Raw genomic sequence first — 115,343 nt, 5'->3', positions numbered from 1 at the left:
ATCGTACGCTCGTAGTACTGATGATATCGGCCCTCGTCGGGAGTCCACGGCAGGACGTCTGACTTGGTGCCGAGATCGTCCATGCCCATGAAGTCAATCCATTCCTGGGTGGCAGGTCGATGGATAACCACCTTGTCGCCAGCGCTCCAGCCGGTTGTTGATGCAAGCGTGAAACTTTTGGAGCCCGCGGGGACCACCTTGTCCACGATCGTGCTTCTCTTGGACGCATCCAACGTTAGGCTGTTCCTGGTGCCAATGTCCAGCATCGCGATTTGGTCGGTACCTGTGTAACTAAGTCTCGTACCTCCCGTGGCCCCATCGCCAGCCCCCCGCAGAATGACGCCGCTCTGTGTAATCTTGAGGGAATCACTGATATCGAACTGCCCGGCTGAGAGTTGCACCACACCCCGGTAGCCATGCTCGTTCAAAGGCATACTTTGCACGGTGGTAATGGCCGCCTGAATCGACGCCAAATTGTCGCCCGCCAAGGGCGAAACCTGCACGATTCGATTGCTGCTCACCACCTGCTGGTAATTGGGTAACGGAACTGCGCCTCCTTTGTACCCCACGCCCGAGAAATCCATGATCCGGTCGCCGCGAGCGTCAAGCGTATACACTAGACTGCCCGCTCCACCGGGGCGGACCCACTGGTTCGACTGGGCAAAGACATGTGGCGAAGCGAGAAGCAAGACCAGCCACAACAACCGTAGATACGGACAGCACAAGCAAGCAACATTCATGCGCAACGGAGGGGGCAGAAGGGTGGGAAGACAGGAGGGCTCGCAAGGCCAATGAGAAGAATCCTCAATGGCTCAACGGGGGAACATTCCCAACGGCTTTATGTACGCCTAACGGGAATTCAGCCTCAACAGACCGGCGTTTCTCGAAGATACTCTCCCTGCCACCCGATTAGAGAATATTGAATTACCTCTGCAAGGTAGTCCCAGGGCAATCGCTCGCGAGACGGGCAAATCTACCCCGCTTCTCGCATGTGCACATACGCTACCGCTGGAGAATGACTCGATGCTATCGGTGGACGAAGTTCTCACGCAGTGCACGGCCAGCAATCCGGTATATATCAAGTTGATGATAGACTTCTATTCCGATTAGTGGCCCCCGACATGGCGGGTTGCTTCGGAATCCATTGCAGCCTTATGGTGGCAAAGTTCAATGATCCGGATCACATGCCAGAAAAAATAGGTCGACTTACCTCGGCCAACTGCGTGGAGCATGATCGCTATTTGCTTTCGAGTTGGAAGTCAAAGACGTTATCCTTTCCGGATACGACTTCGACCTCAATGCCCGAGGTGGTGGCGTTTCGATAGCGCCCGGGTACGTCAACGTAACCAGCCGGAAGCTCATCGCTTTCCGAGTCGCTTTGCAGCGGTAGCACTATCACCTTGTGCTTGCCTAGTATGGCACCGTCTCCCGGGTTGTAGGTCGTGAGGACAAACGTGCCATCACGAGCCAAGGGAGCACTTGCTCCCCGGCCTTTCGCCGGCATCAACAGCACACTGCCCGCGGAAAGTGGTTTGCCATCGAGAGTTACAGTACCGTGAGCCGGGGCAATATCGAGCTGATAGCTTGGTCTACAGCCGGCAAGTCCCACAATGCAAACGGCAATCAAGCACAGGTTTCGCAGTAGGTTCATACGCGCGCGAGTTCTCATGTTGAATTCAACGAGTTACGTTAGTCGTGCCGGGTGTAGAAAGACTAATAATCGACCACAACTTCGCCTTCACCCCGGCTTGCCAGGCCTTGCAGCGTCGCTAGCTCGATGTTTTCGGTGATGAATCGGCTAGACCCATCGGCCATCGCGAAAGTAGCCCCGCCTGGATGGAGACTGCCGAAGGCCACATCGGTTCGCTCCGGCGCACCGGCACCGGGCGTTGTGCCGAAATTGATTGGAACATGGACGTTTCGGCCACCATAGGATGCCCAGTAATCTTGATACTTCTGAGAGCCATTGTTGGGGTCGAGGCTAGAAAGGGATCCGATTACCCAAACTCGCGATGATTGTGGAATGTCCCAAGAGACTTCACCGAGTAGCAAGGTCTGTGACGTGCCATCGGTTATGTCTTTGAATCGCGTCGTCGATTGCGGGTAGATGATGCCTCGATTCGCCACCCCACCGTTTCTGCAGGCATTGGAACCTGAGAAGATCATGACGCTGTAGTTGTAGGGGCTGTCGCTCGTCTTAAATGGGCAACTGACCTTGGGTCCCATGACCGCGTAGTAATGGTTGAGCCAGTCGCTTTCGTCCACCGTAATCGCCGGGCTGGCACCACGCGGACTGATCGTACAAGGGTCAAGCGATCTTGAAGGGCAACGACTCATCGGCAAGGCCCTTCCCCAACCGGCTTCCTGATTTGGATACTGCGCGTTATTAGGTCCACCAGCGGCGTAGGTCGTGTCGATCATGTCGAAGACGTTCCCTTGCTCAATGGAGGGCAAGATTTGCGCGATATACGACGCACCCGCCCCGTTGGCCGAGGAAGGAAAGCGTTTATGAGTATCCGCGTGCATATGGCAGCCAAGCGAAAGCTGCTTCACGTTGTTGAGGCACTGCGTGCGCCGGGCTGCTTCTCGAGCAGCCTGAACGGCGGGCAAGAGCAGGGCCACTAAAATACCAATGATGGCGATCACCACCAGCAGTTCCACGAGCGTAAATCCGCTTTGATGGCGGAGGGATTGGGGTTTAGTCATCGTACTGTACTCCTGATACGAACCGCCATGAGTTCCGGTATCGAAGAGGTTGCGCTCTCCGTTCGCCGGCTTCCGTTGAGGTAGTCACCATTACTCACGCGATATCGTGATCAGGCCTCGCCGCCGCAACGCGGCGAGGCCTGTCACAATGACCCCCAAAAGCAACGCTGCCCGCGGCTCCGGCACGTTCGTCGAGTGAGACGCACCGAGCGGCCCGCCACTGCCCATGCCGAAGTGTGCTTTCCAGAGGTCGTAGTCCTCACTGCCCACCGTGGCATTGCCCGAACCGTTGCCATTCAGCACCGATTCGTTGCCACCCAGGTTGTCTCGCCACACTGTGTAATCGGCCAGGTTCACAAGGCCGTCGTTGTTGAAGTCGCCTTGCACTACACCGGTCCCGCCGATGAACTGCACCGGCAGTGTTAGATCCATGTCCAGGATCGGGTTGTAATAAGTAAACGTCATTCCGGAGTCCTGAGCACCCGTCAGGTAGGCGGTGCCCAGCGATAGCGCGCTCCCCGGGGCGATGGTCGAGCTACCAGCGAGAAATAGCTCCGATAGCAGTGCGGAATTCGACTCGCCGGCCTGTTCCCACTTTTGACCCTCGCCGGCACCGATTGCGTCGGCCGCGGCACTGACGGCTAACCCCTCCCACGTGTCGAGCAAGCGATTACCCGGGCTAACGAGCTCGTAACCTGCCAGGGTGATCTCCTTGTTACTCCCTGCAGGGTTGAGCAAGCTGATTTCGCCCGTGGCTGTGTTCACTTGCACTTGTGGACGGACCGACATGGGTGTCAGGTCAGTGCCCACCAATCCAAACGCGTAAGTAGCACTGGATCCTGTACCCGCGACGCCTGCTTCCCATCGGGTACCATCGGGATTGGCACCGGGACCTCGCATTATATTGAAGCTGGAAAAGTCCGGCGTCTGGTCATCCCAGCCAGGGAAGAATTGAAAACCGTAGACACCCGGCTGTAGCATCAGCGCCGTGTCGAAGTTCACGAGGGCAGTCCCTGACGCGCCATTGTTGTCATTGGAAGGATTGGCAACACCCAGCTCGGCAGCAGTGGGCAGTCGGAGGCCCGTGGCAGACACGAGGACATCGGCGGGCGCAGGTTCTACAAGGTTTGCGAAGGCATTACCGCTTGCAACGCGAAAAACTCGGAAGTCAAACGTGTCGGGAGTGGCTCCATTACCCCGCATCTCGAAATTGAACGCGATTGCGTCGAGGCTTATGCCATAAGCCAAGTCCTCGGCGTTGATCGTAAACGAGTGCCCATTATTCCGCGCACTATTCACGCCCCGACTCGCCAGAGGTCTTGGGTCCCCCTCCACCAGAAAGTCGACTACCAAATTGTCGGGCTTGGAAAAGGTCGCTGGCTCGGTCGTCGTGGTAACGTAGGTCTCGGCACCACCCGCGGTTTTCAGCGGAAGTGTGGTAACCGTTACCGCGGACGCCCATCCTGGAACCAGGAGCAACATTCCTAAGGTGACTGCGACACGTGATGCTAGATTCGCTCGCATGAAAGTTATTTCCGATAAACGAGTACCACGAAATCGCCACAGACAACCCATCACGAGCAACAACGCAACAGTGACGCTCGAAGGCACCTCGGGCACGGCGATTGGATTCCCCAAAAGCGTGGCAAAAGAACCCAAGCCGTGAGCGGCCTCCCAGTGATTGCGGAATAGCCGGAAATCCTTCAAGTCGATATCCAGGTCGCCATCCAGGTCACCGGCCCGCATGGCCTGCGCGTCGGTAAGGAGGCTGATGTCGGAACGAAAATTGTCCCGAAAAGTGACCCAATCGGCCGCGTCAGGAAGCCCGCCATCGGCGTCCAGATCAATAATGCTAAGCGAACTGCCTCCGTTGCCCGTATAAAAAATCGGTACGGAAAGCTGCTCGCCACCTTCCAGTGTGATAGTGGCCAGCAAGTCGGATTCATTCGACGTCGCGATCCACGCACCCGCAGTTCCTAATACCAACTGCTGCTTACCAGCCAGAACGCCGCCGCTCATGGCATCTTCAAAAACGAACTCCGAGAATTCGGTATAGGGCACGACTTCGGGGAGAATCTCCCACTGGCCAATAGAGTCGATCTGACCAGGGCCCCCGGGGCTCGCGTCGTAATTGTCCGCGATGCTCTTCCAAGCAGCCCGATCGAGCGCTCCAAGTGTCGAGGTGATTTCATAACCCACGATTGTGGGGGAAGCGGATGTGCCATTGTTGACCAGCGAAATAGATCCGCTTGTTCGATCCACTTTGAATTGCAGCGGTGATTCAGAGCCAACCAAGCCAAAGGCATAGCTCGAATTGGCATTGGGGGCAGCGCCACCCGCAATGCCACTTTCCCATCGAATTCCGCCGGCATTCGCCGTCGGGCTACGATTCAATTGAAAGGCGGTATCGGCCGGCGTCGAACTTGTCCACTTTGGCAAGAATTGAAAACCATATACCCCCGGCTCCAAGTGGATCGGAGCGCTAAGGTCCAAGATGGCGGTCCCGGCCCCTCTACTGTTCGCGTTGACATTGGTACCACTGGTAGGCAATGTAACACCAAGCTGGGCAGCGGTAGGTAGTTTGAGCCCCGTCGCGGACGCGAGGATATCGCTGGTGGAGGGTTCCACCAGATTGGCGAAGGCATTACCGCTTGCAATTCGAAAGACTCGAAAGTCAAACGTGTCCTCGGGAGTGGCTGCATTACCCCGCCCCTCGAAATTGAACGCAATTGCATTCAGGTAGATGCCCGAAGAAAACTCCGCGGCGTTAATCGTAAACGAGTGGCCATTATCCCGCCCCTGATTAACGCCCCGTGTATCAATAGTTCTCGGGTCTTCCGTACGCAGGAAGTCGACCAGCAAATTTACAGGCTTTGTGTAGGTAGCTGGTGCGGCCGTAGTGCTAACGTATGTCGGCGTACCGCCCGAACTCATCGGAAGCGGCGTCCTTACGCTAACCGTTTCCGCAGATGCCGTGATCGTCCAGCCGCACAAAGCCAGGAAGGCTGCTGCTATGCAAGGTAGGCAGTGTCGTCGCCTCATCAGTACTCTCCAATTATGCTGTCGGAATTTGAAACCGAATTACCGATCGGACAGACAACTGTATCTGCCGCCTAAAGATGCCCCAACTCTAATTACTCATCCACGTGAATGGACAGTGGTGTAGCAGTAATGCCGCGGAGATACTCAACCTTCCAATCTCGCGTCACCTGCATGACCAATGTTCCTCGGTAACCATGAAACTGAAGCTGTCGCTCTATGAACCAAACCAACGATGTTGAACAGCGGCAAGTTGCCCCAGTGGCAACTTGCCGCGAAAGGTATCTACATTCGAATTATTTCCTGCGCCGAAGCAGGGCGAGAGACACGCCCGCCATTGCAAGTAGCATTACCGATGCTGGTTCGGGGACTGCCACGGTACCAACTAGGCCAAACGCGTAGCTCGAACTGGCATTGGGGGTAGCGCCACCCGCAGTGCCACTCTCCCAGCGAATTCCGCCCGCATTCGCAACCGGGCTTCGATTCAACGCGAAGGCGGTATAGGCCGCCGTCTGGCCATTCCAGTCTGGCGTAAACTGAAAGCCATATACCCCCGGCTCCAGGTGCAGAGCAACGTCGAAGCCCAGCATAGCGGTCGCTGATGCCCTACTGTTCGCATTGGCATTGGTGTTAGCGGCAGGGAGAGTTACACCAAGCTCCGTGGAAGTGGGTAATGCGAGGCCCGTTCCAGAAGCCAAAACATCGGCGGGCGCTGGTTCCACCAGATTGGCGAAGGCATTGCCGCTTGCAACTCTAAAGACTCGGACGGCAAACGTGTCCGCGGGGGTGGCTGCACTACCCCGCCCCTCGAAATTGAAGGCAATTGCGTTGAGGTCGATGCCATAAGGAAACTCTGCGGTGTTAATCGTAAATGAGTGCCCATTGTTCCGCGGATTGTTGACGCCGCGAGTGTCCAGATCTCTCGGGTCTTCGGTACGCAGGAAGTCGATTAGCAAATTGTCAGGCTTTGTATAGGTAGCTGGATCGGCTGTCGTGCTAATGTAAGTCGGCATATTGTCCGAGATGCGGTTCAATGGAAGTGGAGGCAGCACCGAGATCGTCGCTGCGGACGCCGACTGGCCGATTGCAACCACGAAGGTTGCCACTGCACAAAACAAACAGATTCGTCTCATTAGTCCGCTCCAATCATGTAGTCAGAACCACGAAGTGTACTCACCGATAAGACAGTCCATCGCATCTACCGCCGAAGATGCTTGAAGGTACGCGAGTCATCCAGCAGCGGAGAAACACCGAAATAGGAAGAACAGTGGTGGACGCTTAATGCGTCATGACGACACTGACTTTGGAAGAACCTGGGCGGTGGGCCTCGACAGGGTTCTCATCCAAGGCAACGGCGACAATGCCGTACATAGAAGTCTTTATGTTGGTATCCGTAAGCGAACCCAGCACGACTTTTCCAGGTTGATTTAGAACCCTTCGCCAAACCGCGAAGAATCGATTAATTCCATTCCCCGGCCCAATTCCTGCAACCTTGTCTCTCAGCCGGCGGCCATGATGACTGTATTCATCCAGGCCCACGGTGTCGTCTAGTTTCTCGAAGGATTCTTCCAGCCAGGGGGCGACCGAGTTGCGATTGTCCCATAGCACGTACAGATTGCAGGGACGCGCCACATCGATGGTTAATTGGAATTCCAACTGCTTATGACCGTTGAAGGTCCGAACGTAGTCGCCACCCACCAAGTACTTTGGTAGCCCCTCCTTGGTCACGCCGTTCCACTCGTAGGGACGATCGACGTAGGAGGCTTTGTCCTCATCGAATCCCCCTGGCACGATTTCGTAAAATCGCTTCGTATCGCCGGAGGGAAGATTGTCAGACACGTTGACAATGATGGGCAGCCCCCCTATGCCTTGCCGATCCGATGGCATGAAAGATCTGCTGCCGCCCCTGAAGACCGACATGATGCGGTCCAATTGCCCCGTTCGGGCAAAACGCACGGCTTCACCTCCCACCAGACGCTGAACGATGTCCTCACCCGGAGCTCGCGGAATCGAAAGGTCGACTTCGCCGTCGAACACGACCAAGTTGGTGCTGTTCAAATCGCCAACGTCCACCGCAAACTCGGTCCCCAAATCGGTCACATCTCCATGCGGAGTCGCGACGACAAAGCCATGCCCCGTCGCTTCGGTGACACGAAGTTTGACGCGCCCCTGATCCACCCGCAGTCGCATCGGGCTTTCGAGTTCCATCTGAGCTGGACCATCGACCACCAAGGTGCCGACGTTCTGTAAATTCATGCGTAGGGTGCCCCCGTCCATATGGATCACTCCCACGGATGGAGTTATGTTCCCGTCGGGCACAGACGATCCTGAACCGCGAGCCCCATCCGAACGACCGCTTATCACTACCGTGATCGCAAGCAGCATCGACGCCGCAATCGCGCCGCCCCACAGCAGTCGCCCGTGAATGCTTGAGGCGAATGCACGGCGCGGGCGAGCATCCTTTGCATCGCTTGCTACTGAAAGTGCCGTTGGCGCGGGAAGACTCTCATCGTGGCCGACTTCTACCTTTCGCCTATCATGACCGCGTTCCGCCAGGGCAGCATGAATGTCGAGGTAGGCAATGTACATGGCCCGAGCTTGCGGATTGGCCGATAGCAAGCGATCCAGTTCCCGAATCTCGGTATCGGTTGCAAGACCACCACACACCGAAGTTGCTAAGCGATGGAGTTGTAATTCGTCGAATGAGTTCATCGACCACCTCCCGCCGACACTCGGTGCTCAATGCAAAGGAAGAGCCGTCTGCGGATACGGGCCAAGGACTTATAGACCGCATTGGTCGACTGGCCACGATTTTTGGCCACTTCCTTGACCGTGGCGATCTGAGTTCCATAGCAGCAATCGATCAGCTCCGACTCTTCCGTCGAAAGCTGTTCGATGCAGTGCTCGAGTGCCGAGCGTCGCGCTTCGAACGTCGGGCAACCTTCTTCTTGCATCCGAGCGAGGGCCGTGACAAGATCGTCGTTAAAACAAACGCGGCTTCTGCCTTGCACACGCCGGAAATTGGCGATCTGAAGCCTTGCAATTCGACAGGCCCAAGCAGTAAAGTTGGTACCCGGCTCAAACTCATCAAACTTCTGCCACAAGACGATAGCTGTTTTCTGCTCCACCTCTTCCGCATCCACCCAATTCGGCACCAGTGTGAGGATGTAAGCATGCAATCGTCGTTTTGCGCCCAAAAGCAAATGGGCGAAATCTTCGATGCGTTCGTCGTTATCTCCCACGCGGATCATAAATCCCACTTCGGCGCTCAAGAAAAGTCACGAGGAAAAGAGAATTCCCCCCTGCGATGTCTTCATGTACGGCCGCGGAGAAATTGGCCTAACAAAAAGCTAACTTTGCATGGTTAGCGGGAATTCTGGCTGGATTTGTCGTCATCTGGGTGGCTCAGAGGACCGCTGGGGGCGAACAAGCCAAATTCTCAGGTCTCCTTGGCGGTCAAGAGCAGATGGGCGGGCGGCGTGCAACGCGAGGCTCCCCGGCAGCGATAAATCGCCTGCCCTCAATGCTAGGGTAGGTTGACTTCTGCCATGGTGCCGGGCATATAGGCATCGAATCTCGCTTCGTCGCGGATCTGGATGTGTGCCTAGTGGTAAAACTGCTATGCCCTCTAGCCAAATTGCTTGAATTCGCCTCCATTGTCAATTCGCCGGCATTGCCAAGTAGCACGATGCCGCTGCCGTTGTAGAAGTTTGTCCGCGTCGATAGGTCACTTCAAAAGCGTTTGTCCCCTATCCACTGGAGATTTATCTCTACGTGAAGTGGGATACGCGATACCTGCTATGTTCAACAGCGGCGCTGCGTGCCAGCAGGCAAGTACGACATCATGGCTGCCCTCTTTCCGGCGACTGAATGAAGGCAAGATTGATAACGGTTGGATTCACTTCCCATCTACACAACTTCGATTGACGCTCGACGAGCGTTCGCCGTATCCAAGTTCTTACCCAGACCCTACGTGCCTGAATTGGACTCGGTCTCGTCGACCTGCAGTTCACGGGGCTTCGCGACATCCCAATCAGCCGATTTGCCCCTGCGTTGTTTGTCGAGCCAGTTGAGCGCGGCCTGATGGACGATTTCGTGACCGCCCTGAAAGACTGTAAGCCGCGCGTTACGGGAGACTTTGCGAAATAAGACGGTCTTCGATCCATAGAGAGGGTCTGCTTTTGGTTGATCCGCCCCTTCTGGTAACGATTGGTTTGCATAGAATGCCGCCATAAACTTCTCAGATAGTCGGTCGTTTGGCGCGGCAACGATGTTGAAAGCACTCAAGGAGTGAGTGAAGGGTACGCTACCACCGCTATGCCCGTCGAAGACACCCGCGTTGATGTCCAGATTCACGTCGACAGCACGATGGAGATAGGTGATGGGCGACCGCTTGGCACAGCGGGCCGCGGCATCAGCATCCTGGTGGGGCTTCCCTCCGACTGCCAGCTCGATGTGCTTTGCGTATTTTTCCTGTGGACCATCGACCTTCTGTTGCCACCAAACCTCTAAGTCGGCAATCGGCACCCAGGCGGAAACACCAGCCCACACGTCTGGAGCCCGCCCTGCCATGAGTAGCGAGGCATGCCCCCCTCCCGAGACACCCACCAGATAAACACGATCGCTGTCGACTTTACAATGGCGTTTCGCATACCGCACCGCATCCAAGATGTCTTGCACCACAAAATCGCTTCCGCAAGCTTGCGGAGTCCAGTTCGGTCCACGAAAGTGCGGATGGATAAAATGCCAGTTGTATTCGAGGCACCAGCGAGCGTAGACAACCTCACCCCCGGCCTGGTCGTAGCCACCCGACCAGGTATGCAGACCAACGAGAAGTGGACGTGCTTCATTTCCCTCAGCCTTGTATAGCAGCATCGGTTGCTTCGAATTATCAATACTCGCCGAGTACTCGATGGTTCGAACTGCTTGGGGCCATCCAGCCAGTGCGAGCCCGCTAAGCCGACTGCAGATTGCGAGCGCAATTGCAACGTAAAGTGAGAAAACGAAGGGTTTCATAACCGTTCCAACTTGGAAGTTGCAAATAATTTGGCTCGATTCTATCGCACTGTAGCGGGAGCCCTTCTCAAAACCGCGGTATCCGCGGCGTATTCGGCCTCGCTCTGCTCTAGTGCTGTCGCCTTGCGGCCGATGCCCACCAGCTTGTGGCCTAACAGATCGACGGTAGCTGGCCGGTACCGGCAATATCACTGTACCACCGGGGCTCCTTGCTAGTGAGCTTTCCGGGCACAAGCATTCCCTTGTCGTTCAGGTCCCCACTAATGGTGCGAGGCCTTTTTTCATTATGCGTGCGCAAAGTAGTGGCAACTCTAAGGTGCTCGGGCCAAATGGGTCAAGCCGCGAGCATGGGAAAACGGGTGCGCGGAAAGTTTCCACAGTCGCCATAGAGAGTAATTCTCAGCGAGGGAAAAGTTAGAGAGTTTCGCCGCGGCACGGAAGCTGAGCAGCGCCTGAAAGGATGATTACAATCACCAACGCTAGCGCAGCTCCCTGGGGTACCTGACCCTCGTGGGTTACGCGGCCCGCTTGGCTGCTTCGGCCACGCCGAAGCCACCGCTCCAGCAGCCGAGCGTTCCCCAAGTGTCACAACACGATCGAGATAAACGCATTTGAGGCTAGTTAGATGAATCTACCAATCGGATTGCCTTGAACTCAACCCTTCGCCGGCGCGGCCCTCGAAGAATGCGACTTCGCCTCTTTTCTACTGCCGTGATGGGGGCGGAGGCAGACACAAGCATCCGACGTAGTGGGTGTCACTCCTCCACTTCTGCATTCCCCGAAAGGATCGTGATGAACACCGGGAGTGTCAGCATCAGTATGTATGCGACGCCGGCCAGGAGCGCAGTCCAGAACAACGTCCAGGAGGACGTGAGGATCATAGCCAAGAATAGGCTACCCATGATCGCAGTGCCGAACCACCAAAATGAGTGCCGCCTAATAAACCGCCCTCGATTCATAGCTTTCTTAATTGTCATGTTGTCTCCAATACGTCGTGGTGAACGTGGCGCCCGAGTGACACTCCCTGCCAGATTTCCAATGGGATATTCTTTGGGGTCGTGCCATGATGGACGCGAGGAAGGTGCCAAGTCTCTATTCGCCGAAGTGGGGGGTAGCGCAGCAAGGTGCATTGACAGGGGGATTTAAACCCTAAGGCCGGGAGCGGACCAAGGAAGAATGAGACCTGCCCCCCCCGTTCTCTACTATTCGCTCCAACAATTAAGCAGTCTGTACCACGGAACCAGCTTCCAAGAAACCATCCCGCTGTGGCTGATGAATCACTTCCTCCACCCGCAGTCGACGAGTACCATTAGGGACTCGCCACTGGATGACGTCGCCGACGCGGTAGCCGAGGATAGCGGTGCCGACGGGGGCAAGGACGGAGAGCCGGCTTCGGGCGATGTCCGCTTGATCGGGGTACACCAGCGTGTAGATATCCTCTTCGTTGCTATCAAGGTCGCACAATCGGACGGTCGACCTCATCGTCACCACGTCGGGGGGCACCTTATTCGATTCGACGATCTTGGCGGCGAGCAGTTCGGCGCGAAGATCATTCAAGTAGTTCTTCGGATCGATTGCGGCTGCGAATTCGCTGTCGAGCAGGTGTTGCAAGCGGCGGCAGTCGTCGCGGGTGATCAGTAAAGTTCGTTGGGTCATGAGGTTCGCTCGTGTGAAGATTGCAATTGTGTGGATAGGGACGCGTCGCCACGCTACTGCGACGCGGTCGTTTGCGAGAGTTAGTTGGGGATTGATCGGTTCTCGTCGGTGGTGGCGTTCGTCGCGCGGGACGTGCCAGCAACGCGTTTGCCTTCGCCATCGTGTAGGGTGCTACCTAAAACCAGCGCCCGTCCTCGCACGTCAACGGAGAGCTCAATGGGTTTGGGCAGGATGAACTGGGAGCGATACGACTTGATGGCACTAAGGGCCAGTTGTACGGTGTGATACGTGTCGGCTCGACCGCTCACTACGATGGAGCCGCCGGAAGTTGCCAGGGATAGGTCAGTGAGTCGTCCGTACGTTCGTTGCCTGATCTTGGATCGAAGTTCTTCCAGCAATTCGGACCTCCTGCTTAGGGTGTCGATGGCATGGTGCAAGACGACATGCCTTACTTCCGTGAAGCCAACGCTACGGCGACGTTCGCCTATAGGTTGAAGATGCCTGGCTGGCGATTGCGAGAGAAGCAATGCACGTTCGATGCCAATCGCACCGAGGCCCGCGATGCGAGCGAAAACCGGCATACGTGCCGCCAAGGCTGTCTCGCGACGGAGACAGTGACCACCCCGCGTGACAGTTGCTTAATAGCGAAAATCGTGGGCGTCTATCCCGTGCTTCTTCAACAGTTTGTGCATTCCTTGCCGCGACATGCCCGCTTGCTGGGCTGCTTGCGACACGTTGCCATGATGGTCGCGGAGCAACGAAGTGAGGTAAACCTGCTCGGCCTCGTCCATAGCTTCATCGCGCGATGAGCTAGCGGTAGTCGAGTCCGGCAGGGGTGACTCCGGTGACGAACCGTTCGGGGGCGAAGCGACCATGGAAGTGGGAAGGTCTTCGATTTCAATTTGGCTGGTCCGCGCAAGCGCGATCGCCCGTTCCACGGCGTTGCGCAGTTCGCGAATGTTGCCGGGCCAAGCGTACGTGCGGAAGCGATCGAGAGCCTCGTCCGAGAACCGATCGACGCGAGGCTTACCTCGCTGTAAGGACTTAAGGAAGTGCTCGGCGAGCAAGATCACGTCGTCGCCTCGCTCGCGAAGGGGCGGCAACTCGATGTGAATCACCCCCAGTCGATAGTACAAATCGCGGCGAAACCGGCCCGCGTTGACTTCCATCTGCAAATCGCGATTGGTGGCGCAGATGAAGCGAGTGTCAATTTGGATCGGTTCGTTCATTCCCACCGGCGTGAAGGTTTGCTCTTGAACCACCCGCAGCAACTTGGCCTGCAGCATTGCGGGCAGCTCGCCAATTTCGTCGAAGAAGGCGGTGCCACCATCGCACTTCTTCAAAAGCCCCTCCTGATCCTTCACGGCACCGGTAAACGAGCCACGGGCGTGCCCGAACAACATCGATTCGAACAGCGTTTCGGGAATCGCCGTGCAATCGATCACTTGCAGCAGGTGGTCGCGGCGTTGGCTGTGATCATGAATGGCCTTCGCTACGACTTCTTTACCCGTTCCACTTTCGCCCGTGATCAGGATATTGGTGTCCGTGCCAGCGATGCGGTCGATAATGTCGAACAACTCGAGCATCGCCGGGCTAGTGCCGATGATCTCGGGGAATTGGAGAGCCAGGGCGCGCCGCTGGTCGTCGTCGCGTTCGCCCATGTACTGATGAAGGGGGCGATGCGAGAGCGCACGGCGGACACTCGCCAGCAGGTCTTCGTACTTGACGGGCTTCAGCAGGTAGTCGGAAATTCCCAGGCGAATGCTTTCGATGGCCGTGGGAACCGACGGAACGCCGGTGATGACGATTAGCGGAATGTGGGGCCACTTCCGGCGTTCGTTGTGCAGCAGTTCCAATTGCAGATTGCCCGGCATGTTGAGGTCGGACAGCACCAGATCGAAGGGGTGGGTCGATAACGCCTCAAGGGCCGCGTGCGCGTCGGGAACGCATACGCATTCGTAGCCCGCTTTGCGGAGCAGTTCGCCAGTAGTCCTCAGGTAGAGAGGTTCGTCGTCGGCGATCAGAATTCGGGCTGGTGAGGTTTCAGTCATCCGTCGATTCAGCGGTGGGTTCGACACTCTCAGGAAAGTTGAGTTTAAAACAGGTACCACCGCCCGCACCAGGCACAACTTCGATCGAGCCCCCCATTCCCTCCATCAGGTTTTGCGACACCGAAAGCCCTAGCCCCATTCCCACCTTAGCTTCGCCGCCCCCCTTGGTGGTGAAGAAGGGGTCGAAGATTTGCGGCAGAAATTCTTCGGCGATACCGGCACCGCGATCTATCACCGAGATGCAGACTCGGTTGTCGGCCGCTTCGACGCGCAGGGTGACTTCCTCGCCCTCAGGGGAGGCTTGGATGGCGTTTCGAATGACGTTGTAGAGCACTTGTTTGACTTCGCCTTCGGGAAGTTCCACCGTCGTGGGAGCATTTCGACTCGATTCGGCGGGTAACTCGACCGCTATCCTTACTCGATGCTTCCGTGCCACGGCATCCAGCAAGGTCGTCACTTCGGCGAGGGTTTGTTCGATGCGAAACTCGCGAGCCGCCTGGGGACTGCGGCGGTAGAGCTGGTACATCTGATGGATAATCGTGCTGATTCGCTCGATCTCGCGATCGATCAGCTCCAACAATTCGTAGTGTTGATGGTCGGGCGAGAGATCGGCCTTGATCAGTTCGAACGCGTTTCGGATGCCTGCCAGCGGGTTGTTAACTTCGTGTGCTACACTCGCCGCCAGTTGCCCGAGCGCTGCCAGTTTCTCCATCTGCCGACGGTGTCGCTCTAACTGTTGGATGCGGGCCGTGCGTTCCTGCACCAGTTGCTCCAGGTGTTCGGCGTAAAGACGAATCTGGTCTCGCAGCCTGTGGCGCTCGGTAACATCGCGAATGCTGGTTCGAAAGCCCAGATGCTCCTGCGAATCGCTGAACATGGGTTGCCAGGAAATGGCCATCCACCGTTTGTCGCCGTTGCGATGAATCACTTGAAATTCGAGATCGCTCTGAGATCCGCGTGCCTTCGCGTTCTCCAGCATTCGCTCGATGTGAGGTCGATCCTCTCCCGCAATCAGTGCAAGCGGGTAGTCACTCATCGCCAAACACTCGGCCGGGGTGTATCCTGTATCCCGCTCCACCGCTTGATTTACCCAGAGAAGTGTGGCATCGGGCGCGTGCCAACTTTCCCAGTCGCAGGTGTAGTCGGCGACCGCACGAAAGCAACCATCGTCTGGCTCGTTCGCCCATCGGTCTCTTTCGGGCTGCGGTGAGATACTATCGCTAATCAACGCTCTACTCCCCTCAGCGAAGTTTCCATAGCCCAGCATGGCGCCGCGCCGTCACAACGCGAACTTTCCCGCTCGCTCAGGCTGAAAGACCAATTCGGCCACGTGCCACGGTCCTTCATCGACCCGCTCCTCCCATTCTATTATATCGCCAACACGGCGACCTAATAGATTCGATCCTAGGGGTTCGAGTACGGAGACTGCCATGTCCGTCAGCTCGACATACTCGGGGTAAACAACGGTGCGGAGCACTTCCTGCATTCCATCCGAGCTGACCAACCGGACCGTGGAGTTCATGGTCACGATGTCGTCCGGAATCGCCGACTGCTCGGCGGTTCTGGTGGTCTCCAGTTGCCATTCGAGCTCGTCCAGATAATGCCAGGGAACGGCACTCCGAGCGTCCTCCGACAAGAGCAAATGCCCTAGGCGATATCGATCTTCTTCTGTAAACAGTCGAGTCGTCATTAGCTTCTCCAATCTTCGTTAGGCAACGTGTTGTATGGATTACGGGGTACTGGGCCCCGCGCGGGAAATATCTCCAGAAGCCCAGGGCACGGGCTTTGCAAAGTCATACTCCGCGACCGATTCGCCGCGGGGCGGAAGTGGCGCTCGCGCCTCCCTACCGTCCGCCGTGGCCATCGCCCGCAATAGGACAGCAAAAAGCACGATCAACAGGACCAGGAGAGGTCCCCACAAGTTCTCGCAGGTTGTGTGCATTCGTGTATTCAACATGGCTTGCCTCCAGTAGAAAAGTGTTTCAAGGAGATGAACACTTTGTTAAGCAAGTCGCATGCCACGCCCGCGACGAGCAGTCCCCGTGTCTACTCCCTGGAGAAGTTGGCCATGTATAGCGCCCCAGATGGAATGATGTTGGCACTGCGATTGCGATTATTCACCGCAGGTCGCGTCGTCTCGACCGTCAACTTAACTGGACGGTGTCAACTTTGGGCGACTACTCATTTCTGCGAACAGCAACGATGCCGCAGAAATCACGGAATTGCCGACGCAGCGTCTGCCTAAGCGACTCGGCACTCGATTTGCTTCTATTAGAGGCAAGCAACAAATCGTTACCTAGTTCCTTGTCAGCAGCTCGACTGTGCGAGCTCTCTTCGGGGGATGGCCATGACCTTCTACACCACCAGACCTTCGCTTCCGAGCGTAAAAAGAGCCAAGCCTTCTTTCGGTCTTGCGGATGCATCATCTACATCCAAGCGTGCGGTGAGTGTGCGCGCCTTCCGAGACCATCGAAGCACTCCTCCTTTTCGGGAAGTGGTCGTACCTTTAGATGGCTCCCCCTACGCTGAGCATGCACTTCCGTGGGCAATTCATTTGGCCGAGCTGGCTGGTGTACGCGTTCGTGTTGTGCACGTCCACTTGAAGATGGAACCGGGGTTTCACTCGCGTCGCTTAGATCTATACGACCACACGGACCGTATACTGCGGCGGCCGATGGAAGACTACATGGCCAGAATCGCCCGTCAGATTGCTCGGGTCAGCGAATTCGGCGTTGCAATCTCGATGGTCGATGAACGCGAAGTGGACGCCGGATTGCTAACGTTAGCTGGGAATGGTGACGACTTCGTTGTAATGGCGACGCGTGGCCGAAGCCATCTGTGGCGAGCTCTCGTGGGCAGTGGCCTCGACTCCTTGCTAAGTATCCGGCAAGCATCCGTTCTGCATATTCCAGGCTATAAGTGCCCTGTGGACTTCACGTCCCGACCATCCATGCGCCATCCACTCGTACCGATCGATGGCACTCTGGAAAGCGAGCAAATTGTGCCCCACGTCGCACGTCTCAATAAGCTGGTTGACGGCCGGGGAACGCTGCTTCGCGTTATGGATTCAACCGAACGCACTGCCGGTGTATATGAAACTCCACGGGCTCTGTCGGCGGAGTCGAAGAGAACTCCGACGGGTGCGCTGCGCGAAAGTGCCAAGCTCTGGAAGCCGGAGCTACGGTCCATGCGAACGAGCATTGTCTGGAGCAACTATTGTGCGGCTAAGGAAATCATGGCGCAGGCGATAGAGCGCGAAGCCGATTATGTTGCGATCGCCACGCGCGACCGTCGTCGGCTGAGCCGCCTGTTTCGGCCGGGGGTGTTGGATTATCTGGTTCGTAGATCGCCAATGCCGATCCTAGTTGCTAAGCAATTGCCAACTGGCGGGATTAAGTCGAGTCAGCTGCCGACGAGCTGGTAAGGCCTCTCAATGCTTATCGCTTTACAGGGCAATTCGACGGCATCCGCCGCGTTTCGCCACTTCGCAATCGATCCCCAAAAGAGGGATACCTCTCCAAGCATCTGCACACTTGGAGAGCCAGATGCCGGAGGGATCACCCGCGTTCTAGGGTCAGGAGAGCGATGGTTGTGCCTCGCTGCGGACAAGGCCCGGCCTACCAAGCGGCGTCACTGAAACATACTGGACTCATCCCGTTTTGGCCACAGAACCAGGATACCTATTCCACCTGCTGCCAATGATGCCACGAAGATTCCGATCTTGGCCGCCGCATATACCGTGTCATCGGGGAAAGCTACTCCCGCGATAAACAAGGACATGGTGAAGCCGATGCCGCCGAGTGCGCCGGCCCCACACAATTGACGCCACGAATAGGCATCAGGTTTGTTAGCGATGCCCGTTTTCACAGCAAACCACGCTGCGGCGATGAGACCCATCGGCTTGCCGATCACCAGTCCCATTGCAATGGCCGCGATTAAACGAAACTGCCCTTCAAAAACGTTCGGGGACCACACAACACCTGCATTTGCTAACGCGAAAATCGGAAGCACTACATAACTGGACCAGGGCTCAGAGGCACGCAGAAGCTTGTCGGCCGGCGATTCGATTCGACGGTGAATTAGGTCCAAAGTCTCCAACGCATGCTCAGAGGGCCCGGACCGCATCGCCTCGGCAGTATGGTTGCCTTCCTTATGGATAATCGTCGAGGCTTGTGCCAAAAGTGCCTTGAGGTTCGCCGGCGGGCGTGCGGGGATGACCAGGGCCAGGATTACCCCCGCGAGTGTGGCGTGCAGCCCGGCCTCGTGCAGAAAGAACCAAAGTAAAACTCCGCAAATCGCGTAAGGGAGCGTACTGTAAACAGCGGTCCGGTTAAACACAAGCAGCATCGCAGCAACTACGAGGCTAACTACTAAGTAGGCTGCGTGGATCTGTTCCGTGTAAAATAGAGCAATCACCAATATCGCCACGATATCGTCGATAATGACCGCGGCTGTCAGAAAGACGCGAAGTTCAACGGGGACGCGCCTACCGAGAAACACGATAATCGCCACCGCGAAAGCCGTGTCGGTCCCAATAGGGATGCCCCACCCATGCCTCAGATCGGGAGGTGCAATAATCGCATAAATCACTGCCGGCAGTATGAATCCTCCAATTGCCGCGATGACTGGAAGAGCTCCAGAGCGAAATGTGGCTAGGTGTCCAACAGTGAACTCTCGCTTGATCTCTAGCCCCACGACGAAGAAAAAAATCGTGAGGAGCCCATGGTTGACCCAGTGGAGTAGCGAATGTGCGAACAGATTGTCGCCCCACTGAAAACCTAGTGGAGTTTCCCACCACGCATTGAAGGCCGGCCCGAAAGGAGAGTTGCTGATGACCAGGGCAAACAGCGTTGCTACTCCCAGGAGCAACCCTGATGACGGCCCCCAGCGTACGAACTCGAATGCAGCGGACTGAATTCGATGCCCCAGCGGGGCCAACATGGCATCCGCCAGCGAGCTTTCGTCCCACGCGCCGGTATACTTGCGGCCGTTGATGAAGAAAACGGGGGCTTCGTTGGCACCACTACGTCGGGCAGTCTCGATATCTGCGCTAACTCGCGACTTGGCCGCAGCTAGTGCCTCATGATTGGCTCCCCCGTCCAAGGCCACTTGGTGTTGTTCAGCTATTTGTGCAAGGTCGCTCACCGAAAGGACGGGACCCCGCTCCATGAGCGCTTCGTGTACCTCCCAAAACTGTCCCGTGGTCTCGGCCACCTGCTCGGCAAGCTCGGCGGCGCGCGTCGCAATGTTATTTCCAGCGACCGGCAGATGCCTGTAGACATACCGCATTCGATCGCCGAATCGACTGCGGAGTTGTTCGACAACATGGTGAATGGAGCGACTCCAAAAGGTGGCGTAGCTCCCATACTGAACCAACGTCATTTCGGCGTCGGACGGACCCACAACGTGATCACGGGCGGGATCTACTGGCGGGTCAAGCATGAGAAGCATTCTAAGGCGACGTGATAGCGACACCACCAATTGAGGGTCAATTTATCGAAACGGTGGCGATCCCTTCAACCCACGGCCATCTCGTTGGATGCCCTTGGTTGACTTTACGCAAGGAATGCGAATCTGCCACACGTAATGCTTTGATCCCCCCGCCTTCGTTGATCCACCGATCAATTTCGGGATCGTAAGCGGCGATATAGTCAGTTTTCCCTTCCATTCGCGTGTCGAGTATTGAATTCAAAGAACGGATCATAATTGTAAAGCTGCTAGCAGTGATTGAGAATTCCAACAACGCAAAAATTGCACCGAGGGGTAGGTGGTCACGCGAATCGGGATACAGGATCCGCGTTCCATTAACTACCCGTCTCGCGCAGATGACGGGGGCGGCATTGGTTCGACTTCCACAATCTCTATGGCAATAGTTCCTCCTGGAGCATCGAATTCAATGATCTCCCCCGCGCCACGACCATAGATCGCGTGGCCGATGGGAGTCAGGGTGGAAATGCGATTGTGGCGGATGTTGGCGTCACCGGGGGCTGTGAGCGTGTAGGCTTCCACTTCCTTTGTCTGAAGATCTCGAAGGTGAACAGTCGAACCGACTTCCACAATCGGCGCAAAGCGAGTCCTAGAGTTCATTTCGCTTCCTGGTAAATGGGAGAAGGGGGCAAACGATCAATACAATTCAACTCTCGGCAGACGTGCGTCGCCGGGCACGAGTCTGATGAATGCGACGGTTAAGCACTCTACCTGCTCGGGCCGCAGCATCCGCAATAGCCACATAGCTGTTGGTGGCCATGGCCGACATAACAATCCGCCCCCGAGGGTGCAGCGCGAGGTCCATGCGACATCGAATGTCCACGCCCCCTCGTGGCCCGTTGACGTCTTCCACCCAAACGTGGACGGATCGAAAGCGATGGGCAAACTGGCTAAGTGCCGCGGATAGAATTCGCGGCACGGCCTGGCGCAAGCCACCGTCCAAAGGTAGCCTCCGCGAAGCGACGGAAATTCCCACTTCGCGATAAGAGGTAGTGAAGTGTCGGCTAGCAGTCATTGGTCGAAACCTCTTTAAAGTGAATCTTGCTCCGAATGGTTCTCTCGGTGGATTAATCGCAAGTATCGTGCCCAAGGAGCGACGCCTGCTAAAATCGGGGATTCTGCAGAAATATGGCGTGGAGTGCTCACAAGCTGTCAACCCGAGTTGACGAATTACTCCATGGGTTGACACAGTTGGCGGGGCGTAGACTCCACGCGCGGGGAGAGTCACCAACGGAACCGATCATTGGGCAGCCGCAGCGGAGAGCCCGCGCGCGGTTGCGGTCACAGATCCACATTCTGGCGACAGATGATTAGGCCGGCACGACCAAAGCAGTTCGGTATATCAGCGATAGGCTCGGCCAAGCATGGAGGATGTCCTCCATGTCACCTGGCGCGTCGACCTCTGTTCATCAGCCAAACTGCGTTTCCCGAAGGTCTTTCTCTGCAATCGCTTATCGAACTCGGCTCGCGGAGTTTCAATGCGTGTATCCCGGATTAAAATTCCTCGACCGCTACCTGCGTCCAAGCATGTCCAGAGACGACAATCAATTCTGAACGAACAACCTCCAAAGGTACTCGTTGCAATTAGGGGCCCAACTGTTCTGGAGGGCAGGCCTCCGGCCACCTTACGGCCTCGTACTCCGCACGGTTGGCCTGATGGATTCGGTCATACTCTTCGGGTCGCATCGCCGCTTAAAGTGCCCCGCAAGGGAAGGAAAGCCAACGACTTCTTTGGAAGCTCTCCGGGAAGAAGCTTGATTCACATTAAGGTTGCGGAAAGGTGGCGAGCAAGAGTGCTACTTGCTTCGGCCCTATATTTGGGCAATCCACTAGAGGTACGTAGCTACGGCGCCCGCTCGCATGGGATCAACAATGCAATTGCCGCCCGTAATTGTTCCGGCATGGCCGGCCAAGTCTCGATCAAACGCAAGAGCCGAGCGTCATCAAGTGCCATCTCTGGACATTTAGTGCGACAAATCTCCTGACAGTTTCCTGACAAGCCTTCGCCTGCTTTCGTAACTCCTTGAGCCGTAAGGACGTTACGATCGAGCGGACACTCTTTCGATTCCCGCCGCCTCCACTTTGTCACTCGTTGCCAACGAGTTACTAGACGCGTCAAAACCCTTGCACCCGCAAGGGTTTACGCGTTTCTGGACCTCGCCTTCCGTGCCATCAAATGACACGGCGTGACTGCCAGAGCCGCAAAAAATGCAGCGCAATTGCAGCGTAAGCGATCTGGGGCCGGAACTGCCAAACCCCAGCGTCAAGATTTGATCCCAAGAGCTTTGACTCGAGAATTGAGTGTTGTGGGTTTCATTCCAAGTAATGCTGCTGCGCCATTGGAGCCATATACTTTGCCGTTGCATTCGGCCAGGGCGGCTTTGATGTTGTTGGCCTCAAAGGCTCGCACTTCCGTGGCGGTTAGGATGGGCTTGATCGAGTTTGATTCCAGCGGCTTTGCTCGTTGCTTGGAAGCGACCTCCGGCAAATCGAACCGCAGGCGGCCGTCGACTGACACGATGCAGGCTCGTTCCAGAGCATGTTGCAGTTCGCGGACGTTGCCCGGCCAGTCGTAGCCTTGCAACTCCTGCACGTTGGCCAGCGTTAGTCGGAGCCGTGGTCGTCCGAGTTGTCTCGCGAAGCGGTTTAGGAAGTGCTCGGCCAGCAACGGAATATCTTCGACTCGCTTTCTCAGGGGCGGAATTTCCATCGGAAAGACGCTCAGTCGATAGTACAGATCCTGTCGAAAGCGGCCTGCCTCGGCTTCTGCACGAAGGTTTCGATTCGTCGCTACAATCAGCCGCACGTCGATTCGCCGAGTTCGCTCTTCACCAATTCGCTCGATCTCTCCTTCCTGCAGAACCCGCAGCAACTTGGCCTGCAAATCCAGCGGGATCTCGCCGATTTCGTCGAGGAAGAGCGTACCGCCATCCGCGAGTTCAAATCGCCCAGCCCGATCACGTAGCGCACCGGTGAAGGCGCCTTTCACGTGACCGAAGAATTCGCTTTCGTAGAGTTCACGCGGTACTGCAGCGCAGTTGACCTTGATCAGTGGGCGTTCTGCGCGCTGACTGTGCCGGTGGATTTCGCGAGCGACAACTTCCTTGCCTGTGCCGCTTTCGCCGAGGATCAGCACGGACGAGTTTGTTGGCGCGACCAATTCGATTTGCCGAGTTACGGCCTGCATCGCTGGCGCCTGACCGATCAGGTCACCAAAAGTCGCTGACTGTTGAACTTCTTCGCGAAGGTACTCGTTCTCCTGCTCAAGTCGCTTCTTGAGGGATTCGATCTCCTCCATCGCGCGGGCATTGGCAATCGCAGCGGCAAGGTGATCGGCAATCATCCGCAGCCACTCAAAGCAGGATGCCCCTGGAGCTTCGCGTGCGAAGAGCCCGAGCACTCCGAGTACTTTGCCACGGTGCACGAGCGGGTGGCCGGCAAACGAGGCAATCTGCTCTTCACGAATCCACGATGGGTCAGCAACCCATGCCTGATCATTTGCCACATTGGCAACTTCCAGCGATTGCCCCGTTTCGGCGATCTGTCCGACTTTCCTGATTCCGATTGGAAATCGTCGGAACTCCCCACCAAGTCGCTCCCAGGAGGCGCGCGTGTTGGCGACGGAATGGCCAGCACTGGCCACCAAATGCAGGCATTGGTCGCGGTTTTGGCATTCGGCGGCCAATCGGCAGTTTTCACAGTCGCCAGCCAGTGGCGGTTGTACGAGCCAAATTCGAACGAGCGCGACAGCAGGTCCTTCGGCAAGTCGTTGCACGGCAAGGGGCAGCAGTTCGGACACATGATGATGACCGGCCAGGTCCAGCAATAGTCGCTTTGGGTCGCCTACAAGCCCGGCGGTTTGCGATGAGATCGTCATTACCGAAGCATGACGACATCTCGTTGGTTGTCAACGACATTTCGTAATTCAACGATATGTCGTCGCGCCTTAGATGATCGAGGCGAGATCGTAAGTCGTTTCTAGTGGGTAACTTATGTCAATTTGTGGAAGTTGGCACGAGAAGTGTAATTCAGATCGACCGTCGCCAGCGAATCGCTCGCCCGGCATCCACAAGACCCGAAGTGTCCTAGTAAAAGGTTGAAGCCATGTCCCGTATTCATCAACTCGCCCCCGAAGCCGCTGCTGGAAAAGCCAAAGAACTGCTTGATGCCGTCAACGCGAAGCTTGGTCGTGTTCCCAACATGACTCGGGCGATGGCTAGTTCTCCCGCGGTGCTGGAAGGGTACTTGGGCTTGAGCGGTGCCTTGGGCAAGGGCCGCCTGTCAGCGAAGAACCGCGAACAGATCGCCTTGGCTGTCGGGCAGGTCAACCATTGCGATTATTGCCTCGCAGCCCATTCGACGATTGGCAAGATGGTCGGCCTGACTCCGGAGCAGATCCTCGACAGCCGTCGCGGAACGGCCGTTGATCCCAAGAGTGATGCCGTGATTCGCTTCGCCCGGCAAATTGTCGACGCACGCGGGCAGGTCAGCGACGCTGACATCGGCGAAGTTCGTGCTGCGGGCTTGGACGATGGGGCCATTGCCGAAGTCGTCGCCAACGTAGCTCTGAACATCTTCACCAACTACTTCAACCATGTGGCTGAGACTGACATCGATTTTCCTAGGGCCGAGCCGATCGACGACCATCACGAAATGTGTGCGTCGCTCCCCGGTTGCGATGAAACTCGCTGATGCGATCGCCACTCATTTTAATTCGTTCCTGAACCTCAATAGTCACATAACTTTAAGGATGACAGCACCATGACCACGTCAAGAGCCGCCACCGCCCTCGCACTCGTCCTGCTCGTTTCACTCCACCTATCGCCCGCCGCCGCCGCGACCGATGCTCCAGCCTCGCAGGTGCTGTACCGTACAGTGACTATCGACGGACTGGACATCCTCTACCGGGAGGCTGGGCCAAAAGATGCGCCCACTGTCCTGCTGCTGCATGGCTTCCCAACGTCGTCGCATATGTTTCGCGACCTGATCCCTGCCTTGGCCGATAAGTTTCACGTCATTGCCCCGGACTATCCCGGTTTTGGCAACAGCTCCGCGCCATCGGTCGAGGACTTTGACTATACGTTCGAAAATCTGGCGAACGTTATCGATAAGTTCACGCAGGAGGTTGGCATCACGAAGTATTCCATCTACCTGATGGACTACGGCGCTCCGGTCGGATTTCGCCTGGCCGTGAAACATCCGGAGCGTGTGCAGACGTTGATCATCCAAAATGGCAATGCCTACGACGAAGGGCTCGACAACGACTTCTGGAAGCCTATCAAAGCCTATTGGAAAGATCGAACCGACGCCCAGGGCGATGGCCTACGGTCACTGCTGACGCTTGATGCGACCAAATGGCAGTACACCCATGGGGTTCGCAATGTCGAAACGATCAGCCCCGACACCTGGGGCCACGTGCAGCCGCTGCTGGATCGTCCCGGCAATCAGGAGATCCAACTCGCGCTGTTCTACAGCTACGGCAGCAACCCGTCGCTGTACCCACAGTGGCAGGAATACCTTCGCAAGCACCAGCCGCCGACGCTGATCGTGTGGGGGCAGAACGACGCGATCTTTCCCGCCGCCGGGGCGCACCCCTATAAGCGAGACCTCAAAAACTTGGAGTTCCATCTGCTCGATACGGGCCATTTCGCCCTGGAAGAGGACGGAGCGACAATTGCCACGCTGATGCGAAACTTCCTTGACAAGCAAGTGAAACAGTAAGCTCTCTGAAACTGACCTGGTCGGAGTCTAGAGTCCATTCGACCTTGGGTGCGGATCGTTCTGTCCGCTCTTCAACACTTTTTGTGCACAGAGAGCCTGACAAGCAGCGGGCTTCCTGTGTCCCTTCCATGACGCCGATTCCCCAGCGAAACAATGACCGCCATGAGACCACCATTCACATTTGACACCGCCACCGCGAAAGTCCGGGCCGCTGAGGATGCCTGGAACAGTCGTGATCCGCAGCGAGTATCTCTCGCCTACTCCGAAGACTCGGAGTGGCGCAATCGGGACCAGTTCCTTCGGGGCCGGAGCCAGATTCGAGCATTCCTGGCAGGCAAGTGGGAACGAGAACTCGACTATCGCCTCACCAAGTCACTCTGGAGCTTCACCGAGAATCGAATCGCCGTTCGTTTTCAGTACGAATACCACAACGCCTCCGGGCAGTGGTTTCGGGCTTACGGAAATGAACTCTGGGAGTTTGACGAAGACGGTCTCATGCGTCGTCGGGAAGCTAGTATCAACGAGGTTCCCATCGACGATACGGGGCGAAAATTTCATTGGCCTCTCTCTGGGCCTCGACCTGCGGACGACGTAGGGATTCCTGCCGTACAATAACGACAAAATGCTGTCGGCGAAGTCACGGCGGACTCATTTCCGGAACCCGAAAACAGAGGATGGCTGTCATGCGTCAATTATCCAGCGACATCGCTTTCACGCCGGCAGTCAAGTCGATGCAATCCGAGAAAGGGTCTCGCTCCGGCTACGCACGCATGGAAGCCGGAGGAAGCTGGCAGACGACAGTCACTCCGGAACTCGAAGCGTTCCTATCTGAGCTGGACATGTTCTATTTGGGAACAGCGAACGCCGAAGGGCAGCCCTACATCCAGTACCGTGGCGGCTCACCGGGATTCCTCAAGGTCGTCGATGACAAGACCCTGGGCTTTGCCGACTTCGCCGGCAATCGCCAGTACATTACGCTCGGAAACATTTCCGAGAACCCGAAAGCGTTTATCTTTCTGATGGATTATGCTCGCGGACGCCGTATTAAGCTCTGGGGTACCCTACGCATTGTCGACGGCGACCAGTCGCTGCTCGAACAGCTTCGCGATCCATCTTATCCGGCGAAGGTCGAGCGGGCCATGCTGTTTGAAATCGAAGCATGGGACGTCAATTGCCCGCAACACATCCATACACGGCTCTCGCAGAGGCAGATGGCTCCGGTCATTGAGCGATTGCAGGGCCGCATCGCCGATCTTGAGGTCCAGCTCAAGGCGATCAAAGCGAAGGTGAAAGGGACGTGAGCGATGGCGTCCTGATCCGCGCAATTGTCTTTCGCTAGGGGCTTGAAGCATGGGCCTCTTATCATCAACGCTTGGCCAAGAATGAGGAAAAGCTTGTCTGCTATTCAATTGTTTCGTCTAGCCCTCGAACTGCCGATGTGCCGCTAAGCTCCAAGCACTCAATGTGAGCCCTCTGCTGAGTTCCGTTTTCGTCAGGAACCGTGCGTCTGGAATGGCTCTAGACAATCCTGCACCTCGGGGTGTAGAATTTGGCAATCGCCGCAGTTGGGCGTCGAAAACTGGTCGCCGCATCCGGCAACTAGGGCCCATCGAAGTGAAGGTACTTCGTTCCAGACCACGGCGTCGTCTTTCTCCGCACCTTTTGCTTGGTCCGCCCCCTGCCCTCAATTTTCCATGGATGAGACTGATGACTCGCATGACCGAGACAGACGATGTTTGTGATCCAGTCTTGATTCAGGGGGGCATGGGAGTCGCCGTTTCCAATTGGCGACTGGCTCGGGCCGTGTCGCGACGAGGGCAAATGGGGGTTGTCTCAGGGACGGCAATCGATGCCGTCCTAGTGCGGCGATTGCAGCTTGGCGATCCGGGTGGTGAGGTGAGGCGAGGCTTAGGGGAATTCCCTTACCCCGAGATGGCTCAGCGCGTAAAGGACCGTTACTTCATTCCAGGCGGCAAGTCTCCAGACAGCCCCTTCGCCGCGTCCTTTGTGTTACCCATGCGACCGACGCGAGATCAGTTGGAGTTGGTCGTTGTCGCCAACTTCGTCGAAGTATTCTTAGCGAAGGAAGGGCACTCAGGACCGGTCGGAATCAATTTTCTCGAGAAGATCCAAACACCGACTCTGCCTTCTCTGTATGGCGCGATGCTGGCCGATGTCGACTATGTGTTGATGGGCGCCGGTATCCCCCGGTCCATTCCTGGAATTCTGGATCGTCTCAGCGATGGCGAAGCCGTCAGCATGCCACTGGCAATAGCGGACGCAAGCGCGGGCGACGACTTTCACGTAAGTTTCTCGCCGGAGGAGTTCACCCATGGGGAAGTTCCATGGCTGAGGCGCCCAAAGTTCTTGGCGATTGTGGCATCTCATACACTCGCGAGCATGCTCGCAAAAAAATCGGACGGTCGAGTCGATGGCTTCGTCGTGGAGGGACCAACGGCCGGAGGTCACAATGCGCCGCCTCGCGGCAAGCATCAGTTGAGTGAAAGCGGAGAGCCTGTCTACGGCGACCGTGACGAGGTCGATTTCGGAGTACTTCGCGAATTGGGCCGGCCTTTCTGGTTGGCCGGTTCGTATGGCTCGGAAGGAAAGCTTGAACAAGCGCGTCGCCTGGGTGCCAAGGGGATCCAGGTGGGGACAGCATTCGCCTTTTGTACTGAATCAGGTATCGAGCCACAACTTAAGCGGCGCGTAATTGAGCTTGCCAAGCAACAGCGACTCCATGTGCATACCGACGCCGCGGCCTCCCCAACAGGATTCCCATTCAAAGTGCTCCAATTGGACGGCACGCTATCTGAGCAACCTCTCGTCGATGAACGCCACCGCATTTGCGACTTGGGCTTTCTCCGCCAAGGTTATCGCCGTGAAGACGGAAGCGTGGGTTGGCGGTGTCCCGGAGAGCCGGTGCAGTCCTATCTCCGTAAGGGAGGGACCGAAAGCGATACGCTGGGACGAAAGTGTGTATGTAACGGGTTAATGGCAACTGTAGGGCTTCCTCAGCTTCGACGCGGTAGCGGTGCAGAACTGCCGTTGATCACCGCGGGCAACGAAGTTCAGAGCATCCTCCAGTTCCTTCCCAGTGAGGATGCAGAAGAGTACTCCGCCCATCACGTGATCAAGCACCTGCTAGGCTCGCAGTGTACACCAAGTGTGAGCGCGCAGCGCTAACGGCCACCATTTGACGCACCGATCGACCCAGATCCATAGCCACTGTTCGCGAGCCCCACTATCCAGAAAGAATAACCAATGAAACGTTTGTGGTTGGCCTTCGCGGCCGTGATGATTTTTTCCTTCTTAATCCTCGGCTGGATTGGGACACGCATTTTTCAAGAGATGCCACCAATCCCCGATCAGTTCGTCACGACCAGTGGGGCGACGTTGATCGATCGTGGCGACATCGGCGCGGGCCAGAACGTGTGGCAATCATTAGGTGGAATGCAAGTCGGTTCGATCTGGGGTCACGGCAGCTACGTTGCCCCGGACTGGACCGCCGATTGGCTTCACCGAGAAGCGATCTTTATCCTCGACAAGTGGGCGAACGCTGAGTTCGGCCAGCCCTTCGCGGCTTTGGGTTCCGAACGACAAGCTCAACTTAGTGGCCGTTTATCGGACCTAATGCGAACCAATACCTACGACGAATCCAACGGCGTCGTGACTATCGACCCGATTCGTGCCGAAGCCTTTGAGGCAAATATTGAGCATTACCGCACCGTCTTCATCGACGGCAACGCGGACTACGCCATTCCAGCGGACACCATTTCGAGCGAAGAGCGTCTTCGAAAGTTCTCATCGTTTGTATTTTGGACATCCTGGGCCGCGTCGACAACTCGTCCGGGCGATATCGCCAGCTACACCAACAACTGGCCACACGAGCCGTTAGTCGGCAACCGCCCGACCGGCGACAACGTTGTTTGGACGGGCGTCAGCGTGATCATGTTGCTGGCTGGAATCTCCGGCATGGCTTGGTGGTACGCTTCGCGTCGTGAGGAAGAAGCAAAGCCCGAGAGCCTTGCCCAGTTCGATCCGCTGGCCCGCTGGAAAGCGACACCATCGCAACAGGCGACCATCAAGTACTTCTGGGTCGTCGCCGCGTTGATCTTCGCCCAGATGTCGCTGGGTATAGTGACTGCACACTACGGCGTTGAGGGCGAAGGCTTCTATGGCTTTCCCCTTGCCGACTATCTTCCCTACAGCGTCTCGCGTACATGGCACGTTCAGATCGGATTGTTCTGGATCGCAACGGCGTGGCTCGCGGCCGGGTTGTTTATTGGGCCGTTGGTTAGCAACTACGAACCCAAGTACCAGCGCCTTGGCGTCAATGTTCTGTTCGCAGCATTGCTGCTGGTCGTGGTCGGCTCTTTGTCGGGCGAGTGGTTGAGCATCAAGCACCATATGAGCGATACGGTCTCTTTCTACTTCGGGCATCAAGGATACGAGTACGTTGAACTTGGCCGTGTTTGGCAGATAGCCCTCATGGGCGGGCTGCTGCTATGGCTGGTGCTGATGTTGCGGGTGCTTTGGCCAGCGCTTCGTCAGAAGCCAGAGGCAAACACCACCGAAGCCAATTCGCAACGCCACCTCGTCGCCTTGCTCGCGGTCGCGACCGGGGCGATCGCTCTGTTCTACGGAGCAGGCCTAACGTGGGGGCAGCACTCGCACCTGACAATGGTCGAGTACTGGCGGTGGTGGGTCGTTCACTTGTGGGTGGAGGGCTTTTTTGAGGTCTTCGCCACCACTGTAATTGCGTTTGTGTTCATGCGGTTGAACCTAGTACGTCCTGGACTTGCCGCCGCCGCCGCGCTGCTCTCTGCCACGATCTTCCTTTCGGGCGGTATCATCGGCACGCTGCACCACTTGTACTTTTCGGGCACTCCAACGGTCGCGCTCGCGTGGGGATCGGTTTTCAGTGCACTGGAAGTCGTCCCCTTAACCCTGATTGGATTCGACGCGATGGAAGACTTGCGGCGTAGCAAGGCATCGCCGTGGGTGCACCGCTACAAATGGCCCATCTATTTTTTCATCTCCGTAGCATTCTGGAACATGATCGGTGCGGGCTTGTTCGGTTTCATGATTAATCCGCCAATCGCCCTGTACTACATGCAAGGATTGAACACGACCCCCCTGCACGCGCACGCAGCCCTATTCGGTGTGTACGGCATGCTTGGCATCGGTTTGATGCTGATGTGCTTGCGAGTTTTGATCCCTGGTCGTCCGTGGAAGGACGGCATGCTGACGCTCGGCTTCTGGGGTATGAACATCGGGCTGATGGCCATGTGCGTATTGAGCCTACTGCCGGTCGGTTTACTGCAAACGAAGGCCTCGGTGGAAAGCGGTTACTGGTTCGCTCGTAGCAGCGAGTTCATGCAAACGGACCTCATGCAAACGCTACGCTGGATGCGCGTCCCCGGTGATACCATTTTCTTCCTCGGGGCCGTCGCCTTAGTCTGGTTCATCTTGGGGCTTAAGACCGGGCATTCGTTCTCCAAGGTCGATGACGGTTTTGATCCGCCGGAGCACGACGTACTGACAAGCCGCGAGCCTCGGAAGTAAGGCTGGAATGCGTCGTCCACCACTTGTTTGACATACTCCCTCGTACGCTCGCGGTGTCCGACCGCTGCTGCAACCTGTCCCAATCAACTGTTAATGGAGCTTAACCATGCTCACCCTTGATGCTGAACAGACCGTCGGCGACTTCGTTCGCCAGAAGCCAACCCGCGCCCGTGTCTTTGAGTCCCTAAAGATCGACTACTGCTGCGGTGGAAAAATCTCGCTGAGCCAAGCGTGTAGAAAACGAGGCATCGAAGTGGGAGCAGTCCTGCAAGCCATCCATCAGAGCGACGAACTTGCGGATGCGGACACGCTCGTCAACGTTGACACGATGGGACTCGCGCAACTAGCGGATCACATCGAAACGACCCACCACGCTTACTTGCGTGACGAGCTGCCGCGACTCGACGCCATGACCGAGAAAGTCGCACGTGTCCACGGTGACAAAGACGACCGACTGCCCACTGTACGCCAGGCGTTCCTCATTCTCAAAACGGAACTCGAACCACACATGATGAAGGAAGAGATGATTCTGTTCCCGATCATACGGCAACTCGAGGCTTCCGCCGAGAGACTGGATTTTCATTGCGGAAGCGTCGCCAATCCCATACGACAAATGGAACGGGAGCATGATCAGTCGGGCGCGGCACTGGCACTCTTGAACGAGTTCACCGATGGCTACACACCGCCGGAGTGGGCCTGCAACACCTACCGAGCCATGCTCGACTCGCTAGAGAAACTAGAAGCCGATATGCATCAGCATATCCATAAGGAAAACAACGTGTTGTTCCCCAAAGCGATTGAGCTTGAGCAAGAGAGGGGCTAAGGAAATACTTATGGCCAGTCATCTCAAATCAGTCACCAAGCCGGACACGGCCCACAACACCTTAAGGCATAAACATGGCCATCAACCACGCTAATCCTGCCGAGGTCATGCATTTGCAGCCGCTTGGCTCAAAGATCGGCAGTGTGAGAACTTACACGTTGTTCAAGACCGACGCGATGGAGGCGATTCGACTCGTTCTGCCCGCCGGCAAGCAGATTGCGGAGCACCGAGCGCCCGGCGAAATCACGGTCTATTGCTTAGAAGGACGCATTAAGTTCACATCCCAAGGACAGCCCAAAGAACTAGTCGCTGGCGATTTGCTGTACCTTAGCGCTGCCGATCCGCATGCCGTCGAAGCGATCGAAGATTCATCGGTCTTGGTAACGATCCTGTTAGGTAACGCCGCTAGGCCATAGGGCGACTAATGTCGCACTACTAAAGTTAACTCGATTTCCACGTTCTCGCTTCTAAGTACGGCAGGGGCGAAGTGACATCGCGAGCACTAGGCTCGCTCAACATATTTCCGTTGGTGACATCAAGCTCCGCGCCATGCCGGGGGTCGCGAAGCGATGGGCGCACCGACCCAAGAAAGGCCATGATGAGTGGCACACCGTCGCATGGCTCAAAGACTCCCCGAGCAGCGTGTTCCATCAATAAGAAAGGGTCGTCGTGGCAGGTAACGTGACACCACATTGGAATCCGAGAACGGACCTCTGCACTCCTAACCAGGTGCTCGCGCACGACGCGATGAGGCGTCGCTGTCCGGTGGCGTACAGCCAAGAACTGGGCTGGTCGATTTTTCGGCATGCGGATGTGAAGCGAGTGTTGGAGGATCACGAGAGCTTTAGTAATGCCGTGTCGGAGCACTTGTCGGTTCCCAATGGTATGGACCCGCCCGAACACACCATTTACCGACAGATGATCGAGGCATACTTTTCCTTCGATCGGGTGCGTGCCTTTACGCCAACGTGCCGCACAATCTCCGACAGACTGGTCAGCGACGCCGTACGAGCAAGTGCAGGCGTCGAGGTGGTGTCGCAACTGGCAACACGTTTCGCCGGGCAGGTGCAATGCGCATTTCTGGGATGGCCAGAAGACTTGCACCATACTTTGATCGATTGGACACAGCGCAACACGATGGCCAACCGTGACGGGGACCGGGAGCAGCTATCACGGCTGGCGAATGAGTTCGAGGCGATCGTGGACAGTCAACTGGATCAACGAGCCGATGACTCCACGACGCATTCCACCGATGTGACGCGCATGCTAATGGGTGAACGGGTCTACGAGCGGCCACTTAGCCATGAAGAGATTTCCAGCATCCTTCGCAACTGGACCGTTGGCGAGATCGGTACTATATCGGCTTCGATCAGCATCCTGTTGCACCATCTAGCCCTTCATCCCGATCATCAACGATTCTTACGCGACAATCTCGCGAAGCTGCCCAGTGCGATCGACGAAATGCTGCGTGTTCACAATCCCCTGTTCTCCAATCGTCGCGCGACCCGATGCCCTGTGAACTTGGGAGGGCAAGACATTGGTGCTGGGGAACGAGTGACTCTTCACTGGATTTCCGCGAACCGCGATGAGGAAGTGTTTGAGGACGCTAGCGAGGTGCGTTTTGATCGAGATAGCGCAGAGAATTTGCTTTATGGTGCGGGGATTCACGTTTGCCCCGGTGCACCGCTCGCTCGCATGGAACTGGAAGTCTTCATGGAATCCTTGCTGTCACAGACTTCCAGTTGGTCCTTGCGGGAGGGATCCGCTCCTGTTTACGCAAACTACCCAGCCTGCGGCTTCGAGGACCTGCAAGTAATCTTTAGTTCCTGATGTCTTTGGTGGCAACTGTTTCGCTATGGTGGTGGTGCTGCGTTATCATGTTTGACAGTAGGTGGGTGTCCTGGGTAGCCCGCTGCAACTGAATCGCATTGGATATCGAGTCAGGATTGCGATTGATGGGGAAAACAATGCAACCGTACCGCGATTCTCTCAAAGCAACACTCGTGGGAACGGTTGTCACGGCAGGACTCGGCGGGACCATTATCGTCGGATCACGGAATCTCCAGCATTTCGACGCGGCCTTGTTCGCCTATCTCTTCGCGTCGCTATTTGCTGCCTTTGGGCTGGCCTACCGTTACACCATGTGGTTGCAACGCCCGCCCACGGCCATGTACTGGAAACGTGGCTGGCAAGTTTTTCTCTCGGGTGGTGGAGCACGAAAGAAATCAGGGCGACTTGGCGAGCGGCTAGTCCGAAGCTTTGCGCTGAATCAGTTTATCTTTAAGCGCAGTTGGTTGCGCGGTGTGGCTCACTGGCTAATCATGTGGGGCTGCCTGATCGCGGCCGCAATTACATTTCCGCTAGTTTTCGGGTGGGTGCATTTTCAATCCGTACCGGGAGAGTTTAATTACTACCGCATCGTGGTGTTTGGCTTCCCGACAATTGCTGTTGAGGTTCACTCCTTCCTGGCTCACTTGCTGTTCCACGGTCTTGTCTGGGCATCGTTCCTGGTCATCGCCGGCGTCATGCTGGCTTTCCTCAGACGCATGCGAGATCACGGCGCCGAGGCGTTGCAGCGATTCGGCGAGGACATTTTACCCCTTTTGATGTTGTTTGCTGTGAGCATCAGCGGGCTGTTGATCTGGGTCAGCTACGAATGGATGCAAGGGTATGCCTACAGTTTCTTGGCTATCATCCACGCCGTCACCGTGATCCTCACGCTGCTATGGCTCCCCTTCGGAAAGCTATTTCATATCTTTCAACGTCCCGCTCAGTTGGGCGTGGCGTTCTATAAGGACGCGGGCCGCGCGGGGAGTCAAGCATGTTGCGTCCGTTGTGGCGAGGCGTATGCATCAGCCATGCAGGTAGAGGACCTGATAGTCGTTCAGCGGGAACTGGGGTATCAGTACGATGTGGTGGATGAGGAAGGTGGTGAAGTTCATTATCAGCGGGTTTGCCCGAAGTGTCGCCGCGGAATGCTGGCACTGGCTCAGGGAAGTGTCTGGGCCGATTCCAGGATGCGGTTCCTTGAGACATGGGATGACGCGTCGTCCGCAACTACTACATCGGCACCACCCGTATTCGGAATAGAAGGAGGCACAAATGGCCGCTGAGCCCGTCGGTGAGCTTCATATCATTGAGCAGTTCGGACCACACCTGGCTTATACCGAGGGAAAGCGGTTAGACAGTGGGGCAAAAATAGACCGTTTGGTCGATACCCATTGCTGTTTCTGTGGCCAACAATGCGGTATCAAGTTGAAGGTAAGTAACAATCAGGTCGTCGGTTTTGAGCCGCGAATGGATTTTCCCTTCAACCGGGGGATGCTCTGTCCAAAGGGAGTCAAGCGTTATCTACAGGGGTCGCATCCCGATCGACTTGAGAAAGCCTTAATCCGCGAGAAATCGAACCCGAATGGCTTTCGTCTTGCTGGTTATGAGGAAGCGTTGGCCAAGACCGTGTCTGAGATCGCTCGAATTCAGTCCACCTATGGCAATGATGCGATCGGCATGCTGAGCGGTGCTTCCCTAACGACCGAGAAAACATACTTGATGGGTAAGTTTGCTCGGCTTGGATTGAAGACGCCCTACATCGACTACAACGGTCGTTTGTGCATGGTCAGTGCCGGTGCTGGTAACAAAAAGGCATTCGGCATCGATCGAGCGGCCAATCCCTGGGACGACATGCTGGGTGCAGAGGTCATCTGGATCAGCGGAGCTAACATTGCCGAGTGTGCTCCGATCACGACGCATTATGTGTGGCAGGCTCGTGAGAATGGCGCACGTATCATCGTCGTCGATCCCCGGATCACGCCTATCGCGCGGACATGTGATTTGTTCATGCCTGTGAAGCCCGGTCGCGACGCAGCGTTATTTGCTGGCATTTTGCATTTAATGATCGAGAAAGACTGGGTCGATCACGATTTCATAGAGAAGCACACCGTCGGATTTGAGCAAGTCGCGACTTCGGTAAAAGATTGGACACCTACCAGAACGGCCCAGGTAACCGGCATTGCAGAACGTTTAATTCATCAGGCGGCTGAATGGTGGGGAACTGCGAAGACTAGCTTTCTCATGCACGCCCGAGGAATCGAGCATCACAGCCAAGGTGTTCAGAATGTGATGGGGGCGATCAATATGGTACTGGCCTCCGGCCGTATAGGTCGACCCAACTGCGGATATGGGACCATCACTGGACAGGCTAACGGCCAAGGCGGTCGAGAACATGGACAGAAGTGTGATCAATTGCCGGGTGGTCGAGATTTAGCGAATCCAGAACACCGCAAGTACATCGCGGATGTCTGGAAAGTCGCGCCAGATGATTTGCCAGGGCCCGGCGTCGATGCGTATGAACTATTCCGGAAAATAGATCGAGGCGAGATCAAGGGACTTATTAGTCTGTGCTTTAATCCGAAAGTGTCGTTACCTGACAACAACTTCATTACAAAGTGCCTCGACAAGCTTGAATTCTTTGTTGCCATCGATTTCTTTCTGAACGAGACCGCGCGGCATGCCGATGTGGTGCTGCCAGGTTCCCTGCACGAAGAGGATGAAGGAACCGTTACGCAGATCGAAGGTCGCGCAATCAAAATCAATAAAGCCGTTGAACCACCCGGCGATGCTCGACAGGACTGGCGAATCATTCAGGACATTGCGGCGGGGCTGAAGAGACCTCACGGCTTGCAGTTCTCATCACCGCGGGAAATATTCGAGGAGCTGCGGGTCGCCAGCAAGGGAGGTGTCTGTGACTATTCTGGCATGACCTGGGAGAAGATCGAACAGAACAATGGCATCTGTTGGCCCTGCTATAGCGAAGATCCAGAAGGCAATGCCATCGACCACCCTGGAACACCGCGCTTATTTGAGCTCGGATCCTGGAACCCAATTGCTAAGGGCAATGGCCCCTTTTACTTCCCCGATGGGAAGGCGCGGTTCAACTTGGCCGAATACCTGCCACCAGTCGAAGACACGGACCAGGAGTATCCTTTGATGCTGACGACGGGTCGCGTTGTGAGTCAGTTCCTTTCAGGTACACAGACTCGCCGTATTGGCCCGTTGGTAGACCAATATCCCGAACCGAAACTGGAGCTGCATCCTAATCTGGCAGCGGAGCTGGGGATCAAGGATGGCGATTGGGCCACCGCAGAGAGTCGTCGCGGAACCTGCACCGTGCGGGCCCACGTCGTATCGACGATTCGTCCGGACACAGTGTTCATACCCTATCACTGGCCCGGTAGAAAAAGTGCCAATCAGTTGACCATCTCAGCCCAAGACCCCATCTCAAAAATACCGGCGTACAAAGTTTGTGCCGTACGCGTAACCAAGTCGGAAACCGCACCGGAGTACGCGCGGCACTTGGAAGCACAGCAGTAATCCCTTTTCCATTTGACGATCGATATCTCAACGATGGCCGTCCCCGCTCACCTTGAATTCTTCGTCGATCCCAGTCGTTGTATCGGCTGTCACGCTTGCGTGCAGGCTTGTGCCGAATGCGATACGCACCGCGGGCATTCGATGATCCAGCTGGATTTTGTCGATCGAGGTCATTCGACCCAGACGATCCCAGTCGTGTGCATGCACTGCGATTCGCCCACTTGCGCGGAGGTGTGCCCGGCCGATGCGATCAAGAAGAGCGAAGATGGCATCGTTCACTCGGCACGCAAACCTCGTTGTATCGCTTGCAATAACTGCGTCCTCGCTTGCCCATTTGGCATTCCGAAGATGATGGATGACCAAGCACTGATGATGAAGTGCAACATGTGCTACGACCGCACCTCGGTAGGCAAGAAACCGATGTGCGCCAGCGTGTGTCCCAGCCAGGCATTGTTTTTCGGGACGCGCGAAGAGCTGGCGGAAATGCGCCCGCGGTCGCGCGCCATCAATCGATTTCAGTTTGGTGGCCAGGTGATCAACACCAAGGTCAACATGCTCGTGCCGCGTGACTCGAATGTCCAAAAACTTGACGTCACGCAATACATGCACGAGTTACAGCCAACACGGACGGTGCGTTTAGCCGTCATAGAGAATGCACTGTACGAAGCCGCCCCCGATTAATGCGTTCTCAGCGATAGGTGTTGCATAAGAACTACCCTTTCTTGGTGAAAATGAATAGCTATGAATCCTCCCTTGCCCCATCGCCCCCCCGACGGAAAGCCACTCTCGGAACAGCCGGAATGGCGACGTGACTTTCCGATCGAGACCGCCGAAGATGAATACGTCAGTCGTCGTGATTTTGCCAAGTTCCTCGTCCTAACTAGCGGGGCGATGGCAACCGGACAGATTGCGCTAGTGGCTAAGAGCCAGTGGAAGAAATCGAGCGCCCCGCCAGCCCCCATGGCCATTGTACGAGACGATGAGGTGAAGGTTCACGATGTGGTGGGTTTTCATTTTCCCACGCACGCGGATCCTTGTTTGTTGACCCGTTTTGACGACGGACGCTTGCTGGCCTTTGGTCAGCTATGTCCCCACCTACTGTGTCCCGTGATTCCGGAGGTAGAGAAAGGGCTCTTTACCTGTCCTTGTCACAAAGGCTCCTTCGACGTGGAAACAGGGCGACCCCTATCCGGCCCGCCGCGACGCCCTTTGCCGAAGATCACGCTGGAGGTCCGAGGCGACGGAATGATTTATGCCACAGGTGTGGAGCTGACTCTATGAACGACTCTTACTCGGAATCGAAATCGACGGGGGGCGACAGGTCCGCAATGAGGGCCCAGAGAATGACGGTGGTGTATGGGATCACCTCTTTCATACTTGTGCTGGTAATTGGGCAGATCTGGCTGGTGACCGCATCCGTCAACGCGTACTTGGGCGGCAATGACGCCATTGTCTTGCCTGCCGCAATCGCAAGTGTGATCGGTTTATTTTTGAATCTTGGCTTACTCCGTTACTTGTACTTGTTGGAGCAGTAAAGGGTGTCCCTGTCTTCCCTCCTCGCTGAAAAGCTGTCCGGTGTGCAAAAGATGCACCCGGCGTACTTCGCGAGCGTGATGGCGACGGGAATCCTGGCTCTAGCGTCGGAGCTATTGGCTCTAACCCACGTAGCTCTCTTGCTGACGTGGTTAAACGTGGGGCTTTACGTCGCGTTGTGGTTCCTGACAGCTTGGCGAATCGCGCGGTATCCACGTGATTTCTCTGCCGACTTATTCCATCATGGGCGGTGCGTGGGCTTCTTTACAGCCGTCGCGGCGACCAACGTCCTTGGAAATCAAGTACTGGTTGTCCTGAAGATGCCGACGATCCCTTTTGCGCTTTGGGGATTTGGCATCGTACTGTGGGCAGTGTTGACTTATGGCATTTTCACGATCTTGACTGTCAAGTCTGCTAAGCCGGGGTTAGAAACTGGAATCAATGGTGGATGGCTGGTGGCGGTCGTCGCCGCCCAATCCGTCTCGGTGCTAGGGACGGCTCTTACGGCATGGGCAGGCGAGTACGCCGAACCAATGCGATTGTTTACGTTAGCGATGTGGTTCGGCGGAGGGATGCTGTATGTGTGCATCATTGCTTTGATTTTCTACCGTTACATGTTCTTTTCGCTGGAACCCTCGGATCTCGCTCCGCCGTACTGGGTCAACATGGGAGCAATGGCGATCTCGACGCTGGCTGGAGCATCCTTGGTCGTTGAAGCGAAACAATCGGTGCTGTTGGAACCCCTGCTCCCATTTCTTCAGGGATTAACAATCCTGTTCTGGTCCACGGCCAGTTGGTGGATACCGATGCTCTTGACCCTGGGGGCATGGCGGCATCTGCTGCGACGCGTGCCTATAACTTACGACCCACTGTATTGGGGCTTGGTGTTTCCGCTTGGAATGTATGCGACCTGCACCATACGGCTAGCGCGAGACGTCATCATGGTAGATTACTTGCAACCACTAAGTTGGACGTTCTATATCGTTGGCATCCTGACGTGGTCTGCTGCATTCTGGGGGATGACCCGGCGTCTGGCTCGGGGGTTATCTGAGACCGCTCTTGTGGAATCAGCATGAGGTGTTCTCAACAGTATTAGGCAGAAGGATGCGTTGCCCTGTCCTCTACATCGGAATCGATGACACAAGGAGCGCAAGAGCCTGACGGTGTTCGGGAGCCAACCGTGGCCACACCGTGACAACTTGCGCCAACTCAGGGTCAAGCTCGATTTGGGTACAACACTGGGTACAACAGCCCAAATTGCAATGCCCTAAGTTGTTACCCTGCAATACTTTATCGAAACCGGCACGCAGTATCATAATCCGCGTGTCGGGGGTTCGAATCCCTCCTCCGCTACTTGCGAATCTTCCACGAAACCCTCGTCTCGGCGAGGGTTTTTGTTTGCGCTCACCGCAAGGCTCGACGGAAGCGATCCCCTTGCTTGCGGGCGTGAAGCGCTAGTGCTGGCACGGCGACTAGCACAAGCGTCACCCAGGTGCTCGGCTCGGGAACCGCCGCGCCTACGGTGACGGTGAACTGCAGGACGTTGTTGTTGCTGCTGTAAGAAAACACGCCATCGAGGCCATCCGTGTTGGTGAAGACGAACTGGTCGATCGGGATCGTCGTAAGGTCGAACGTGATAAGGTCGTAGGTTGTGCCGACACTCCAACCGTTGTTGACGAAGGTGAACGCGTAGGTGCTGGTGGAGAGGCCCTCGAGCTCGCTGGCGCTGAGCAGGTCGGACTCGGCAGCCGTGGGTCCAAGGTCGAACACCAAAGTGCCGGAGGTCCAGAGGAGATCTTCAATGGTCAGCGTGCCAGCCGAATTGCCGGGGGACAGCGAACCGCCGTTGAGTGCCACGTCGCCCACCAAGCCGGTGCCGCCGAGCGTGCCGCCGGTGTTAACCCAAGCCGATCCCAAGCCGAACGACAGCGAGCCATTCACCAGAAGCGTTCCCGCATTGACGGTTGTCCCGCCGATGAAGGCGGTTTGACCGGCGAGAGTCAGGGTGCCACTGGAATCTTTCACCAGGCCGCCGTTTCCGGCGATGTTGCCCGCGAAGTTGCCGGCGTCGATGGTCAGCATGGTCGAGGAATTCGTGCCCATGTTGATGGTGCCCTCGCCGTAGAGCGCGCGAATTCCGCCGGTGGTGAGGTTATCTTGGAAATCAATTGTGGCGCCGGACGCCACGGTGGTCGAAGTTGCGACGGAGGTAAGGAACTCGAGACCGCTGTTCCTGGCGACCAGCGTACCGGCGGCGACGTCGAGCGAAGCGTCCCCAGGCAGGGCGACCGCGCCGGTGGGGGCGAAGAACACGGTGCCGGTTTGTCCGCTGCTGCCAACCTGCATGGTCGAGCCCGCGACGAGCAAGAAGTCGAGCGGTGCAATGGTGAGTGTCTCGTTAGTCGCCGCCGAGAAGACACCGGTTTGGCCGGCGCTCACGGAGACGAGTTGAATACCTCCATAGAGGTCGCCCGACAGCGTCACGCTGTCGTAGGCACGTAGCTCACCGGAGCCAACGGCGACATTGCCGTTTCCGAGTGCGTCGCTGTTGGTGATTTCGAGCAAGCCGCCGTTGACGGTGGTGCCGCCCTCGTAGGTGCTCGCCGTGGTCAGTCGAAGCCGGCCGGCACCCATTTTGGTGAGGCCGCCAACTCCGCTGAGGACGGTGGGGATCTGAGCATTGCCCCCTTGCGTGTCGATCGTCAGGCCGCCCGTTCCCAGCACCACCGCATCCGCAGCGAAGCCATCGATGAGCAACGTGTCGACGACCGACGAGCCTCCGAGCAGGTTAACCTGGGCTCCGGAAAACGACACCGAACCGGTTCCCCCACCCTGAAGAATATTCACCGTGGTGAGGGTTGAATCGATGACGCTCAGCAAGCCGGTGACGTTGGCGGCGGCTCCCAGTTCGATGGACCCGGCGGTAACGTTGGCGCCGTTGCTTGCGTAGAACTCGCCGCCGTTGCCACCGGCGCCGATGGTCAGCGTCTGGCCGGTGGTCCATGTGGCGTTGTCGACTTGAACTACGCCCAACGAATGTCCAGAAAGCCCGACCTGCGACCATTTGGACGAGATCTCGCCGCCGGTCATGTTCAATTCCGCGTTGCCGTTCACACCAACCGCCAGCGTGTTGGACATGAACCACGAGCCGCCGGTGAAGTTGACTTTGCCCTCGCCGATGGCCTCCTGGCTGAGGTAACCACTCTCGCTGTGGATGACGCCGCTTGCGCCGATGTTCAAAGTCCCTTCGCCGGACACGCCGACGAAGATGGCTTGTGTATTGATCCAAGTGCCATCGAGGACGTCGATGGTTCCCGAGGAACCCGACGCAAAGCCCATGTTGCCTTTGTCGGTATTAAGGGCTCCGCCCCCTTCAAGCGTGAAGGTACCATTTCCAGCGGCGCCGACATGCAGCTCGCCCGTAAGCGTTGTGGTGCCTCCTGAGATCGTCGCGGAGCTGGTCGACCCGACATTGCGGGCGACGTAAAGTTCGGGGGCGTGGATGGTGGAGTCCGTCGCGTCGAGAGTTCCATTACCGGCAAGACCGATGCTTACGGTACCGCCGATCTGAGCGGAGGCAGAGTTGGTGAGCGTCAGTGTGCTTGTGCCAGCGCTCCCCACGATGAGCTCCTGCTCGATGGTGAGGGTGCCTCCACTCGCGGAGACATCTCCCATCGAACCGGTGTTGGCACCGAGGATGAAGTTGTCGACGGATAGCAGCGAGTTGGTGGCATGGACCTCGCCCCAACCACTCACGCCAACGGTGACGTCTTGTGGGTTGCCTTGATTCTCAGCCTTCCAGGTACTGTTCGTGAGATTCACTACGCCATGCGAACCCGATGAGTAGCCAACATAGCCGATGGTGCTCTGCAGAGTGGAACCATTCTCCAACGTCACGGTGGCGTCGCCGCCATAGCCGAAGTAAACGGTGAAGGGAGAAAGGTAGGCGCCGTTCGCATTCACGATGCCGGTCGCACCCGCAGCGTAGCCGGCCCAGAAATCGCCGGCCCCCAGCAACGCCTGCGATCCGATGGAGAACGTTCCCAACCCTTGGTACCCGACGTAGAACTCGTTAGCGTCCAACTCGGTGTTGATCCCACTGCCGACTTCCAACGTGCCGGCGCCTCCCGACCCGAGCGTGACGTTGCTGATCGTGTACGAATAGGTGCCGGCGATTTGCGCGGTGCCTCCGTTCGCGATGAGAATCGACTCGCCCTCGATGGGCACCGAGCCGCCGCTCCAGTTGGCACCATCGCCAAAGTTACCAACGCCGCCAGTCCAGGTGATCTGCGCCTGCACGGGAGCGAGCATTGTCCAGAAACTCGCCATGAAGGCCAGCAAGCCAAGCAGCAAGTTAGCGGGCAGACAGCGGAGTTCGAAGTACGTGCGAAGATGGCGCGGCATAGGGTGAGGCATCCAAGATTGCAAATGGCGAAAAGGTAGAATGCATGATCAACCTGCTCGCTCAACGCGCCATCGCGGGACGTGCCCGCGCTGGGTGCGTTACTTCAGCGGTTAGCATGCATTGGCTTCGGTCCAAACGGGGTCGATGGCGGGGTAGGGGAGGGTATGGGGACTACTAAAATCCCGCAGGCGTTCAGAATAGTCAGTCCCTGAGCGTGGTCAACTTCCGAAGTCCAAGGCCGGTTTTTCCGGCCCGACTTCCACTATAGGGCTCACCTACGGAACCGGCTGCGCATTGGACAGCCGCCACAGTACAAAATCAAGGAACAACCGGAACGCGGCGACGGCTCCACTCCCGCGTCCGGAAGCTACGGCTTCGTCCCGCGCCGTCCGTGGTGCGCCGCGGCCCACAGTCGTAGCTCCTTGAAGAGCTTGGCGAGTGCGGGGGGCTGATAATGTGCATTGAGGCCGCTGGGATTTGGCAGCACCCAGACGTGGCTGCCACCAAACAGTTCGTCCTGCAGACCGACACCGGCGTCCTTATTACCGGAGACGACGCGGTAGGGGCCGATGCCGAGAAAGGCGACGACGGTGGGGCTCCAGCGTTTGACCTTCCGCTCCAGGCTTTTGCCGCCGGCTCGAATCTCGTCGCTCGTGAGTTCGTCGGCGCGGGCGGTGGCGCGGGACACCACGTTGGTGATACCGAGCTGGAGGTCGAGAAGCAGGCCGCTCTCGAAGGGGGAGAAGAGCCGAGGGGTGAAGCCGCCGTTGTGGAGGGCGGGCCAGAAACGGTTGCCAGGCCGGCCGAAGTGGCGACCAATCGCCGCCGTATAGAGGCCCGGGTTGATGCCGACGAACAGGACCATGAGGTCTTTGGCAACAATATCCGGCACTCGCTTATCATGCGCGGCCAGCAAGTCGGCCTTAGTCGGTTTCCAGGGGGTAGATGACTTCGGTTTCATGAGGCCGCCTGTTACCAATACTGCTAAGCGTCGGCCGAAACAGTCGGATGTTCTCGTTCATCGATGGCGACGCTCATCCCATACGTTATCATTGCCCCGGCCCAGTTGACAGAGTGCGTCGTAGGGCCAATGACCAGCGTCGCGATGGTGGTGCGAGTCCTGCGGGCGGCTTTGATCAAGCGGCGCATGCTGGCTGCGCTGGTGCTCGCCCGATGAATCAGTAACACACAGGGAGATGCTCCCGGGGGCACGAAGCGAGCTCTTCCCATTGCTGACGACCGGTGTAGCGGAAGTAGCTACCCTCCTCAACCACCACCAACTGAATCCAGCCGTTGGATATCAACGCGGCGAGTTGCTCGTGCTTCGCGATGACTGCCTCGACCGCCTCGCGGGTCGCGACGATCATGGCGAGGAGGCGAAGTGGCTGGTGCTGAAAATCCACTCCGTTGTGGACCGACTGCCAAGGCAACCCTGTCATTAGATCGCCACTGTTGCCGGAGAGGACTCCAAATCGGCCGACGACGTTGTGAACGGTCTTGCTGCCGCTGCCGAAGTATTGCGGGTCGACGGTCGATGCGTAGTACTGCATATTGATCCAATTTGCCACCACGAGCGGTGCGGTCATTATCTGCTCAAGACCGGTCCCATCGTGGTCGCGAGTAAAGTCGTAGCTATGCAAAAACGCCCGCCCTCCCAGAGAAACGCTTTTGGTGAAGTCCCGCGGGGCTGCGATGAACGTGGCATTGCCAGCCAGGCCCCACTCGGGTCTCACCTCGGACCAATCGCGGCTTCTTCGTACTAAGTCGTCTACATCCGGTCCACGTAGCGTGCTGAGTCGCTCGCTGGCGCACCGCTCCGAAGCTACTCGCACTAAGGCGTCGAGTTGCTCCACTTGCTTGTGGTGCGATACGGGGAGTAGGTGAGTATCGAAGAAGGTAACGCGGTCGGTGGTGGTGTTGTGCAGTGCCGCGACGAACTGCGTTGCTTCGGGCACTTGAATTCCGCGCTTCGCAAGCTCCGTCCGGACATGTTGCTGATTGAGAAGTTTCGCCGCAAACCGTGCATTGGATTCGCCCGAATGCCCACCGCACGCCCCGCAATCGAGGCCGGCTTTCAAAGGATTGTTGTCGGTTTGGCAAGCATGGCCACAGAACACAACGAGTTTTGCGAAATGGTCGACGATGCCGATGCCACGTAGGAGCGACTCGGCCAAGTCGGCCTGCTTCACCCGATCGATCCCCTGCTTGGCAAGTCCTCGCAGCGAGGGGCCAAGTCGCTCGTGGTCGACGGGTCGAACGGCGTCGAACTGCCCTGGTGATTCGGTGTTCAGACCCAAGGTGCGCGCTACGAGTTTGAATCCATACAGCAGCCCCATCGTTTCGACGAAGGCGAAGGTGCTGAGCAGCGACTCCTGAAAGCTCTTCCAGGACTTGCGGACGTAGCGGCACTGCCATCGTCGCTGGGCGATCATTCGATGTCTCCACCTTGGCAGCGCATCCAGTTCTTCACGCACCGTAATCTGAGGTGAGATGAGAACAGGAACTTGGGCAGTGCCTTGGGTGCCGCCAAGCTCGACGAACTCCATGGGGACGCCGAAGAAACCGGCGAACCCCATGGTTTCAACTCGGCTCGATGTAGCCTCGAGGTGCCGTCGAATCCGCTCTGAGCGCACGTCGATGCAGAACACCATCTGGGCCATCGGACAGTGATTGGAGACTTTGTGGACACCTGCGTCCTGGGCTGCAATATCCGCGATCAACTGGTTTCGGAATGCAATCTCGCTCGCCTTCAACATGGTGTAGTGAATGAGATCTTCGTCAGAGTACTTGCCGAGCTGGCCCGCGAGCGTCTCGTGCTGCTCGACGATGGACGACCAATGCAAGTGAAAGTCGAACTGCTCGGACAACGCGACTTCGTAGGCCAGCCTCATGGCCAGCACTCCGGCGAAGTCAGTGCATTCCTTTCCGAGTTTCGAGGCTTCCTGACATTGATACTTGGCCCACGCGCACCAACCCGGGGTGGCTAGTGCTTCGCACAGCAAATAGTCGGGCCGCAACCCTGGCGGCACCTGGAGGCGATCGAGCAAAACGGCTAGTGCTGCGTGGGGATCGGTGGGCAATTGCGAAACAAGGTTTCGAAAGCCACTGAGGCCAAGGAACTCGACGTGTCGGTCGTGCTTCGCAGTGCGAATCCAAGCCTCAAAAAGTGGTAAACCTCGGGAAGCGCTCTGCCAATAGGCTTGCCCTTGGTCGTAATGAGACGAGCAGTGCTTAGAGATCTCGTCGCCTATTTCTTTACTCCAATCAGACTGATTGTACTCGTCGAACTTGGTGACAAAGGTGGTCAGCGGTCGGCCACCTTTGGCAGACTCCTGGTTCGGTGGATCGGTGGGCGACTTCGGTTCGATTGGCTGCTTCAGGTACGTCAGAATCTGATTGACGTTGATTCGCTCGGCACCGGCGACCCCATCGGCGACGAGTTCGTCGACCGCGGCATCGATATCGCCTTTCGAGATGGTGCCGTTGGCGAACTGTTGTCGGTAGTAGTCCGCCGGCATGATCAGTTCCATGTTCGAAACCGAACGAAGCAGGCCCCGCGCGGTCAGTAACCCGTGGTCCGCAAATCCAAAGTACGGGTTGACCGCCACGTAGTCTTGGAGAGGCCACACAGGCGCCAATTTTGCCTGGACGACGTCGACCGCGTATCGAACGCCAGCGGTGGCGTCGGAAGTGAGGGTGTTGCAACACTTGGCGGCATGCGGATGTTTCTGCGACGAGTCTTTCGAGTTCCGCGATGGGTTTACCAGGGGCATGGTTATGACTTTCTTTTCTTGATGTTTAATTGCGTGGGGAGCGAACAGTTCGAAGGACATCACGTCAGACCAGATTGCTGAAGAAACGTCGATAGACTGCGTCCACGTAGAAGCCGTTTAACGCATGGACGCGAATCGCCTCGAGCCGAATTGGATGGAATGGCCAGACCAAGAGTGACAGAAGGGCCAATGGCAGCAGGATGGCGATGGCGATCGCTAGGGGCAAGAACTGGGCCTCAGGCGTTCCGGCGACAACCGAACCGCTGTGTTCGATCACGTGCTGGACGGCCAGGTAGCTTCCCACGTACAGCATGCAAAGCAGCGTCAGCGAGAGGAAGCTGGCGAGCACTCCACGAGACGTGCCGAGCGCCCAAAGCCGCCACCCCCATGTCGACAAGGCGAGACACAGCAGTAACGCCAATACCAATCCACCCGGCTTGGAAATCGCGTCGAATCCCGTGACGTACGCGACGGCCGAGAAGGAGAGCAAGGCAGTCGTCATGGCACCGATGAAGTAGGCAATCGCCGCGGTCCATTTCACTTCTGGCGATGCGCTGCAGGCAACGGCGCGAGCCTGGGATACAACGCTTCCGCTTCCCAGAAAAGCGTGGGCCTTGTAGAGGGAATGAGCGAGGATGTGCAGCATCGCCGCCGAGTAAGCTCCCAAGCCGCACTGGAGCATCATGAATCCCATTTGTGCGATCGTGGAATACGCGAGTCCTCGTTTCACCGCGGGCTGTGTCATCATGATGAGCCCAGCGAAACAGGCGGTGAATGCTCCGAGGAGTGCGAGAGCGACCAGTGCCGAGGGAGCTAATTCGAGCAGCGGGCTCATGCGAATGATCAGGTAGCCGCCGGCGTTTACGATGCCAGCGTGCATCAGCGCCGAGACGGGCGTGGGTGTCTCCATGGTGTCAGGCAACCAGATGTGGAAGGGAAACTGGGCCGATTTGGTCGCTGCCCCCATCACCAACAGCCAGCCGATCGCAGCGTGCGCAGGTGTTGTCTCGCCCGGACTCGTTACCTCCGCGGCGGAGGCGAATAGCGTGGGAAGTTGCAGCGTTCCGAAGGCTTGGTAGATCAGCACGAAGGCGAGGATTAGGAAAGCGTCGCCAACGCGGCTGATTGCGAACTTAGTCCAGGCGGCTCGGTGTGCCGCGGTTCGTTCAGGGTACTGCAAAAGTAACTGGTGCAACCCGAGGCTGGTCAGAATCCATGCCCCTAGGAATAGCAACAGATTGCCGGCCATCACCATGAGGGATACCGCTCCGATCGTGAACCCAAGCCAGCGAAAATAGCGACCTTGTCCCAGTTCGCCATCCAGATACCGAATCGAGTAGCGGCAGACCACGAAGCCAACGAACGAGACGAGCACCAGCATCAATGCCGTGGCGCCGTCGTAGTAGAATTCAATCACGTTTCCCACGCTCAGCGATTGACCCGACATGGACCACCAAAGCGCCGGACCGCTCGTCGTCACGTAAGCGACGGCGAGCGTAGCCCCCAGCATCAACTCGATGCTCACCAACAACGTGACCCCCGCGCGGACGGTTCGTACGCCAGCATTTGCAGCTCGGCTCGGCACACACACGAGCGCGAGTAAACACACGACAGAAAGCACAACAAGGGCCAAGAGAGTGTCCATGGCAGTACAACTTTTGAAGGAGGCGTAGGGCTGATATTCGTAGGGCGTTCGTTGGATGGCATAAAAAAAGCCGGGGGCGAACACACAAGGTGCTCGCGTCCCGGCTTGTCCCGATGGCCGTGCTGACCATCCAGGCGTCGCTCAGTTTTGTGGGTGGCTGGTCGATAGCGACCTAGTGTCGCTATCGCTCCAGGTGGGTATTCAGCGTAGGGATATCTCTCTCGCGGAGAATGCTCGCTTCTCTCTCGCGGATCAGTAAGTCTTCCTCGACCGCAATTGCATCTCACTGCGAGCGGGGCGTTACCGACAGGCACAAAAAAAGGCCGGGAGGCTGCTCTGGGCAACCTTCCGGCCTATTTGCACTGGCATTCAATCCAGTGCAACTCGAACCTTTCCATCTCACACCGTTTGGCAGCCCCCAGGGGGGAGTCCAACGCGGTACAGCGTTTCATCGACCAGATAATAGGCTGGGCTTGAGCCAGCGTCAAGTTAGATGCCACGAATTACTAAGGACTCGTAAATTGCGGCTCTTGCTCCAACGTGAAGACGATCACACGCTCCCCTGTCCGGGCACTGATGTCGGTATGCAGGCTCACCACATTCACCCCCAGAATGTCCTTAATCACCGCGTCCAGCAGCGGCCTGCCCTGCTCAATCAGTTGCTGCCTTAGCTGTTTGATCAAGTACTTGGCGCGGTCTCGGTCCTCGGACTGCGAAAGCTTCATCTCCGCCGGCGTAAGGACATTCTTTAGCCGAACGAGGACCATGTCTTCGATGATGTAAGCTCTGGTCTCCAAGGGACCGCGCCCCATGAACTCCTTCTCGAAACGAATAATCGCCTGACTAATCTCTCGTTCCGTTTCACGCTTGGTCTTCATGATAGATCCTGGACATGGGGAGTTCATCGCAGTTCCATCGGTTTACCTTGCAAGGCTTGGGCATACAAGCCGCAATCGGTATCGAGCCGCGCCGCTTCGCCTAGGTTCACGCTGCTTGTCACGGCTTGGTTTCGGTGCTGGCGAGCAGATCGGACCGAGCGGATTCGGCGATGGCGACCACGCCTGGATGCTTCAAACGCCGTTCGACTGTGATGGCATAAAACTTCTCGCGAATCTCGTCGATACGCCCTACGACCTTCACACGGTACTGGCGTTGAATCTCCGCTTCGATGGCAGTTGGAGCGGGAAATAGCCCCAAACCCGCGCTGCCGAACTCCTTGAGCAGCGCGCTGTCGTAGAATTGCCCGACGACCTTCGGTTGCAGCGACCGCTCGTAGAGCCACTGGTCCATCGATCGACCTAACTCGGTATTGGGGGTGGGCAGCAACATCGGAGCGCCCGCCAGCGACCGAGGAAAGTCCGGTTCGAACTTCGAGGCCAGCTTGGCCTGGGCGAAGATCGTGATCCCACACTCGCCGAGAAAGTGGTTATACGCCCGGACTTTCATGTGCGAACCGATAGGTGCGTCCGAGAGCACCACGTCAAATCGATTCACCGCCAGATCACTTAGCAAGCTCTCGAACGAACTTTCGTAGCAGATAACTTGTATCTCGTCCGGCAACGCGAACACTGGCGCTAGGAGACGATGGGTGATGAGCTTGGGCATAATATCGGGTACGCCAACGGTGAGCCGCGATGGTCGCTCGGTGGGTATCCCGCGTAGCAGGTCGACCACACCCTGGCCGGCTTGAAAAACTTCGTCGGCACGAGCAAACACCTCGCGGCCGACATCGGTCAGCGCTAGCCCCCGTCCCTCGCGGCGAAACAGCGGAGCGCCAACCAATCTTTCCAGCTTGCGGACCTGCATGCTAATACTCGGCTGAGCCAATCTCAGCCGGCGACTTGCGGCGACGATGCTTCCTTCGCGGGCCACGACCCAGAAGTAGAGCAGGTGATGGAAGTTCAGTTCTTCGATTCGCATGCTGCACCACAGCTAGGATTTATCTATGTGTTTTGTCATTATATTCTATATTATCTATGGTTACTAACAGCCGTAGAGTATTACAAAAAGGTAAAGTATCGACGAAACCGCCGGTGGATTGATGCCTTACGACTCCAATTAACGGGGCGTCCTATGCCTCGAAGCGCGATATGGCCGTGGAATACACCGTTACTAGCGAAACCCATACAGGCGAATTGACGCGGCTGGCGAAAACGCTGGTGCTGGCGGCGCGTTCGCTGGGAGTCGAATCTGAAATTGGTCGCGTCCGTCACCTGATCTATCAAACCTCGGAGCTGACGCCGGGCGAAATCCAGACCCACTGGTCCACTTGGATGGAGGAGGTTGCCAGAAATCTTCACCTCCGACCAAGGATCGCCAATCTCACTGGCGAGGCGGCATGGCAACTTTGCTGCGGCGGAGCTTCCCTAGTTACGCCAGTGAGCAACGGCGGCCAACGTGAGTGGTGGGCTTTGATACCCGACCAACGCGGTGTGATGCTGGACCAAGGCAACGGCGAGACCACTCGCGTCGCCCATCCCGAGAAACTCGTGGAGCTGCTAGGAAGCAACTCGGATTCTTCGCCGCTGTGGGTCATTCTCACAGCGCCCGAAATTGCTCCGTTGCACCATGAAGCATCGGAGCCGATTCATCCTATCTCGCGTTTGCTCTCGATCCTTCGTCCCGAACGGCAGGACGTCTGGACCGTGACTTCGTTCGCGCTGTTCATCGGCATCCTCAGCATCGCGAGCCCGATCGCCGTCGAATCGCTTGTGAACACGGTCGCATTCGGCAGCGTGGTACAGCCCGTCATCGTGCTGTCGACGATTCTGTTCGTGTTCTTAGGCTTCCTGGCGGCGATCACGGGTTTGCAGACGTACGTCGTCGAGATCTTGCAAAGGCGGCTGTTTACGCGCGTGGCGGCTGATCTGAGTTTTCGGATCCCCCGAGCGAAGACCACGGCACTCGACGACCTTTATTTTCCAGAGCTAGTGAATCGCTTCTTCGATGTTATTACCTTACAGAAGGGAACAGCCTATTTGCTGCTCGATGGCATTACCATCATCCTCACGACCCTTGTGGGCATGACCGTCCTCGCGTTCTACCATCCCTGGTTCCTCGGTTTCGACCTGCTGCTGCTCGGTTTGGTGGTGCTGGGGGTCTACGTCTTGGGTAGAGGGGCACTACAAAACAGTCTCAAGGAGTCCAAGTACAAATATCGATTGGCGGCTTGGTTTGAGGAGATGGCCCGTTGTAATGTTGCATTTCGCCACGCTGGTGCCACCGAGTTCTGCGCCGATCGCGCGAGCTTGCTGACGGGCGATTATCTGGACGCTCGCGAGACTCACTTTCAGTTGCTGTTTCGGCAGATATTGTTCCTGCTCTTGCTGCAAGCCGCTGCCGCGACGATTACTCTGGGGTTTGGTGGCTGGTTGGTGATTCAAGGGCAGCTGACGCTGGGGCAGTTGGTAGCGGCCGAGTTGATTGTTTCGGCCATCCTGGTGTCGCTGGCCAAGCTTGGTAAGCACCTCGAAGGGTTCTACGACTTGCTCGCCGGAGTCGACAAACTGGGTCGCTTGCTCGACCTGCCCATCGAACGACAATCGGGCGTGCTGCATTTGGACTCGCCAGGAGGCGCTGCGATTGAATTGACCGACGTGCAATGCGTGCTGAATGGTAAATCTGTCTTTCGAGTTCCGCTGTCGGCACAGATTCCACCGGGCAGCATCACGGCGGTAGTTGGTTCGCCAGGATCGGGAAAGAGTGTGTTGCAAGACCTGCTGTTCGCCTTGCGCGATACGTCCGATGGACACATCGAGGTGGACGGCACCGATCCCGCGGACGTCAGCCCCGACATTCTCCGCCGCAGGGTGGCCTTGGTCAGGGCTGGCGAAATCTTTGCCGGTAGCGTGAGCGAGAATATTTACCTGGGACGTACCAATATCTCGCACCACGAACTTCGCGCGGCGCTCGCCGAAGCGGGGTTGCTGGATCAAGCTTTACGCCTGCCGCAAGGTCTAGAGACCCCACTGGGATCAAACGGCCACCCGCTCAGTGCGACGCAGCAGTCACAGCTACTACTTGCGCGAGCGTTGGTTCGGTCACCCAAGCTACTGCTGATCGATGGGGTACTCGATGGCCTCGGCGACAACCTATTGCGTCAAGTGTTCTACCAACTTCGCCAAAGAGTCGATTGCACCTTAGTGATCGCAACCAATAGCGCGCTGGTTGCCAGCCATTGCGACTATCGCCTCGATCTCGACGTGGGGTCGTTTTCGTCGGAGCCTATGAAGATTGCTGACAAGGGGGCATCGCGATGAACGAACTGCTGATCGAGGCCCCCAAGGACAAGCTCCAGGTTCAGGCACCCGGAGAGAAAGTACCGAAACGAAAAGAGCAGCTTCGGAACCAAGAAGAACTTTTTCCGGCCATGCGACTTGTCCGTTCATCGCGGCTTGCGCGGCGTGTGGCCAAGGGACTAATCGTCTGCCTGATACTCACAGTCGTCGCGATGGCACTCGCCCCGTGGCAGCAAACCATTACGGGTCGCGGCCAGGTGGTTGCGTTCGCCCCGACCGACCGCCGACAACTTGTGGAGTCTCCGATCAAAGGACGCATCGTCCGGTGGGGCGACAACATCCGTGAAAACACCTACGTCGAAGCGGGCCAGATGATTCTCGAGATCCAGGATCTGGATCCCCAATTAATGAGCCGATTGCAAGAGCAACTGGAAGCGGGACGACGGCAGGTGACGGCGTCCGAAGGTCAGATTGAGGCCGCGCGGCGGCAGGTCGATGTGCTGAAAACGATCATCGAGACCTACGACGCCCAGGTTGCTGCGTTCGAGGATGTCAAACAGCAAACGGTGGCCGCGGCGACGGAATACATTCGCATGTCCCAAAACAAGTTGCAGGCTGAGCAGCAGAGTCTGCAAGCGGCAACCGCAGGACTGCGACAGGCTGAGGCCGACTACGAGCGTCAGAAGCAACTGCACAGCGAAGGCCTTGCGTCGGAATTGAAGATGCAACTGGCCGAACGTAAGTACCAAGAGTCGTTGGCGAAGCAGGAGCAGGCCCGATCTTACGTCGATGCGGCTGAAAGCGAGCTAGTGGCGAAGAACCGTGAGCGCGATGCCAAAGAACGGGAAGCTCAAGCGAAAGTCGATTCTGTGAAAGCTTCGCTACGCAAGGCACACTCGGACGTCGCCAAAGCCGAGGGCGACTTTGCGAAAACCGAATCGGAACTCGCGAAGCTGCAGCAGGAAGTCGTCGACTTGCAAGTCGCCCTTGCTCGCCAAGAAAACCAGACCATCTGCGCGCCGCGAGCCGGTTACTTGATGGATTTGGTGGCGACCCGGAGCGGCGAGTACGTGAAGGTGGGCGATCCACTTTTTGAGATTGTTCCCAAGGTCGACGAGCTAGCCGCGCAGATTTGGATCGATGGCAATGACGTGCCACTGGTTTCTGCGGGTCGGAAAGTTCGATTGCAGTTCGAAGGGTGGCCCGCCGTTCAGTTCTCGGGCTGGCCATCCGTCGCCGTGGGCACCTTCGGAGGTGTGGTTTCGATCGTCGACTCGACAGACGACGGGCAGGGTCGTTTCCGTGTGGTGGTAGTTCCCGATCAGGACTGCGAGCCTTGGCCCACCTACCCGTACTTGCGACAAGGGGCTCGCGCCAACGGATGGATTCTGCTGGATCGCGTGACGCTAAGCTACGAAATGTGGCGGCGCCTGAACGGTTTCCCGCCGGCACTGAAAAGCGCAAAGTCAGGCGACGAAGCTAGCTCCGCCAAGCCACCTAAAATCAAGTTCTAGAGACGGATGGAATGATAGCACGGACGCCAAGTTTCAAGTCACACCCACCGTCGCCCCGATAAGACTGGTTAGTCAGGCCGCGCAACCGCTACGCGCGCTTGGCTCACCTTTTCATCCCACCCCTAGTGTGGTTATGTGTTCGCTCGAACGCTCCTAATCCTGATTGTTGCGCTCAGCTGTGCTACTGGCTGCGCGTCGCGACGCACCGCTAGCAAGTCGACTGCTGCGCCGATCGCAAAGGCTTCCGAGGCCACCTCGGCCGGGAAGGATGCGATTGAGAGTACACCCGAAGTCATTGCGACCGCTTTCCAGCTTGACAGCGTGCCGTCCGATGCGATGCCTCCCACGATTCCCGGGTCCGAGTTGTTGCCGGTGCCGATCGACGCTCCACCGCCGGGCACAACTCCTGAGGAGGTCGCGGCGCCTTCTGCTGCGCTAGAACTGAGGGACGTCGTCGCTTCGGTGCAAGCAAACTTCCCGCTTATTCAAGCGGCGATGGACGAACGGCAGATCAAGTCGGGCGAAGAGCTAGCTTCCTGGGGTGCCTTCGATCACAAGCTCAAGGCTGCAAGCGAAACCGAACCGCTGGGATATTATGAGAACTATCGCCATGGCATCGGCGTCGAGCGTGACACGATGTGGGGCGGCAAAACGGTCGCCGGATATCGAATCGGCCGTGGATCGTTTGAGCCCTGGTACCTCGAACGGCAGACGAACGAGGGTGGCGAGTTTAAGGCAGGCTTCCTGGTGCCGCTGGCGGCAAATCGGTGGATCGATCCGAATCGTGCGGCACTGTGGCGGGCGCAAGTTGCTCGCAATCAAGTCGAGCCCGAGATTCAATCGCAGGTTGTTTCCTACGTTCGCGACGGATCCATTCTGTACTGGAACTGGGTCGCCGCGGGGCAAGTTCGCGATGTAGCGCAGTCGCTACTCGAGATTGCCCAAGATCGCAATCGCGCCATCCAGGGACAAGTCGATCGGGGCGATCGTGCTAGCATCGATTTGGTGGACAACGAACGGTTGATCGTCTCGCGGCAGGCGAAGTTGATCGACGCGGAGCAGAAGCTCGACCAGTCCGCCATCAAGTTGTCGCTGTTCTTCCGTAGCCCTGATGGCACACCAATGGTGCTAGACGATGTCCGCCTACCAGATCGATTCCCACCGATTGAACAGGAGCCTGCCCGCTCCGAAGAGGAAGATATCGAGTTCGCGTTAACCAATCGCCCCGACGCCGCAGTGCTAAACTTCGCCCGCGATCAATTGGAGATCGAACGGTCTGCCGCCGAGAATATGACGCAGCCCGAGGTTTACGCGGGACTACTCGGTTCGCAGGACGTCGGCGCGCCCACCAGTCCGAAACGCGACAAGTCGCCGTTCGAACTCGAAGCCTCGCTGACGCTCGAGGTGCCCATCGAACGTCGCAAGGCGTTTGGCAAGCTTCGTGCAACTCAGGGCAAGATATCCCAGCTCAATGCCAAGCAGCGATACCTGTATGACAAGATCGCGGCTGAGGTTCAGTCGGCGCGGGTGGCCCTCGAAGCGACGCGCGTGCGGGTGGCGAGATCTACAGAAAGTCTGCAGCTGGCCGTCCGCATGGAAGAGGCCGAGCGGCGCAGTTTCGAACTAGGCAACAGCAGTTTGCTTGACGTCAACCTGCGCGAACAGCAGGCCGTAGACGCTGCCATCGAACTCGTGGTCGCCCAATTGGATTACTATCAAGCCAAAGCCGACTACGCGGCGGCCTTGGGTTTGACTTCGCCGGGTAGTGAATTATCGGAAGTCGAACGGTAGCGGACGTCGGCGCAGGAGCTGGCAGGAAAGCGGAGGCTAGCCCGATCCAATTTCGTTCAACGCCAGCTAAACTTCAGCGAGCCCTCATCGTCAGACCACGCAGCAAACACTTCATCAAACGCTTCGTGAGCGTCGCGGTCGGCGCTCTTTTGGTTGGATCTGCCGGTACTAGGCGTTGTTGCCGCCCGTTGGTCATCGACGTTGTTGAGGTAGAGCAACAAAGTATCGGCGAGCGATGTCGCGATCACCTTCTCGGAGCTGCCTCGCGACGCACTATGTGTCGAAGAAACGTTGTCGTTAGCCCCAACAGGCGTAAGTCCCAGCAGGTGACTGGTTGCCTGGCTACTTGAAGGTTTAGCACTGGAGAGCGAGTCGACCTTCATTACCAGAGGCGTCTCATCCGGCGAGCCGCTGTCCGATGCAATGGCCGCTGGCGCGGCAACAATCGGAGAAGCATCGTCGACGAGCACAGCGCCTAATTGAGCACCCAAGTTATCCCGCCACACGGTGTAGTCGGCCAGGTTGACCACACCATCCAGATTCCCATCGGCGGCAAGCACGACACCATCGGCGGCCCAACGCACACCTCCACCAAACTGGGAACGCCACACCACGTAGTCGTCCTGATCGACCACTCCGTCACGATCGTAGTCGCCAAACGTACTGGCGCGCACGTCGTCGTAAACTAACCCGCTACCATATCGCGCGGCCCAGGCATCGCTCAGGATTTCCCAATCCGTTGAGTCAATACTTGCATCGAAGTTGAAATCTCCCACCGCCACGCTCTGGGCAGGCGTCGGATCGACGAGTGTCGAGCCCATGGCAGCAAGCACCGTCGCTACGTCGCGCAAATCGAGGTGCGTATCGAGGTTTGCGTCGGCCGCTTCGTAGGGCAGCAGCCCGCTCTCGCTACCTTCCGATGGGACGGCAATTTGCACGAATGCGATCCGCGTGGCACGCTCGGCGGCACTGCCCTGGTCGAGCGTCAATCGGCCATCGTTTACCGTTACCAACTGCGTTTGCGTCACGAACTCATTGCCATCCAGTGCAATGGCGTCCCAGTAATTTACCCCTTCGACATTCAACGTGTGAACGCTATTGAATCCAGCGTCACCAACGACCGCAGTTACCAAGTATTGCCCATTGGGAAGTTCGATTTCCCAATTCTGATTCTGGTGAAAGTGAACGAGCGTGTCGTAGCGTTGATCGGGATTAACGTTGCGATCCCGCGACACATCGGTGTGGTCACTCGACCAACCGTAGTCGAAGCCATTGCCGCGATCGCCGAAGACAGCGCCAGAGTCAGCCAAGTAGCCACTCGGTACGGGGGCCGAACCGAGCTGGAAGTTGATATTGGCAATCGGGACACTATTCGTGGTCAGCAGACGGGCATCGGCCCAGTTGGCGTGGTCCGAACCATTGCCATCGCCAGCCGTATCGACGATGAGCCGCAACTCAGTAACTCCGGCCACGTCGATATTCACGGTTTGCGTTGCGGACGCGTTGTTCATCACCCCACTATTGAAGACCTCGACACCGTCAGCTAATACGCGAAAAACAACCGTTCCGCCGGGGTTGTTTTCGTCGTCAACGCCAATGTCCGACAGAAATCGCGAGTAGCCGCCGCCGCCCAAGTCGAATACGAGTTCCGATAGTGCATGCACACCAAGGCCGCGCTCGTACACAACGCCATTGAGCGTGATCGGATTACCATCGCCCGCAGCGGCTTCGCCGTTGCTTGTGTCGAGTTCCACCGGTCCCCAGCCGTTGTTGATAACTTCGAACGGCAAGTCGCTGAGATAGATGGGCGTTCCGCTAATAGTCTCGTAGAGGGCAACGTAGGCAGTGTCTTCGATGGGCGTGAAGATCGTCCGATCGCGATCGGTCACGCCATCGATCCACTGGCTGAAGAAGCCGAGCGAGCCACCGACCTGAATAGTGCTGGGTACGCTCACCGTGCGTTCGACATTTTCAACACCCGTGTCATAGAACGGCGCGTCGCGCGACGAGCCATCGACCAGAATCGTGCCGCCTAGCCCGGGCATGTTCGTCTGAATCGCAAAATCGGACTTCAGCGGATAGACGTCGCGGGTGACGGTTGTCGACAAACCGGCCGAGTCGGTCGCGGTTAGTGTGATGCGATAGAAGACGTCGTCATCGGTCTCCGTTACGGTGGGAACCGTGATCTGGCCCGAAGTGATGCCCGTAGTGGGTGGCACCAGCGGATGCGAGTGCACATTGTGATGAAAGTCGATGCTCCAAGCCAGGTTCGCCGCCGACAACGTGCCATCTTCGGCGTCGGTAGCACCTCCCGAGAAACTGATTACATCGCCGGCTCGATAGGTGGAATTCAGCTCCGGTAAATTGAAGAACGGCATGGGGGGCGTGTCGGTGGTGACCGATAGCATCGCGGCCTCGCTGGTCGCTTCGCCAAGCGAGTTCGACACCACGACACGATACAGGTTGGCATTGCTCGCCAGCGGGACCGAAGAAAGCAACAGCACTTCGTCGTTGGCGTCTGGAATATCCATGAACGCGCCACCACCGGTCGATACTTGCCATTGATACTCGAGCGGTCCGGTGCCCGCGGCGCTTACCGAAAACTCGGCCGTGTAACCCACTGAGACCAAAGTGGGTTGCGGATCGGCGACAATCTGAGGCGGAACACTCTGGGCATAGGCAATGCGTCGCACGCTACCAGATCCCACGCCCGGCGCACCACCGGCTCCAGCGCCGCGCGAGATGTAATACATCGCACCGTCGGACCCCATCTCGATGTTCATGGGATAGCCGGCGTCGGTAGCAAACACGGTGGCACCGGCACCCGGATTATCGGGATCGATGTAGCGAATCTCGCCGCCGCAAAACTCCGTGAAGAAGAACATGCCATCGTATTCAGCCGGGAACGATGTCAGTCCGCCGTTATAAAACGCGGCCCCCGTGATCGCACAGCCGTTGGCGTGCGAATAGGCGTGTACTGGTTGTGTGAAATTCGGGAACTGCACTTGGTTGAAGTTGCCTTCGGTGGTGGGCCAACCGAAATTCAAACCCGGCAAGGTGGCGTCGTTGACTTCTTCCCAGCTACCTCCGCCTACGTCGGCGACGAAGTAGCGTCCCGTTTCGGGATCGAGATCGCCCGCGAAAGGATTGCGTAGCCCTGAGGACCAAATGTAGTCAGTCCACGTAACGCCATCGCCCGCGTTGTAGTAAGGGTTGTCCGTCGGCGCAGTTCCGTCGGGGTTCACGCGAAAGATCTTCCCCAACGGCGAGTTCAAGTCCTGCGATTGCACAGCCTGTTGCGATTCGCCAATCTGAACAAAAATGGTGCCGTCGAACCGCACGTGCACCGCCCCGCCGATGTGCCATGGGGGACTGCCGTAGTCCGATAGGTTGGGCAGGTCGAGCAGCACGACTTCGCTACCAGGAATAATCGTGTTCTCGGTTGTCGCATCGACCGTCAAGCGACTCAGGCGATTGTGGACTTGGGGCGAATTAGCCGTGTAATAAACGTAGATGTAGTTATTGGTCTCGAAGTTGGGATCGAGTTCCAATCCCTGCAATCCCCACTCGTTCGAACCATTGGCGTCGAGCTGAAACGCCAGTGTCGTCCCCGATTCCCCGGGCTCAATCACCTCAATACGACCATCTTGGTAGGCAACCCAAATGCGGCCGTTCTCCTCGATGTCGAGCGTCGTAGGACTCGTCAGACTCGAGGCTACGACCGTCTCCGAGAAACCACTCGGCACGACGGCCAGCACTCGGCGATCTTCAAGCGATTCGATACGTAGCCGACGGTTGCGTCCCATCCAAAGGCAATTCTTGCGCAGACTCATGGTGTTCCGGAGCCCTATGTATTTCAGCGAATGTTCGGCAGATTGCCGGAAAAGTTAAAAAGCAAATCTTGCAGAAAAGTGATTGATCAATGTAGCAGACAAATCCAACTCATCGAACTCCACCGCAGGCGTCCACCGTCACAAACACTTTGGTCGCATGCTTAGCGCAACCCACGCCGTGGGAAGTAAGGCGGTTCGCGTCGCGCATCGCATTGAGATGTAGTAGAACCCACTACGGCCTCCGATGCCATGCAAATTTGTAAAACCTGCGCGGCTAGAGAAGGGCGGTCCTAACAAGGGCTACCCAGGCTGCTCAAGATGGCGAATGTCGCTACGAGGAACATGAGAGGTGGTGGCGAACTAACCGTCCAAGGAAGGTCGCTAAGAGAAGCGGCACAAGGTCGGTCACGAATGATTCGAGAGCGGACCGCCTCATAGAAGGCTTGAGCGACTCCCACACATGGGGGGCACTGTCCTTCTACCGGGGGGGCCATCACGTCGATTGCAATGTCCCCGTCCTCGGCAACTCGAAGCACGCAGCTAACGGGGCACGCTCAAGCCGAAGTCCTTGCATACGTGGCGGTTAGGACGGGGTGCGAAGCGGAATGAATCGCGGCGCGCGACGCCGCCAGCGTCATGTGGCTTCTCACATTTTTTATTTTTTCTTAATTTCCGATAGCTTTTCTCCAATTTTGCGGATACGTTGTGAGACGTTCCGGAAACGTTAGCATCGCTACGCCGCTTGACGAAGCTGGCGATAGGGTAATGGGGCCCGTTTCGCTCAGCCACTGCACTTTTCTCAGCATCTTGTCTGCAGCACCTGGGAGGTAGTCCTCATGAAGGGTCTTGCCGTAGCCGCTATGGCTACCATCTTTTGTTGGTCGCATTCGACCTGTTACGCGGATATTTCACTCAATTTCAGCGAGAATACGAATCAGGTTTTTACAGGAGGCGAGAACATAGGTCCTCTCGCGAGCGACAGCGCGAACTGGAACAATCCAGCGGACTTCTTCCCTCAAGCTGCAATGGCGAGCAACTCGCTGAGCAATCTGGTCGATCACTCGGGGACGGCAACCGCGACCGACGTCACCTGGTCAAGCAGTAACCTGTGGTACACGGCGGGTGGAACCGGCGACGACCAACACCGACTGGGGGTTGGCTACCTGGACGATGGGGGCAATGGCGTCAGCGTGACGTTTACCGACATTCCCTACGCCAACTACATCGTGTATGGATTGCTCGCAAGTGATCAAGAGCTTGGCGACCCCATCGACACCTACACCACAGTCGACTTTACGGTCAACGGCACCCCCGTGTTTGGCGGTTCGGCTCCCGCTTACAACTCGGTCGACGATTCGTTCGCCGCAACCGGCAGCTACTGGTCGCTAGCCGACGGAGTGAACCCGGGCAACTACTGGACAGCCATAGCCTCGGGATCAAGTCTTGTGATCCAAGGCAACCCGCGCAACGGCGCACAGCGTGGTTCGCTAGCGGCTGTGGTCATTCAAGAAGTGGTCCCCGAACCCTCGACCGTGCTGATGGCGTTGTTGCTGCTAGGTGGTGTCATCGTGGTGCGACGATGCGACTGAGTTAGTTCTTATGGCTCCCCGCAGTCAACGACAACTCAACTTTTGAATCGGTTTCGAAGTGACAGCTTGTGTGGACGTGCATGGGCACGGCAAATTACTTCACCCTTCTCTAGAGGCTTGGCGTACGATGCTTTTAAGGGCAAGATACTTCGCGGTGTGCTGTGTGGTGGCAGTCGCATGCTGTGCCACTCTCCATGGACAAATCATCTCGGTAAACTTCAGCGAAAACAGCGGGAATCAGGCGTTTGTCGGCGGCCAAAACATTGGTCCCCTGGGAACCGATAGTGCCTTCTGGAATAACACCAATGGCCAGCCAAATCTGGCCGCTGGCACTATTCCCGGTCTCATCGACAGCACAGGGACTGCGACGGCAGCCGCATTGACTTGGTCGTCGGCCAACGCTTGGTACAACGGAGACGGCACCGCCGACGACGCACACCGCCAGTCGGTGGGCTACCTCGACGACGGTGGCTCGGGCATCAACGTCACGCTTTCGAATATCCCCTATACCAACTACCGGGTTTACGGCCTGTATTCGTCCGACCAAGGGGCAGGCACCGCGATTGCCCAGGACATGAACGTGAACGGCACCTGGGTGTTTGGCAACACGGTTGCGACCTCTGTTCCCGCCTACGCGAGCATTAACGAAACACTCGCAGCCACAGGAAACTTCTGGGCTCCACTGACTCCGGCGAGCAAAGGCAACTTCTGGACCTTCGACGTCTCAGGCACCAATACCGTTACCATTACGCAGTCGCCAACGAGCGATCCGGGACGTGCCGCGCTGTCCGGCGTCATCATCCGCAATCTTGATGCGGTGATCTTCGATCCGTTCCCCGTGATGTCCATTGATCGAATTACGGGCGAAGCAACGCTCACCAACAATACTGGCGCCACCATTCAATTCGCCGGCTTGGGCCTGCTTTCGGACGATGGCAATCTGAATCCCTCAGGCTGGGACTCGATTTCGGCCAACTATGACCAGGGAGGTAGTGTCTCGCCAGACGAATGGATCGTGCTGAGCAGCACACCAAATGCGCTCGACGAAGCAACGCTGGGAGCTGGTTCTTTGAGCCAAGGACAGTCGATCTCGCTAGGCAACGTTTGGACGCCTTACCCTCGCGAAGGGTCACAATTCCGCTTCGAGTACCTCGACGCGATCACCGGCGAAACTGTCACGGGACTTACTGTATTCGAAGGTAACAACGGACTGCCGCTCACCGCCGGCGACTTCGATGCGAGTGGCGTGGTCGACGCGCTCGACTGGCCCACCGTCCGCGACAACTACGGCACCGACCTTACTGGCTCGACCCTTGGCGAAGCGTATGCCCTTGGCGATATCAACGGCGACTTGGCGGTCAATGTATTCGACCTCCGAGCGTTCAAGACGGCCTACGAGGCCGCTCAAGGTGCAGGTTCGTTCGCACTGCTTACGAATGCGGTCCCCGAGCCTTCGACTCTTGTTGTGATGGGCTTGGCGGTTCCCGCGGCCCTACTAATCATGCGCCGTCGTCGCGTTGCCAAGATCGCCTTGGGAGTTGCGCTCGGCGTCGCCGTGCTTGCCAGCTCGGACGCCAGTGCCGTCGGCATCGGCATTAACTTCATTGGTGGCCAAACCGATAACGATCCTGCGGCAGCAGGCCCCAGCGTGACGGGATCGGCCGGCGTGGTGCCTCAAGCGAATTGGAACAACGTCGGTGGTAACACCCCCGCGACGGACCATGATGCGACCGTCGGCATGCTGCTTAATCAAAACGGAGTAGCAACCGCTGCGTCCGTCACTTGGTCGGCAAACGAGACTTGGTCTTCCACCGGTAACTTCGCCGGCAATCCCTCGGCCGACCAGGATCGCAATCTGGTCGACGGATACCTTGATTCGATCACCAATGGCGATCCAGTCCGCGTTGATGTCACCGGCATTCCCTACCAGTACTACGACGCCTACGTCTACGTCGGATCCGATGGAGACAACCGTGTTGGTTTTACCTCGCTAGACGGAGTGTTGGGCTCCGAACGTTACTTTGCCACCGCGACGGGGGAGGCAACGTTCACATCGGCGGCCAACTACATCCAAGCGACGGCAAAGACGCAAGCCGGCGCAGTCGCCAGCAACTACATCCTGTATCAAGATTTAACGGGTTCTGAACTCAATGTGCGATTGAATCGCATCGGAGCGAACGTAGGCCTTCACGCCGTGCAGATTGTTCAGGAGCTCGCCCCGCAGTTACTAACGCTCCAGGTCAACAAGGCCAATGGCAACGCGACCATTCGCAATCTGACTGCCAATCCCGTGAATCTGGACTTCATCGAGATCACGAGCGCCAGCAATGCCATCGACTTTGCAGACGTCGTTCCGCTGGGTACCGGCACGATTGACGGCTCGGACTGGGAGGTCTTAGGCACCACCACCGCGACTTCGCTGTCGCAGTACTTGTTGGACGGGGTGGATACGCTGGCTCCCGGTGCAAGCCTAACCCTTACGGATCTCTACGCTGGTCCAGCCGAAGATCTCGTCTTCACCTACGTCGACACCGATGTCCACCAGCGAACTGGAATTGTTACCTACGTCACGACAGCCGCTCTTGCTGGCGACTTCAACGGCGACTCCGTCGTGAACCTCGCCGACTACACCGTGTGGCGTGACAATCTCGGTGCAGCCAACGAATCGGCGTTCGCCCCGGGCACTGGCAACGGGGGTGGCATCAATGCCAGCGACTATACGCTCTGGAAAACTAACTTTGGCTCGGAAGCGTCTGGATCGCTGAGCGCCGCGAGCTCAGTGCCCGAACCCACTTCGCTCGCGGTGTTGGCCCTGACATCAATCGTTGGCTTGGCTGCCACCAGACGCAAGAAACTGCAAGGAGCATTCTCGATGGCTACTTTGAAGATCGCGGTCGCCGCAGTCATTAGCTGCTTGCTCGCAACTTCCGCTTCGGCTTACTACGTCGACCGCGACTACCAGATGGGCGACGACAACGCGTTCGAATCCCCGACCAATAATGCGCCGATGGGTGTTCAGTTCGGTGGCAGCGGCCCGTTCTTCACGGTCGATAGCTCCGGCGCGGGCTCAGGGACGTTCGCGGACCTCTCAGTCTTCGGTCCGACTTACCAGAACACGGCCCTCATTGGCACCGGGCGTACGGGTTTCGGTGCTCGCTTCGATGGAACCAACGATTACTTGCAGGGACAGCGTTTCAATCATCCGGCGTCTGCCATAGGATCGAACCAGAACTACGCTGGCATTACCAGCCATGGTACGCAGGGCTATGTCTTCCCTGAAAAGCTCACTGGTTCCTACCAGCAGATTACCTACGACACCATGCTGACCGGTGGCCCCGCCATCAACGCGGCCGGCCAATGGGCCATTTCGAATTCCCAGCACGCAAGCGGTGCCGATGGCATTGCCGCTGTGCCCGCATCGGTTGCGGTTCCGGCCGCCAATCAGTGGTACCACTTCATGTTCAACAGCCAAAACACCGGCGGCGATAACTTCCGTTCGGTGCTGTACATCAATGGGATCGCGGTGGCCGCCAACGACGATCCGATTCCGGAGTTCGACGTTAACAGCACGACTCACCTTGGCCCGTTACTGATAGGTGCAGGCGAGAAGCCCAATAACCCTCCGGCTGCTACTCCTGGCGAAGTAGTGTTCATGCCAACCGATTTCTTCGATGGCGTTGTTGACGACGTCGAGATGTACGTCTACGGACAAGGCACTAACTTTAATGCGGGCGATTTTAACCTGCTGCGGGATAATGCTTGGATCGCACAGCAAATCGCGAACGACCCCGACTTGCAAGGCACCTTGGACCCGGGTGACGTCAATCGCGACGGAACCGTCAATAACGCGGACATCGTGGCCATGGTGGCCGGTTGGCGTCAAGAGAAGGAGTTTGAAGGCGCGCACAACTCGCTGACCGTTGGCGACTGGGAGACCTGGGGCTGGGGCGACATGAACCTGGATGGGCGGGTCAACTACAGCGACTGGTTCATCCTGCGTGCAAATCACCCCAATGGTCCGAACTTGGTCCTCGGCGACTGGCTCAGCGGAAATGCTGTACCTGAGCCCTCGTCGCTAGTCTTGTTCGCCATCGGTGGCGCGTTAATTGCTCTTCGGCGCCGGAGTTAATAGTCAAGCTGTAGCACTGGGACATTGCAGACAAATGGCAGAGTAGCGCGACGAATCGCACACAGGTGTGGTTGGTCGCGCGCTGTCGACCGTCGATGCTTCAGGCAATTACTTTTCCACGATGCACTGATTGGCACAATCGTGCCTGACCTCGCGTGAGGCAGGCAAATGCAATTGCGAATCTTATCACATTCCCAATGCCGACTTCGGCCCAAAGTGGTCGCTGATCGCAGGGAGCAGCAAGTCTTTTATTCAGTGTGAGGGTGCTCGTCATGATTCGAAAAAACAAGAACGGCTTTACGTTGGTCGAACTACTGGTGGTTATCGCCATCATCGGTATCCTGGTCGCACTTCTGCTACCCGCAGTGCAGTCGGCCCGCGAAGCCGCGCGTCGCACGCAGTGCAAGAACAATATCAAGCAGCACGCGCTCGCAGCCTTGACCCACCATGACACCGCGGGTTTCTATCCGTCGGGAGGTTGGGGTTACTTCTGGGTGGGGGACGCCGATCGCGGATTTGGTGCCAAACAGCCGGGCGGCTGGATCTTCTCGTTGTTGCCGTTTACCGAAGGTAGCAACATGTACGAGCAGGCCTCCGATGGCCAACCCAATGTCATCACTCCGAAACAGGAGGAAGGCGCGCGGTTCATCGTCACTAGCCCCCTGGATTCCATCCGCTGCCCTTCGCGTCGCGTTTCGGCCATTCTCCCCAAGCCAGTCGACGGTACTTTCGTGGCGTACAACGCCGGCAACAACCCGGCTAGTGCCAACATCGCCGGCCGTAGCGATTACGCCATCAACTGTGGCGACCAGCAACAAAACGAAACCGGCCCCGGCCCGGGCGATCCTGGTTCAGGTTCGGTTGACAACGCTTACGACACCTACGGCTGGCGGAATGGGAAAACAGGCAAGTCGCTGGTAACCGGGCAGGTCGAGCTCAATGGCATCAGCTTCATCCGTAGCGAAGTAGCGATCAGGCACGTCACCGACGGCACGTCGAATACCTACCTGCTCGGCGAGAAGTACATGAATGTCACCGACTACGAAACCGGCCTCGACGGCGGCGACAACGAAACTTGGTGCACCGGATTCAACAACGACAATTTCCGGAACGGCTTCTATCCTCCCGAACCCGATCAACTGAACACGGCAAACACCATGCGATTCGGCTCGGCTCACCCGTCTATTTTCGTGATGGCCTACTGCGATGGAAGCGTCGACGCCATTGGATACGACATCGATCCCGAGCTATTCCGCGGAACTTGCAATCGCAAGGAAGGGGCCGTCGATCACGACGCCTACTATCGCGGCAACACCAACACCGGCGGCGTTCGTTAGTGGCCATTCCGAGGTCGTTCGGACGGCTTCCAGAATCTTGACATTGTTTACGGGTGCATTTCATGCGAGTGAGCCACGCCACTGCGTGTCTAGTTTTGCTTAACGTCACCGGCTGCATCGGAAGCAGTACGCCGGTCGAACTGGTGGGCACGGTAGTTCCAAGTCAGCTGGCCGCGGATGCAATGTCGCAATACGACAAGAACGGCGACTCGTCCATTGATGCGGCCGAGCTCAAAGCATGTCCCGCTTTGAGCTCCGGAGGTTATGACGCCAACGGCGATGGCAAAGTCACCGTCGATGAGTTGGCATCGCGTTTCGAGCAATTGTTTTCGGCAGGCGCTCGAATGGTCAACGTTTATTCCAGCGTGACCAGCGGTTCGCGGCCCATGCCGGGTGTAACGGTGACGTTCGAGCCCGAAGCATTCATGGGCGAAGGCTTTCGCACCGCAACCGGCACCACCGACGAAGGGGGACGTACGGCCGTGGCCATTGCCGACAGCGAGTTGCCTGAAGGTCAGCGTGGATCTCCCATGTGCCAAGTCGGCATCTATCGCGTCAAGCTGTCAGGCCCAGGCGTGCCGGCTTCCATTCCCGACGCGGGCTTCGTGGTCGATGTAACCACCCGCGGCGGACAAGAGGCCACCTTCGATATCTCCAAGATGAAATAACGTAATCGGCGATTGACTAAGTGTCCCTAAGATTGAGGAAGATTTCTTCCAACACATTCTTGGTGCTCACCTCGCCTTGCGTTCTACTCTGGTGCGAGAGCATAGGGCAGGTTTTAACAGGCGGACTTCACCGAAGTTTACGGCCGGCGTACCTGCTTACGGTCGTTGCGCAGCAAGTAGGTCACCGGGTCACCAGACCGACTTCACGATGGTAGAGGCCCGCGGGATACCGGCGGAACGTGAGGGATGTATCGTCACCGCTGCCATTCAACGCGTGGTAGCTCCCCCTTTTCGACCAGAGGCAAGCCATTCCAGACTACTCGTCTATTCGACCCGCGCGTGAGCCCGGAGAGCAACGTAGGCTTTAGGTGTGTGTCGCTACCCGTGGGGGGAATCGCACTCAATTGAATAGTCAGAGTGCGTGACTTCTCGTCGTAAGAGACTGAGTTCCCAGCGGTACAGACACTGTGGAAATCGTTGGGCTCCCCATGCGATTGCCAGAATGCCCTCCATTCGTCGTGCTTTAGGAACACCTTCCCGGCCACTTGCTCAGCTGCATCGGGCAGTTGGTGGCCCGCTAGATCGGCCTGAAGGCGAGCGCGAAACTCTCTGTGGGCCAATGGTCGAGGAACGTCACTTTGAGAGTTAATGACGAAGGTCCGCAAGTTGGGGTCGACGTCGTAGAGATTCTCCTCAAACCGGAGTGGCCCGCTACGGTAAGCCGGGTAATTTACTTCTATGTTCTTGGCGTTGCCAATAAAAAGATTGCCGAAGAACGAATGGTGCCCCGTTTTTGCGCGCGCTTTGACTTGCCGGATATACAAGGCTTGGCCATAGCCTGGCGTGTTCTTGGTGTTGGCCAACAAGTTTTTGACGAATGTGGCTCCCGAAGCATCGTGGATGTAAACGGCGTTCTCCACATTGTCGAAGATCAAATTGCGGTCTACAAGCAATCGATCGAAACCATAATCGCTCATCTCAAGGAACACGCCAGCCCTTCCATTATCGTGAATCACATTGCCCGTGATTCGCGAATCGGGGAACTCGTTATCCAGCCAAATACCGTAGGTGTCATGGTTGTGGGCGATGTAGTTCCCTTCGATCAACCCGTCGACAAACAGATGGCACTTGATGCCGGCTTGTTCCCAGCGCTTCTCGCCGAGAAAATGGAGCCCATTGTTGCGGAGAATAACGTTCTTGCGAATGACCAAGTTCCGAGAGCCGCAGGACATCACTCCCGCTGACCCGTTATCGATAAGATAGTTTTCTTCCACTAGGTTGTCGTAGGACGAGTCTTCTTCGTCGTGGGTGTTCACTCGGCCGACATCTAACGCGAACGTTTTAGCAAAGCGAATCACATTGTGCCGGATAACCCAGTGATGTCCCGCCTCGGTGCCGACCGCGCCGCGCTGCGCATTGGCCGGTTCTGTCCAGAAGTTCGTCGGATACTGGTTGCCACAGTGCTCAAAGACGAATCCCTCAACCACGATGTGCCCGAGCCCGCGTTTCGTCGGTGCGAAAATCCGACGTCTAGTGGTCAGCTCGATCTCGCATTTATGTGGGTCGCGCCCGCCGAGATGTAGAAACACCAGTTCTGCATCTGCGTCGTACCACCACGTATTTGCTTCCAGTTCGCCCTTGAAGGGGACCTCGCGAAGCGGCTCGCCACTAACGAACACCTGGCCACAAGTAAAAACCAGACTGGCATCTCCATCGAATCCACGGTCCGATTCCTTCTTGCCCTCGCGATGAAAGGGCGTGGAGGCGAGCTCGACTTTCAGCGGGTTGTGAGAATCGACGTAGTCTTCGCGGATGTCATTGAACATCGAATCCTTGGGATGAGCCGAGTAGATGCCGTGGCCTTCGTGGGTCCACCCGGGCTGCCAGAGGTCCGACCCTTTAACGATCACCCGCTTACCGGCTTCCCCTCGATAGACGATGGGACTTCCCGGACGGCCTCCTCGCGGCGGCGCCACTCGCTCGCGATAAACTCCCTCACGCACCAACACGGTGTCCCCCGCCTGTGCCTTTGTGGCGGCGGCCGAAATGGATTTGAGTGGCGCTTCCCAAGTACCTGATTGCGCGTCATCACCTAGAGGTGACACCACGTAAGTCGCCGCCCAAAGCGACGGACAGGTGGAGAGCACGCACCAGTGAAGCAGCGTCGCGCACTGGAACCTTACGAGGGCATTCCAGTTCACTTTGCGCCTGCCGGGGATTCTTGCGCCGGCTCAATCTCCAGTCTCGCGCCCGAGAACACCGTGTGATCGTAATGCTCGCTTTCGAGTTGCGTGGAAACCAGAGTCAGGAATCTGGCCTCCGGGGGGATCGCGACGTCGAACTTTACAAAATCGGTGCTGTACCGCATTCCGTTAGTCGCTTTTGCTTCGTCGACTTCGAGTGAAAACACGTTCGCGTGTTGAGTTACCGGAACTCCCTCACCGTTCAAGTTCGCCGAGAGCACTTTGTCTTCGGTGCTGACGATGACGATCATATTTGCATGGGCTTTCTCTAAACTGCCATCCAGCGGGTACTCGCGATCATTCATTCCGGCACGGTCTGCGACGAATCGCATGAATTTGCCATCTAGCTTACCCGCATCTCGTAACTCCTGAAGGTCGAAGGTCAACAGCTTGTTGGAGTCGATGCCTATCCCTTCTTCGACTTTCGGGAGCGAACCCTCCGAGATATCGTGCCCCAGCAGTTCGCCGGTGGTTCGAATTGGTAGCGCTATGGATATCGAGCGGTGCGTATCGTTGCCTGGCAACCCGCCCACTTTGGCACCACCACCACCCACGTTCAGGAAATTGAACAACACGCCATCTTCGGCAAGACTTACATCCACATCGAGACCGCCATTGTGTACAGAGGCGACTCCCAGATCGATTGTTTCTGCCGCTGCGTTGTATCGGTCCGTTTTCATCGCCTCGTCGAGCGACGCAGTGGTGCTGTCGTCAAACAGGTTGCCAAGATAGATTCTGTCCCCATCGAACGGGGGTCGGCTGCTTGCCGGCATACTGTTGGGGAACTCTTTCGTATCAGGCATCGCCACGTGGGTTACCAGCCCCATGTCATTAAACTGAATCGCATCTCCAGTGGCAAAACTGGAGGTTGTCCCGAAGGTGCTTTCGAATTGGGCAACCGAGCCGCCACGCGCGCCTCCCGAAAATCCCATAAAAGTTACCTGGCGCGCGGCGGCGGAGTTCTCCGCGGCGATGCCGAAGTGACCGGGGCCCAGTTGGAACTTTCCTAAGGAAGTTTCCAGCAGGAAGTTGGGGTTATCGCTAGGCACGATGGTCGACAGTTTTCCGGCAAATAGTTTCCCACCATTTTCCGACCGCACTTCGTAGACCGCAGGCCCTCGCAGAATGACCGAGACGCCGTTGCGATACGCAATCTGTAACAACCCTTGCTCGATGCGGAGCATCTCTCCGATGCGCAGTCCGCGAGTTGGCAATGTCTCGGGATTCTCCATGGCCTGCCAGTCGACCGCGTCCGTCGAGGCAATCCGGGCCACCACGTCACTTCCTACGCTCCAATTCCAAGGCACGGGCAAGAACTGCTGAGGACCGGCAACCCAAGCTGCCGCCATAATCCCTACGCCGCACCCAAGTCCTAGGCCAGCAGCAAGCAGTGAGGCTGCCGCGCGGGGAGGGATGTGGCGGACAGCATCTGTGATTCGATGCCACTGCTTGACGGGCAACCAGTCGCGAAAGCTGCGAGGGCGGGGTTGTAGGGGCAACGTCTGATACTCGTGCTGCACGTCTCTGCAGAGTGCGGCCGCCTGCTTGGTTGCCACCAAGTCCGCGTGGAAGCGAACAACATCGCCGTAGTGCAGCCTCGCGTCGCTATTCGACTTGAGAGCCGCTTGCAACTCTTCGAATTCGGCTTCGCCAAGCGAGTCATCAAAGCTTCGGTGAATTAGCATCCGAAGCTCAAGTGGCACCGAATTGTCTCTAGCAGAACCACTCATAGCGCACACGTTGGTGTAAGGTTTTTGCTAATGCAACGCATCAAGTTTTCGCGAATACGACGCAACGAATTACAGACACTCGGCTGAGATCGGTCGAGAATGTCCGCGATCTGGAGCGAACTCAGGCCATGCGTATACCGACACTCGATCAACTTCGAGTCCATGGCCGGCAGCTTCTTCAGGCACTCACCCAATGCCGCCAGACGATCTTCCGCAGCGTCACTCGGTACTTCGCAGACGTCTTCTCCGAGCTGTTCCATTAGTTCCTGATCGAAACACAACCTGCTTCTTCGGCGGTACTTCATAAAGTTCAATGCCTCGTACCGTGCGATGGTTACCGCCCAGGGAAGAAAATCGGTACTGACATCGAATACGGAGAACTTCTGCCAAGCCGTGACCGCCGTCTGTTGCAGGACGTCTTGCGCGTCGGACGTATTCCGCACTAGGCCAAGTATGTAGCCAAAAATGCGCTGCTGATTGGCGCTGAAGAAGCTTGCAAATAGGTCTTCCTTGGAGGACATCTGCCACGCCTTGTCGCTGGATAAGATAAGTCAGAGCAGTCTTAGGAGGTAGGAAGTAGCCATTACACAAGCACGGCGACTACATTCCCAATGGGTTACGTCCGGTCGCAGATTATTTTCATCCGCGGAATTCGACCTAAATGCAACTAATACGAGACTGCGGGTATTTTCCGCTGATTGTAACACAGCGCGCTCCGTCGAGGACGCCCGGCGTGCGGAACTCCGCCGCCGCCCATCTGGAGATCGCCTCCCATCTGCAAATCTCACAGTTTCTCACAGTTTCTTTCCGCTTCGAATGAAAAAGGTGGGCCACTGGACATCTCTGGGGTAGGCCAGGCGGCCATGTTGACTCTTCCGGGAGTACTCCGTTCCGAGTACCCCACCACTCGAAGTGTGAAAAGAGCCTAGTCGCCGCTTGGGCTGGGTGCTTCCATTACTCTTTTCAGCTGGTTCCTAGAGGCGGAGATGTCGGACCGTCTGTCGCGTGACTCAGTCCGTTCCGTTGCACGTATCCAAACCGCCTTGGATATCGCGTTATCAGGTGTGTTTCGTCGCTTTCTTTCGGCCGGTTGATTGACGAGGTGCCCCGGTGGAGGCGCCCTAATAGCGGAATCGTGAATCGGTCGTCGCTTGTCTTCGAGTTCATAGTCCATTTTCGCAACTTAGTCGGAGGCGACAGATGTCTCAGTGGTTTAGATCTTCGCTAATCCTCCTAGCTATAGGAGTCAGTTTCATGGCTGGCGGCCTGGCCACCGCGGTTACCATCGATATTCAAAAGGAAAAGTTGGTAGCGCTCTACCGATTCGACGAAGGGACAGGCAGCACCGCCGAAGATTCTGCCGTGCTAGAAGGGGCGCAAACGGCCACGCAAAATCAAGGCAGCATCGGTTGGACCCCCGGTCTAATCGGTGGGGCTCTGAACTTAGATGGCGCTTCATCACTCGTCACGCTCAGCGACGCCCTCACCAATGGAGTCGACGCCTTTACGCTGTCGGCTTGGGTAAAGCTTCCTGCTCCCCCGACCACGGGATACAAGGGTATCTTCTTAATTAAGAATCCCGCGAATACCTGGGGATTGGCGGTAAAGGGCGTCTCTAACGCGCCGGTATATGAGTTCCGCTACGATGCCCCCGCTGAAGGAGCAGGATCGTCAACCGGCAAGAATGGACCCGCCGGCACGGTGGCGACCGACCAATGGCAGCACATTGCGATGACCTGGACCGCCGACCGCAGCCTCCGCGATTTCTTCATTGATGGGGTCGACGTTGGAAATGCTGGGACTTCAGGTGTTCGGGATGACTACAACGGTGGTCTGTCGGGGTGGGCCCTGCACATTGGCGACGAAGCGTGCTGCGCAGGTCGCGAACTCCTTGGACAGGTAGATGAGGTTGCGGTTTGGGAAACCGCGCTGTCAGCTTCCGAAATTCAGTCTATCTATACCAACGGCTTGCTAGGCATCGGCCTCGAAGCACCGATGCCACCGCCGGCCGGCGACGCCAATGACGATGGGTTCGTGGACCAGGCAGACTTCGAGATTATCCGCGCCAACTTCGGACGTGATGGCTTCGCAGAGGGTGTGACCTTGGGTCGCATCGACGGCGACTTGGTCAACGACAACGTCATCGACTTCGACGACTATGGCGATTGGAAGCAGGCTACTAAGGGTCCTATTCCGGGATCGTCCGCCCTTGTGCACGCCGTGCCCGAGCCCTCGACGTTTCTGCTTCTCGTTCTCTCGACCATCGGTTCTGCTTTCGCGGTCCGCCGGTCCACCAATCGCTAGTTTGGACTAACTCTGTACTTCGCACTCTGTTCGATTCAAGAATGCTAAAGGCTCACAAAATGACACTCTTGGCTCTGCAATACACGAGAAGTGTCGCCATTTGGTCTCTCGCTCTGGGGGCGATGGTGGCGACGACGGTGGCACAAACGCCAATTGCCCATTGGACTTTCGATGATCACTTGAACGACTACACGCAAACCACCATCAACGACACTCAAACCTCGGGTGGAGTAAGCGATGCGGTGTGGGCAGACACGAACGCAGACGGCCTGTCGTACACACGAGGCAAGATTGGGGGTGCCGTTCGCCTGGCGGGGACCGCGAGTGACTACTTTCAGATTGCGTCGCTTTCGGAGATCAGCAACACGATCGCTTTGCCAGACGCGGTGGACGCCACGCCTGGAACGGGAATCACCTTCTCGGCTTGGATCTACTCTTTTGGCGGGGGCAGCAGCTACCAAGGGGTGTTGATGTCTAGTGAAGTCACCGACCGAACCAGCGCGAATCCCGGCGTGGATGAGCTCAACCAAAACTGGGGCCTGGCCTACGATCGCGGCAACTTGCGACTCGACTCGCGTTTGAGTGGCGCCGGCGTACAGTCGGCCAATGGTAGTCTGCCAATTGGCCAGTGGCACCACGTCGCTATGGTGTGGGGGGCAGATCAGACTACGGTAGACGATTTCCTCGTTCCGCGACGGATGTACTTGGATGGCGTTCAGACCTCGGTCAGCCTCGACACCGGTATCGCGAAGTTCATATCGAGCGGTTCCTGGCGAATTGGAAGCGAAGCCCTCAATCGCAACTTTGTCGGCCTGCTGGATGATCTCGCAGTGTATGGTTCGGCTTTAACACCAGCCCAGGTGGCTGCGATCGCAGCGGCCGGCAACTCGGGAACGAATGCATCTGGCGTCGCAACTAGCGCGGTGCTCGCCGGCGATGTCGATGGTTCTGGGGTCGTCGATATGGAAGACTTTAACCTGCTCCGAGATAACCTTACGAAGAATGTCACGGCTCGCAATCTTGGTGATCTCAATGGCGACCGACAAGTCGACCTCAACGACTTCCAGGAGTGGCTCGACGTGGCTTCGCCAGCCATGCAGGCCCAAGCACTCGCGTCACTCGGCATGACGTCCGTTCCCGAACCAGCATCCTCGCTGCTTGTTGGCGTGATCGTGGCAGCGGGAGTGGTTCGCCTGCGTCGCACGCTCCCTTGCCGCCTCTTCGCACTAACAACCATGGTGACACTCCTTTGTTGTGCCTCTGGCGGTCCGCTTTTCGCCCAGCAACTAAAGCTTCAAGTCGACCGGCAAAGCGGAGCCTTGTCGCTGACGGGGGCCGACGCTTCGGCCGTCGATTTCGCGGGGTATCAGGTCGCTTCTCAACGTGGCACCTTAGCAGATGCCTCTTGGAACGGAATGAGAGATACCGAGACCGATTGGGTTGTTCTTGGCACGCCCGGAAGCGGCTCTCTCGCCGAAGCGAACTCCAGTGGCGTATCCACCGCTGGTGCCGTTGCGAACAACACGGTCTCTTTCGCACTCGGCAATGCCTACGTTCCATCCTCCGTGCTGGCTGAATTGGCCCTGGGAGTAGATGTCGAAGCGAATGACTTGTCGCTGGTCTACTACGACCAAGTTGCCGGAATCACTCGCAATGGATCCGTCGAGTTTGTTGGTGAGAAGATATTCAACAACATCGGAGTCACTGTCGACCTAGCGAATGGCAGAGCATATCTAGAGAACGAATCGTCAAATGACTTGACCATCACGGGCTACACGATCGAGTCAAGCTTGGGCCTACTCAACGTGGGATCCGGCTATACGGGGCTTGGCGGTTCCTTTCAAACGGGACCTGCCGTCCCCGATGGAAGCGGCCTGGGTGCTCTGGACCTATCGGGCAATGGCATGTTGCTTGCTTCCAGCATGGCGGCCAGCAGCCTTGGAATCGACCTAGGAATTGTTGTCGACCCCAGCCCAGCGTCGCTAGTCTCAGCCAATGGCGATCTAAGCTTCAATTTCATACTCGGTGGAACTGCAGAAGTCAGCCGAGCTGGTTTTGTGAAGTACATCAACATCCCGACAGTGCTTCTCGGAGATTTCAATGGAGACTTGGTGGTCAATCTCGCTGACTATACCGTTTGGCGAGATAACCTCGGGGCGGCGACCGACGACGCACTGATGGGTGCCGGCGATGGAAATCCTGGCGTGGACACAGGTGACTACGATCTTTGGAAAGCGAACTTCGGATCTCAGAGTGGCGCAGGAGCAAGTGCGTCGGTGAATAGTGCACCGGTGCCTGAGCCTGCCACACTGACGGTCTGTGCGTTTGCTGGGCTCGCGTTGATGACCTATGGTCGCAAGCGGTTTCTTACCGTCCGCTAGTAAACGAAAGTGGCAACTGCTTCACGAATTCAGCCGGCCGTGTTCTGGTGGGGATCGGGCAGCCCCCACCAGAATCCAGGCTGCCGCGAGGAGGGAAGCCTTCTTGCGGTAGCCATGGCCGACCCCACTTAAGAATTGCCCGCGTGCGTTATTCCTGCGGGTCATGGAACTTGGAGAAAAGTAAATGCGTTGTCTACGGAAAGAATCGGGCTCCGAACGACGCCGCGGGTTCGCGGCCTTCACGCTCGTCGAGCTATTGGTGGTTATCGCGATTATCGGCATTCTGGTGGCGTTGCTCTTACCTGCCGTGCAGGCAGCGCGTGAGGCTGCCCGTGCCAACCAATGCAAGAACAATCTGAAACAGATTGGCCTGGGCCTTCTCAACTACGAATCAGCACATGCTCGTCTGCCGGCCGGAACCGAAGTCGATGTCGACAAGGATTGCACTGCTCAGGGATGCCGCGGAATTGGAATGTACGTAACCATCTTTCCCTACCTCGAGCAAGGCACGGTGGACAGTAGGGTCACGGCGTTGCTCGACCAACGTACCAACGGGACAGGTTGGGCATGGATGGTGATCACCAGCGCCCAGAGCGGGCTCGTAGACCTAAGAATTCCACTTTACATCTGCCCTAGCACTTCCATGTGGCAGGGTGTGGAGGCTCGTCGTGACTATTGGGGTGTAACCGGTGGCGCTCGAACTCGTCCTTCAGTTCCGCCTCCAGAGCGTCAGCCCGCAGCAACCACCAACCGGGGCGATGTCTTCACCGATGGCGTGTTCATCATCGGCCGTCCTCTCGCACTCCGCAGGGTCCTCGATGGCACTTCGAACACGCTCGCCGTTGGCGAATCCTTGAGCCCTACCTTCGACGGAGGTCCGCCGAACTGGCCGGGGTATCTACGCGGCGAAGACGATGGGTGCGTTGATGCGACTTACGGCCCTGGCAACGAAACCTGCGGTGGGCCCGCGTGCTGGTGGCATGGAGGCGGTGGAAGGCCCAAGGATGTCACGACTCATGGCTACGGACGGGCACTTCGCAGTGTCGACAAAGGCCTCAACACCCAATGGATCAACCCACAATTGGCATCTGTGGAGGGCAACCAACCCTGCTTCAGCAGCGAACATCCGGGTGGCAACGTGCACTTCGTTTTCGTCGATGGGCACGTTCAGGCAATCAACGAGTCGATCGACCAAGCCGTTCTGGAAGCAGTTGCGACATTCGGGGGTGGCGAACCAGTTGCCTCAGTCGATTGATGGCAACGACGTTCCAACGGGTAGCGACCGACGGGTGCTCTTAAAGACTTGGATTCAACGACTATGGCCTTCGGCTCAAGATACAAATTCTCAACTCCATTCAGGACGCTTAGTGTCCTTGTGCTGGCGGGGATTTTTGCGCTCAGTACAGGCTGTGACAACGGACCGGAAGTTGCACCGGTACATGGGCACGTAACCTACAAGGGGACACCAGTACCAACCGGCACGGTCACATTCTACCCGACTCAAGGAGGCCGGCCGGCTGTCGGTAACATCAAGGCCGATGGTAGCTACACGCTCTCGCGCAAAGAGCCTGGAGATGGTGTAGTAGTCGGCGAGTACACGGTAACTGTGGAGGCCAGAGAAGCCGTCCAACCCGGCGATGTCCAGCAAGCAAAGTCACTAGCTGACGAAGCAATGGCGGAGCCGATCGGCAAAACAACATCTCCCCCCAAGGACCTAGTGCCCGCCAAGTACTCAATGGTCGAAACTTCCGGGCTTACCGCTACTGTCAACAGCGGCAGCAATCAAATCGACTTCGACCTGCCGTAACTTCACCTTCCAATTCGTTGACGCAACGCGACTTGGCAATCAAAAGAGGGATATCGAGTGTACTTGTTCGGCTTTCTACCAGCAGCCCGTCGGCGGCGCGTGCACTCAACGCTGGCTCCTTGTGATCGCGGCCCATCCTTCAATGCGATGCTTCTACTGTTGTGCCTCGTCTTCTGTTGCAATCCAGTTCGGGCAGCCGCACTAGAGTCGCCCGACGGGGGCGTGCGACTTGACTGGGAATTAGTAGAGAGCGATGCGTCGGCGCAATTGACCTACGATGTCACTTTCAAAGGCAAGCCGGTGCTAGAGGATTCGGAGATCACCTTCAGGTCGAAGGATGGTGGCTTTATCGGCAGGCGTCTGAAGTTGAACCAAGCGTCGGAGGAAACTAGCCACGATAGCACTTGGAATCCGATTTATGGCGAGCGAGAAGAGATTCGGGACCACTATCGCAGCATGTGTATCGATGCCGTTGATCTGGCATCAGGGCATCGCGTGCGGATCGAGTTTCGTTGTTACGATTCCGGCGTTGCCTATCGAGTGACACTGACGGGACCGCAAGAGTCCACTCCGATCCGTATTGCCGAAGAACTCAGCAAGTTCCGATTCACCGCTGACCATGTGGCGTGGTGCGCGCCGCGAGCTCAGGATCGCTATCGAACCCGTCATCTCAGCAGAATATCTGGACGCGTTGAACGCCCGTTAACGATTGAAGCCGATGGTCAGTTTTTCGCCGCCGTCGCCGAAGCAGGTCTAGTCGACTATGCCACCATGCAGCTTCGCCGAGATCATGAGGACCCACATTGTGTGGTTAGTCAACTTGGAGGGCCTGTTGAAGCCGTCGGTGAATTGCGCACCCCTTGGCGCGTTGTGATGCTCGGAACCAGCGCCGGCGAGCTGCTTGAGAATAATCATCTCTTGCTCACTCTTAACGATCCTTGCGCAATCGAAGATACCTCGTGGATTAAACCCGGCAAGGTCCTGCGTGAAATCACACTCACCACCGACGGGGCCAAAGCTTGTATTGACTTTGCGCACAAGAACAACTTTAGCTACATCGAATTCGACGCCGGATGGTACGGCCACGAGTACTCGGATGATTCGGACGCGACGCAGGTGTCGTTAGACAAAGCTCGCTCGCAGGGGCCGCTAGATCTCCACGGGGTTATTGACTACGCCAACCAACGGGGTATCGGCATAATTCTGTACGTCAATCGACGGGCGCTAGAGAAGCAGCTCGATGATATCCTGCCACTCTACAAGAAATGGGGGATAGCTGGCGTTAAGTACGGCTTCGTCAATACGGAGACGCAGGAATGGACCACATGGCTTCACGAAGCGGTCAGAAAAGCAGCCGATCATCAGTTGATGGTAGATGTTCACGACGAGTATCGCCCCACGGGATACTCGAGAACTTACCCCAATCTGATGACACAGGAAGGTGTGTATGGCGATGAGGCCACGCCGAGCAGCGACCAAGCCATCACCACGTTGTTTACCAGAAATCTAGCCGGGGCCGCCGATCACACCATCTGCTATTTTGATTCCCGCGTCGAAAAGCATTGGACCCATGGTCATCAGCTCGCGAAGGCTGTCTGCACCTACTCCCCTTGGCAGTTTGTGTACTGGTACGACACACCACTTCGGGTTGGTGAGGATGGCATGCCCAACCGGAGCCGAATAGTCGAGTCGCCTGAGCTCGAATTCTTCGCGAAAGTTCCAACGGTCTGGGATGAGACACGAGTTATCCATGGAAAGCTTGGTCACTACGCGGTCATAGCAAGACGTAGCGGCACCGAATGGTTTGTCGGTGCTATGAATGCAGAAAATGAGCGTGAACTGACAATGCCTCTCGACTTTCTAGATCCGTCGACGGAATACGACTCTCGCATTTATAAAGACGATCCAACATTAAACACCTCCACCAGAATACGCATTGAGAACAAGGTGGTGGATTCCACATCATGCCTATCGATGAGGTTGCAACCAAACGGCGGGCAGGCCATCTGGATCAGGCCTGTTGAGACTTCGGAAGTGGCGGCCCGTCCTTCATACCAACCTCGCCACCAGTCGTCCAAACGTGAAGGCGCGCCCGCTGACTAACTCGGTGGAGTTGCACAGGCTCGACCCGGAGACAAGTATCTCGAAGATGAGGTCTGCGCAAAGGTTTGCCGCGCGAAGAGCTGAAGATAGTAAGAAGCGTCAATTCAAACGAGAGTGATGAGTACATGGCAGGACGAAGCCGCTTGTGTGTCGAACTGCTGGAAGCCCGATATCTTCTATCAACGTTTTATGTCGATGGCATCGGTGGCAGCGATTTGCAGACGACCGGTTCGCTTGTCTCGCCATTTGCTACAATCCAGCGTGCCGTCACCTTCGCGCAACCGGGCGACACCGTTTCTATCCGCGAAGGCGTGTACCGCGAGCAAGTAGAACTACTGAGATCAGGCACCGCCGAAGCGCCGATCACTTTCGAAGCGTACAACGGCGAAGAAGTGCTTGTTACAACCACCGAGCTTCTATCCGGGTGGACACTTCACGCGGGCAATGTCTACAAGACAACGTTTGGCAATGCGGGAAAGGATCGTAACTGGCTGACCCTGTTTGTCGATGGCGAACTGATGAGCGAGGCCCACTGGTCGGACCAAGGTGGAAACGTCAATGAACTCAATAAGGACGAATGGGCAAAGACGGAGGGTGATTCCTTAACGACGATTCGGGACAACTCCCTTATCGGCCTGCCAAACGATTACTGGGACGGTGCCTTCGTGCACGTCCAAACTGCCAACTGGCAGCTTGAGACCAAGCGCATTGCCAGCTTTGACGGTTCGACGGGAACCATCACGGTGGCTTCGCCGTTCTTCTACAATCCCGATCCCGGCACGTGGTATCTGATCTACGATAGTCTAAACGCACTCGATGCGCCCGGCGAATGGTACTACGACGCCGAGGCTGACGCGCTATACCTCTACGCGCCCGAAGGAGGAGACCCGGATGGATACTCCGTCGAAGCCAAGGTTCGCGACGAAGGCTTCGACCTCAACGGCCACGACTACATCCAGATCAAGGGGATCGACTTCCGTAGCGGCGACCTTGCCATGCAAGGATCCGACCACGTGCTCCTGCAGGGCGCGCATGTCGTCGCTCCTGACCGCGGCTTTGGACCTGAGGGGAGCGGGGGAGCCCGGGCGTTAGAGGTAGACGGCGACAACAACATCTTCCGCGACAATGAGTTCGAGCGAGTGTGGACGCCCACTCTGAACGTGTCCGGCGCTGACAATCAGATTATTAACAACTACTTCCACCACATTGGCTACAACAACTCCAACTTCGCAGCGGTCCAGTTGAATACTGCTGCTACGCGAACGCTCATTAGCCATAATACGATCACGGAGGTCGGCCGTGCCGCGCTGGGGGGTGGAGGCGGGCTTCAGACCGTAATCCAGTACAACGATATCTCTGAAGTGGGCAGGATCTCCGATGATGGGGGGGCGTTGTACTTCGGCAACAACTCGTTGGGGAATATGATCGTGCGTCACAACGTGATACACGACAATTCTAACCCCGAAGCCTGGGGCATTTACTTCGACAACTTGTCGTCGGACGTGGCCGTCCATCATAACATTACCTACAACGTCACTCGCGGCGGACTGGCGAATCTTTCCAATAGCTTTGTTTTGTGGTTTAACAACACCCACTATGGCGATTCGCTTGGTGTCACTGCTTTTCGCAATCCCAACTCGCCAGACATCGCGGCCGGCTCGCGGTTCTACAACAACATCTTTGCGAATCTTGATTCTGAGCTTACCGGGGCTGGCGACCCTGCTGTCGCCAGCAACAACTTCTTCAATATCTCCACGTCGAACTTCGTCAACGCCGGTGCCAGAGACTTTCGGCTGGTGGGCACTTCAAACGCCATTGACATCGGTCGCGAGATCGCAGGCATTACGGACGGATTCGTCGGTGCCGCGCCGGATGCCGGAGCTCTGGAATTTGGCGAATCGATGTGGGAATTCGGTCACAACTTCGCTAATCCGCCAGCGCCGGAGTACGAGTGGGTGGCGGTGCCTTACTCCAATCGGGTGCTTAACCCCGGCTTCGAAGTCGGACTCACGCACTGGAGCGTCACCGCCGGTACGCTCAGTACTTTTCCTGGAAACGCTTGGAACTATGGAAGTCAGGGGTTGGCGTTATTCGGCAATAACGCCCTTGAGCTCTCAGCGGGGGGTCGTATCGAGCAGACCATCTCGGGACTGGCGCCCAACACCCTCTACGAAGTCTCGGCGCAGGCAAGGCTGGCTCGTGACTTGCAGCTAGAGAACTACGGCATGTCCTCTGGCTCCTTTAGCTCTGGAAGTCACCGCAATGAGTCGTACATTTCCGGCGTGGACAGCGGTGAATGGATCCGCCTCGACGCTGTCGATTTCGGCGCGGGGAGTTCACTCTACGACCGGATAGAGATAGGCAAATCACAGAATAGCAGCTTGAGTATTGCACTGCGGCTCGGCAACCCGACCTCCGGACAACTGCTAGGCACTCTCATCGTACCCAGTGGCACCGAAGGGTGGTCGATGACTCACGCCGATGTTGCCGCCGTCACCGGTATTCATGATCTATATGTTGTATTCCTCGGCTCCGGAGGTGTGAATGGCAAGTTTGACCGCCTGCGTCTGCTGGATACGAACACTAGTGAGCGCGTTACCCTTGGGGTGAGCAATTATGATTCGTTGGGCAGCGAGGCTTCAGTCGACATTGGCTCTGCCTACTGGAAGGGCACCTCCGACAGGTTTACTTTCGTCACTGGTCCCCATTCTACCACGGCAACTCTCTACCTTGAGAAAGGAAACGGCAGTTTCAACGGCTATGTCGACTTTGTGGCCCTCAATGGGGAAGTCTATTTGCCAAGCCAAGCAACCGTCCTTCAATTGATTGTGGATCCGGCGACAGGGCAAACGGTACTCCGAAACAATACGTCCAGCCTCATCTCATTTGATGCCTACAGCATCACGGACACGAACGGTTCACTCCTGCCCGCGGAGTGGCTCAGCTTGCAGAAGCAACAGTACGACGCCGGCATATGGAGGGAAACGACGCCCAACGCTAGCCTGATTGCCGAACTGACCACCGATAGCCACACCACGCTTGCGCCGGGGCAAACCATCTACTTGGGGAGGGTCGCCGATCCGGCCCTTATCGAGAGCTTAACCTTCGACTACTACCTTTCCGATACTCAGTCGGTCACGCAGGGCCTAGTGTTACTCGGAGACACCGGCGCGCCGCCCTTACCCGGGGACTTCAATAGCGACGGCGTGGTCAACTTAGCCGACTATACCGTGTGGCGAGATCAGTTGGGGGCCGACGTCGCGTCGTTCGCCACCGCGGATGGAAATGGTGACGGGCGAATCAACGCCTCCGACTACCTGATTTGGAAGCGGCAGTTTGGCAAGAGCGTTCCCGTCGTCGCTTCAACCGCTAAGACTCCGGTCGCCGACGCGCTAACTGCTGCCCCGATCACGACCGATGCGATCACACCAGATGGCGCGCGCGTGAGGCCTGGATTCCATAGCGAGGGGATAGATCGAGTTGCGAGTGTGGGCTCTATCGGCCAAAATAGCATTCGTAGCAGCCACAGTTGGCCGACTGCAGATGTGGATCGAGCTTCGGCCTTCGAACTTAGATCGGCGGAACTCGTGCTATTTCGAACTATGCCCGAGGTAGCGATTTCCGCTGACCTTGCAACACTTTTCGGCATCAGCGAACACCACGCCACTGGACGTACTCAGCTTGACCAGGCGAGAGACATCGCCTTTGAAGAATGGCATCAACCCTTTCTTCAGACTTTCCGGCGCGGCGGCATTCAACCAAGACTCTCTTAAGTGGCAGTTGCGATGAGATTTGTAACAACTCTACTCGGCGTCCTTCTACTACTTGGGATGTTCGACAGACAAGATGCCTTTGCTGTTGAGGCGCAAACCGATGTCCGCGATGAACGCATGGAATGGTGGCGAGACGCGAGGTTCGGCATGTTCGTCCATTGGGGTTTGTACTCGGGCCTCGCAGGGGAATGGGACGGTAAGCCTGTTGGGACGAAGGGAAACATGGAGTGGATCCAGCAACGCGTCAAGGCCGACACCGCTACCTACGCCGATCGGGCCCTGCCGCTATTCAAGCCGAAGCCTGGCTTCGCCACTCAGTGGGCTCAGCTAGCCAAACAAGCAGGTTGCAAGTATTTGGTGTTCGCCACCAAGCATCATGATGGGTTCGCTCTGCACGATTCCAAGGCGACCGACTTCGATGCCGGTTCGGAACTGCAACGCGATCTAGTTCGCGAGATTGTCGACGCATGTCGAGCGGAAGGCTTGAAGGTGGGATTCTACCACTCGGTCATCGACTGGCACCACGATCAGTTTGCCTATGCCGACTCCGAGAGCATTCCGCATCCCTTGCGAGGTCAACCTTATCCGAATGGAACGAGGAACCACGACGAGTACATCGCCTTCCTTCATCGACAAACGGAAGAACTGGTGACCCACTATGGCCCGATCGACATTCTGTGGTGGGACTACAGCGTCGAAGACTTTGAGGGCGAGAAGGCATGGGATGCATTCAAATTGATCGACTTGGTGAAGCAGCACCAACCGTCCATCGTTATGAACAACCGCTTGTTCCGACGACCAGAAGCGGGACACTCGGGAACGAAGCACGCCACTGCGGTTTCACCGATGGACCCCAAGTACGGCGACTTCACCACGACTGAGCAGCACGTTCCCGATGCCGGACTTCCTGGAGTGGATTGGGAGACGTGCATGACCTTAAATACCACTTGGGGTTACAGCAAGTTCGATCACGACTGGAAATCCGCGGACACACTCGTAAAGACATTGGTAGACACCGCTTCGAAAGGGGGAAACTTCCTGCTGAACATCGGCCCCATGGCCGATGGTACCGTTCCCGCGGAAAGTGTTACGTCACTGAGGGAGATCGGGGAATGGCTTCAAGTGAATGGCGAAGCCATCTACGGAACTTCCGCCAGCGAATTGAAGAAGCCCGCATGGGGTCGCATCACAGAGAAGCCAGAACTAGGCGCACTGTACCTGCATGTCTTTGACTGGCCTGCCGAAGGCACGCTGGAGTTGCAGGACCTTTCGGCGCACTATTCCACTGCCGTTGCCTTGAATGGGCATCAGCAGATTCCCATGCGACTGGGGAGCAAAGCACTGGTGCTCGATTTGTCCGACGTCGAACAAGGCCCGCTAGTAACTGTCATTCGCCTCCAAGCGAGTAAGCTCGACACCCCGCAGGTACCGCCCAGAGAGAGTGACAAACGACTGCATTCCGATGGCTCGCCTTGGGGGTACAAGCACACTGAGAACGCTGACCCGAAACTGCCCCGAGTCTTGTTAATCGGCGACTCCATCCTCAACGGCTACCGCGAGCATGTGGTCAATGATCTAGAGGGAGAAGCCATCGTCGATGCTTGGTTGAACCCGCACTACCAATCCGAGCAGCTCAACAAGCTCCTCGGCGAGATCCTAGATCAGGAAACCTACGATGTCGTTCATTTTAATGTCGGCCTGCACGGTTGGCAGGACGGTCGGATTAAACCTGGCACCTTCAAGCCATTGACGCGTGCCTACGTCGAAGTGATCAAGGGCAAGCAGCCCCGCGCCAAGCTTATCTGGGCGAGTAGTACCCCCGTTACCATCAAGGGCAAACCAGAGGAACTGGACCCGGAGATCAACCGAGTGATCGTCGGACATAATCGAATGGCCGCCGAGGTGATGGAAGAACTTAACGTGCCCGTCAACGACTTCTATGGATTGCTCGAAAGTAGACTGGACCTAGCGCGAGGGGACAGCTTCCACTGGAAGTCGGATGCCTACAAGCTGCTTGGTGAACAAGCCGCTAAATCGATTCGGAAATTGCTTGTAGAAGACTCTGATCACGCACGATAGGCAGCTCCCGTCCCGTCGAGGTGGCCGAGCCCCCTCGAACAATCTTGTGGTGAACGCAAACCTAACCCGTTGTCGAGACGAGGGTTTCGTGAGACGAGTCGGGTACTCCTGCCATACGCCCTCACGCGATGACATTTCATGACACCAACAGGCACACATAAACGCCGCCTGTGATAGGGGCGGCGTCGAGTGGTGGCGGCAAGAATCGAACGAGGGGGCTGTCAATTGCAACCTACTTACCGCTCAAGGAGTTGCAACTACAGTCGAACGCTTGTTAGGAGACTGTCAGGAAATTTTGACACACCAGATATCTTGAGATGGCCGTTGTTGACGTTCGACTTGCACGCTTGATGGAGGCTTGGCCATCGCTGCCTAGACACCTCCGAGACGTCATTGCAGTGCCAACCCAACGCCCAAAACAGTGCTTTATTGAACCTATTGGTTACCTTGCACATGGAGCCGCATGAGTCCGTAGGCCGCTAGCACCCCTGCCAACCACATGGGTGGCTCGGGGACGGAGTGGGTACCGGACGATGGGAGCGCTGGAGGCGAGCCTTGGCCAAGGTGAGTCTTCCATAGCTGGTAGTCGGCGGTGGTCACACCATCGACGCCGTCGCCATTGTAAGCAATACCTGACTCGTCAGGTGCGCCGAGATTGTCCCGCCACACAGTGAAATCGGCGATATTCACCACGCCATCACCGTTGAAGTCGCCTGGCGATGACTGTTGTCCGATTAGTGACTGCATGGCGGTCGCAAAATCGTAGCCCATTTGCAACTGCCCCGCTGTATCGTAGTGGACGACATCTGGGAGTAAACCGTAGTCGTCCGTCACGATCATCGCGGTCCTCGGCACCACGGCCGCAACCGACGCTTGTGCGGCGCGGACTGCGGCGAGACCATCCTGATTGGCAGGAAGACTGTCGGCTATCTGACCAATCACAAAGGGGAGGTCGTCATCGAAAGTGCTACGGACATCGGTGATGAAGGTCGTCAAGTTCGTTTCGTAGTTGACAGACTGGGCGCCGGTGTCGCTCTCGCCCTGCATCCAGATCATTCCCGCCAGCTTCACTTCCGTCACCGCACCACCATCAGGAAGACCACCGTTGATGCTTCTCAAACCAACGAGGACACGGTTTTGGAATGCCTTATAGATCTCTCCGTCGCCAATGGTGGAAGCATTACCGTTTGGACGCCATTCGTTATAAAGATTGGTACCGCTGTTGCCGTACTTGATAATCGCCACTTTCTCACCGCGGGCGGCGTAGAACTCGCTCATCGACTGCCCGAAGGACACCTCGGGGCCAAAGCCTCTGGTGCCCGAGGAGCTATCTACGACGAATCGCGACTTCCCAGGCACCAGCCATCCGTACCCAGAATCGTAGATGGCAGTGGAATGGCCGTCCGAAGCAGTCCAGCTGAATGCGACGTCGGTCTGAGCGTTTTGCAGTTCGACAGGTAGCTGCCGGGGATCGCCACGCCCGTCCGCGTTGGACTGGCCGCCGACGAGAAACACGTTCACCGTGACCGCCTCCACCCGGCAGAAAGGAAACAGCATCGCGACAGCTATTAACCAACAGCTCGAGCGGATAACGCCCATGCGTGACTTGTAGAAGTGAATGTGAACGGGGCATCTGAAGCGTAGCGGCATCATATTGGTCGATCTATCTCCGGTAGCGCGGGTCCACTGTAGGACTTTCGACTAGTCTTGGCATGCGGTAGGCCTATCGCGCACCGTTTCGAGTTTCTACGAAAGGCTTGCCTCCGTCCCAACTAAGGAGAATCTCCAGGGAATCGGTAGGTTCGTTGATTGTGAACACAAGTCCTGAAGCCTTGGGGCTGTTGTACTTCTTCGGAGCGTGCCACTTGACCTGCGTATCACTGATCGACTCACCGGCTGAGATGGCCACCGAGTGTGTTCCAAGAATCACGCCGTCTCCCTTTTGTTTGCTCGTGAGCACGAACCGGCCCTCTTCGTCCAATCGCCCACCTGATGCTCTGGCACCTTCGGGAAAAAATCGCACGTACCCAAACTTCAAAGGCTTGCCATCAATGAGAACCCGCCCAGAGACAGGTACTCTTTCAAACTGCTCCCCACTGCACCCGGCAAGTACGACGCTGCCAAGAAAAAGGATACACCACCATTGAGCGATTTTCGTAGTCATAGCCTATCAATGAAATACTTGATCCAGAGTAAGTGTCGAGAATCACACCAGTCACTTTGATAGGATCTCGAGCTCTTCGCTGGCGAGCGTGCCGTACGCGTGGTAGGTAAGTTGATCAACCTCGTCCGTTATAAACTGCACACTGCCATCCCCTAGCGAGAAGTTTGCACCGGTCGGATGCTCGCTTCCAAAGGCGCCGTTCGCACCTTGGGTGAAGCCCGAGGTGACGATAGTTCCCTCGCCAGGAGGCGTATTGAGTGGATTCTCGGTGCTTCGCAGACCGTCAGTGAACCTGGCCGCGAAGGTCCATATGTTGGAGGACTGCCGGGTGTCGGGGGCTTGCACCTCGCCGAAGAAGATCGAGTTGCTTAGCCCATCGGTTACCTGTCGAAGTTTTACCGGTCCTGCATACATAAAGGGGCCGGTGTTCTCACATTTCGCCGTGGTGAAATTATTAGCGGGGCCGAGCATTCCCATCATGCCCGCATAGTTGCCCGTTGCGGCCTGCAGGTAGCCGCCGAGTGGCTGGTCGGGGTCCGGATGAAACGGCACCGCCGTCGAGGAGGGGCAAACAACCATTTGGGGACGTGACTGAACCACTGCTTCGCGGCTCACGACCCGCTGCCAACCGTTGGGTCCGACCCAAAGGGCTGGGCTGTCGTCGATGTGCAAGTTGTCGTGCAACTGTCCCAACTCAGCGAATGGTAGAATCTGAACCAATGCGCCGACCCGGCTCTTTAGCGGGGCACTAGGGTCGCACACTTCGGGGTACGTGTTACCCAATGGCAGGCTCTTGTTGGTATCTTCGTAGCTCAAGATTGCCAGCTGGATCTGCTTCAGGTTGTTGGAACATTGCATTCGGCGAGCAGCTTCTCTAGCTGCTTGCACGGCAGGCAGCAACAAAGCTACCAACACCCCGATGATGGCAATAACGACCAAGAGCTCTACAAGGGTAAAGCCAAATCGAGCTGCGTGCTGCTGTCTGCAAATATTCGACGTTGCTGACATCTAGAAATGCTCCGTGTGATTCCAATTCCAAAGAGTCCATTCGGCTCAAGCGTCCTAACGCCCGCCACAGGATGACAATGTGCATCCCGTGGCGGCGTTAAGAACAGCGGCGTCTGCCCTACGCCAGTTTCTCTGTGCGATGTATCCGTAAGCCTACGGCTTGATCACGATCGACCGCGATGCCTGACCGTTCTCAGTAGGGCCAGCATTGCGATGCTGCCGGCCCACCACGCTGCTGGTTCTGGCACCGCTTGCGTTTGCGCTGATAGCGCCGCGGCAGAGGCGGATTGACCGAAGTTAGATTTCCACACTTGATAGTCTTCGGCGGTAACTCCGCCTCCGTTTCCATTGAAGGAGATGGCCGACTCATCAACCGCCCCAAGGTTGTCCCGCCAGACGGTATAGTCAGCAAGATTGACCACGTTGTCTCCGTTGAAATCGCCGGGGAGATTCTCGACCACGGGGAGCGCCCCGTAGACCACGATGCCATCGATGGGTGTGAGTTGGCCGGCGAGCTTAAACTGAAAACTCAGATCCTGATTGCCGTTGATGTCGAACAGGGATCCAAGGTTGAAAATAGTACCGGAGTTCAGGAGCGAGCTGCTATCCTTGTTCAATTCGGTCAGCCGGCCAGCGCTACTGTTCGCCTCCTCCCAATTTCCTGCATCGGTGCCTTGGTCGGATAAACTGTTCCACTGCCCGTTTCCAGTCCGCAGGGAGCCCGATGCGGAAGCGATGGTGTACCCATCTATGGCGGCTGAGAACGACGACTCGTTTTGAAAGGCTGCCTCGCCCGTCACCGGATCCACGGTAAGCACGACTGTGTTGCGTTTTCCGACGAACTCAACTTCACCCGCGAAGGTCCGACCATCAGGTCGCTTGTACTCAAACACCAGATCTTCGAGCGGAAGTTGACCGATCTGGGTGGGGACAACTGGTATGTAAGCCTCGCCCAGCGAAATGGAAGTATTCATCCCGATCGACGAACTGCCGTGTGGGTTCGTTTCGTTCAACTGGGTAGGCTTTGGGTTTGATTCTTGCCAGCCGGCTACGAGGTTATCTTGGAAACTGCGCCAACCGCTATTGCTGGCGTTAAAGACTTCGGAGCCGGAGCGAATGGAGTACCCATCGATCTCCACGGCGGCGCCATTGCCGTTGACGATCTTCAGTTCACCCGATTGAAGATCAACCGTTAGTTTCAGCAATTGCTCCAATCGGAGTTCGACGAGGGTTCCGTTGGTGCCGCCAGCTCGGCTGGTAAGCACGTACTTGAGGCCGGATGGAACCGTGGGTGAGTTGACGCTTGCAAAGGCTCCGCTGAAGTTTGTGGTGTCAAACAGAACCCAGTTATCTCCGGCAGAGGGAGTGTACGACCCGAAATCTGGCGCCAAGGTGCCGCCCAAGCTCACCGTGCCATCTACCACGATGGGAGTGTGGGTGGATGCACTGAATTGAGGAGCGAAGGTCCCACTGGCAGCGATCGAGAGGTTTCGGCCCACGGTGATATCTGCTCCGTTCGCATAAGCGAGTGAGCCACTTACGCCCCCGCCGATCGTAAGATCGCGGGTCACGGAGAGCATGCCCCCTGATTGCACGGACAGCGCGCCAGTCCCTGTAACTCCTACTCTCACATCGCCAGTCACTCCGCTTCCGCCCGAAGGATCGACCACGAGGTTGCCACCCGAACGGATTTCGAGGGTACCACTTTCGCTGGCCGCGCCGCCGAGTATCACACCTCCAATCGCGGGAGGCATGCTATTCACGAATGCAGTCCCTCCATTCGATATGACCGCATTCTCCCCGAACGACCCCTGGGGGACGAACATTCCGTTGGCGCCGTTCCAGTTCGGGTCGGTCGCGAATGCATTTCCGGTCCACCAGTTCGCGACACCTCCGTTTTGCCAGTAAACGGGAGTTTGACCGGAAGAGTGCTGAGCGGTGATTCCTGTAAGCAGTAGGGTTAGCACCAGAAAACGGTGCATATAAGGCGTCATTTTGCCTTGGCTCCTGAGAGAGTGTGTATTGGATCCGTGTTGCGTCGGCAAACGCTTCCGCCAGAGTGAGGCTCTCTTGGTCAGAACCTGCACGTGACGAAAAGACAACGTTTAGGCTTTACGTGAGCGGGTCCGTAAGACGACTCCCGCAGTTAGTGCCAGCAGCGATAGGGTCACCAACGACGACGGCTCCGGCACAACGTTCGAAAAGAGCGTGCTTGAGTTCTGAGGTGCTTCTTTCCAGATTTGGAAGTCCGCAAAATCGACGATACCATCGTCGTTCAAATCCCCGTCTTCTCTTAACGCCACGCTTTCAAACAGGTTATCGCGAATAATCGCGTAGTCGGCGTCGTTCACGACACCATCGAGATTCACGTCGCCTTCTGGAGGCACCGGAACTCCGGAGAATAGAGCAAACGCATTCAGTAGAGAGCGGTTGCCCACAACCGGTTCATTTCCATCGATCGTCAGATTCACCTGGCCTGTGTTGTCCGCGGTGAACCAGTATTGAACACTTGCTCCTCCCTCGACACCCGCGCCAAAGGATTCACTGCTAACGGTTCCATCAGTGACCCCACGGAACTTTCGAGCGTTCTGATTTTCTTGGTGCATCAGTAGTTGCACGTAGTAGTCTACGCCGCTCGTCAGCCCCGATAGCGTGAGCTGGATGTCGTCAGGAGTCCGGTTGTTGCTGGAAGAGACCGATCCGATCACCTGCCCCATGAGAGTACCGAGATTGGTGTCGCCACCAGCGGCCCACGCTGTGGTTTGGCTCGGTAGCTGGACGGCGACCCCACCCGGATTGTTCCAAGCCAATGTTACCCCATTGGCGGAGACGGATCCCGAGAGGCCGCCTGCCGCTAAGAACAGCGTTCCATCTACCGTGACGTCGGTTACGTTAGCGTCTCCATGGTTTGATGCCAGAACATAGCTTCCTGAATTGTTATGGAGGAGCGTTGCGCCCGTCACCGATCCCGGCTGCACGTTCGAAACCAGGAACGATGCTCCCGTAGCAGTAGCACAAAAACACAGCGTCCCAGCTCCCATAAGCACGCCCAACGACGCTAAGGTTCGTCGTAACGAGTTCGACAATTGCAAGTCCACTACTATTCCTCCCGAGTGATAGGCTCTTAGAGTCAGGCAGGCTGAAGCCAAGAGGCAAATAATAAGTATCTTTCCGAATCAACTAACACGATAATTAGCCATGCGTTCCGACGGTTTCAGCCCCGCCGGCCTGACTACCAACATTTATTTCATGGACAGCGGCAATCGGGAGAACCAGCTCTTCCCGAGTCCAATCCGAGTTGCAACGACGGATAGCGGAATACAGCTACTTAGCCTAGCGGTAGGTAATTTAGCTCCTGAATCGCCACATCCCGAAGCCACCAAGGGCTAACACAGCCAGGACCCCAGAGGTCGGCTCGGGCACTGCCGTGTAGACCGAAACCGCGTTGAGCACTGCTCGGTTACCATTGTTGACTCCGTTACGCGCATCTAGCGTGAGCACGACTTGCCCACTGTTGTCTGCCGTAAAGGAATAGACAACGGACGCCAACCCTTCGACGCCTGCACCAAACGCCCCGGAACTCGTGGATCCGTCGGTGATTCCGACAAACTTGCGTGCTCCTTGTCGGACTTGCTGCATCAGCAACTGAGCCCTGTATTCCCGTCCTTCGGTTAGGCCGGAAAGGGTAAGCTTAAGGATTGCATTTGCATCCTGATTGGAACCAATCACATCCGCGATCAGCTTGCCCAGATCGGGGTCGCTTGCGTAATCAGTGAGGGCGAGGCCATCGGTGAGCCCGACCGGGGCGTTCCAAGAGATGGTTACGCCGTTGTTCGTGACAGAGTCAACACTCCGCGATGTTGCGCCTGCCTTAAATAGCGTTCCATCGACGACGTAATCCGATCCAGGCAATCCACCGACATTCGCGGCAACGACGTACTGGCCCCAATCATTCTCAAGCACTGCCGCGCCGGTTGCGCTGGCTGGACTAAAGTTGACCGGCGTTGAAAACACGCCACCGATCGCGGCGTTGCTGCAACACAACAACAACATGCTCAGTACGATGCCTGGGGCAGAACCGCACGTTGCAGTTCGATTCTCGACGTTACTCTTCATTAGTTCTCCTTCATCGATGATAAGCTCAGAAAAGCAGAGAATGGCCAACCACAGCCATGGAGGCACGCATTCAAGGACACCACTGCGCCTTGCGGAGCAATGAGCTGAACACGTACTCCGGAGGGAGTTCCATCGGTACTGAAATACGCTGTCACTAGCTCCGAGAAACCACCTGGCTAGCGAGCAGTGCTCCTTTAATGGAACCGACTTCGAGTATTAATGGACGGTATGCGGGATGGGATATCCCCCCCGACACGATGTAACCGCGGGACCACTTCCTTTTTGCCAATTGATCTTTGAAAAAGTTGGTAAATGCAGAAAGTTCCTTGAAAGCGGCAGGAGGAACCGGTTTGCCGCATCCCGGCGAAAACTGTCCTTAGACTTCCACAATGCTGTATTTTCTCAAGATTAATTGGCAAAATGTGGCTGCAGTTGCGGTAACCAACCAGGGAACCGGTATGCATCGGAATAGGCAATTCGTGGATCACAAGCGAGCGCAGCGGTGTTGCAGCGAATAGATATGTGCGAGATGGCCAACAAAAGCGATAAAGAAACGGACGACAATCGCTTTGTGGCAATGCTTACCACGAGCCAGCCCAACTTGAGGGCGTTTATTCTTAGTATGACCCCATCACAAGGGGATGCAGACGATTTGCTTCAGGAGGCAAATATGGCTCTCTGGTCGAAGAGGCATCGCTTCTTTGACCTGAACGTCGAGTTCATCCGTTGGGCGCTAGGTTTCGTCACTCTGGAGATTTTGAAGTATCGCAGGCGTGCCGCGAACTCTCGATTGTGGCTTGGTGAGGAAGCCATCGAGAAGCTCGCAGCAGAGTGGCATCAGAATGATTACTTTGCGGACGATTGCCACGCTGCTCTCCAGGATTGCATAAGTAAACTGCCTCATCCTCAAAGAAGCGTCATCGAGGATCGGTATATCAGGATGCACACGACGAAGCAGATCGCCATCAAATCCGGTAGACCGTTGAGCACGATCTACAAGATCGTGAACCGGGCTCTACTGTCGCTCCGTGACTGCGTTGAGCGTTCGAATCGCCGATTGGACCATTGATGGATAGTTAGTCATGCCGAATCCTGGAAACTGCTTCAATCAAAAGCGATTGCGTCAGCTCACGCTCGAGCAGTGCAGCTCCTCGCTTAACGAGGCTGACATGCAAGAGTTGTCCACTATATTGGCCGCTTCGGCGGAGGCTCGCGCCGACTACTCGCGTTTCATGATCCTGCATTCGGAGTTGCAGGGTTTCGGAGAAGATGCTGCGACCCACCACTTGCGGTCCAGCTTGGCAACATTCGTTGAGGAGCACTCGAATGTAAACTCAAGCCGCATGCAGAACTATTTGCGGCTGGCAGTTGCCGCATCGTTGTTATTGGCTTTTTTCGGGGCCAGTTACGCATGGCTGGAGTCCGGCAAGAACCAGCATCTCGCGGCAACCGGAGGCTCTAATCCCATCGCCCCGTCGCCCATTCTTGCTACGATTACTCCTTTAGTATCGCATGCCAATTGGTCGCTCGGTCGTCCCGATGGAGTGAATCAGAAGGAGATCCAGCAGGGCGACATGGTCTGGGCCAAAGAGGGCGTGCTTGAGTTACGCCTTGTCAACAACACAGCCATCGTCCTCGAATCGCCCGTGATGATGCAAGTGGTTTCCGTCGACCGAGTCCGCGTCATGGACGGTGGGATTAAGGTGGATGTTCCAGAGGGAGCTGAGGGCTTCACCGTCGAATCGGACGTAGCCGAAGTTGTTGACCAGGGAACATCCTTCTCGGTGCGAGTGGACGATGGCGATACGGACGTGATCGTGTTCGATGGCAAGGTCGATCTAAATACTAAATCTCAGTCGTCCAAGCTAACACAGGACAACAAGAAAGTAACGAGACGTTTCTCCGCTGGCGAAGCGGTACGTGTAGCAAGCGATGGAACTCTCTCGCGAGTAGTTCAGGTGCAGCAGTCGCAACTTGGCGATAGCCACACGGGAGAAGAATTTGAGCCGTTGATAAGCTCTGTGACGGACAACATAGAACGCGAAGACTTCTATCGCTATTACGAAATTGTCCCACGCGGCTTCGGGGAGGATGCTTCGGCGTACGTTGACCGTCACCATCAGTGGAACGGTCGAAGTATCAGCGACCCCATACCAGATCAATTGATTGGAGCTGATTACTTTAGGACGTTCAACGACGACAGGATGCGGAGCGATTACCACGTCAATATCACACTTACTGCGCCAGCACGATTGTATATCCTGCTTGATCTGCGCAATGAGGTGCCTGACTGGATTCGCAAAGAGTTCATTCAGACCAGCAGCTATATCGGTATCGATGAGGGATGGACGGAGGAAAGGCGACTTGGAAATCAGACGACTGATGTGGGTTCGGGAAAGAGCATCGACAATCGAGCGGGGATTTTTTACAAAGATGTGCTTAAGCCTGGCGTTGTTCAATTAGGTGCCGTACCGAGGCATGGCGACGCCAACATGTACGGTGTTGCAGCCGTCCCGCTGCAATCTGCTCTGGCTCAAGAGCCGCTACCAATGGGACCAGGTTTATCGGCGCAACTTTGGGGACTTCCCGATCCTGTCGGAGAAGTGAGTGTTGAGCGGGTACCATCGTTTGCTGATCTTACGGTTGCTTCGCCATCATCCACCGACCGTGGATCACCAGAGTTCAGCAGCGCTTTCAAAGTTGCTCTTGGAGGAGGAGAGTATTCGCCCCATGTCAAGACAAAGGTCGTTGACGGGACGTTCCCACAGTTGAGCGACGGACTACTGTCACGGAATGATGACGACCTTGAAAGAAATGCGTGGTACGATCGTGAAGGGCGATTCTACCTCGATCTAAGGTCGCCAACCGAAGTGAGGGAGATCGCCGCTTTCTCGTGGCACCGAAGCGCCCGCGCTCCCCAGTTTTTTAGTGTTTGGGGTTCAAACGAACCACAGATGCCCTCGACAACTTTCTATAACGGCGATGATGCGGTAAAAGCGGGATGGAAGCTGCTCGGCGTTGTTGATAGCCGTAATCTCGGCTACGGTGGAGTTCATGCCAGTGTCGTGCGGGGGAAAGAGGGCTCTTTGGGAACGTACCGTCACTTGCTGTGGGTCGTCGAAAGGTTGGGGAGGCAAGGCACCTTCTTTACAGAAATCGACGTGCACGGTGAGTAGCCACCAGAGGCACGTCACCCTTCTTGCCATTTAGTCCCGCGCAGGCGATGACGACTGCGCATGCGGCTTTGTAGTGCGAAGCGTTCAACGTGTGTCTTGACATTAGTCCCGCTGCGCCCGAGTCAACTTCTCTGCCCACTCACCATCGCCAGCGGCTTCACCAGTCACTCGGCTACAAACCCCAGAGCGGTTCGAAGCCGAATACATCCCGGCTGTACGGTGGCGCATTAAAAGTGGCTTCCATCGCTGTCTGCAAACCTTGGACTAACGCGTTTGAAGAAGTGGAACTTGTCCTTCTAATAGACAACATCAGCCGCTTAGGGATTTGCCCCCGATATGCAGTTTATGTTACTGGGTGTTGGCTTAAAGAAAGGCATGTGGGACAGAGACTTGGAATATCGCCCTTCGGGATGTGGTATCCCGATTGAAGTTGATGACGAATTGAGTACTCTTGTCGCGACTTGGCGGCAATGGACTTCAATGCAGCGCAAGGCGCTCACCACAAATGCCTTGGCAATGTTACCCCCCGTCTTCTAGTGGGTACCTTTCTTAAGCGCCGGTTTCGATCTCGCCGTTCTGCTCCGCAGAGTTTGCGTCGAGGGCTTCCTCTTTGCCGCTCTGTCAGCACACATCGCATTCAGACCCTAGTTGGAAGCGATTTACGCCAATTGGCACTTCGGGAATCTAAACCATCGCAAGCATTCTCCGAAATCGTTGGAAGCGTAGAGCTTTCAAGTACTGCAAGTCAACTGTCCGTACTATGTCTCCACGGTGGTGCCAGATGGTCGATTCGGTAAGTGGTTTAGCTTAGGCGACTCGCGCTGCGGTCGTCTGTCGCAAGAACGTCCGGAGTAAGTGTCAGAACCTGCCTTGCACTTCATGACACAACCGACAAAGCGTTGCGGCTGGTCTTGCCTGCCGACGAGGGGTAGATTGAGAGTGTCATACGGTCCCAGCGTTTCGAACGTCTATGCATAGAATTCACATCATCGGCCGCAAGAATCACGGCAAGACAACGTTAGTTGTCGAACTTGTGAGGGAGCTGGTGCGCCGGGGTATCCGCGTTGGTACGGTCAAGCACACACACCACCGCCACGAGCTTGACGTGCCGGGTAAAGATTCTCACCGCCATCGTGAGGCAGGAGCCAGCGTCGTGGGCGTGCTGTCGCGCGGCCTTAGCGCTGTGTTCGTACCTACGAACGACGAATCAGGAGTCGTCGACCGGTACGCGGCTATTGCGTCCACATTCGCCGGGTGTGGCATCGTATTGGTCGAAGGCGATTCGCAAACCACTGCCCCGAAGATCGAGGTATGGCGAGCAGCCGCCGGAGACCGGCCGCTCGCAGAGTCAGATGCATCCATCCTGGCGGTGGTAACCGACGACGAGAACCCATGCAAAATAACCACGCTGACTCGCGCGAACGTCGCGGGGATTGTTGACTGGATCCTTGCTCGGGCTAGCTAGCGCCTGTGCGGCCACTGCTGCCAGACTGTCGCCTTTCACTTGGCATTGCTCTTTTTGATCCCTTTGCTGAACACGGCCAGTGTCGTCTGCTCCTGCCACTTGCGGAACCGGTCTGCGATCGCGACGTAGTCGTTGTGCAAAGGACACGGCGAATTCGAACCGCACCAGTTCGGGCCGAACGGACAGACAACGTTATCGTCCTGCCGTTCGAAGACGTTGGCAATGTCCAATAAACTGATCTCCTTGGGAGCGCGAGCGAGGGCATAACCGCCACCTGGGCCCCGAGAGCCCGTGACCAATCCCGCTTGTGACAACATGGTCAGCAGTTTGGCGACGAGCGTTTGCGGCAAATCCCGCGCAGCAGCGATGTCGCCGGACGAGAGTTGGACACCGTCTGCGTAGACTTCGGCCAGTCGGCTCATCGCCGCGATGGCGGTCTGCGTTGTCTTGCCGTAGCGAATCATGCCTTGCGTCCGTGGGTTAGCGTGACCGACTCTTGATTGGTCAAGATCGGAATCGCCACCCGAAGGGCGACCGTAAACACCATCAAACCGAGCGCCCAAACGCCGATAGTGACTTTCCATTCGGTCAGGCTTGGAAAGTACTCGACCAGCTCGTGAAGCGTTGATGGAACGAATGCAGGAATGATAAGCCCCATGCCCTTTTCGATCCAGACAGCGACAAACGCGAGTACACAGGCTGCGACCAGCATCGGCTTGCTGTCGTACACGCGTGGCGTGAGGAGCATCGCCGCCGAGGTGACCATCATGCCGATCGAAGCCCAGACCCAAGGAACTAGTGCGTTGTGCCCGTGCAGGCCGAAGTAGAGGTACTGAGCCGACGCGATATGGCTGCCGCCGGTATAGAATTCGGTGAACACCTCGGAGACGACCATCAGCAGGCTGATGAGGATCGTCACCCGCATGATGCCAGTAAGCGTGCGTATGGGGGCGTCGGAGATACTGATGCCGCCGACGCGTCGCACGATGAGCATCGCAAGAATGATGAACGCCGGCCCAGATACGAACGCAGAGGCGAGGAACCGAGGCGCCAGCAGCGCCGTATTCCAGAACGGCCGCCCGCCCAATCCGCAGTACAGGAACGCGGTGACGGTGTGGATCGAGATGGCCCAAGCGATCGAAAGGTAAACAAATGGCAGGTACCACACCCTATCGGGGCGCTCTCCTCGGAACTGTTTGTAAAGCAGGTAGCCGGTGATATGCAGGTTGAGTAGCAAGTAGCCGTTCAGCACGATGACATCCCAAGTCAACATTGAAATCGGCCAATTGAATCGGCCAATCCCGGGAATCAAGTGCCAGAAGCGGTCGGGGCGTCCGAGGTCGACCATCACAAACCCGAGGCACATTACGATCGATGCAATTGCGAGGAGCTCGCCGAGGATGACGACTTCGTGCATCTCGTCGTCGTGATAGAGATAGGCGGGGATGACCATCATCACGCCACCCGCCGCTAGGCCGACCATAAAGGTGAAGTTGGCGATGTAGAGGCCCCACGAAACGTGATCGCTCATCCCCGTGACCTGCATTCCATCGCGGACCTGTGTTGCCCACGAATAGACTCCCACAAGGCACAGTGCTGTCAGCAGCGTCATCCAAGCGTAAAAGAACCATGGCCCGTCGGTCGCCAGCTTGGCGGCTCGCCACAGAAACCGTGGGTAGGTGACCGCATGACTTGCGGGTCGGGCGGCATCCATTATGCAATCCCCTTCAGCAAGGTTAATAAGAATCGAGACGGCTTAATGGCCAGCACCGCATGCATCTCTCCTGGTGGCATGGCAACCCACCCGGCTGGACCCAAGGCGTGTGAGCCACCATTGACCTCAAACTCGATCGCGCCATCGAGCACTTGCACCATCGCGGTCTTGGCGGCGCTATGGTCGGTGAGCCGCTGCCCCGCATCCATTGCGAACAGCACAAGCCTCGCTGTGGGCGAGTCGTAGAGCGTCTTCGTTACGGTCGCATCCGGCGATAGATCGATCAAATCGCACAAATTGGCGACGGATGTTTGGTCGGATGGGAACAAGCTGGCAGCCATGGTGTGCCTTAAGTGTCAAAGAAGTAGAAGAACTGCGGTCGCGTCCCAAGCTCTTCCTTGAGGACGAACACCCGCTTTGTACGCAGTACGTATGAGATCTCCGAATTCGGATCGAGCAGGTTGCCAAAGACTCTCGCGCCGGTTGGGCACGCTTCGAGGCACGCTGGAAGTCTTCCCTCGCGAGTGCGGTGCAAGCAGTAGGTGCATTTCTCGACCACGCCTTGCGGTCGAATGCGATTGCTCAAATAGCCCTGATTCGGATTGACCTCGTCGGAGGGCACTTCGGGCTTGGACCAATTGAACCGCCGCGCGTGGTAGGGGCATGCCGCCTCGCAATAGCGACAACCGATGCACCAATTGTAATCTACCACCACCACGCCATCGTCTTCCTTCCAAGTCGCTTCGACCGGGCAGACGTTAACGCAGGGGGGGCGTTCGCACTGCTGGCACTGCACTGGCATGTAGAACTTGTCGGGGTGCGGAACCGGGTGGTCGTAGTCGGCGTTACCGCTCTCTAGGTCGAGGCTCCCCTTATCCATCTCCAGCACACGGATGTACGAGTTACCGCTGGCCCGGTCGTGGTTGTTCTCTTTATGACACGCCTCGGCGCACTTGCGGCAGCCAATGCAGATCGACAGATTAAGCGCGTAGCCGAATTTCACCCCTTTCTGTGGGCGATGGTCCGTAATCGTCACTTCAGCACCATATTCCGCGCGGGTCTCCTCTTCGAGTCGCCGCATCACGGTGTTCAACTCTCCGGGTGCCAGTTCCTTGAAATGCTTCTGTAGAAACTCCGCAGCGGAGGTCTCTTGCGAAGCCCACTCGACGATCGGTGCCATCGCCTTGGCGAACGCCGCCGCGCCAAGTGTCGCTCCCGCCACCTGCAGGGCTGTGCGGCGATCGACCTCGCCGAGGACTGGCAGATTGAATTTTTTCGGGTCGCTCATCGGTGATCCGTTGTGGGGGAACCGCCGCTTGACAAATCGCGAGGGGCGAAGACAGGCATGACTTGCTGGTACTTCGGCGCGTGGGCATCGTGGCAGGCGAGACAGTGATTCCGGACCCTCGGCCCGGCCGACAGGTCCCAGTGCCCTGTCATGCCGCCATGCGCCCCGTTCTCGTAGTCGCGAAACTGCGGACCGTGGCATTGAGCACAAAGCCGCAACGAGTCGGTAAACTCGAGCGCATCGCCGCTGGCGAGCCGCAATTGCGAATAGTCACCTGGGTTGTGACAGGCCACACATGCCAATCCGCCGTGGGCAGTGGTGAGGCCTTGGTGGAACTCTTTGAGCTGGGCGCCGTCTTTTGTTGCGACGTTGGCAGGCCGAGTCGCGTGGCAAGTGGTGCAATTGGCGAGCACTGGGTTGCCGAGGCGGTCGACTTCGCCGGTGGGGATTCCGGGAGTCGGGCATGCCCCGACGATGGTAACCGAGTACGGGTTAGTAAATGTGTCCTGACTGCTGTCGGCCGAAACGACAGGACGGTCCGTATCGGGAGCAGTCGAAACCGCGGCGGCCACAAAGGCAATCCCTGCCGCTAATGCTCCCACGAGCATCACGGACCAAGACACGGCGCCTCGGTGTATGTGGATCATTGCGTGCGGTTCCTACGGGGCAGTTGGCGTTCGTCCCCCCTAATCTATCGGACTTGCCGCCGCATATCAAGAATAAACTACCTTTCATTCTTGATATTCCTTCTGGGCTCCGATATCCTCGTGTAAGGCGCGTTGATTTAGCGATCGCCAACCCAATCTCCATTCCCGAAACGAAGCAGAGAAATGCCCACCAGCGGATTGGTAGTAACCGCCGAGAGACCCGAGGCTCTGCGGTTAATTCTCGAAATGCTCGCCAACGAGCCGGCAGTCGAAGCCGCACAGCCCATTGGCGTGCGTGTTCCACTCGTTGTCGAGACGCCCGACAAGGCCACCGACAAACAAGTTTGGGAATGGTTGCACCAACTTCCTGGTGTCACGGCGGTTGACGTCGCGTTCATCTACTTGGGCGAATCCATTCCACCTGTGTCCCAGCCACTGGAGGCATTCTCGTGAGCACCGCCAAACTTAGCCAAATTGACCGACGCTCCGCCATGAAGGCGGCCGCCATGGCCGCAGCGACCGGGCTCGCCCATTCGTATGCGAGCCGCGCGGGGGCGGCCGTCGACGCACCGCCGCTGCCCGAAAAGCCAGAGATTGCCGGCGTCACGTGGGATAAGGCACCGTGTCGCTTTTGCGGCACCGGTTGCCACGTGCAGGTCGGTGTGCAAAACGGCAAGGTCGTGGCGATTGCTGGCGACCAGCAGGCCGAGGTCAACCGCGGCCTGTTGTGCGTGAAAGGCTACCATGTCGGTGGCATCCTCTACGGTGCTGACCGGCTAACAAAACCGATGCTCAGAGTTGACGGCGAACTACAGCCGATTGAGTGGGACGAGGCAATCGACATCGTTGCCAAGCGGATCCTCGAGGCTGGCCCCAAATTCGGGATGTATCTGTCCGGCCAGTCGACAATCCCTGAGGGGTACGCCGGTTCTAAGCTCATGCGAGCCGGCCTGTCGAGCAACCAGATCGACGCGAACGCACGGCTCTGCATGTCGTCAGCGGTGACTGGCTTCTTGAGTACCTATGGTGTCGACGAGCCGGCGTCTTGCTACGACGACCTCGACGTCTGCGACGCTTTGATTCTCTGGGGAAACAATCCGGCCGAAATGCACCCGGTGCTCTTCAGCCGCGTCATCGACCGCCGAGTGCGTGGCGACCGGGTCGAACTGTTCGATATCGGCACGCGCTGGACTCGCTCGACGGAGCGCGCGGACCACCACCTGTTGATGAAACCGCACGGCGATCTGGCAATTGCCAACTGCGTCGCCCACCTCTTGATCGAGTGGGGCGCGACCGACGAAGACTTCGTGTCGAAGCATTGCAACTTCCGCGCAGACAGGACGCCTAACTCCGCTTGCACGCATGAAGACTATCTCGCAATGATCGCGGAGAAGGGATCGTCCGGTCTGTTTGGCGAGCCGATCGACTTCGACCAGTACAAGCGGCTAGTGTCGCACTACACGCCCGAGCGGACCGCCGAACTGTCGGGCGTCCCGGTCGAGCAGCTGGTAACGCTCGCTAAGCTATTCGCGGACAAGAATCGGCGCATTGTATCGCTGTGGTGCATGGGGATGAACCAGCACACGGCGGGTACGGCGATCAATAATCTGGTGCACGGCATCCATCTGCTCTCCGGGCACTGGGGCAAACCGGGCGACGGACCTAAGTCGCTCACCGGCCAGCCCTCGGCCTGCGGCACCGTGCGGGAGGTCGGGACCCTCTGCCACACGCTCCCCGGAGGTCGCCTAGTGGTGGATGCCGACCACCGCGCCGACACCGAGCAGCGTTGGAACCTCCCTGAGGGGCGGTTGAACCCGGAAATCGGCTTTCATACCGTAAAAATGTTTGAAGAGTTCTGCAAGCCGACCGCCGAAGGGGGCGCGATTAACACCATCTGGGTGCAGGTTACCAACCCTGGTCAGTCGCTCCCCAACACGCAGAAACTCTTCAAGGCGAAAGCCGGGCAGCCCGACAAGTTCCTAATCGTCTCCGAAGTCTATCCAACCGCGACGACCGAGCTGGCTGATCTTGTTCTGCCGTCCGCGATGTGGGTCGAAAAGAATGGCGTCTACGGAAATAGCGAGCGTCGCACGCAGCAGTGGTTCAAAATGGTCGAACCACCGGGCGAGGCACGAGACGATTGCTGGCAGATATTGGCGGTTGCACACCGACTGCTGGAGTTCGGCCATGAGGGCCTCAAAGATCGCGACGGCGAGTGGATTTTCGCCATGCGTGACGACGCCGGTGAAGAAGTCCCCATCTGGGAATGGAACAACTACTACGGTCGAGTCAACGTCGACAAGCGACTTTTCGAAGAATACCGCGAGTTCACGTTCCTCAAGCACAAAAACGTCGCTCCGTATGACCAGCTCGTGTCTCACCGCGGCATGCGCTGGCCGGTGGTCGAGACTGGGAACGGAGGCTTCAAAGAAACCCGCTGGCGGTTCGTAGAAGGGTCCGATGTTTACGTGGAGCCGGGTAAAGGAATTCAGTTTTATCACTCCGTCACGCATGACGACCGGGCACTCATCTGGTTTCGTCCCCACCACGATCCAGCCGAGACTTGCAGTGCCTCTTACCCATTCATGCTCACGACGGGGCGTGTGCTGGAGCACTGGCACACCGGCACGTTGACCCGCCGCGTCAAGCAACTCTCGGGTGCCATGCCCAAAGCGTATTTGGAGATGAACGCCGAAGACGCCCGCGAGATGGGGATCAGCAACGGCGAAGAGGTTGAGCTGCGCACGATTCGCGGCAAGATGCGATTGCCGGTGTGGCTTAATGGGCGGGCCAAGCCGCCGCGGGGTACGGTGTTCGTTCCGTTCTTCGACGAAAACGCGTCGATCAACGATTTGACACTCGACGCGGTCGATCCCTACTCCAAACAGCCCGACTACAAGAAGAGCGCTGCCCGCGTCACGAAGATCGCCGACCTACCTGCCTCGGGAAGTGACGAGGTGCAGCCGTGAGCGAACAAGCGGGAAAGACTGCAACACCTGCAGGTCGTTTCGGACACATGGCCCTAGCGGTGACAATCGGTGTCTCGGTGGCTGGGTTCTTAATCGGCGTTGGCGAGCGACCCGATAAGCGTCGCGTAGGTAGCGCCTCGACTGACCAGCCGAGCCGTTTGGTCAACCAACCACCCGAAGTCGTTGACTACCTCCAAATGACAGAGGTCCATCGGGGGCCGAATGCCAATTGGAAGCAATCGCTCCCTGCATTCCGAAGTGACCCGACTCGGTTTTATGGCGAAATGTCGGCTACAGACTCCATGCGAGCCGCCGCGATCGAGGTGCGCACCGAGCGACGTGCCTTTGCCGGCGCTCCTCCAGTTGTTCCTCATGCGATCGACGAGCGCAACGCGCAGGCGTGCATGGCGTGTCATGGCGAGGGGTTGAAGGTAGGGGCAGTGATCGCTCCGAAGATGAGCCACCATTTTTTGCAAAACTGCACGCAGTGCCACGTGGAAGGGATGCAGGACGCTCGTTGGGCTGTGGCTTCCGTCCCGCCCCCCTCAACATTTGTTGGTCTTTCCGAGCCGGGGCGGGGTGAGAGAGCCGGCCCGGGGGCCCCGCCAACCATTCCGCACGCGTTGTGGATGCGGTCCGACTGCACGACCTGTCACGGCGAACTGGGCAAAGAAGGCCTACGTTCGAGCCACCCGTGGCGTGTGAACTGCACGCAGTGCCACGCCCCCAGTCGCGGATTCGACTGGTTGCCGCTCGAGGCGCCGCCAATGCTTCGAGAGAAAGAAGAACAACAGAAAGAGAAGCCGACCGGCACTATTGCGGGGACTTTCCTTCAATGAGCGCCATTGCGAACACAATCAGTCGTCGGCAGTGGCTCGCCGGCGTGTGGAACCCACCCCCGACGATGTCCCCTGAACCGGTTTCCCAGCTGGCAGGTCAACGAGTCGCTGTTATCCAAGGCCGTCACTGCCTCGCGTACCGGAGCCTTTTTTGTTCGACATGCGTGGAACGGTGTCCAGTCGAAGGGGCGATTGATGTACATGAGGGGATCCCCCAGGTCGTGGCATCGGTTTGCACCGGCTGCGGTGTCTGCCACGACGTTTGCCCAGCCCCCCAGAACGCGGTGCTGATGATCGCTACACCCAAGGCCCCAAATCCATGAGCCACTTTCCCGACTTGTACCAGGCGACAATCGATAACGCCACGCTCACCGAGCTCTTTCGCGATATCGCTGCTCTTGGCATGGATGTCGAAGTGATCCCAAAACAGAACGCACGCGAGCAGGTGGGCGTCGCTTCGATGACACTCACCGAAGCGTATACCGCACTCCGGGAGCAATCCATCCGAGCCACGCAGGTTCGTTACACCCACGCCGGCCAACGTTGGTGCGACACAATCGCGCCTTCGGACAACGGCTGGCGGCTCATCCGAATCAACCTCTCAGAAGCAGCTACCGTATGAGCGAACTACTCGACAATCGCGCCCCCCGCATCGTCGACTGTTTACCCGCAGCCCTGCGATTGGGTTTGCGAAAGTCGCATCGTCGAAAGGATCGATGCCGATGCCCTTCTGGCCCCAGGCGTTTCGCCGGTGGCGAAAGTGCTGTGCGGTGCAAAGTCCCTACCGAAAGATGGTATCCTCGAGGTTAGCGTGGCGTTTCGGCTAATTCCGCTGATCGATACCTTGCAGCAGCAAGGGTACGCGACCTTTTGTCGGGAAACCTCCGATGCCTCTATTGAACTGTTCGTGAGCGTCGTCCTAGCGGAATGAAGGCCCGCAGCGGTCCTCAGATACTTTGAAGGCTCCGCCGCATCACGATCCAAACAACACTTGCAGATTGTCGAATCCGCAGGCGGGATAGTTGGCGTAAACAGGAGTTGACCCTTCCCGCAAGGACCAACTGGAAGTCTGGGACAACAGCGATTCCATGAAGACCTCCAATTCCATGCGAGCGAGCGGCGCTCCGGGACAAACGTGAATCCCCGCACCATAAAGCAAATTCTCTGCGCTATCTCGATCAAAACGCACCTCGCTAGCGTCCTCAAACACTTCCTCATCGCGGTTCGCGGAAATCCAGTGAAGAGTCACTCGTTCCCCAGCACCAATGTCTTGCCCTCCCAAGTTCACTGGGCATCGGGTCACGCGACGATTGGAGAACAGGGGATTGTGAACACGCAGCATTTCGTCGATCGCACTGGGCAGCTTCGCGAGATTGTCGCGTAAGAATCGTTGATGATCGGGATGAAGGGCTAGATGGTGCAACAGGATGCTGATCGAAGCCGATATAGTACCGATCTCGCCAACGGTCCAGTTGCGAAGGATGCTGGAAATCTCTTCATGGCTAAGTGGCCGCTCGTAGACCCGTTCACCCATTAGCATGCGCGTCACATCGGTGGAATGCGTCGTGGAGTCATCGGCTCGTTGATCCAGTTGACTGTCCACGATCGCCTCGAACTCATTCGCCAGCCGTGATAGCTGCTCCCGGTCCCCGTCACGGTTGGCCATCGTGTTGCGCTGTGTCCAATCGATCAAAGTATGGTGCAAGTCTTCTGGCCATCCCAGAAATGCGCATTGCACCTGCCCGGCGAAACGTGTTGCCAGTTGCGACACCACCTCGACGCCTGCACTTGCTCGTACGGCGTCGCTGACCAGTCTGTCGGAGATTGTGCGGCACGTTGGCGTAAAGGCACGCACCCGATCATAGGAAAAGTATGCCTCGATCATCTGTCGGTAAATGGTGTGTTCGGGCGGGTCCATGCCATTGGGAACCGACAAGTGCTCCGACACGGCATTGCTAAAGCTTTCATGATCCTCAAGCACTCGCTTCACATCCGCATGCCGAAAAATCGACCAGCCCAGTTCTTGGCTGTACGCCACCGGACAGCGACGCCGCATCTCGTCGTGCGCGAGCACCTGATTAGGAGTGCAGAGGTCCGTTTTCGGATTCCAATGTGGTGTCACGTTACCTGCCACGATGATCCTTTCTTATTGATGGAACACGCTGCTCGGGGAGTCTTAGAGCCAACCACAAGCGTTTCATTGGTTATTCTTTCTGGACAGCGGGGCTCGCAATAGTAGCTACGAATCTCGACCGATCGGCGCATCAAATAGTGGTCGTTAGCGCTGCGCGCTCATGCTGGGTGTACACTGCGAGCCTAGCAGGTGCTTGACGTCACCACGCGATGAACCCGGTACGGAGCAAGAAAGCCGTCTTCGATCCCTTGCCGCAAGCTGTAGGTGTAGATGGGATTGCCGAAATAGCTGTAGGTGTCTCGGCTGTCATCGCGAAGCGGTGTTGCCGTCATGCCAAACTTGGCCGCCCCGGTGAAGTAGTCGAGGATTTCACGCCAACTGCTTTCCGCTCTTGCACTCCCGCGGTGGCATTCGTCGATGATGATCAGATCGAAGAAGTCAGGCGCGTACTCTTTATAAAGCCCTGGGCGTCTTTCGTCCTCGGCGAGCGACTGATAGATCGCGAAGTACATTTCGCGACTCTTGATGACTTCGCCGTTCTCGATTTTGTGGCGAGCATCGCCAAACGGCGTGAAGGTCTTATCCTTGGGATCGTCGATCAGAATGTTACGATCCGCCAAGTAGAGGATGCGAGGCCGACGGTTGGGGTCACCCCTGCGATTCCACTTCGCGTTCCAAAGCTTGTAGCAAATCTGAAAGGCGACAACGGTCTTGCCGGTTCCTGTCGCCATCGTCACCAGGACGCGATCGCGCCCTTGCACGAGGGCCTGCACAACGCGATTGATCGCAATCTCTTGGTAGTAGCGAGGCACCTTGCCGGGCTGAATATAACTCCCTTCGAGAAGCTTCTCTACCTCAGTGTCGCCGAGACGGTCAGCTTGCTTGATCCGCTCGAACAACTGTGCCGGGGTGGGAAACTCCGCGAGCGCAGATTCCTGTCCCGTTGCAAAATCGAATTCGATGATGCCATCGCCATTGGTTGAATAGGCAAAACGCAAACCCAAGGCTTCGGCGTAGTCTTTGGCTTGACCCAAACCATCGCCGGCGTGCTTGTACTTGCTCTTGGCTTCGACGACGGCAATGGCATAGTCGCGCGTGTAGCGGAGAAGATAATCAACACGCTTCTTCTCGCCGCGCCGCGTCTTCGCATCACCGGTAAGAGCCGCACGACGATCACCAAGCATATTCGCTCTGGGAAGTTGTCTTGCGAAGAAGACGAGCAGGGGAACATGGGAGGCGGCGTCGTGCCGATGCGGCTCTCGCGGGCCGCCTACAAGAAGATCGTCACCGGCGAAGGAGTGGTATTCCCCGGCCTTCCGCTCGCTGGGCAATACGACGAAGGTTTGAGCCGCTATTCCTATGGCGGCGTGCGGATGTAGTTCGTTTTCCTTCACCATTTGGAGCATCGCCATGAGCGATCGAGATTTTGAGTCGGCTCCTGATCTAAGCCGCGAGTTTGACGAAGCGGATTCCATGGAGATCCCGGATATCGCTTACGACTTCGACGCGGCCAGTTGGGAGCCGACCGAGGAACCTGATTTCCCGAAGCCATCGGAGAAGCACCTGACCCTCGATTTCACCCCTGGCGGGTACTTGGAATACGAGGTCCACTCGGAGCTTGACGAGCGGGCGAGGCGGCAGATCCGCTACCAGCAGCAGCAAAGCGAAGAGCCTGAGAACGGTTTTACGACGCTCAGCAATGAGTGGGACGCACTCGCCCAACGAGAGTATGAAAAGTGGCAGGGTCAAGACCGGGAGACGCGCACCCTGGAAGAAGAACTGAACGGGAACGACTGGAACGGCGAGTTCGGTAGGACACAAGATCGGGGCCACGATAATTGGGAGCACGACTGGTAGGCCGCTACGCGTCGCGACCATCAACACTGTCCAAATCTATCTCTCGCATTTGAAGGGCCATATGCCATGCAAACGGCACAGGAAGATTTAGCTAGCTGTCTGCGGCAGCACGACGACTTAGAGTTGCGCATTATCGAACTGGCAACGGCGCGGGTCAAACAACTCCGCAGCGAACTGACCGACGCCGAGGCAGTGGTAGAAAGATTCTCGGGTTCGGGGACTGCGAAGGCTTCCAAGCGGCAAAAAACTTCGAAGACGGCCTCGAGCGCTCAGTCGGTGACCAAGCCCATCATCGAAGAGCTTGTGCGAAGGTTCGTTACGGACAATCCCGGGATCACGACCGAGGAAACCTGGGAACTTGTTAGCGATCAGTTGCGACAGGATGGCTACAGCCGCAGTTGCGCAAAGATGATTTTCAATCGGGTGTACCCGGAGGTGGTCCTTCTGAAGACCTTTTAGCAAAAACCGGTCATATTTATTACGGATCTCAAGAAGCGGAACGACAGTGTTATACTAGTGTTATACTGGAGCAGAACATGGCACGCCGCACTCGCAAGTTGTCAGACGCATCGGCCGATTCGATGCAATTTATTACGAAGGCTCGGCTAGCGAAGATGCTCGTACTCTCCGTACGCAGCATTGATCGACTGAAGAGCAGTGGAGCCGTTCCAGAGCCGTATTATATAGGCCGGTCCGTTCGCTGGAGCCTCGACGAGATTAATGCCTGGATTCAGAATAGATGTCGTAACGGCAAACACAATTAGCAACCATAGGCATAGGCATGGCCTCACTTCACCGCGTCATGATCGCTCGCGTGCTCCCCGAGGGAGCAGATATTGTCGTTCGCAACGGTCAGAAGTTCTATCGCAAGAAGGTCAACGGCCGCTCGGCACTTCTGCCGCTGATGCCCGGAGAGAAGAAATACCGGGACTTCTCTCGGAAGTGGTACATCAAGTACAAGGACGCCCACGGCGAGTGGCAACGCGTCCCCGGCTATTCTGACAAGGAAGCTACCGCCCAACTTGCGGCAGAGTTGGAACGCAAAGCCGAGCAGATTCAATCCGGTCTGGCTGACCCGCATGAGTCGGGAAAACTGCGGCCACTGAGCGAACATCTGGGGGAGTTTCGATTGTGCCTCCAAGGCTCTTCGAACTCCGACAAGCACGTCTCTCAAACTTGCGCCCGGATCACGCGGTTGCTCACTGGCTGCGAGTTTGAACGGTGGGTGGATATTACCCCATCGGAAGTCGTCAAGTGGTTAGCCACGGAGCGAGAGGCGAAGCGGATGGGTGCCAAAACCAGCAACTATTACTTGGCGGCCATCAAACAATTTTGCACTTGGCTGGAAGAGAGTGGGCATGTTCCCAAGAATCGCAACCCGCTGTCTCACTTGGGGGCCATTAACGCAGACACCGACAAGCGATGGGAACGCCGTGCGATTTCCCCAGATGAGTTTACCCGGTTGGTAGCCGCTGCCGAAAACGGACCCGAAATCCAATGCGTATCGGGACCCGACCGAGCAATGCTTTACGTATTAGCGGCATGGACTGGGTACCGCCGAGGCGAGTTGGCTTCCCTGACCCGAAAGTCGCTTCAGCTTCAAAGCGATCCAGCTACCGTGAAAGTGCGGGCGGGATACAGCAAGCGGCGTAAGAATGACGTGGTACCGCTCCATCCTGAAGTGGCCGAGCGCCTGCGGCAATGGCTCGCCACAAAGTCTGAAGACCGCGACGCTCCTCTGTTTGCCCTCAAGGCAGCTAAGGGGGCATTACGACGCACCGCGAAGATGATGCGGCTTGACTTGGAGCGGGCTCGAAAGGTCTGGATCGAGGAAGCGAAGCAACCGGCTGAACGCGAGCGTCGCGAGGAGTCAGACTTCTTGCAGTACCAAAATGAGGAGGGTCTCTACGCCGACTTCCACGCCAACCGCCATACCTTCATCACCAATCTCGCCCTGGCTGGCGTCCACCCCAAGATCGCCCAAAGCATTGCTCGGCATAGCGACGTGAACCTCACCATGGGCATCTACAGCCATGTCGAGGTGGCCAAGCAATCGGAGGCCATCAATACCCTGGCAGGACCCGTCCAGAGAACCCCGGCGGCCGGAGCCGCGGACATCCCCAATCCGACCCCAGTCGATTCCGCAGCTGAAAGTGTTGTACAAGGAGTTGTACAAACATTTGGCTTTGAGTGTCTTTGCATGGCTTCGGCTGTCGCCGAGCCCTCGGCCGAACCTTCCGGTGAGCGCAAACAAAAACCCTTGCCAGAGCAAGGGTTAGCGTCGATTTGTCGTCATCTGACGGGGGATGACGCAAGTAGCGGAGGAGGGATTCGAACCCCCGACACGCGGATTATGATTCCGCTGCTCTAACCGACTGAGCTACTCCGCCGAGTGGTTTGCGGGTCTGGGAAGCCGCCTACGGGAGACTTCCAGCAGGACACGCCGGATGGCTGGGGGTTCACCCCGGCCAGACCCTTAATTTAAACATTCTGGGGGTCATCGGCAAGTCGGGCCAGAAAGCTTTAGCGCAAGTGTTTCACGTGAAACATTCTTGCCTAGAAGTAATATTCACCTGAACAGGTGGGAGCAAAAAGTAGCCCGCCTCGCGAACGTGCGCAAAGCGGGCTCTAGGGACTGGTTTCCGTTTCGATTTGCGTCGTGTCCTTTCGGGGTTGGAGAAAGCCGATCGTGGTCCGAGAGAATCCAGGCAACCGAGCAAGCAGCCGGCGACACTTTTCCGAGAGTCATTCGCCCGATGTTGGGCATGGCGAACGAGGGCCCTTGGGCACCTCGAGGTTCGCAGTGGGAAACTTCGGAGTCTTCCGCGTAGCAGTGCCAGTTGGCGTGAATCTCACCTCACCCAAAACAAGTTGAAGAAGCGGTAAACGAGATAGAAGAGGATTGGCGTTTTGAGTCTCCTTGTCTGATGAATTGCAAAGAGGGCCTCGATTCGCATCGCTGTGAGATGCAAATCACAACACAAGTAGGTTTATCAAATCGTGGATGGGGGCTGCAAAGCAATTTCGAAGAAAATGAAACGCTGCCAAAAGATTTCGCGCGACAAAGTTCGCCCTGCGACGGTTGTGCCGAGCTTACTGGCTTACGCGCCGCTCGAACCGAGTCCGAGACGCTGATCGCGATCAAAACCGCGCGAAACTTCTTCGACCCAATCACGATGTTCGGCGTACCACGCCACGGTTTCGCGAAGTCCTTCTTCCAACTTCACGCGGGGCAACCAACAGAGTTCGCGCCGGAGCTTGCTTGCGTCGAGTGCGTAGCGCCAGTCGTGTCCCGGGCGATCGGCGACGTGGGTGATTCGCTCGCGCGAAGTGTTCGCCGCGCGGCCTTGCAGTTCGTCGGCGATGTCGGCGATGGACTGGATCATTTCGAGGTTGGTTCGCTCGCAGTCGCCGCCGATGCAGTAGGTCTCGCCAATCTCACCGCGGCGCACGATGAGCTCTAGCGCAGCGGTGTGGTCGGACACGTGTAGCCAGTCGCGGACCTGATGGCCCGAACCGTAAACCGGAAGCGCGCGGCCATCGAGCGCGTTGAGCGCCATCAGTGGCACCAGCTTCTCAGGGTGCTGGTAGGGACCGTAGTTGTTCGAGCTGTTGGTGAGGATCGTGGGCAGGCCGTACGTTTGATGATAAGCCCGCACCAAATGATCGGACGCGGCTTTGGAGGCGGCGTAAGGAGAGTTCGGGCGATACGGCGATTCCTCGTCGAACGTTCCCACCGCGGCGAGCGCGCCGAATACTTCGTCGGTCGAGACGTGAACGAAGCGAAACTTTTCTCGGTCCACTTGCGAGAGCGACTGCCAGTGGCGGAGCGTGGCGCCCAGGAGCGTGAACGTGCCGACGATGTTGGTCTCGACGAACTTTCGCGGACCATCGATCGAGCGATCAACATGCGACTCGGCGGCGAGGTGGACGATCGCCCGCGGTTGATGCTGGGCGAGTAGCTTTGCAACAAGATCGGTGTCGGCGATATCGCCTTGGACGAAAGTGTGCCGCGGGTTGCCGATGACTTCGTCGAGCGTTCGCTGGCTGGCGGCGTAGGTCAGCAGGTCGAGCGTGACGACATTCCAATCGCCGGCGACGACGAGTTGCCGCACCAGGCAACTGCCGATAAACCCTGCTCCGCCGGTGACCAAGATGGTGTCCATAGCCCTCCATTTTAGATAGCGACGCGAAGCGGTGCTACGCGATAATCCGCGGCCATTCGCGAGCTTGGCACTTACCGGTTACACTGGGGAATTCTAGCCCTCAACTCCTCCAATGCCGGGACAATTCAGCGTGCCGATCAGTACGTTCACAAGACGGTTTCTGCGTCGCGGCATGGCGTGGTGGTGGGTGATCGCGCTGGTGGCGGTTGCGGGGGGGACGCTGGTTGTGTTTGCGGACTGGTTCCAAGCCGCGCCCCAAGACGCCCTGGCGAACGCGACTTTTGTCGGTCGCGAGTCGTGTATCGAGTGCCACCAAGCCGAGCATCAAAGCTTCATGGGCTCGCACCACGATCGTTCGATGGAGCTCGCGACGGACGAATCGGTCGAGGGCGATTTCAACGACGCGGTGTTCGAGCGGCTCGGTGTGACTACGCGGTTCTTTCGGCGTGGCAAGGAGTTCTGGGTGAACACCGAAGGGGCGGACGGAAAGAACCACGACTACCAGATCAAGTACACGTTCGGCGTCGATCCGCTGCAGCAGTACATGGTCGAGTTTCCCGATGGTCGGGTGCAGGTGCTGCGAGAGAGTTGGGACCCGCACAAGAAGCGGTGGTTCTACGTCCCTCCGCCCGACGCCCCCGACGTTCGACTGCCACCCGACGATCCGACGCACTGGACGGGGCTCGCGCAGAACTGGAACACGACGTGCGCGGAGTGCCACTCGACGAATCTGAAGAAGAACTACGACCTCGCGACCAACACCTACGACACGACGTTTTCGGAGATTGACGTCAGCTGCGAAGCGTGTCATGGGCCGGGGAGTTTGCACGTCGAGCTCGCCAATAGTCGTTCGCTGTTTTGGGACCGTCGTCATGGTTATGGGCTGGCGCGGCTAAAGTCGGCCGATGCGACGCCGCAGCTTGATACGTGTGCCCAGTGCCACTCGCGGCGCGCGGAGATTCATCCGAACTTCCGTCCTGGCCAGCCGTTTCTCGATTACTTCAGTCCATCGCTGCTTCACGAAGGGTTGTACCACGCGGATGGTCAGATACTCGACGAGGTGTTCGAGCACGGCTCGTTCCTGCAAAGCCGAATGCATCGCGAGGGGATTCGTTGCAGCGATTGCCACGACCCTCATTCGCTCGAACTGAAGTTCGAAGGCAACGCCCTGTGCGCGCAGTGCCACGTGCCGGCGAAGTACGACACGCCGGCGCATCACCACCACGTGGTCGGCACGCCGGGGGCGTCGTGCGTCGAGTGCCACATGCCCGAGAGTTACTACATGGTGGTCGATCCGCGTCGCGACCACAGCATTCGCGTGCCGCGGCCGGATCTGGCAGTAGAGCTCGGGACGCCCAACGCGTGCAACCGTTGCCACACCAAGGCCGAGGAGTCGGCGGAGTGGGCGGCGGCCAAAGTCGTAGAGTGGTATGGCACCAAGCGCCCCGACGATCCGCACTGGGCGCACGCGATTGCAGGGGGACGCAA

General features: G+C 57.2%; 82 protein-coding genes, 1 tRNA gene and 3 pseudogenes (2 of these 86 only partly in view). 44 read left to right on the top strand and 42 right to left on the bottom strand.

Features of this window, described 5'->3' with window-relative positions; all coding sequences use genetic code 11:
- The 13 genes from SH292x_RS22690 to SH292x_RS22630 form a co-directional block, all read right to left on the bottom strand.
- On the bottom strand, positions 1–617 hold the start of the coding sequence (locus SH292x_RS22690) for a dockerin type I domain-containing protein (protein ID WP_442483306.1). 1,621 nt of this gene lie to the left of the window's left edge; 617 of the gene's 2,238 nt are visible here — the first part of the coding sequence; it begins with the start codon at positions 615–617; its stop codon lies off the left edge, out of view.
- A gap of 620 nt (positions 618–1,237) precedes the next feature.
- A complete protein-coding gene (locus tag SH292x_RS22685; protein ID WP_442483305.1) occupies positions 1,238–1,669 on the bottom strand; it encodes a hypothetical protein in 432 nt (143 codons plus the stop codon).
- Between the two features lie 44 nt (positions 1,670–1,713).
- Positions 1,714–2,661 (bottom strand): DUF1559 family PulG-like putative transporter, encoded by a 948-nt coding sequence (locus tag SH292x_RS22680; RefSeq protein WP_442483304.1) that lies wholly within the window; start codon positions 2,659–2,661, stop codon positions 1,714–1,716.
- 135 nt (positions 2,662–2,796) lie between these two features.
- The gene (locus SH292x_RS22675) at positions 2,797–5,640 is read right to left on the bottom strand and encodes a hypothetical protein (protein ID WP_442483303.1); all 2,844 of its coding nucleotides are present in this window, start codon (positions 5,638–5,640) and stop codon (positions 2,797–2,799) included.
- 401 nt (positions 5,641–6,041) lie between these two features.
- Positions 6,042–6,878 carry a PEP-CTERM sorting domain-containing protein gene (locus SH292x_RS22670; RefSeq protein WP_442483302.1) on the bottom strand — a complete coding sequence of 279 codons (837 nt, stop codon included), beginning with the start codon at positions 6,876–6,878 and terminating at the stop codon, positions 6,042–6,044.
- Positions 6,879–7,023: 145 nt separating this feature from the next.
- A complete protein-coding gene (locus SH292x_RS22665) occupies positions 7,024–8,457 on the bottom strand; it encodes a FecR family protein (protein WP_442483301.1) in 1,434 nt (477 codons plus the stop codon).
- Positions 8,454–9,017, bottom strand: a complete 564-nt coding sequence (locus tag SH292x_RS22660; RefSeq protein WP_442483300.1) for a sigma-70 family RNA polymerase sigma factor — start codon at positions 9,015–9,017, stop codon at positions 8,454–8,456. The genes SH292x_RS22665 and SH292x_RS22660 overlap by 4 nt, the downstream gene beginning before the upstream one ends.
- A 697-nt stretch (positions 9,018–9,714) precedes the next feature.
- Positions 9,715–10,620 carry an alpha/beta hydrolase family protein gene (locus tag SH292x_RS22655; RefSeq protein ID WP_442483299.1) on the bottom strand — a complete coding sequence of 302 codons (906 nt, stop codon included), beginning with the start codon at positions 10,618–10,620 and terminating at the stop codon, positions 9,715–9,717.
- 1,359 nt (positions 10,621–11,979) lie between these two features.
- Complete coding sequence (gene rnk, locus SH292x_RS22650) at positions 11,980–12,417, bottom strand: nucleoside diphosphate kinase regulator (RefSeq protein WP_442483298.1); 438 nt, start codon at positions 12,415–12,417, stop codon at positions 11,980–11,982.
- 80 nt (positions 12,418–12,497) lie between these two features.
- On the bottom strand, positions 12,498–12,998 hold the full coding sequence (locus tag SH292x_RS22645) for a hypothetical protein (protein ID WP_442483297.1): 501 nt from the start codon (positions 12,996–12,998) through the stop codon (positions 12,498–12,500).
- Between the two features lie 57 nt (positions 12,999–13,055).
- Positions 13,056–14,468, bottom strand: a complete 1,413-nt coding sequence (locus SH292x_RS22640; RefSeq protein ID WP_442483296.1) for a sigma-54-dependent transcriptional regulator — start codon at positions 14,466–14,468, stop codon at positions 13,056–13,058.
- On the bottom strand, positions 14,461–15,696 hold the full coding sequence (locus tag SH292x_RS22635) for a sensor histidine kinase (protein ID WP_442483295.1): 1,236 nt from the start codon (positions 15,694–15,696) through the stop codon (positions 14,461–14,463). The genes SH292x_RS22640 and SH292x_RS22635 overlap by 8 nt, the downstream gene beginning before the upstream one ends.
- Before the next feature lie 51 nt (positions 15,697–15,747).
- Entirely contained in the window at positions 15,748–16,158 is a 411-nt protein-coding gene (locus tag SH292x_RS22630; protein WP_442483294.1) for a GreA/GreB family elongation factor, read from the bottom strand.
- Positions 16,159–16,809: 651 nt separating this feature from the next.
- Between SH292x_RS22630 and SH292x_RS22625 the strand changes: the two genes are divergently transcribed.
- Positions 16,810–17,892, top strand: a complete 1,083-nt coding sequence (locus tag SH292x_RS22625) for a universal stress protein (RefSeq protein ID WP_442483293.1) — start codon at positions 16,810–16,812, stop codon at positions 17,890–17,892.
- Positions 17,893–18,098: 206 nt separating this feature from the next.
- On the opposite strand, the gene nhaA is transcribed toward SH292x_RS22625, so the two are convergent.
- The 4 genes from nhaA to SH292x_RS22605 all read right to left on the bottom strand — a co-directional run bounded on the left by nhaA (position 18,099) and on the right by SH292x_RS22605 (position 23,832).
- Positions 18,099–19,910: a Na+/H+ antiporter NhaA gene (gene nhaA / locus SH292x_RS22620; protein WP_442483292.1), complete on the bottom strand. Its 1,812-nt coding sequence runs from the start codon at positions 19,908–19,910 to the stop codon at positions 18,099–18,101.
- 46 nt (positions 19,911–19,956) lie between these two features.
- Positions 19,957–20,172: a hypothetical protein gene (locus SH292x_RS22615; protein WP_442483291.1), complete on the bottom strand. Its 216-nt coding sequence runs from the start codon at positions 20,170–20,172 to the stop codon at positions 19,957–19,959.
- A 104-nt stretch (positions 20,173–20,276) separates the two neighbouring features.
- Positions 20,277–20,555, bottom strand: a complete 279-nt coding sequence (locus SH292x_RS22610) for a GreA/GreB family elongation factor (protein WP_442483290.1) — start codon at positions 20,553–20,555, stop codon at positions 20,277–20,279.
- 1,663 nt (positions 20,556–22,218) lie between these two features.
- A complete protein-coding gene (locus SH292x_RS22605) occupies positions 22,219–23,832 on the bottom strand; it encodes a sigma 54-interacting transcriptional regulator (RefSeq protein ID WP_442483289.1) in 1,614 nt (537 codons plus the stop codon).
- A gap of 227 nt (positions 23,833–24,059) precedes the next feature.
- Here SH292x_RS22605 and SH292x_RS22600 point away from each other — a divergent pair, with 227 nt between their 5' ends.
- The 15 genes from SH292x_RS22600 (at position 24,060) to SH292x_RS22530 (ending at position 40,046) form a co-directional block, all read left to right on the top strand.
- Positions 24,060–24,647 (top strand): carboxymuconolactone decarboxylase family protein, encoded by a 588-nt coding sequence (locus tag SH292x_RS22600; protein ID WP_442483288.1) that lies wholly within the window; start codon positions 24,060–24,062, stop codon positions 24,645–24,647.
- Between the two features lie 69 nt (positions 24,648–24,716).
- Positions 24,717–25,676, top strand: coding sequence for an alpha/beta fold hydrolase (locus SH292x_RS22595; RefSeq protein WP_442483287.1), 960 nt, complete (start codon positions 24,717–24,719; stop codon positions 25,674–25,676).
- A gap of 153 nt (positions 25,677–25,829) precedes the next feature.
- The gene (locus tag SH292x_RS22590; protein WP_442483286.1) at positions 25,830–26,291 is read left to right on the top strand and encodes a nuclear transport factor 2 family protein; all 462 of its coding nucleotides are present in this window, start codon (positions 25,830–25,832) and stop codon (positions 26,289–26,291) included.
- A 68-nt stretch (positions 26,292–26,359) separates the two neighbouring features.
- Complete coding sequence (locus SH292x_RS22585; RefSeq protein ID WP_442483285.1) at positions 26,360–26,977, top strand: pyridoxamine 5'-phosphate oxidase family protein; 618 nt, start codon at positions 26,360–26,362, stop codon at positions 26,975–26,977.
- 406 nt (positions 26,978–27,383) lie between these two features.
- Positions 27,384–28,862: a nitronate monooxygenase gene (locus tag SH292x_RS22580; RefSeq protein ID WP_442483284.1), complete on the top strand. Its 1,479-nt coding sequence runs from the start codon at positions 27,384–27,386 to the stop codon at positions 28,860–28,862.
- A 78-nt stretch (positions 28,863–28,940) separates the two neighbouring features.
- Positions 28,941–31,244 (top strand): nitric-oxide reductase large subunit, encoded by a 2,304-nt coding sequence (locus SH292x_RS22575; protein WP_442483283.1) that lies wholly within the window; start codon positions 28,941–28,943, stop codon positions 31,242–31,244.
- 106 nt (positions 31,245–31,350) lie between these two features.
- Entirely contained in the window at positions 31,351–32,067 is a 717-nt protein-coding gene (gene ric / locus SH292x_RS22570; RefSeq protein WP_442483282.1) for an iron-sulfur cluster repair di-iron protein, read from the top strand.
- 74 nt (positions 32,068–32,141) lie between these two features.
- A complete protein-coding gene (locus tag SH292x_RS22565; protein ID WP_442483281.1) occupies positions 32,142–32,483 on the top strand; it encodes a cupin domain-containing protein in 342 nt (113 codons plus the stop codon).
- Between the two features lie 331 nt (positions 32,484–32,814).
- Entirely contained in the window at positions 32,815–33,897 is a 1,083-nt protein-coding gene (locus SH292x_RS22560) for a cytochrome P450 (protein ID WP_442483280.1), read from the top strand.
- 98 nt (positions 33,898–33,995) lie between these two features.
- Positions 33,996–35,180 (top strand): hypothetical protein, encoded by a 1,185-nt coding sequence (locus tag SH292x_RS22555; protein WP_442483279.1) that lies wholly within the window; start codon positions 33,996–33,998, stop codon positions 35,178–35,180.
- A complete protein-coding gene (locus tag SH292x_RS22550) occupies positions 35,170–37,437 on the top strand; it encodes a molybdopterin oxidoreductase family protein (RefSeq protein ID WP_442483278.1) in 2,268 nt (755 codons plus the stop codon). The genes SH292x_RS22555 and SH292x_RS22550 overlap by 11 nt, the downstream gene beginning before the upstream one ends.
- A gap of 33 nt (positions 37,438–37,470) precedes the next feature.
- Entirely contained in the window at positions 37,471–38,118 is a 648-nt protein-coding gene (locus SH292x_RS22545; RefSeq protein WP_442483277.1) for a 4Fe-4S dicluster domain-containing protein, read from the top strand.
- A gap of 72 nt (positions 38,119–38,190) precedes the next feature.
- The gene (locus SH292x_RS22540) at positions 38,191–38,718 is read left to right on the top strand and encodes a Rieske (2Fe-2S) protein (RefSeq protein WP_442483276.1); all 528 of its coding nucleotides are present in this window, start codon (positions 38,191–38,193) and stop codon (positions 38,716–38,718) included.
- Complete coding sequence (locus SH292x_RS22535) at positions 38,715–38,972, top strand: DUF6755 family protein (RefSeq protein ID WP_442483275.1); 258 nt, start codon at positions 38,715–38,717, stop codon at positions 38,970–38,972. The genes SH292x_RS22540 and SH292x_RS22535 overlap by 4 nt, the downstream gene beginning before the upstream one ends.
- Positions 38,973–38,975: 3 nt before the next feature.
- Positions 38,976–40,046 carry a tellurite resistance/C4-dicarboxylate transporter family protein gene (locus SH292x_RS22530; RefSeq protein WP_442483274.1) on the top strand — a complete coding sequence of 357 codons (1,071 nt, stop codon included), beginning with the start codon at positions 38,976–38,978 and terminating at the stop codon, positions 40,044–40,046.
- A gap of 328 nt (positions 40,047–40,374) precedes the next feature.
- On the opposite strand, the gene SH292x_RS22525 is transcribed toward SH292x_RS22530, so the two are convergent.
- From SH292x_RS22525 to SH292x_RS22500, 6 genes are all read right to left on the bottom strand, one after another.
- Positions 40,375–43,374: a beta strand repeat-containing protein gene (locus tag SH292x_RS22525; RefSeq protein ID WP_442483273.1), complete on the bottom strand. Its 3,000-nt coding sequence runs from the start codon at positions 43,372–43,374 to the stop codon at positions 40,375–40,377.
- Between the two features lie 368 nt (positions 43,375–43,742).
- The gene (locus SH292x_RS22520) at positions 43,743–44,336 is read right to left on the bottom strand and encodes a mismatch-specific DNA-glycosylase (protein WP_442483272.1); all 594 of its coding nucleotides are present in this window, start codon (positions 44,334–44,336) and stop codon (positions 43,743–43,745) included.
- A 217-nt stretch (positions 44,337–44,553) separates the two neighbouring features.
- On the bottom strand, positions 44,554–47,148 hold the full coding sequence (locus SH292x_RS22515) for a YbcC family protein (RefSeq protein ID WP_442483271.1): 2,595 nt from the start codon (positions 47,146–47,148) through the stop codon (positions 44,554–44,556).
- 64 nt (positions 47,149–47,212) lie between these two features.
- Positions 47,213–48,793, bottom strand: coding sequence for a proton-conducting transporter transmembrane domain-containing protein (locus tag SH292x_RS22510; protein ID WP_442483270.1), 1,581 nt, complete (start codon positions 48,791–48,793; stop codon positions 47,213–47,215).
- A 506-nt stretch (positions 48,794–49,299) separates the two neighbouring features.
- Positions 49,300–49,671, bottom strand: a complete 372-nt coding sequence (locus tag SH292x_RS22505) for a DUF2294 domain-containing protein (RefSeq protein ID WP_442483269.1) — start codon at positions 49,669–49,671, stop codon at positions 49,300–49,302.
- Positions 49,672–49,789: 118 nt separating this feature from the next.
- Complete coding sequence (locus SH292x_RS22500; RefSeq protein ID WP_442483268.1) at positions 49,790–50,713, bottom strand: LysR family transcriptional regulator; 924 nt, start codon at positions 50,711–50,713, stop codon at positions 49,790–49,792.
- A 170-nt stretch (positions 50,714–50,883) separates the two neighbouring features.
- Here SH292x_RS22500 and SH292x_RS22495 point away from each other — a divergent pair, with 170 nt between their 5' ends.
- The 3 genes from SH292x_RS22495 (at position 50,884) to SH292x_RS22485 (ending at position 56,336) form a co-directional block, all read left to right on the top strand.
- Positions 50,884–53,052, top strand: a complete 2,169-nt coding sequence (locus SH292x_RS22495) for a peptidase domain-containing ABC transporter (RefSeq protein WP_442483267.1) — start codon at positions 50,884–50,886, stop codon at positions 53,050–53,052.
- Positions 53,049–54,545, top strand: coding sequence for an HlyD family secretion protein (locus SH292x_RS22490; protein ID WP_442483266.1), 1,497 nt, complete (start codon positions 53,049–53,051; stop codon positions 54,543–54,545). Before SH292x_RS22495 ends, SH292x_RS22490 begins: the two co-directional genes overlap by 4 nt.
- A 336-nt stretch (positions 54,546–54,881) precedes the next feature.
- Entirely contained in the window at positions 54,882–56,336 is a 1,455-nt protein-coding gene (locus SH292x_RS22485; RefSeq protein ID WP_442483265.1) for a TolC family protein, read from the top strand.
- Between the two features lie 56 nt (positions 56,337–56,392).
- On the opposite strand, the gene SH292x_RS22480 is transcribed toward SH292x_RS22485, so the two are convergent.
- Positions 56,393–60,142, bottom strand: coding sequence for an NPCBM/NEW2 domain-containing protein (locus SH292x_RS22480; protein WP_442483264.1), 3,750 nt, complete (start codon positions 60,140–60,142; stop codon positions 56,393–56,395).
- An 863-nt stretch (positions 60,143–61,005) separates the two neighbouring features.
- Here SH292x_RS22480 and SH292x_RS22475 point away from each other — a divergent pair.
- The 4 genes from SH292x_RS22475 (at position 61,006) to SH292x_RS22460 (ending at position 67,892) form a co-directional block, all read left to right on the top strand.
- The gene (locus tag SH292x_RS22475) at positions 61,006–61,758 is read left to right on the top strand and encodes a PEP-CTERM sorting domain-containing protein (RefSeq protein ID WP_442483263.1); all 753 of its coding nucleotides are present in this window, start codon (positions 61,006–61,008) and stop codon (positions 61,756–61,758) included.
- 166 nt (positions 61,759–61,924) lie between these two features.
- A complete protein-coding gene (locus SH292x_RS22470) occupies positions 61,925–65,887 on the top strand; it encodes a PEP-CTERM sorting domain-containing protein (RefSeq protein WP_442483262.1) in 3,963 nt (1,320 codons plus the stop codon).
- 272 nt (positions 65,888–66,159) lie between these two features.
- On the top strand, positions 66,160–67,224 hold the full coding sequence (locus SH292x_RS22465) for a DUF1559 family PulG-like putative transporter (protein ID WP_442483261.1): 1,065 nt from the start codon (positions 66,160–66,162) through the stop codon (positions 67,222–67,224).
- Between the two features lie 95 nt (positions 67,225–67,319).
- Positions 67,320–67,892 carry a hypothetical protein gene (locus SH292x_RS22460; RefSeq protein WP_442483260.1) on the top strand — a complete coding sequence of 191 codons (573 nt, stop codon included), beginning with the start codon at positions 67,320–67,322 and terminating at the stop codon, positions 67,890–67,892.
- A 254-nt stretch (positions 67,893–68,146) separates the two neighbouring features.
- Here the strand turns inward: SH292x_RS22460 and SH292x_RS22455 are convergent, their stop codons facing one another.
- The 3 genes from SH292x_RS22455 to SH292x_RS22445 are packed head-to-tail and all read right to left on the bottom strand — an operon-like array spanning position 68,147 to position 72,386.
- Positions 68,147–70,093 (bottom strand): right-handed parallel beta-helix repeat-containing protein, encoded by a 1,947-nt coding sequence (locus SH292x_RS22455; protein WP_442483259.1) that lies wholly within the window; start codon positions 70,091–70,093, stop codon positions 68,147–68,149.
- Positions 70,090–71,838, bottom strand: coding sequence for a hypothetical protein (locus SH292x_RS22450; protein ID WP_442483258.1), 1,749 nt, complete (start codon positions 71,836–71,838; stop codon positions 70,090–70,092). Before SH292x_RS22450 ends, SH292x_RS22455 begins: the two co-directional genes overlap by 4 nt.
- A gap of 23 nt (positions 71,839–71,861) precedes the next feature.
- Positions 71,862–72,386: a sigma-70 family RNA polymerase sigma factor gene (locus SH292x_RS22445; protein ID WP_442483257.1), complete on the bottom strand. Its 525-nt coding sequence runs from the start codon at positions 72,384–72,386 to the stop codon at positions 71,862–71,864.
- A gap of 733 nt (positions 72,387–73,119) precedes the next feature.
- Between SH292x_RS22445 and SH292x_RS22440 the strand changes: the two genes are divergently transcribed.
- From SH292x_RS22440 to SH292x_RS22410, 7 genes are all read left to right on the top strand, one after another.
- Positions 73,120–74,169 (top strand): LamG-like jellyroll fold domain-containing protein, encoded by a 1,050-nt coding sequence (locus SH292x_RS22440; protein WP_442483256.1) that lies wholly within the window; start codon positions 73,120–73,122, stop codon positions 74,167–74,169.
- Positions 74,170–74,228: 59 nt separating this feature from the next.
- Positions 74,229–76,550: a LamG-like jellyroll fold domain-containing protein gene (locus tag SH292x_RS22435; RefSeq protein WP_442483255.1), complete on the top strand. Its 2,322-nt coding sequence runs from the start codon at positions 74,229–74,231 to the stop codon at positions 76,548–76,550.
- 184 nt (positions 76,551–76,734) lie between these two features.
- Positions 76,735–77,805, top strand: a complete 1,071-nt coding sequence (locus tag SH292x_RS22430; RefSeq protein WP_442483254.1) for a DUF1559 family PulG-like putative transporter — start codon at positions 76,735–76,737, stop codon at positions 77,803–77,805.
- A gap of 63 nt (positions 77,806–77,868) precedes the next feature.
- Positions 77,869–78,357: a hypothetical protein gene (locus SH292x_RS22425; RefSeq protein ID WP_442483253.1), complete on the top strand. Its 489-nt coding sequence runs from the start codon at positions 77,869–77,871 to the stop codon at positions 78,355–78,357.
- Between the two features lie 147 nt (positions 78,358–78,504).
- Positions 78,505–80,460: a glycoside hydrolase family 97 catalytic domain-containing protein gene (locus tag SH292x_RS22420; protein WP_442483252.1), complete on the top strand. Its 1,956-nt coding sequence runs from the start codon at positions 78,505–78,507 to the stop codon at positions 80,458–80,460.
- 125 nt (positions 80,461–80,585) lie between these two features.
- Positions 80,586–84,233 (top strand): carbohydrate-binding protein, encoded by a 3,648-nt coding sequence (locus SH292x_RS22415; RefSeq protein WP_442483251.1) that lies wholly within the window; start codon positions 80,586–80,588, stop codon positions 84,231–84,233.
- A gap of 57 nt (positions 84,234–84,290) precedes the next feature.
- A complete protein-coding gene (locus tag SH292x_RS22410; RefSeq protein WP_442483250.1) occupies positions 84,291–86,312 on the top strand; it encodes an alpha-L-fucosidase in 2,022 nt (673 codons plus the stop codon).
- 435 nt (positions 86,313–86,747) lie between these two features.
- Here SH292x_RS22410 and SH292x_RS22405 read toward each other — a convergent pair whose 3' ends face one another.
- From SH292x_RS22405 to SH292x_RS22385, 5 genes are all read right to left on the bottom strand, one after another.
- Positions 86,748–87,869, bottom strand: coding sequence for a sialate O-acetylesterase (locus SH292x_RS22405; RefSeq protein ID WP_442483249.1), 1,122 nt, complete (start codon positions 87,867–87,869; stop codon positions 86,748–86,750).
- 658 nt (positions 87,870–88,527) lie between these two features.
- Positions 88,528–89,484: a DUF1559 domain-containing protein gene (locus tag SH292x_RS22400; RefSeq protein ID WP_442483248.1), complete on the bottom strand. Its 957-nt coding sequence runs from the start codon at positions 89,482–89,484 to the stop codon at positions 88,528–88,530.
- 164 nt (positions 89,485–89,648) lie between these two features.
- On the bottom strand, positions 89,649–91,247 hold the full coding sequence (locus SH292x_RS22395) for a hypothetical protein (protein ID WP_442483247.1): 1,599 nt from the start codon (positions 91,245–91,247) through the stop codon (positions 89,649–89,651).
- 342 nt (positions 91,248–91,589) lie between these two features.
- Positions 91,590–92,582 carry a hypothetical protein gene (locus tag SH292x_RS22390; protein ID WP_442483246.1) on the bottom strand — a complete coding sequence of 331 codons (993 nt, stop codon included), beginning with the start codon at positions 92,580–92,582 and terminating at the stop codon, positions 91,590–91,592.
- A gap of 250 nt (positions 92,583–92,832) precedes the next feature.
- The gene (locus tag SH292x_RS22385) at positions 92,833–93,600 is read right to left on the bottom strand and encodes a hypothetical protein (protein WP_442483245.1); all 768 of its coding nucleotides are present in this window, start codon (positions 93,598–93,600) and stop codon (positions 92,833–92,835) included.
- Positions 93,601–94,129: 529 nt separating this feature from the next.
- Here SH292x_RS22385 and SH292x_RS22380 point away from each other — a divergent pair.
- The 3 genes from SH292x_RS22380 to mobB all read left to right on the top strand — a co-directional run bounded on the left by SH292x_RS22380 (position 94,130) and on the right by mobB (position 98,241).
- Positions 94,130–94,669, top strand: a complete 540-nt coding sequence (locus SH292x_RS22380; RefSeq protein ID WP_442483244.1) for a sigma-70 family RNA polymerase sigma factor — start codon at positions 94,130–94,132, stop codon at positions 94,667–94,669.
- Positions 94,670–94,682: 13 nt separating this feature from the next.
- On the top strand, positions 94,683–96,776 hold the full coding sequence (locus SH292x_RS22375; protein WP_442483243.1) for a FecR family protein: 2,094 nt from the start codon (positions 94,683–94,685) through the stop codon (positions 96,774–96,776).
- Between the two features lie 970 nt (positions 96,777–97,746).
- The gene (gene mobB / locus SH292x_RS22370; protein ID WP_442483242.1) at positions 97,747–98,241 is read left to right on the top strand and encodes a molybdopterin-guanine dinucleotide biosynthesis protein B; all 495 of its coding nucleotides are present in this window, start codon (positions 97,747–97,749) and stop codon (positions 98,239–98,241) included.
- A gap of 35 nt (positions 98,242–98,276) precedes the next feature.
- On the opposite strand, the gene SH292x_RS22365 is transcribed toward mobB, so the two are convergent.
- The 5 genes from SH292x_RS22365 to SH292x_RS22345 are packed head-to-tail and all read right to left on the bottom strand — an operon-like array spanning position 98,277 to position 101,866.
- Positions 98,277–98,705: an RrF2 family transcriptional regulator gene (locus SH292x_RS22365; protein WP_442483241.1), complete on the bottom strand. Its 429-nt coding sequence runs from the start codon at positions 98,703–98,705 to the stop codon at positions 98,277–98,279.
- On the bottom strand, positions 98,702–99,955 hold the full coding sequence (gene dsrP, locus SH292x_RS22360; protein WP_442483240.1) for a sulfate reduction electron transfer complex DsrMKJOP subunit DsrP: 1,254 nt from the start codon (positions 99,953–99,955) through the stop codon (positions 98,702–98,704). The genes SH292x_RS22365 and dsrP overlap by 4 nt, the downstream gene beginning before the upstream one ends.
- The gene (locus tag SH292x_RS22355) at positions 99,955–100,296 is read right to left on the bottom strand and encodes a cupin domain-containing protein (protein ID WP_442483239.1); all 342 of its coding nucleotides are present in this window, start codon (positions 100,294–100,296) and stop codon (positions 99,955–99,957) included. The genes dsrP and SH292x_RS22355 overlap by 1 nt, the downstream gene beginning before the upstream one ends.
- An 8-nt stretch (positions 100,297–100,304) precedes the next feature.
- Positions 100,305–101,243 carry a 4Fe-4S dicluster domain-containing protein gene (locus SH292x_RS22350; RefSeq protein WP_442483238.1) on the bottom strand — a complete coding sequence of 313 codons (939 nt, stop codon included), beginning with the start codon at positions 101,241–101,243 and terminating at the stop codon, positions 100,305–100,307.
- Positions 101,240–101,866 (bottom strand): cytochrome c3 family protein, encoded by a 627-nt coding sequence (locus SH292x_RS22345; protein ID WP_442483237.1) that lies wholly within the window; start codon positions 101,864–101,866, stop codon positions 101,240–101,242. The genes SH292x_RS22350 and SH292x_RS22345 overlap by 4 nt, the downstream gene beginning before the upstream one ends.
- Positions 101,867–102,073: 207 nt before the next feature.
- Here SH292x_RS22345 and SH292x_RS22340 point away from each other — a divergent pair, with 207 nt between their 5' ends.
- Together SH292x_RS22340 and SH292x_RS22335 are read left to right on the top strand one after the other, a co-directional pair.
- Complete coding sequence (locus SH292x_RS22340) at positions 102,074–102,343, top strand: hypothetical protein (RefSeq protein WP_442483236.1); 270 nt, start codon at positions 102,074–102,076, stop codon at positions 102,341–102,343.
- Positions 102,340–104,859: a molybdopterin-dependent oxidoreductase gene (locus SH292x_RS22335; RefSeq protein ID WP_442483235.1), complete on the top strand. Its 2,520-nt coding sequence runs from the start codon at positions 102,340–102,342 to the stop codon at positions 104,857–104,859. The genes SH292x_RS22340 and SH292x_RS22335 overlap by 4 nt, the downstream gene beginning before the upstream one ends.
- An 89-nt stretch (positions 104,860–104,948) precedes the next feature.
- Here the strand turns inward: SH292x_RS22335 and SH292x_RS22330 are convergent, their stop codons facing one another.
- On the bottom strand, positions 104,949–105,071 hold the full coding sequence (locus tag SH292x_RS22330; protein ID WP_442485890.1) for a hypothetical protein: 123 nt from the start codon (positions 105,069–105,071) through the stop codon (positions 104,949–104,951).
- Here SH292x_RS22330 and SH292x_RS22325 point away from each other — a divergent pair.
- From SH292x_RS22325 to SH292x_RS22310, 4 genes and pseudogenes are all read left to right on the top strand, one after another.
- Positions 105,057–105,368, top strand: a pseudogene (locus tag SH292x_RS22325) (nitrate reductase cytochrome c-type subunit); the annotation flags it as partial. The gene SH292x_RS22330 and the pseudogene SH292x_RS22325 overlap by 15 nt on opposite strands.
- Before the next feature lie 120 nt (positions 105,369–105,488).
- Positions 105,489–105,698, top strand: coding sequence for a hypothetical protein (locus SH292x_RS22320; RefSeq protein WP_442485889.1), 210 nt, complete (start codon positions 105,489–105,491; stop codon positions 105,696–105,698).
- Complete coding sequence (locus tag SH292x_RS22315) at positions 105,695–106,021, top strand: 4Fe-4S dicluster domain-containing protein (RefSeq protein WP_442483234.1); 327 nt, start codon at positions 105,695–105,697, stop codon at positions 106,019–106,021. Before SH292x_RS22320 ends, SH292x_RS22315 begins: the two co-directional genes overlap by 4 nt.
- Positions 106,018–106,320 carry a hypothetical protein gene (locus SH292x_RS22310; protein ID WP_442483233.1) on the top strand — a complete coding sequence of 101 codons (303 nt, stop codon included), beginning with the start codon at positions 106,018–106,020 and terminating at the stop codon, positions 106,318–106,320. The genes SH292x_RS22315 and SH292x_RS22310 overlap by 4 nt, the downstream gene beginning before the upstream one ends.
- Positions 106,321–106,671: 351 nt before the next feature.
- Here the strand turns inward: SH292x_RS22310 and SH292x_RS22305 are convergent, their stop codons facing one another.
- Together SH292x_RS22305 and SH292x_RS22300 are read right to left on the bottom strand one after the other, a co-directional pair.
- On the bottom strand, positions 106,672–107,832 hold the full coding sequence (locus SH292x_RS22305; RefSeq protein ID WP_442483232.1) for a cytochrome P450: 1,161 nt from the start codon (positions 107,830–107,832) through the stop codon (positions 106,672–106,674).
- A gap of 191 nt (positions 107,833–108,023) precedes the next feature.
- Positions 108,024–108,986, bottom strand: a pseudogene (locus SH292x_RS22300) (DEAD/DEAH box helicase family protein); the annotation flags it as partial.
- Between the two features lie 75 nt (positions 108,987–109,061).
- Between SH292x_RS22300 and SH292x_RS22295 the strand changes: the two are divergent.
- The 4 genes and pseudogenes from SH292x_RS22295 to SH292x_RS22280 all read left to right on the top strand — a co-directional run.
- The gene (locus SH292x_RS22295; protein ID WP_442483231.1) at positions 109,062–109,211 is read left to right on the top strand and encodes a hypothetical protein; all 150 of its coding nucleotides are present in this window, start codon (positions 109,062–109,064) and stop codon (positions 109,209–109,211) included.
- Between the two features lie 31 nt (positions 109,212–109,242).
- A complete protein-coding gene (locus tag SH292x_RS22290) occupies positions 109,243–109,689 on the top strand; it encodes a hypothetical protein (RefSeq protein WP_442483230.1) in 447 nt (148 codons plus the stop codon).
- Between the two features lie 66 nt (positions 109,690–109,755).
- Positions 109,756–110,148, top strand: a complete 393-nt coding sequence (locus SH292x_RS22285; protein WP_442483229.1) for a hypothetical protein — start codon at positions 109,756–109,758, stop codon at positions 110,146–110,148.
- A gap of 322 nt (positions 110,149–110,470) precedes the next feature.
- Positions 110,471–111,670 (top strand): annotated as a pseudogene (locus tag SH292x_RS22280) (tyrosine-type recombinase/integrase); the annotation flags it as partial.
- Positions 111,671–112,005: 335 nt separating this feature from the next.
- On the opposite strand, the gene SH292x_RS22275 reads toward SH292x_RS22280, so the two are convergent.
- A tRNA-Met gene (locus tag SH292x_RS22275) sits at positions 112,006–112,079 on the bottom strand.
- Between the two features lie 711 nt (positions 112,080–112,790).
- On the bottom strand, positions 112,791–113,855 hold the full coding sequence (gene rfbB, locus SH292x_RS22270; RefSeq protein ID WP_442483228.1) for a dTDP-glucose 4,6-dehydratase: 1,065 nt from the start codon (positions 113,853–113,855) through the stop codon (positions 112,791–112,793).
- Between the two features lie 112 nt (positions 113,856–113,967).
- On the opposite strand from rfbB, the gene SH292x_RS22265 reads away from it, so the two are divergent.
- Positions 113,968–115,343, top strand: partial view of a HEAT repeat domain-containing protein gene (locus SH292x_RS22265; protein WP_442483227.1) — the 5' portion only. It continues 916 nt past the right edge of the window; 1,376 of the gene's 2,292 nt are visible here — the first part of the coding sequence; its start codon is at positions 113,968–113,970; its stop codon lies beyond the right edge, outside the window.

Origin of the sequence: Aeoliella fuhlenseeensis, assembly GCF_052161615.1 — a bacterium.
Classification (GTDB): Bacteria; Planctomycetota; Planctomycetia; order Pirellulales; family Lacipirellulaceae; genus Aeoliella.
This window is presented reverse-complemented; position numbering and strand designations above follow the sequence as displayed.

Excerpts from the sequence above, each read along its gene's own strand:
- SH292x_RS22380 (WP_442483244.1), top strand. The coding sequence starts at position 94,130 with ATGGCCAACAAAAGCGATAAAGAAACGGACGACAATCGCTTTGTGGCA.
- SH292x_RS22640 (WP_442483296.1), bottom strand. The coding sequence starts at position 14,468 with ATGACTGAAACCTCACCAGCCCGAATTCTGATCGCCGACGACGAACCT.
- SH292x_RS22545 (WP_442483277.1), top strand. The coding sequence starts at position 37,471 with ATGGCCGTCCCCGCTCACCTTGAATTCTTCGTCGATCCCAGTCGTTGT.
- SH292x_RS22320 (WP_442485889.1), top strand. The coding sequence starts at position 105,489 with ATGCGGTCCGACTGCACGACCTGTCACGGCGAACTGGGCAAAGAAGGC.
- SH292x_RS22625 (WP_442483293.1), top strand. The coding sequence starts at position 16,810 with ATGGCCATGACCTTCTACACCACCAGACCTTCGCTTCCGAGCGTAAAA.
- SH292x_RS22465 (WP_442483261.1), top strand. The coding sequence starts at position 66,160 with ATGATTCGAAAAAACAAGAACGGCTTTACGTTGGTCGAACTACTGGTG.
- SH292x_RS22315 (WP_442483234.1), top strand. The coding sequence starts at position 105,695 with ATGAGCGCCATTGCGAACACAATCAGTCGTCGGCAGTGGCTCGCCGGC.
- SH292x_RS22595 (WP_442483287.1), top strand. The coding sequence starts at position 24,717 with ATGACCACGTCAAGAGCCGCCACCGCCCTCGCACTCGTCCTGCTCGTT.
- SH292x_RS22550 (WP_442483278.1), top strand. The coding sequence starts at position 35,170 with ATGGCCGCTGAGCCCGTCGGTGAGCTTCATATCATTGAGCAGTTCGGA.
- SH292x_RS22685 (WP_442483305.1), bottom strand. The coding sequence starts at position 1,669 with ATGAGAACTCGCGCGCGTATGAACCTACTGCGAAACCTGTGCTTGATT.
- SH292x_RS22525 (WP_442483273.1), bottom strand. The coding sequence starts at position 43,374 with ATGCCGCGCCATCTTCGCACGTACTTCGAACTCCGCTGTCTGCCCGCT.
- SH292x_RS22615 (WP_442483291.1), bottom strand. The coding sequence starts at position 20,172 with ATGATCCGTTCTTTGAATTCAATACTCGACACGCGAATGGAAGGGAAA.
- SH292x_RS22420 (WP_442483252.1), top strand. The coding sequence starts at position 78,505 with ATGCTTCTACTGTTGTGCCTCGTCTTCTGTTGCAATCCAGTTCGGGCA.
- SH292x_RS22510 (WP_442483270.1), bottom strand. The coding sequence starts at position 48,793 with ATGGACACTCTCTTGGCCCTTGTTGTGCTTTCTGTCGTGTGTTTACTC.
- SH292x_RS22505 (WP_442483269.1), bottom strand. The coding sequence starts at position 49,671 with ATGAAGACCAAGCGTGAAACGGAACGAGAGATTAGTCAGGCGATTATT.
- dsrP (WP_442483240.1), bottom strand. The coding sequence starts at position 99,955 with ATGGATGCCGCCCGACCCGCAAGTCATGCGGTCACCTACCCACGGTTT.
- SH292x_RS22495 (WP_442483267.1), top strand. The coding sequence starts at position 50,884 with ATGGCCGTGGAATACACCGTTACTAGCGAAACCCATACAGGCGAATTG.
- SH292x_RS22385 (WP_442483245.1), bottom strand. The coding sequence starts at position 93,600 with ATGAAGAGTAACGTCGAGAATCGAACTGCAACGTGCGGTTCTGCCCCA.
- SH292x_RS22565 (WP_442483281.1), top strand. The coding sequence starts at position 32,142 with ATGGCCATCAACCACGCTAATCCTGCCGAGGTCATGCATTTGCAGCCG.
- SH292x_RS22600 (WP_442483288.1), top strand. The coding sequence starts at position 24,060 with ATGTCCCGTATTCATCAACTCGCCCCCGAAGCCGCTGCTGGAAAAGCC.
- SH292x_RS22350 (WP_442483238.1), bottom strand. The coding sequence starts at position 101,243 with ATGAGCGACCCGAAAAAATTCAATCTGCCAGTCCTCGGCGAGGTCGAT.
- SH292x_RS22400 (WP_442483248.1), bottom strand. The coding sequence starts at position 89,484 with ATGTCAGCAACGTCGAATATTTGCAGACAGCAGCACGCAGCTCGATTT.
- SH292x_RS22330 (WP_442485890.1), bottom strand. The coding sequence starts at position 105,071 with ATGGACCTCTGTCATTTGGAGGTAGTCAACGACTTCGGGTGGTTGGTT.
- SH292x_RS22560 (WP_442483280.1), top strand. The coding sequence starts at position 32,815 with ATGAGGCGTCGCTGTCCGGTGGCGTACAGCCAAGAACTGGGCTGGTCG.
- SH292x_RS22290 (WP_442483230.1), top strand. The coding sequence starts at position 109,243 with ATGAGCGATCGAGATTTTGAGTCGGCTCCTGATCTAAGCCGCGAGTTT.
- SH292x_RS22535 (WP_442483275.1), top strand. The coding sequence starts at position 38,715 with ATGAACGACTCTTACTCGGAATCGAAATCGACGGGGGGCGACAGGTCC.
- SH292x_RS22590 (WP_442483286.1), top strand. The coding sequence starts at position 25,830 with ATGACCGCCATGAGACCACCATTCACATTTGACACCGCCACCGCGAAA.
- SH292x_RS22295 (WP_442483231.1), top strand. The coding sequence starts at position 109,062 with ATGGGAGGCGGCGTCGTGCCGATGCGGCTCTCGCGGGCCGCCTACAAG.
- mobB (WP_442483242.1), top strand. The coding sequence starts at position 97,747 with ATGCATAGAATTCACATCATCGGCCGCAAGAATCACGGCAAGACAACG.
- nhaA (WP_442483292.1), bottom strand. The coding sequence starts at position 19,910 with ATGCTTGACCCGCCAGTAGATCCCGCCCGTGATCACGTTGTGGGTCCG.
- SH292x_RS22475 (WP_442483263.1), top strand. The coding sequence starts at position 61,006 with ATGAAGGGTCTTGCCGTAGCCGCTATGGCTACCATCTTTTGTTGGTCG.
- SH292x_RS22415 (WP_442483251.1), top strand. The coding sequence starts at position 80,586 with ATGGCAGGACGAAGCCGCTTGTGTGTCGAACTGCTGGAAGCCCGATAT.
- SH292x_RS22440 (WP_442483256.1), top strand. The coding sequence starts at position 73,120 with ATGGCTGGCGGCCTGGCCACCGCGGTTACCATCGATATTCAAAAGGAA.
- SH292x_RS22610 (WP_442483290.1), bottom strand. The coding sequence starts at position 20,555 with ATGAACTCTAGGACTCGCTTTGCGCCGATTGTGGAAGTCGGTTCGACT.
- SH292x_RS22630 (WP_442483294.1), bottom strand. The coding sequence starts at position 16,158 with ATGACGACTCGACTGTTTACAGAAGAAGATCGATATCGCCTAGGGCAT.
- SH292x_RS22435 (WP_442483255.1), top strand. The coding sequence starts at position 74,229 with ATGACACTCTTGGCTCTGCAATACACGAGAAGTGTCGCCATTTGGTCT.
- SH292x_RS22485 (WP_442483265.1), top strand. The coding sequence starts at position 54,882 with ATGCCTCCCACGATTCCCGGGTCCGAGTTGTTGCCGGTGCCGATCGAC.
- rfbB (WP_442483228.1), bottom strand. The coding sequence starts at position 113,855 with ATGGACACCATCTTGGTCACCGGCGGAGCAGGGTTTATCGGCAGTTGC.
- SH292x_RS22480 (WP_442483264.1), bottom strand. The coding sequence starts at position 60,142 with ATGGGACGCAACCGTCGGCTACGTATCGAATCGCTTGAAGATCGCCGA.
- ric (WP_442483282.1), top strand. The coding sequence starts at position 31,351 with ATGCTCACCCTTGATGCTGAACAGACCGTCGGCGACTTCGTTCGCCAG.
- SH292x_RS22405 (WP_442483249.1), bottom strand. The coding sequence starts at position 87,869 with ATGCTGTTTCCTTTCTGCCGGGTGGAGGCGGTCACGGTGAACGTGTTT.
- SH292x_RS22520 (WP_442483272.1), bottom strand. The coding sequence starts at position 44,336 with ATGAAACCGAAGTCATCTACCCCCTGGAAACCGACTAAGGCCGACTTG.
- SH292x_RS22675 (WP_442483303.1), bottom strand. The coding sequence starts at position 5,640 with ATGAGTTCGGGCGGTACGCCGACATACGTTAGCACTACGGCCGCACCA.
- SH292x_RS22340 (WP_442483236.1), top strand. The coding sequence starts at position 102,074 with ATGCCCACCAGCGGATTGGTAGTAACCGCCGAGAGACCCGAGGCTCTG.
- SH292x_RS22355 (WP_442483239.1), bottom strand. The coding sequence starts at position 100,296 with ATGGCTGCCAGCTTGTTCCCATCCGACCAAACATCCGTCGCCAATTTG.
- SH292x_RS22310 (WP_442483233.1), top strand. The coding sequence starts at position 106,018 with ATGAGCCACTTTCCCGACTTGTACCAGGCGACAATCGATAACGCCACG.
- SH292x_RS22670 (WP_442483302.1), bottom strand. The coding sequence starts at position 6,878 with ATGAGACGAATCTGTTTGTTTTGTGCAGTGGCAACCTTCGTGGTTGCA.
- SH292x_RS22365 (WP_442483241.1), bottom strand. The coding sequence starts at position 98,705 with ATGATTCGCTACGGCAAGACAACGCAGACCGCCATCGCGGCGATGAGC.
- SH292x_RS22490 (WP_442483266.1), top strand. The coding sequence starts at position 53,049 with ATGAACGAACTGCTGATCGAGGCCCCCAAGGACAAGCTCCAGGTTCAG.
- SH292x_RS22445 (WP_442483257.1), bottom strand. The coding sequence starts at position 72,386 with ATGTCCTCCAAGGAAGACCTATTTGCAAGCTTCTTCAGCGCCAATCAG.
- SH292x_RS22585 (WP_442483285.1), top strand. The coding sequence starts at position 26,360 with ATGCGTCAATTATCCAGCGACATCGCTTTCACGCCGGCAGTCAAGTCG.
- SH292x_RS22645 (WP_442483297.1), bottom strand. The coding sequence starts at position 12,998 with ATGCCGGTTTTCGCTCGCATCGCGGGCCTCGGTGCGATTGGCATCGAA.
- SH292x_RS22285 (WP_442483229.1), top strand. The coding sequence starts at position 109,756 with ATGCAAACGGCACAGGAAGATTTAGCTAGCTGTCTGCGGCAGCACGAC.
- SH292x_RS22375 (WP_442483243.1), top strand. The coding sequence starts at position 94,683 with ATGCCGAATCCTGGAAACTGCTTCAATCAAAAGCGATTGCGTCAGCTC.
- SH292x_RS22500 (WP_442483268.1), bottom strand. The coding sequence starts at position 50,713 with ATGCGAATCGAAGAACTGAACTTCCATCACCTGCTCTACTTCTGGGTC.
- SH292x_RS22425 (WP_442483253.1), top strand. The coding sequence starts at position 77,869 with ATGGCCTTCGGCTCAAGATACAAATTCTCAACTCCATTCAGGACGCTT.
- SH292x_RS22665 (WP_442483301.1), bottom strand. The coding sequence starts at position 8,457 with ATGAACTCATTCGACGAATTACAACTCCATCGCTTAGCAACTTCGGTG.
- SH292x_RS22515 (WP_442483271.1), bottom strand. The coding sequence starts at position 47,148 with ATGCCCCTGGTAAACCCATCGCGGAACTCGAAAGACTCGTCGCAGAAA.
- SH292x_RS22575 (WP_442483283.1), top strand. The coding sequence starts at position 28,941 with ATGAAACGTTTGTGGTTGGCCTTCGCGGCCGTGATGATTTTTTCCTTC.
- SH292x_RS22580 (WP_442483284.1), top strand. The coding sequence starts at position 27,384 with ATGACTCGCATGACCGAGACAGACGATGTTTGTGATCCAGTCTTGATT.
- SH292x_RS22605 (WP_442483289.1), bottom strand. The coding sequence starts at position 23,832 with ATGACGATCTCATCGCAAACCGCCGGGCTTGTAGGCGACCCAAAGCGA.
- rnk (WP_442483298.1), bottom strand. The coding sequence starts at position 12,417 with ATGACCCAACGAACTTTACTGATCACCCGCGACGACTGCCGCCGCTTG.
- SH292x_RS22430 (WP_442483254.1), top strand. The coding sequence starts at position 76,735 with ATGCGTTGTCTACGGAAAGAATCGGGCTCCGAACGACGCCGCGGGTTC.
- SH292x_RS22655 (WP_442483299.1), bottom strand. The coding sequence starts at position 10,620 with ATGCTGCTATACAAGGCTGAGGGAAATGAAGCACGTCCACTTCTCGTT.
- SH292x_RS22410 (WP_442483250.1), top strand. The coding sequence starts at position 84,291 with ATGTTCGACAGACAAGATGCCTTTGCTGTTGAGGCGCAAACCGATGTC.